This window comes from Labrys sp. KB_33_2, from assembly GCF_052114505.1.
Taxonomy (GTDB): Bacteria; Pseudomonadota; Alphaproteobacteria; order Rhizobiales; family Labraceae; genus Labrys.
In genome coordinates this window covers 56,613-168,240 of record NZ_JBFREW010000006.1, presented here as the reverse complement: position 1 = coordinate 168,240, position 111,628 = coordinate 56,613, and the positions used below count along the sequence as shown (strand labels likewise).

General features: G+C 63.2%; 109 protein-coding genes, 1 tRNA gene and 2 pseudogenes (2 of these 112 only partly in view). 61 read left to right on the top strand and 51 right to left on the bottom strand.

What is annotated here, in order from left to right:
* The 5 genes from AB4037_RS13085 to AB4037_RS13065 form a co-directional block, all read left to right on the top strand.
* Positions 1-491, top strand: partial view of an ABC transporter substrate-binding protein gene (locus AB4037_RS13085; RefSeq protein ID WP_434956562.1) — the 3' portion only. It extends 784 nt beyond the left edge of the window; only the last 491 of its 1,275 coding nucleotides appear in the window; its start codon lies beyond the left edge, outside the window; it ends in the stop codon at positions 489-491.
* Between the two features lie 159 nt (positions 492-650).
* Positions 651-1,538, top strand: coding sequence for a carbohydrate ABC transporter permease (locus AB4037_RS13080; RefSeq protein ID WP_441771916.1), 888 nt, complete (start codon positions 651-653; stop codon positions 1,536-1,538).
* Entirely contained in the window at positions 1,531-2,355 is an 825-nt protein-coding gene (locus AB4037_RS13075) for a carbohydrate ABC transporter permease (protein WP_434956560.1), read from the top strand. Before AB4037_RS13080 ends, AB4037_RS13075 begins: the two co-directional genes overlap by 8 nt.
* A 14-nt stretch (positions 2,356-2,369) precedes the next feature.
* Complete coding sequence (locus tag AB4037_RS13070) at positions 2,370-3,539, top strand: ABC transporter ATP-binding protein (RefSeq protein ID WP_441771812.1); 1,170 nt, start codon at positions 2,370-2,372, stop codon at positions 3,537-3,539.
* Between the two features lie 134 nt (positions 3,540-3,673).
* A complete protein-coding gene (locus AB4037_RS13065; RefSeq protein WP_441771811.1) occupies positions 3,674-4,384 on the top strand; it encodes a riboflavin synthase subunit alpha in 711 nt (236 codons plus the stop codon).
* Positions 4,385-4,488: 104 nt separating this feature from the next.
* Here the strand turns inward: AB4037_RS13065 and AB4037_RS13060 are convergent, their stop codons facing one another.
* From AB4037_RS13060 to bioB, 5 genes are read right to left on the bottom strand one after another with little or no spacing between them, the layout of a single operon-like run.
* Positions 4,489-5,481 (bottom strand): beta-ketoacyl-ACP synthase III, encoded by a 993-nt coding sequence (locus AB4037_RS13060; RefSeq protein WP_441771810.1) that lies wholly within the window; start codon positions 5,479-5,481, stop codon positions 4,489-4,491.
* Positions 5,478-6,755 (bottom strand): adenosylmethionine--8-amino-7-oxononanoate transaminase, encoded by a 1,278-nt coding sequence (locus tag AB4037_RS13055; RefSeq protein WP_441771809.1) that lies wholly within the window; start codon positions 6,753-6,755, stop codon positions 5,478-5,480. Before AB4037_RS13055 ends, AB4037_RS13060 begins: the two co-directional genes overlap by 4 nt.
* The gene (bioD, locus tag AB4037_RS13050) at positions 6,749-7,405 is read right to left on the bottom strand and encodes a dethiobiotin synthase (RefSeq protein ID WP_441771808.1); all 657 of its coding nucleotides are present in this window, start codon (positions 7,403-7,405) and stop codon (positions 6,749-6,751) included. Before bioD ends, AB4037_RS13055 begins: the two co-directional genes overlap by 7 nt.
* 24 nt (positions 7,406-7,429) lie before the next feature.
* Complete coding sequence (locus tag AB4037_RS13045; protein ID WP_441771807.1) at positions 7,430-8,593, bottom strand: 8-amino-7-oxononanoate synthase; 1,164 nt, start codon at positions 8,591-8,593, stop codon at positions 7,430-7,432.
* Positions 8,590-9,627, bottom strand: a complete 1,038-nt coding sequence (bioB, locus tag AB4037_RS13040; protein ID WP_441771806.1) for a biotin synthase BioB — start codon at positions 9,625-9,627, stop codon at positions 8,590-8,592. The genes AB4037_RS13045 and bioB overlap by 4 nt, the downstream gene beginning before the upstream one ends.
* 183 nt (positions 9,628-9,810) lie before the next feature.
* On the opposite strand from bioB, the gene AB4037_RS13035 reads away from it, so the two are divergent.
* Positions 9,811-10,476 (top strand): GntR family transcriptional regulator, encoded by a 666-nt coding sequence (locus AB4037_RS13035; protein ID WP_441771805.1) that lies wholly within the window; start codon positions 9,811-9,813, stop codon positions 10,474-10,476.
* Here AB4037_RS13035 and AB4037_RS13030 read toward each other — a convergent pair.
* Positions 10,465-11,511 (bottom strand): MerR family transcriptional regulator, encoded by a 1,047-nt coding sequence (locus AB4037_RS13030; RefSeq protein ID WP_441771804.1) that lies wholly within the window; start codon positions 11,509-11,511, stop codon positions 10,465-10,467. The genes AB4037_RS13035 and AB4037_RS13030 overlap by 12 nt on opposite strands.
* Before the next feature lie 75 nt (positions 11,512-11,586).
* Positions 11,587-12,045, bottom strand: coding sequence for a winged helix-turn-helix transcriptional regulator (locus AB4037_RS13025; protein WP_441771803.1), 459 nt, complete (start codon positions 12,043-12,045; stop codon positions 11,587-11,589).
* A gap of 108 nt (positions 12,046-12,153) precedes the next feature.
* On the opposite strand from AB4037_RS13025, the gene AB4037_RS13020 reads away from it, so the two are divergent.
* On the top strand, positions 12,154-13,419 hold the full coding sequence (locus AB4037_RS13020) for an MFS transporter (RefSeq protein ID WP_441771802.1): 1,266 nt from the start codon (positions 12,154-12,156) through the stop codon (positions 13,417-13,419).
* A 19-nt stretch (positions 13,420-13,438) separates the two neighbouring features.
* Here AB4037_RS13020 and AB4037_RS13015 read toward each other — a convergent pair whose 3' ends face one another.
* The 3 genes from AB4037_RS13015 to AB4037_RS13005 are packed head-to-tail and all read right to left on the bottom strand — an operon-like array spanning position 13,439 to position 15,002.
* The gene (locus tag AB4037_RS13015) at positions 13,439-13,774 is read right to left on the bottom strand and encodes a tetratricopeptide repeat protein (RefSeq protein ID WP_441771801.1); all 336 of its coding nucleotides are present in this window, start codon (positions 13,772-13,774) and stop codon (positions 13,439-13,441) included.
* A complete protein-coding gene (locus AB4037_RS13010) occupies positions 13,753-14,352 on the bottom strand; it encodes a flavin reductase family protein (RefSeq protein ID WP_441771800.1) in 600 nt (199 codons plus the stop codon). Before AB4037_RS13010 ends, AB4037_RS13015 begins: the two co-directional genes overlap by 22 nt.
* 41 nt (positions 14,353-14,393) lie before the next feature.
* A complete protein-coding gene (locus tag AB4037_RS13005) occupies positions 14,394-15,002 on the bottom strand; it encodes a superoxide dismutase (protein ID WP_441771799.1) in 609 nt (202 codons plus the stop codon).
* Positions 15,003-15,528: 526 nt separating this feature from the next.
* Between AB4037_RS13005 and AB4037_RS13000 the strand changes: the two genes are divergently transcribed.
* Positions 15,529-16,965: an MFS transporter gene (locus AB4037_RS13000; RefSeq protein ID WP_441771798.1), complete on the top strand. Its 1,437-nt coding sequence runs from the start codon at positions 15,529-15,531 to the stop codon at positions 16,963-16,965.
* Positions 16,966-16,969: 4 nt separating this feature from the next.
* On the opposite strand, the gene AB4037_RS12995 is transcribed toward AB4037_RS13000, so the two are convergent.
* Complete coding sequence (locus tag AB4037_RS12995; protein WP_434956544.1) at positions 16,970-17,518, bottom strand: TetR/AcrR family transcriptional regulator; 549 nt, start codon at positions 17,516-17,518, stop codon at positions 16,970-16,972.
* Positions 17,519-17,626: 108 nt separating this feature from the next.
* On the opposite strand from AB4037_RS12995, the gene AB4037_RS12990 reads away from it, so the two are divergent.
* Entirely contained in the window at positions 17,627-19,132 is a 1,506-nt protein-coding gene (locus AB4037_RS12990; protein WP_441771797.1) for an MFS transporter, read from the top strand.
* A gap of 20 nt (positions 19,133-19,152) precedes the next feature.
* Here AB4037_RS12990 and cydX read toward each other — a convergent pair whose 3' ends face one another.
* The 3 genes from cydX to AB4037_RS12975 are packed head-to-tail and all read right to left on the bottom strand — an operon-like array spanning position 19,153 to position 22,062.
* A complete protein-coding gene (gene cydX / locus AB4037_RS12985; protein ID WP_441771796.1) occupies positions 19,153-19,296 on the bottom strand; it encodes a cytochrome bd-I oxidase subunit CydX in 144 nt (47 codons plus the stop codon).
* Between the two features lie 12 nt (positions 19,297-19,308).
* Positions 19,309-20,457, bottom strand: coding sequence for a cytochrome d ubiquinol oxidase subunit II (gene cydB, locus AB4037_RS12980; RefSeq protein WP_441771795.1), 1,149 nt, complete (start codon positions 20,455-20,457; stop codon positions 19,309-19,311).
* Between the two features lie 21 nt (positions 20,458-20,478).
* Positions 20,479-22,062, bottom strand: a complete 1,584-nt coding sequence (locus tag AB4037_RS12975; protein ID WP_434956540.1) for a cytochrome ubiquinol oxidase subunit I — start codon at positions 22,060-22,062, stop codon at positions 20,479-20,481.
* Between the two features lie 266 nt (positions 22,063-22,328).
* Here AB4037_RS12975 and cydD point away from each other — a divergent pair, with 266 nt between their 5' ends.
* Positions 22,329-24,107 carry a thiol reductant ABC exporter subunit CydD gene (gene cydD, locus AB4037_RS12970; RefSeq protein ID WP_441771794.1) on the top strand — a complete coding sequence of 593 codons (1,779 nt, stop codon included), beginning with the start codon at positions 22,329-22,331 and terminating at the stop codon, positions 24,105-24,107.
* On the top strand, positions 24,104-25,774 hold the full coding sequence (gene cydC, locus AB4037_RS12965; RefSeq protein ID WP_441771793.1) for a thiol reductant ABC exporter subunit CydC: 1,671 nt from the start codon (positions 24,104-24,106) through the stop codon (positions 25,772-25,774). The genes cydD and cydC overlap by 4 nt, the downstream gene beginning before the upstream one ends.
* Here the strand turns inward: cydC and AB4037_RS12960 are convergent.
* The gene (locus AB4037_RS12960; RefSeq protein WP_434956537.1) at positions 25,760-26,530 is read right to left on the bottom strand and encodes a helix-turn-helix domain-containing protein; all 771 of its coding nucleotides are present in this window, start codon (positions 26,528-26,530) and stop codon (positions 25,760-25,762) included. The two genes, cydC and AB4037_RS12960, sit on opposite strands and share 15 nt — an antisense overlap.
* 270 nt (positions 26,531-26,800) lie before the next feature.
* Here AB4037_RS12960 and AB4037_RS12955 point away from each other — a divergent pair, with 270 nt between their 5' ends.
* From AB4037_RS12955 to AB4037_RS12945, 3 genes are read left to right on the top strand one after another with little or no spacing between them, the layout of a single operon-like run.
* Positions 26,801-27,817 carry an alpha/beta fold hydrolase gene (locus AB4037_RS12955; RefSeq protein ID WP_434956536.1) on the top strand — a complete coding sequence of 339 codons (1,017 nt, stop codon included), beginning with the start codon at positions 26,801-26,803 and terminating at the stop codon, positions 27,815-27,817.
* Between the two features lie 15 nt (positions 27,818-27,832).
* Positions 27,833-28,348 (top strand): AmiS/UreI family transporter, encoded by a 516-nt coding sequence (locus AB4037_RS12950; protein WP_441771792.1) that lies wholly within the window; start codon positions 27,833-27,835, stop codon positions 28,346-28,348.
* 29 nt (positions 28,349-28,377) lie between these two features.
* Positions 28,378-29,250, top strand: coding sequence for a LysR family transcriptional regulator (locus AB4037_RS12945; protein ID WP_434956534.1), 873 nt, complete (start codon positions 28,378-28,380; stop codon positions 29,248-29,250).
* 7 nt (positions 29,251-29,257) lie between these two features.
* Here the strand turns inward: AB4037_RS12945 and AB4037_RS12940 are convergent, their stop codons facing one another.
* Complete coding sequence (locus AB4037_RS12940) at positions 29,258-30,046, bottom strand: IclR family transcriptional regulator (protein WP_441771791.1); 789 nt, start codon at positions 30,044-30,046, stop codon at positions 29,258-29,260.
* 283 nt (positions 30,047-30,329) lie between these two features.
* Here AB4037_RS12940 and AB4037_RS12935 point away from each other — a divergent pair, with 283 nt between their 5' ends.
* From AB4037_RS12935 to AB4037_RS12895, 9 genes are all read left to right on the top strand, one after another.
* A complete protein-coding gene (locus AB4037_RS12935; protein WP_441771790.1) occupies positions 30,330-31,400 on the top strand; it encodes an ABC transporter substrate-binding protein in 1,071 nt (356 codons plus the stop codon).
* A gap of 30 nt (positions 31,401-31,430) precedes the next feature.
* Complete coding sequence (locus AB4037_RS12930) at positions 31,431-32,939, top strand: sugar ABC transporter ATP-binding protein (RefSeq protein WP_441771789.1); 1,509 nt, start codon at positions 31,431-31,433, stop codon at positions 32,937-32,939.
* Positions 32,936-33,898 carry an ABC transporter permease gene (locus AB4037_RS12925; protein WP_441771788.1) on the top strand — a complete coding sequence of 321 codons (963 nt, stop codon included), beginning with the start codon at positions 32,936-32,938 and terminating at the stop codon, positions 33,896-33,898. The genes AB4037_RS12930 and AB4037_RS12925 overlap by 4 nt, the downstream gene beginning before the upstream one ends.
* Positions 33,895-34,848 carry an ABC transporter permease gene (locus AB4037_RS12920; RefSeq protein WP_441771787.1) on the top strand — a complete coding sequence of 318 codons (954 nt, stop codon included), beginning with the start codon at positions 33,895-33,897 and terminating at the stop codon, positions 34,846-34,848. Before AB4037_RS12925 ends, AB4037_RS12920 begins: the two co-directional genes overlap by 4 nt.
* Positions 34,845-35,789 carry an amidohydrolase family protein gene (locus AB4037_RS12915; RefSeq protein ID WP_441771786.1) on the top strand — a complete coding sequence of 315 codons (945 nt, stop codon included), beginning with the start codon at positions 34,845-34,847 and terminating at the stop codon, positions 35,787-35,789. The genes AB4037_RS12920 and AB4037_RS12915 overlap by 4 nt, the downstream gene beginning before the upstream one ends.
* 2 nt (positions 35,790-35,791) lie before the next feature.
* Positions 35,792-37,096: an alanine racemase gene (locus AB4037_RS12910; RefSeq protein ID WP_441771785.1), complete on the top strand. Its 1,305-nt coding sequence runs from the start codon at positions 35,792-35,794 to the stop codon at positions 37,094-37,096.
* A gap of 49 nt (positions 37,097-37,145) precedes the next feature.
* Complete coding sequence (locus tag AB4037_RS12905) at positions 37,146-37,490, top strand: RidA family protein (protein WP_441771784.1); 345 nt, start codon at positions 37,146-37,148, stop codon at positions 37,488-37,490.
* A 20-nt stretch (positions 37,491-37,510) separates the two neighbouring features.
* Positions 37,511-38,521 (top strand): succinylglutamate desuccinylase/aspartoacylase family protein, encoded by a 1,011-nt coding sequence (locus AB4037_RS12900; RefSeq protein WP_441771783.1) that lies wholly within the window; start codon positions 37,511-37,513, stop codon positions 38,519-38,521.
* Positions 38,522-38,816: 295 nt separating this feature from the next.
* The gene (locus tag AB4037_RS12895) at positions 38,817-40,406 is read left to right on the top strand and encodes an N-acyl-D-amino-acid deacylase family protein (RefSeq protein WP_441771782.1); all 1,590 of its coding nucleotides are present in this window, start codon (positions 38,817-38,819) and stop codon (positions 40,404-40,406) included.
* A gap of 7 nt (positions 40,407-40,413) precedes the next feature.
* Here AB4037_RS12895 and tet read toward each other — a convergent pair whose 3' ends face one another.
* On the bottom strand, positions 40,414-41,595 hold the full coding sequence (gene tet / locus AB4037_RS12890) for a Tet(A)/Tet(B)/Tet(C) family tetracycline efflux MFS transporter (protein ID WP_441771781.1): 1,182 nt from the start codon (positions 41,593-41,595) through the stop codon (positions 40,414-40,416).
* 193 nt (positions 41,596-41,788) lie between these two features.
* On the opposite strand from tet, the gene tetR reads away from it, so the two are divergent.
* From tetR to AB4037_RS12875, 3 genes are all read left to right on the top strand, one after another.
* Positions 41,789-42,403, top strand: a complete 615-nt coding sequence (gene tetR, locus AB4037_RS12885; protein WP_441771780.1) for a tetracycline resistance transcriptional repressor TetR — start codon at positions 41,789-41,791, stop codon at positions 42,401-42,403.
* The gene (locus tag AB4037_RS12880) at positions 42,400-42,942 is read left to right on the top strand and encodes a helix-turn-helix domain-containing protein (RefSeq protein WP_441771779.1); all 543 of its coding nucleotides are present in this window, start codon (positions 42,400-42,402) and stop codon (positions 42,940-42,942) included. The genes tetR and AB4037_RS12880 overlap by 4 nt, the downstream gene beginning before the upstream one ends.
* A gap of 87 nt (positions 42,943-43,029) precedes the next feature.
* Positions 43,030-44,016: an NAD-dependent epimerase/dehydratase family protein gene (locus AB4037_RS12875; protein WP_434956520.1), complete on the top strand. Its 987-nt coding sequence runs from the start codon at positions 43,030-43,032 to the stop codon at positions 44,014-44,016.
* Positions 44,017-44,106: 90 nt separating this feature from the next.
* Here AB4037_RS12875 and AB4037_RS12870 read toward each other — a convergent pair whose 3' ends face one another.
* Positions 44,107-44,673: an alpha/beta hydrolase gene (locus AB4037_RS12870; protein ID WP_434956519.1), complete on the bottom strand. Its 567-nt coding sequence runs from the start codon at positions 44,671-44,673 to the stop codon at positions 44,107-44,109.
* Positions 44,674-44,806: 133 nt separating this feature from the next.
* The gene (locus AB4037_RS12865; protein WP_434956518.1) at positions 44,807-45,751 is read right to left on the bottom strand and encodes a ring-cleaving dioxygenase; all 945 of its coding nucleotides are present in this window, start codon (positions 45,749-45,751) and stop codon (positions 44,807-44,809) included.
* A gap of 176 nt (positions 45,752-45,927) precedes the next feature.
* Here AB4037_RS12865 and AB4037_RS12860 point away from each other — a divergent pair, with 176 nt between their 5' ends.
* Positions 45,928-46,836, top strand: coding sequence for a LysR family transcriptional regulator (locus tag AB4037_RS12860; protein ID WP_441771778.1), 909 nt, complete (start codon positions 45,928-45,930; stop codon positions 46,834-46,836).
* Between the two features lie 406 nt (positions 46,837-47,242).
* On the opposite strand, the gene AB4037_RS12855 is transcribed toward AB4037_RS12860, so the two are convergent.
* Entirely contained in the window at positions 47,243-48,010 is a 768-nt protein-coding gene (locus AB4037_RS12855) for an SDR family oxidoreductase (RefSeq protein WP_441771777.1), read from the bottom strand.
* Between the two features lie 300 nt (positions 48,011-48,310).
* On the opposite strand from AB4037_RS12855, the gene AB4037_RS12850 reads away from it, so the two are divergent.
* Positions 48,311-48,682 carry a hypothetical protein gene (locus AB4037_RS12850; protein ID WP_441771776.1) on the top strand — a complete coding sequence of 124 codons (372 nt, stop codon included), beginning with the start codon at positions 48,311-48,313 and terminating at the stop codon, positions 48,680-48,682.
* 224 nt (positions 48,683-48,906) lie between these two features.
* Here AB4037_RS12850 and AB4037_RS12845 read toward each other — a convergent pair whose 3' ends face one another.
* Both AB4037_RS12845 and AB4037_RS12840 read right to left on the bottom strand, forming a co-directional pair.
* Positions 48,907-49,350, bottom strand: a complete 444-nt coding sequence (locus AB4037_RS12845; protein ID WP_441771775.1) for a response regulator transcription factor — start codon at positions 49,348-49,350, stop codon at positions 48,907-48,909.
* 139 nt (positions 49,351-49,489) lie between these two features.
* Positions 49,490-49,774 (bottom strand): hypothetical protein, encoded by a 285-nt coding sequence (locus tag AB4037_RS12840; RefSeq protein WP_441771774.1) that lies wholly within the window; start codon positions 49,772-49,774, stop codon positions 49,490-49,492.
* Between the two features lie 195 nt (positions 49,775-49,969).
* Between AB4037_RS12840 and AB4037_RS12835 the strand changes: the two genes are divergently transcribed.
* Positions 49,970-50,314 (top strand): RidA family protein, encoded by a 345-nt coding sequence (locus tag AB4037_RS12835; protein ID WP_441771773.1) that lies wholly within the window; start codon positions 49,970-49,972, stop codon positions 50,312-50,314.
* Between the two features lie 244 nt (positions 50,315-50,558).
* On the opposite strand, the gene AB4037_RS12830 is transcribed toward AB4037_RS12835, so the two are convergent.
* Positions 50,559-51,164 (bottom strand): histidine phosphatase family protein, encoded by a 606-nt coding sequence (locus AB4037_RS12830; protein WP_441771772.1) that lies wholly within the window; start codon positions 51,162-51,164, stop codon positions 50,559-50,561.
* A gap of 33 nt (positions 51,165-51,197) precedes the next feature.
* Entirely contained in the window at positions 51,198-51,503 is a 306-nt protein-coding gene (locus AB4037_RS12825; RefSeq protein WP_434956509.1) for a hypothetical protein, read from the bottom strand.
* Positions 51,504-51,687: 184 nt separating this feature from the next.
* Between AB4037_RS12825 and AB4037_RS12820 the strand changes: the two genes are divergently transcribed.
* Positions 51,688-52,317, top strand: coding sequence for a LysE family translocator (locus AB4037_RS12820; RefSeq protein ID WP_434956508.1), 630 nt, complete (start codon positions 51,688-51,690; stop codon positions 52,315-52,317).
* A gap of 6 nt (positions 52,318-52,323) precedes the next feature.
* Here the strand turns inward: AB4037_RS12820 and AB4037_RS12815 are convergent, their stop codons facing one another.
* Positions 52,324-52,749 (bottom strand): DUF1801 domain-containing protein, encoded by a 426-nt coding sequence (locus tag AB4037_RS12815; protein ID WP_441771771.1) that lies wholly within the window; start codon positions 52,747-52,749, stop codon positions 52,324-52,326.
* 223 nt (positions 52,750-52,972) lie between these two features.
* On the opposite strand from AB4037_RS12815, the gene AB4037_RS12810 reads away from it, so the two are divergent.
* Complete coding sequence (locus AB4037_RS12810; protein ID WP_441771770.1) at positions 52,973-53,950, top strand: glutathione S-transferase family protein; 978 nt, start codon at positions 52,973-52,975, stop codon at positions 53,948-53,950.
* 6 nt (positions 53,951-53,956) lie between these two features.
* Here the strand turns inward: AB4037_RS12810 and AB4037_RS12805 are convergent, their stop codons facing one another.
* Positions 53,957-54,847, bottom strand: a complete 891-nt coding sequence (locus tag AB4037_RS12805) for a LysR family transcriptional regulator (RefSeq protein WP_441771769.1) — start codon at positions 54,845-54,847, stop codon at positions 53,957-53,959.
* A gap of 295 nt (positions 54,848-55,142) precedes the next feature.
* Between AB4037_RS12805 and AB4037_RS12800 the strand changes: the two genes are divergently transcribed.
* The gene (locus tag AB4037_RS12800; protein WP_434956504.1) at positions 55,143-55,574 is read left to right on the top strand and encodes a hypothetical protein; all 432 of its coding nucleotides are present in this window, start codon (positions 55,143-55,145) and stop codon (positions 55,572-55,574) included.
* 292 nt (positions 55,575-55,866) lie between these two features.
* Entirely contained in the window at positions 55,867-56,793 is a 927-nt protein-coding gene (locus AB4037_RS12795; protein WP_441771768.1) for a DMT family transporter, read from the top strand.
* Here the strand turns inward: AB4037_RS12795 and AB4037_RS12790 are convergent.
* The 4 genes and pseudogenes from AB4037_RS12790 to AB4037_RS12775 all read right to left on the bottom strand — a co-directional run.
* Entirely contained in the window at positions 56,747-57,061 is a 315-nt protein-coding gene (locus tag AB4037_RS12790) for a hypothetical protein (protein ID WP_434956502.1), read from the bottom strand. The genes AB4037_RS12795 and AB4037_RS12790 overlap by 47 nt on opposite strands.
* A 118-nt stretch (positions 57,062-57,179) precedes the next feature.
* A complete protein-coding gene (locus tag AB4037_RS12785) occupies positions 57,180-57,476 on the bottom strand; it encodes a DUF6958 family protein (RefSeq protein ID WP_441771767.1) in 297 nt (98 codons plus the stop codon).
* Positions 57,466-57,870, bottom strand: a complete 405-nt coding sequence (locus AB4037_RS12780; protein ID WP_434959765.1) for a hypothetical protein — start codon at positions 57,868-57,870, stop codon at positions 57,466-57,468. The genes AB4037_RS12785 and AB4037_RS12780 overlap by 11 nt, the downstream gene beginning before the upstream one ends.
* Before the next feature lie 48 nt (positions 57,871-57,918).
* A pseudogene (locus AB4037_RS12775) lies at positions 57,919-58,026 on the bottom strand (GFA family protein); the annotation flags it as partial.
* 106 nt (positions 58,027-58,132) lie between these two features.
* Between AB4037_RS12775 and AB4037_RS12770 the strand changes: the two are divergent.
* Complete coding sequence (locus tag AB4037_RS12770; protein ID WP_441771766.1) at positions 58,133-58,780, top strand: TetR/AcrR family transcriptional regulator; 648 nt, start codon at positions 58,133-58,135, stop codon at positions 58,778-58,780.
* Between the two features lie 57 nt (positions 58,781-58,837).
* On the opposite strand, the gene AB4037_RS12765 is transcribed toward AB4037_RS12770, so the two are convergent.
* The 4 genes from AB4037_RS12765 to AB4037_RS12750 all read right to left on the bottom strand — a co-directional run bounded on the left by AB4037_RS12765 (position 58,838) and on the right by AB4037_RS12750 (position 61,939).
* Positions 58,838-59,554 (bottom strand): SAM-dependent methyltransferase, encoded by a 717-nt coding sequence (locus AB4037_RS12765; protein ID WP_441771765.1) that lies wholly within the window; start codon positions 59,552-59,554, stop codon positions 58,838-58,840.
* Between the two features lie 111 nt (positions 59,555-59,665).
* The gene (locus AB4037_RS12760; RefSeq protein ID WP_434956498.1) at positions 59,666-60,457 is read right to left on the bottom strand and encodes a dienelactone hydrolase family protein; all 792 of its coding nucleotides are present in this window, start codon (positions 60,455-60,457) and stop codon (positions 59,666-59,668) included.
* A 65-nt stretch (positions 60,458-60,522) separates the two neighbouring features.
* Positions 60,523-61,434 (bottom strand): agmatinase, encoded by a 912-nt coding sequence (locus AB4037_RS12755; protein ID WP_441771764.1) that lies wholly within the window; start codon positions 61,432-61,434, stop codon positions 60,523-60,525.
* Between the two features lie 25 nt (positions 61,435-61,459).
* A complete protein-coding gene (locus tag AB4037_RS12750) occupies positions 61,460-61,939 on the bottom strand; it encodes an Lrp/AsnC family transcriptional regulator (RefSeq protein WP_434959641.1) in 480 nt (159 codons plus the stop codon).
* Between the two features lie 64 nt (positions 61,940-62,003).
* Here AB4037_RS12750 and ehuR point away from each other — a divergent pair, with 64 nt between their 5' ends.
* The 11 genes from ehuR (at position 62,004) to AB4037_RS12695 (ending at position 73,981) form a co-directional block, all read left to right on the top strand.
* Positions 62,004-63,464 carry a MocR-like ectoine utilization transcription factor EhuR gene (ehuR, locus tag AB4037_RS12745; protein WP_441771763.1) on the top strand — a complete coding sequence of 487 codons (1,461 nt, stop codon included), beginning with the start codon at positions 62,004-62,006 and terminating at the stop codon, positions 63,462-63,464.
* 86 nt (positions 63,465-63,550) lie between these two features.
* On the top strand, positions 63,551-64,531 hold the full coding sequence (eutB, locus tag AB4037_RS12740) for a hydroxyectoine utilization dehydratase EutB (RefSeq protein ID WP_434956495.1): 981 nt from the start codon (positions 63,551-63,553) through the stop codon (positions 64,529-64,531).
* Positions 64,528-65,520, top strand: a complete 993-nt coding sequence (eutC, locus tag AB4037_RS12735) for an ectoine utilization protein EutC (RefSeq protein WP_441771762.1) — start codon at positions 64,528-64,530, stop codon at positions 65,518-65,520. Before eutB ends, eutC begins: the two co-directional genes overlap by 4 nt.
* A gap of 7 nt (positions 65,521-65,527) precedes the next feature.
* Positions 65,528-66,706, top strand: a complete 1,179-nt coding sequence (gene doeA, locus AB4037_RS12730) for an ectoine hydrolase DoeA (RefSeq protein WP_441771915.1) — start codon at positions 65,528-65,530, stop codon at positions 66,704-66,706.
* A complete protein-coding gene (doeB, locus tag AB4037_RS12725) occupies positions 66,703-67,719 on the top strand; it encodes a N(2)-acetyl-L-2,4-diaminobutanoate deacetylase DoeB (RefSeq protein ID WP_441771761.1) in 1,017 nt (338 codons plus the stop codon). Before doeA ends, doeB begins: the two co-directional genes overlap by 4 nt.
* A 65-nt stretch (positions 67,720-67,784) precedes the next feature.
* Positions 67,785-68,636 carry an ectoine/hydroxyectoine ABC transporter substrate-binding protein EhuB gene (gene ehuB, locus AB4037_RS12720; protein WP_441771914.1) on the top strand — a complete coding sequence of 284 codons (852 nt, stop codon included), beginning with the start codon at positions 67,785-67,787 and terminating at the stop codon, positions 68,634-68,636.
* Positions 68,637-68,819: 183 nt separating this feature from the next.
* Positions 68,820-69,485, top strand: a complete 666-nt coding sequence (ehuC, locus tag AB4037_RS12715) for an ectoine/hydroxyectoine ABC transporter permease subunit EhuC (RefSeq protein ID WP_434956492.1) — start codon at positions 68,820-68,822, stop codon at positions 69,483-69,485.
* Positions 69,482-70,174: an ectoine/hydroxyectoine ABC transporter permease subunit EhuD gene (gene ehuD, locus AB4037_RS12710; protein WP_149255167.1), complete on the top strand. Its 693-nt coding sequence runs from the start codon at positions 69,482-69,484 to the stop codon at positions 70,172-70,174. Before ehuC ends, ehuD begins: the two co-directional genes overlap by 4 nt.
* A complete protein-coding gene (gene ehuA / locus AB4037_RS12705) occupies positions 70,171-70,947 on the top strand; it encodes an ectoine/hydroxyectoine ABC transporter ATP-binding protein EhuA (RefSeq protein WP_434956491.1) in 777 nt (258 codons plus the stop codon). The genes ehuD and ehuA overlap by 4 nt, the downstream gene beginning before the upstream one ends.
* A 127-nt stretch (positions 70,948-71,074) precedes the next feature.
* Positions 71,075-72,565, top strand: a complete 1,491-nt coding sequence (locus AB4037_RS12700; protein WP_441771760.1) for an NAD-dependent succinate-semialdehyde dehydrogenase — start codon at positions 71,075-71,077, stop codon at positions 72,563-72,565.
* Positions 72,566-72,595: 30 nt separating this feature from the next.
* On the top strand, positions 72,596-73,981 hold the full coding sequence (locus AB4037_RS12695) for an aspartate aminotransferase family protein (RefSeq protein ID WP_441771759.1): 1,386 nt from the start codon (positions 72,596-72,598) through the stop codon (positions 73,979-73,981).
* A gap of 137 nt (positions 73,982-74,118) precedes the next feature.
* On the opposite strand, the gene AB4037_RS12690 is transcribed toward AB4037_RS12695, so the two are convergent.
* The 3 genes from AB4037_RS12690 to pdxR form a co-directional block, all read right to left on the bottom strand.
* Positions 74,119-75,207, bottom strand: coding sequence for a PLP-dependent cysteine synthase family protein (locus tag AB4037_RS12690; protein WP_441771758.1), 1,089 nt, complete (start codon positions 75,205-75,207; stop codon positions 74,119-74,121).
* Positions 75,208-75,309: 102 nt separating this feature from the next.
* Positions 75,310-76,038 (bottom strand): class I SAM-dependent methyltransferase, encoded by a 729-nt coding sequence (locus tag AB4037_RS12685; protein ID WP_434956487.1) that lies wholly within the window; start codon positions 76,036-76,038, stop codon positions 75,310-75,312.
* A gap of 76 nt (positions 76,039-76,114) precedes the next feature.
* Positions 76,115-77,575, bottom strand: coding sequence for a MocR-like pyridoxine biosynthesis transcription factor PdxR (pdxR, locus tag AB4037_RS12680; RefSeq protein WP_441771757.1), 1,461 nt, complete (start codon positions 77,573-77,575; stop codon positions 76,115-76,117).
* 99 nt (positions 77,576-77,674) lie between these two features.
* Here pdxR and AB4037_RS12675 point away from each other — a divergent pair, with 99 nt between their 5' ends.
* From AB4037_RS12675 to AB4037_RS12665, 3 genes are all read left to right on the top strand, one after another.
* Positions 77,675-78,307, top strand: coding sequence for an FMN-binding negative transcriptional regulator (locus AB4037_RS12675; RefSeq protein ID WP_441771756.1), 633 nt, complete (start codon positions 77,675-77,677; stop codon positions 78,305-78,307).
* A 35-nt stretch (positions 78,308-78,342) separates the two neighbouring features.
* Complete coding sequence (locus tag AB4037_RS12670) at positions 78,343-79,188, top strand: YggS family pyridoxal phosphate-dependent enzyme (protein WP_441771755.1); 846 nt, start codon at positions 78,343-78,345, stop codon at positions 79,186-79,188.
* Between the two features lie 145 nt (positions 79,189-79,333).
* A complete protein-coding gene (locus tag AB4037_RS12665; protein ID WP_434956483.1) occupies positions 79,334-79,657 on the top strand; it encodes a hypothetical protein in 324 nt (107 codons plus the stop codon).
* Between the two features lie 208 nt (positions 79,658-79,865).
* Here AB4037_RS12665 and AB4037_RS12660 read toward each other — a convergent pair whose 3' ends face one another.
* The 4 genes and pseudogenes from AB4037_RS12660 to AB4037_RS12645 all read right to left on the bottom strand — a co-directional run bounded on the left by AB4037_RS12660 (position 79,866) and on the right by AB4037_RS12645 (position 82,052).
* Positions 79,866-80,066 carry a hypothetical protein gene (locus AB4037_RS12660; protein WP_434956482.1) on the bottom strand — a complete coding sequence of 67 codons (201 nt, stop codon included), beginning with the start codon at positions 80,064-80,066 and terminating at the stop codon, positions 79,866-79,868.
* A 417-nt stretch (positions 80,067-80,483) separates the two neighbouring features.
* Positions 80,484-80,694: pseudogene (locus tag AB4037_RS12655) on the bottom strand (transposase); the annotation flags it as partial.
* 12 nt (positions 80,695-80,706) lie between these two features.
* Positions 80,707-81,030, bottom strand: a complete 324-nt coding sequence (locus AB4037_RS12650; RefSeq protein WP_441771913.1) for an Imm53 family immunity protein — start codon at positions 81,028-81,030, stop codon at positions 80,707-80,709.
* A gap of 182 nt (positions 81,031-81,212) precedes the next feature.
* The gene (locus AB4037_RS12645; protein WP_441771754.1) at positions 81,213-82,052 is read right to left on the bottom strand and encodes an oxidoreductase; all 840 of its coding nucleotides are present in this window, start codon (positions 82,050-82,052) and stop codon (positions 81,213-81,215) included.
* Between the two features lie 172 nt (positions 82,053-82,224).
* On the opposite strand from AB4037_RS12645, the gene AB4037_RS12640 reads away from it, so the two are divergent.
* The 4 genes from AB4037_RS12640 to AB4037_RS12625 all read left to right on the top strand — a co-directional run bounded on the left by AB4037_RS12640 (position 82,225) and on the right by AB4037_RS12625 (position 85,337).
* Entirely contained in the window at positions 82,225-82,848 is a 624-nt protein-coding gene (locus tag AB4037_RS12640) for a TetR/AcrR family transcriptional regulator (protein WP_441771753.1), read from the top strand.
* A 72-nt stretch (positions 82,849-82,920) separates the two neighbouring features.
* A complete protein-coding gene (locus AB4037_RS12635; RefSeq protein WP_434956478.1) occupies positions 82,921-83,508 on the top strand; it encodes a TetR/AcrR family transcriptional regulator in 588 nt (195 codons plus the stop codon).
* 102 nt (positions 83,509-83,610) lie between these two features.
* Entirely contained in the window at positions 83,611-84,108 is a 498-nt protein-coding gene (locus tag AB4037_RS12630; protein WP_441771752.1) for a hypothetical protein, read from the top strand.
* A gap of 788 nt (positions 84,109-84,896) precedes the next feature.
* Complete coding sequence (locus AB4037_RS12625) at positions 84,897-85,337, top strand: hypothetical protein (RefSeq protein ID WP_434956476.1); 441 nt, start codon at positions 84,897-84,899, stop codon at positions 85,335-85,337.
* Between the two features lie 66 nt (positions 85,338-85,403).
* Here the strand turns inward: AB4037_RS12625 and AB4037_RS12620 are convergent.
* Positions 85,404-85,493 (bottom strand) — tRNA-Ser (locus AB4037_RS12620).
* A gap of 104 nt (positions 85,494-85,597) precedes the next feature.
* Entirely contained in the window at positions 85,598-85,891 is a 294-nt protein-coding gene (locus AB4037_RS12615) for a PqqD family protein (RefSeq protein ID WP_441771751.1), read from the bottom strand.
* 194 nt (positions 85,892-86,085) lie between these two features.
* Here AB4037_RS12615 and AB4037_RS12610 point away from each other — a divergent pair, with 194 nt between their 5' ends.
* The 6 genes from AB4037_RS12610 (at position 86,086) to AB4037_RS12585 (ending at position 92,965) form a co-directional block, all read left to right on the top strand.
* On the top strand, positions 86,086-87,177 hold the full coding sequence (locus AB4037_RS12610) for a sugar ABC transporter substrate-binding protein (RefSeq protein WP_441771750.1): 1,092 nt from the start codon (positions 86,086-86,088) through the stop codon (positions 87,175-87,177).
* 123 nt (positions 87,178-87,300) lie between these two features.
* Complete coding sequence (locus tag AB4037_RS12605; protein WP_434956473.1) at positions 87,301-88,260, top strand: ABC transporter permease; 960 nt, start codon at positions 87,301-87,303, stop codon at positions 88,258-88,260.
* Between the two features lie 11 nt (positions 88,261-88,271).
* Positions 88,272-89,774, top strand: a complete 1,503-nt coding sequence (locus AB4037_RS12600) for a sugar ABC transporter ATP-binding protein (RefSeq protein WP_441771749.1) — start codon at positions 88,272-88,274, stop codon at positions 89,772-89,774.
* Between the two features lie 3 nt (positions 89,775-89,777).
* Positions 89,778-90,722, top strand: a complete 945-nt coding sequence (locus tag AB4037_RS12595; protein ID WP_441771748.1) for an ABC transporter permease — start codon at positions 89,778-89,780, stop codon at positions 90,720-90,722.
* 22 nt (positions 90,723-90,744) lie between these two features.
* Positions 90,745-91,506, top strand: coding sequence for an SDR family NAD(P)-dependent oxidoreductase (locus AB4037_RS12590; RefSeq protein ID WP_441771747.1), 762 nt, complete (start codon positions 90,745-90,747; stop codon positions 91,504-91,506).
* A 238-nt stretch (positions 91,507-91,744) separates the two neighbouring features.
* On the top strand, positions 91,745-92,965 hold the full coding sequence (locus AB4037_RS12585; RefSeq protein WP_441771746.1) for an ROK family transcriptional regulator: 1,221 nt from the start codon (positions 91,745-91,747) through the stop codon (positions 92,963-92,965).
* Positions 92,966-92,990: 25 nt separating this feature from the next.
* Here the strand turns inward: AB4037_RS12585 and AB4037_RS12580 are convergent, their stop codons facing one another.
* On the bottom strand, positions 92,991-95,792 hold the full coding sequence (locus AB4037_RS12580) for an aminotransferase class I/II-fold pyridoxal phosphate-dependent enzyme (RefSeq protein WP_441771745.1): 2,802 nt from the start codon (positions 95,790-95,792) through the stop codon (positions 92,991-92,993).
* 386 nt (positions 95,793-96,178) lie between these two features.
* On the opposite strand from AB4037_RS12580, the gene AB4037_RS12575 reads away from it, so the two are divergent.
* Both AB4037_RS12575 and AB4037_RS12570 read left to right on the top strand, forming a co-directional pair.
* Complete coding sequence (locus tag AB4037_RS12575) at positions 96,179-96,985, top strand: class I SAM-dependent methyltransferase (protein WP_441771744.1); 807 nt, start codon at positions 96,179-96,181, stop codon at positions 96,983-96,985.
* Positions 96,986-97,067: 82 nt separating this feature from the next.
* The gene (locus tag AB4037_RS12570; RefSeq protein WP_441771743.1) at positions 97,068-97,748 is read left to right on the top strand and encodes a haloacid dehalogenase type II; all 681 of its coding nucleotides are present in this window, start codon (positions 97,068-97,070) and stop codon (positions 97,746-97,748) included.
* Here the strand turns inward: AB4037_RS12570 and AB4037_RS12565 are convergent.
* From AB4037_RS12565 to AB4037_RS12550, 4 genes are read right to left on the bottom strand one after another with little or no spacing between them, the layout of a single operon-like run.
* On the bottom strand, positions 97,745-100,852 hold the full coding sequence (locus AB4037_RS12565) for an efflux RND transporter permease subunit (RefSeq protein ID WP_441771742.1): 3,108 nt from the start codon (positions 100,850-100,852) through the stop codon (positions 97,745-97,747). The two genes, AB4037_RS12570 and AB4037_RS12565, sit on opposite strands and share 4 nt — an antisense overlap.
* Complete coding sequence (locus AB4037_RS12560; protein WP_441771741.1) at positions 100,849-104,037, bottom strand: efflux RND transporter permease subunit; 3,189 nt, start codon at positions 104,035-104,037, stop codon at positions 100,849-100,851. Before AB4037_RS12560 ends, AB4037_RS12565 begins: the two co-directional genes overlap by 4 nt.
* Positions 104,034-105,419, bottom strand: a complete 1,386-nt coding sequence (locus AB4037_RS12555; protein WP_441771740.1) for an efflux RND transporter periplasmic adaptor subunit — start codon at positions 105,417-105,419, stop codon at positions 104,034-104,036. Before AB4037_RS12555 ends, AB4037_RS12560 begins: the two co-directional genes overlap by 4 nt.
* 60 nt (positions 105,420-105,479) lie before the next feature.
* Entirely contained in the window at positions 105,480-106,865 is a 1,386-nt protein-coding gene (locus AB4037_RS12550) for an efflux transporter outer membrane subunit (RefSeq protein WP_441771739.1), read from the bottom strand.
* Between the two features lie 796 nt (positions 106,866-107,661).
* Here AB4037_RS12550 and AB4037_RS12545 point away from each other — a divergent pair.
* Positions 107,662-108,813: a septal ring lytic transglycosylase RlpA family protein gene (locus tag AB4037_RS12545; RefSeq protein ID WP_441771738.1), complete on the top strand. Its 1,152-nt coding sequence runs from the start codon at positions 107,662-107,664 to the stop codon at positions 108,811-108,813.
* A gap of 106 nt (positions 108,814-108,919) precedes the next feature.
* On the opposite strand, the gene sseA is transcribed toward AB4037_RS12545, so the two are convergent.
* The 3 genes from sseA to pgl form a co-directional block, all read right to left on the bottom strand.
* Complete coding sequence (gene sseA, locus AB4037_RS12540) at positions 108,920-109,765, bottom strand: 3-mercaptopyruvate sulfurtransferase (protein ID WP_441771737.1); 846 nt, start codon at positions 109,763-109,765, stop codon at positions 108,920-108,922.
* 9 nt (positions 109,766-109,774) lie between these two features.
* Positions 109,775-111,268: a tetratricopeptide repeat protein gene (locus AB4037_RS12535; RefSeq protein WP_441771736.1), complete on the bottom strand. Its 1,494-nt coding sequence runs from the start codon at positions 111,266-111,268 to the stop codon at positions 109,775-109,777.
* A gap of 69 nt (positions 111,269-111,337) precedes the next feature.
* Positions 111,338-111,628, bottom strand: partial view of a 6-phosphogluconolactonase gene (gene pgl, locus AB4037_RS12530; RefSeq protein WP_441771735.1) — the final stretch only. 435 nt of this gene lie beyond the right edge of the window; the window shows 291 of its 726 coding nt (coding positions 436-726); the start codon falls outside the window, past its right edge; its stop codon occupies positions 111,338-111,340.

Here is a 111,628-nt window from a genome sequence, read left to right as displayed (position 1 = left end):
GCATGGCCGCCAATATGCAGACATGGTCGATCGGCGCCGCCGGCTATGACAACCCGGAAATCTCCAAGGTTGTCGGCAAGGTCGGCATCATGCTGACGCCGGCCCGCGCAGGCAAGGAGCCGGAATACGGCATCGGAGGCTGGGGGCTCGGCATCAATGCCGATATCGACAAGCGCAAGCAGGAGGCGGCCTGGGCCTTCATCAAGTGGATCACCAGTCCGGCGGTGCACAAGGAGTTCAATCTGCGCGGTGCCGGCAGCTATCTGCGCAAGAGCGAGATGACGGACAAGGACCTTCTGGCGAAGTTCCCGTTCCTGCCCGTATTGGCTACCTCCTTCGAGCATGGCAATGTCGATTTCCGGCCGCGTATTCCGCAATATCCGGAATTGCAGGATCTGATCGGCTCCGCCGTCAATGGCGTGCTGGTCGGCAATGCCGATCCCAAGGCGGCCTTGGACGATGCCCAGGCCCAGGCTGAAAAGCTGTTCTGAGCCTGCAGGTCGCCAAAGCAAGGTTGCGCTGTCCCCCATGGCTGCGCGACCATGCCGGCGCCTGTCTTCTCGCCGACGATTCCGGAGAGCTTGAACTTGGAAAGTCCCTCATCGAGCCTCGCCGGAAGCACTCGCTCGGCTAAAGCGAAGCCTCGCCGCCTGTCCTATGCGCGCAAGCGCCAGCTTTTCCTGATCCTGCTGGCGGCTCCCGCCATACTTTATGTTCTAGCCATCGCGGTCTGGCCGATGGCGCAGGGAATTCTGTACTCCTTCGAGGAATATAGCCTGGTCCGCCCGGCGGGCCGCCATTTCGTCGGCTTGGATAATTACGTCGCCCTATGGAGCGACAAGACCGCACGCCAGGCGCTGATCAACACCTTCATCTTCACCATTGGCGCTGTCACCCTCGAGTTTGTCTTCGGCCTCGGCATCGCCTTGCTGCTCTGGCGCGACGATCTGTTCAACCGCATCGCGCTTGGCCTGCTGCTGATCCCGGCAACTGTCACGCCACTGGTCGTTGGCCTTATCTTCAAGGCCATGCTCAACGCCGACTATGGCGTGCTCGGCTATTTCCTGGCCGAGGCCGGTATTTCGGGCCCACGGGGCCTGCTTGCCGATCCGACTTTTGCTTTGCCGACCCTGATCGCCGTCGACGTCTGGGAATGGACGCCGCTGATGGCGCTGATCCTGCTGGCGGGGCTCAAATCCCTGCCGACGGATATCCTTGAGGCGGCGCGGGTCGACGGCGCCACCAGCGCGCAGCGTTTCATCCTGATCATCCTGCCGCTCCTGCTGCCGGCAGCCTTCCTGGCGCTCGTCCTCAGGATGATGGATGCCTTCCGTGTCTTCGACATCATCTATGTCAGCACCAGCGGCGGGCCCGGCGATGCCACCACCACGCTGATGATCCATGGCGTCAAGCAGGGGCTGGAATTCTTCAATATCGGCAGGGCTTCGGCCGTGAGCAATCTGATCACCGTGTGTATCGGTGTGATGGCGGCCCTGTTCATCTTCGTAGTCAGGCCGGCGAGGAACCGCAATGCTTAGGACCGCCGCCGACAGGGGATTGTGGGCACGGCGCGCTGCCCTGATCGTCATCCTCGCCATCGCGCTCTTTCCGATCCTGTGGCTATTCTCCACGGCCTACAAGCCTGCGAGGGACATCTTCACCACGCCGCCGCAGCTCTTCTTCGAACCGACCTTCGCGAATTTCGAGAATGTATTCCGGCTTTTCGACCTGTGGTCCCTGGTGAAATCGAGCCTGATCATCTCGATCGGCTCGACCTTGTTATCGCTGCTGCTCGGCGTTCCCGCCGGCTACGCCCTGGCCCGCTCCAAGAATCCGAAGGCCGTGTGGCTCGCCTATTTCTTCCTGGCCATCCGCACCGTGCCGCCGGTGGCAACCTTGATCCCCTTCTATCTGATGATGCGCGACATCGGCCTGCTCGGCACCTGGTGGGCGGTGATCCTGCTCAACACGGCCCTGAACAGCGCCTTCGTGGTGTGGATGATGTTCTCCTATTTCCGCGCCTCACCAGTGTCGATCGAGGAGGCCGCCCTGACCGACGGCAGCAATGACTGGAACACCTTCCTGTTCACGGCCCTGCCGTCCGTGGTGCCCGGCATCATCGCCAGCGCCATCTTCTGCATCATGTTCTCCTGGAACGACTTTCTCTATTCGATGTTCCTGACGCGGGCCGACAGCAAGCCGATCTCGGTGGCGCTGCTCTCGGCCTACGGCACCAAGGACATTTCCTGGGGCACGCTCGGTGCGCTGGCCCATTTTTCCACCCTTCCCATCGTCTTGATGATGATCCTGCTCAATCGCTATTTCGTGCAGGGCCTGACCAAGTCGGCCCATTAGTCGAAGGTTCCGCTATGGCCGCAATCAGCTTTTCCCAGGTCAGCAAGGCCTATGCCGATGGGCAACTGGCTGTGAACAAACTGGATCTCGACATCGCCGATGGCGAGTTCCTGGTGCTGGTCGGCCCGTCGGGCTGCGGCAAGTCCACGGCCCTGCGCATGATCGCGGGGTTGGAGACCATCACCGGCGGCACGCTCTCGATCGGCGCGGAGGTGGCCAACGACCTGTCGCCGCGCGAGCGCAATGTGGCGATGATCTTCCAGAGCTATGCGCTTTACCCGCATCTTTCCGTCGCCGACAATGTCGGCTTCGCCCTCAAGGTGCGGGGCGAAAAACGCGAGGCGATCGAGGAGAAGGTGAAGGCCGCCGCCGCGATGCTGGAGTTGGACAAGCTGCTTACCCGTCGTCCCGGGCAGTTGTCGGGCGGCCAGCGCCAGCGCGTTGCCATGGGGCGGGCGATCGTGCGCGAGCCGGCCGCCTTCCTGATGGACGAACCGCTGTCCAATCTCGATGCCCGCCTGCGCGGCCAGATGCGCGCCGAGATCGCCCGCCTGCAGCGGGCGAGCGGGGTGACCACGGTCTATGTGACGCATGACCAGGTCGAGGCGATGACCATGGGTGACCGGGTAGCCGTGATGAATGGCGGCGTGCTGCAACAATTGGCGCCGCCCCGCGAGCTCTACGACCGGCCGGTCAATCTTTTCGTCGCCACCTTCATCGGGGCGCCGCCGATCAATCTGCTGCCCGGCCGCCTGCGCCGGAGCGGGCAGGGGCTGGAAGTCGTCTTGCCGGGCCTCGTCCTGCCCTTGCCGGCCGCTTTCGTGCAGGACAGGCCCGGGCTTGCCGCTGCAGGCGATCACGAGGTGGTGGTCGGCATCCGGCCCGAGAACCTGTTCCTGGCCGATGGCGATTCCGAGGCACTTCCCGCCCGTATCGCCTTTCAGGAGGATCTGGGCGCGAGCCTGCTTCTCCATGTCGACCTTGTCGACCCCGCGACGAAGGCCGAACAGAAACGGGCTGGGCTGGACGAATTGGACGAAAGCGCGCCGGCTGCAGTCTCCACCCGCATGCGCATCAGCGCCCCTGTCAGCGCGAGGCGGAAGGCCGGCGACACTGTCAAGGTGGGGCTGCAGGCCGACAGCCTGCATTTCTTCGATCCGGCAAGCCAGCTGGCGATACGCTGAAGGCATCTGAAGCCATCTTCGCAAGGCGCTCGCGCTTGGCGGCTTTCCCAACCATGCCTATTTATGATTAAAGGCACCATCGCGAGGCGCCGGTGGATTACTTGGCCTCCGGCTTCATTGACAGGACTTCTCCTTTGTTCACAGGCATCATTCAGGGCGTCGCCGATATCGACGCCGTCAAGGACCATGACGGCTTGCGCACCTTCACGCTGCGCTTTCCCGAAGGATTCAGCGAAGATCTCGCCATCGGCGCCAGCGTCTCGGTGGACGGCGTCTGCCTGACGGTGACCGAACTCGTCTCGGCGCGGACGGCGACCTTCGACGTCATGCTGCAGAGCCTGAAGATCACCACTTTGGCCGACTATGTCGCCGGCGATCGCGTGAATGTCGAGCGGGCCGCCAAGGATGGCGCCGAAATCGGCGGCCATCCGATTTCGGGCCATGTCGATTTCTCCACCGCGATCGATTCCGTCGGGACCTCGGAAGGCAACAAGGTCATCCGCATTGCCATCCCGCCGGATTTCGCGCGCTACGTCTTCGCCAAGGGCTATATCGCCATCAACGGCGCCAGCCTGACGGTGTCGGAGGTCGACAAGAAGGAGGGCTGGTTCGAGGTCTGGCTCATCCCCGAAACCCGCCGCATGACCGTATTCGAGGATAAGCGCGCCGGCGATCGGCTCAATATCGAGATCGAGCGCGATACCCAGGTGGTTGTCGATACCGTGCGCGATGCGGTCCGGGAAAGCCTTGGGCGGCTGCAGCCCGTGCTGGAAGCCCTGCTGGCGGAAAAGGGACTCAATCTCGAGGATTTCGTGCAGCTTCCGCGCCGGATCGGCAAGAACTGACGCTGAAGGGATGTGCGAGGTTGTCCAGAAGGCTTGTAGCGCTGTACTTTCCCCCGTCGAAACATGTAATTGGCTGAACGAAGGGGGCTCGATTTCGCCGGAAATCACCCAATCCCAAGCACCACGGCGCCCCCGGTCATGCCCGCACCGGCCGCGGCAAGCAGCAGTTTCTCACCCGACCTGAACGGTTGGACCTGGTTGGCGAGCGACAGCGACAGCGCAATCGTGGCCGCCGAGGAATTGCCGTAGTCCTCGATGCTGCGCACGGTCTTGGCTGTGTCCAGCCCGAGTTCGGCCGAGACCGCATCGAAGATCCGCGCATTGGCCTGATGGGGCACAAAGCGATCGATGTCCACCGCCGTCATCTCTGCCCGGGCCATGGCCTTTTCGGCGCAATGGCTCATCATGCGCACGGCCTGCGAGAACACCGCCTTGCCGTCGCGCATGGTCATCAGGAAGTCCTGGGCGGCGATCTCGGGGGCGAAGGGGCGATTGCTGCCACCGGCCGGAATGGAAATCAGGTCGTATTGGCTGCCGTCCGAGGCAAGGTCGACGCCGATGAGGCCGGTCTCCTCGTCGGGCGAGGGGCCGAGCAGGAGGGCGCCGGCGGCGTCTGCGAACACCACGGCACTGGCACGCTCCTGAGGGTTGATGCGGCGGCTCAGGATATTGGCAGCAACCACCAGCACGGCCTTCTCCTGGGTGCGTACGAAGCCATCGGCAAGCGTGAGGGCATACAGGAAGCCCGAACAGGCGCCGGCAAGATCGACGGCCCCGGCTTTGGCCAGTCCGAGGCGATGTGCCAGCAAAGGTGCCGAGGGCGGCAGCAAATGGTCGGGGGTCGAGGTCGCCAGCAGGACCAACCCCACTTCGTTGGCCGTAATACAGGCATCGGCCAGGGCTGCGGCGCCGGCCTCGGCAGCAAGTCCGCTCAGCGTGTCCGCGGGGCCCGCCCAATGGCGATGGTGGATGCCGGTCCGCCGCTCGATCCAGCCCGCCTCGAGCCCGAGTCTTGCCTCAATCTCGGCATTGCCGACCCGGCGTTCCGGCGCGCAGTGGCCGAAGCCGAGTACGCGGCTCGAACGGCAACGGGTCACGAACTGATGCCGGCGACCAGGTCCACCGCCTCGTCTATGGCCGCATAGGCACGGTCGAGATCATCCGGCGTGACGCAATAGGGCGTCATCAGATAGATCACATTGCCGAGTGGACGGATAAGCAGGCCGCGGGCCTTGAAGAAGGCGCGCAGCCGTGGCCCCGCATCGGAAAGATAGCCGCCCGAAGGCACGGCGATCTCCATGACCGCGATGGTACCGCATTGCCGGATATCGGAGAAACGCGGATCGCGCCGGAAATGGTCGAGGCGACGGCTGTGTTCGGTAGCCATGCTTGCGATGCGCTCCGTGACCGGTTCGGCGCGCCAGATGTCGAGATTGGCGCAGGCCGCCGCGCAGGCGATGGGATTGGCGGTATAGGAACTGGAATGAAAGAAGGTTCGGCTGCGGTCATCAGACAGATGCGTCTCGAAGATCTCCGCCGTGCACAAGGTTGCTGCGAGCGGCACGGCGCCGCCGGTGAGCCCCTTGGACAGGCACATTATGTCGGGCGTGATGTCGGCTTGCTGGCAGGCGAAGAGGGAGCCGGTGCGCCCCCAGCCGGTCATTACCTCGTCGGCGATCAAGAGGACGCCATGGGTTTCGGCGATCCGCTTCAGTTCGCTGAGAACCCAGGGGGCATAGATGCGCATGCCGCCGGCACCCAGCACCAGGGGCTCGATCAGCAAGGCGGCAATATCGCCTTGCCGACAGAGACGTTCGAACGCATCGAGCGTGTGCTGTTCCTGCCCGGCGGCGGGAAAGGGCAGACTGTCGACCGAGAACAGCAGGGGGCCATAGGCCGCGTTGAAGACGCCGCGTTCCCCGGCCGACATCGTACCGATGGTGTCGCCATGATAGCTGTGCTCCATCACCACGATGCGCGAGCGCGGCGTGCCGCGATTGTGGAAGAAGCCGAGCGCCATCTTCAGGGCGACTTCGACCGCGGTCGAGCCGCTGTCGGAGTAGAAGACATGGGCGAGACCTGATGGCGCGAGCTCGATAAGTCCCCTGGCGAGCGTCTCGGCTGGTTCATGCGTGTAGTCGGCGAAGATGATCTGGTCGAAGCGTTCGCTGGCGTCCCGGATTGCCTGCATGATGGCAGGATGCCGGTGGCCGTGGGTGATCACCCACCAGGAGGAGATCGCATCGAGCACGGCCTGTCCGTCCTCCTCATAGAGGAAGGCGCCTTCGGTGCGGGCGATCCGGCGGGTCACCGGGTCCAACTGATGTTGTGTGAAGGGATGCCAGACCGGCGAGGGCAGGGATTTCAGCATGAGGCAAGCCTCTTCTTGATAATGGACAGGTCGATCCAGTTTCGGAAGCCAGTGTGTAAGTTATCGGCGGTCAGCGGATCGAATTTCGGCAGCCAGCCGAGGTCGTTGATATCGCCGATTTCGGTAATGATGGATCGGGTGTCCGCCTGCTCGTCGCCGATGAAGACGACGCCGAGGATGGGAATGGCCCGCCGGCGCATGGCTTCGAGCGACAGCAGCGTGTGATTGATGGTGCCCAATCCGGTACGCGCACAGAGGATGGTCGGATAGCGCCAGCGGGCAAACACATCGGCGAACAGGGTCCGGCGTGTCAGCGGGACCAGGAGTCCGCCGGCACCCTCGATGACGAGAGGCCCGGAGAACGGTGGGGGATCGAGTGTATCAGGATCGAGTTCCGCCCCGTCGATGGCTGCAGAAAGATGCGGCGAGGCCGGCGTGGTGAGGCGGTAGGCCTCGGGCAGGATGCGGTCCGAGGGAAGGCCGCCCAGCCGCTCCACAGTCTGGCTGTCGGTCTCTTCGTCCAGGCCCGATTGCACCGGCTTCCAATAGCTGGCCTCGAGGGCATATGCGAGGGCGGCCGAGAACACCGTTTTGCCGATGCCGGTATCCGTGCCGGTGACGACGACGCGTGGATGAGCTTCACCGATCATGGCACGGCCCTTGGGACCTTCGTTTCATCGATCGTCCTCCGCCATCACCACGGCGAGCCGTTCGGCCATTTGCATGATGGCCTCCTCGTCGACATTGGGCGTGATGGAAATGCGTAGGCGCGCTGTGCCGGCCGGAACCGTCGGGGGGCGGATGGCGCGGACATCGAAGCCGGCAGCCTGCACCCGCTCGGCGATGGCAAGGCAGCGCTCATTGTCGCCGATGACCACAGGTAGGATCTGCGAGCCACTGGTCTCGATGCCGAGCCGATCGGCCACAAGCCTGTTGGCGAAATCGATCAGCGACAATTCCCGGCCACGCCGCTCCGGTTCGTCGGTCAGCGCGCGGAGTGCCTCGCGCACCAGCGCGGCCTGGAGCGGGGAAGGCGCGGTGGCATAGATGAAGGGGGCGGCATGGTTGACCAGGACGTCGCAGAGCACGGCACTGGCACCGACGAGCGCACCCGAGGAGCCGAGCGCCTTGCCGCAGGTATGCAGCACCACGACATTGTCCCGGCCTTCCAGAGCGGCGGCGAAACCGCGCCCGCCTGGCCCATGCACCCCGGTGGCATGGGCCTCGTCGACATAGAGGAAGCCGTCATGCGTATCGGCCAGTGCCATCAGTTCCGCCAGAGGGGCGGCGTCGCCATCCATGGAATAGAGGCTCTCGACTACGATCCAGGGATGGCCGCTGCCGCCAGCCGCCCGCCAGGCGCGGATGGCCTGCTCGAAGGCAGCAACGTCGTTATGCCGCACGGCGACAGCCGATGCGCGGCCGGCCGCGATGCCGGCATGGGCACTGGCATGAATGAGGGCATCGTGGACGATGAGGTCGTTGCGGTGGGGCAAAGTGGAGAGCGCCGCGAGATTGGCGATGTAGCCGCCATTGAAATAGAGCATGCGCTCAGAGCCGAAAAAATCGGCGGCTTCGATCTCCAGGGCCTCATGCTCGGGATGATTGCCGCGCAGGAGGCGCGAGCCGCCGGCACCGGCGGGCACACCACGATCGACGGCGGAGATGAGCGCCTCGCGCAAACGCGATGACGACGCCAGCCCCAGATAGTCATTGGAGGTGAAATCGATGCCGCTCTGGGGCGCCAGGACCCGGCGGCGCCCCTTGCGTTCGAACTGGCCGAGCCTCGCCGTATAGCGCGCCAGCCGGGGCCGTTCGCCCGGCAATGCAACGCTCACGGGGCGTCCTCCATGCGCGCGGCCGTGAGGCCAAGGCGGCGCATCAGGCTGGTGTCCTTGTCGTCGCCCGGATTGGCGGCGGTGAGCAGCGTGTCGCCGACGAAGATGGAATTGGCGCCTGCGAAAAAACACAGCGCCTGCATCTCGTCGCTCATCGCAGTGCGTCCCGCGGTAAGGCGTACATGAGAGGTCGGCATCAGGATGCGGGCGAGCGCGATGATGCGAATGAACTCGATGGAATCGACCGGCGGGGTATCCACCAGCCGGGTGTCGGGCACGGGGATGAGCATGTTGATTGGCACGCTTTCCGGCGCCTCGGGCAGGTTGGCGAGCGTCACCAGCATGTCGATGCGGTCATCCACCTCCTCGCCGAGGCCGAGAATACCGCCGGAGCAGACCTTGATGCCGGCCTCGCGCACATTGGCGAGTGTATCCAGCCGCTCGGAAAAGCTGCGGGTGGTGATCACCTCGGGGTAGAAGCGCTCGGAGGTATCGATATTGTGGTTGTAATAATCGAGCCCGGCCTCGGCGAGCGTTCCGGCCTGCTGGGGCGACAGCATGCCGAGCGTCATGCAGGTCTCCATGCCGAGCGACTTCACGCCTTCGACCATGGCGACGAGCATGGCCATGTCGCGCTGCTTGGGACTGCGCCAGGCCGCTCCCATGCAATAGCGCGTGGCGCCGCCCGCCTTGGCCTGGCGCGCCTCCTCGATCACCCGATGCACCTCAAGGAGTTTGGAGGCCTTCAGGCCACTGTCGTGATGGGCAGACTGGCTGCAATAGCCGCAATCTTCAGGGCAGCCCCCCGTCTTGATGCTGAGCAGCTTGCTGAGCTGAATGCGATTGGGATCGAAAAACCGGCGATGAACGGTCTGGGCGCGAAACAGCAGGTCGTTGAACGGCAGGTCATAGATCGCGCGGGCATCGGCGTGGCTCCAGGGCAAGGGGGTAGCACTGTCAGCGCCATCAGCGCCCAAATCAACGATACCGGCTGTGGTTTCACGGCTCTGAACTGTCGATACCTGATCGTGCATGTCGTCTCCTCGCATGACCACTCGCGGATCCCATGGGAAGTCACGAGCTTGGGAAGGAGAGGCAGCCAAGCATCGGCGCCTCAAAATTATAGATAAAATTCTCAATCTATCTATCTGGAATCATCATAAAGTTGCGAGGAGAGGATGCATCTGATTTTATCATAGATAATCTATGGAGCTGCCATGGCCGAAACCGTTGCCGAGCGCATAGCGCGCACCCTGGCCGAGCGCATTGTGCGCGGGGAACTGGCGCCGGGAATACCGCTCAGGCAGGACAAGATCGCGGCGGAGTTCGAAGCGAGCCATGTACCCGCCCGCGAGGCCTTCCAGCTGCTGCGCGCCCAGGGTCTGGCGGTCAACGAGCCGCGGCGCGGTATGCGGGTGGCGCCGCTCGATCGCAAGGCGGCGCAGGAAGTCGTCGAGATTCGGGCGAGTCTCGAGGTCCTGGCACTCAGCCATGCCATTCCCTGGCTGAATGCGACGAGTTTCGAACGGATGGAGCAGGCCCTTCAGGCCGGCGACCGGGCTGAGACCATTGAGGAATGGGAACTCGCCAACCGGGCCTTTCACCGCGAGATCGTGGCACCCTGCCGCATGCCCCGGCTGCTTGCCATGCTGGATGGGTTACAACTCGCCAATTCTCGCATCATCTTCGCCGCGACGCGGACGGCGGGATGGCGCCCCGGTACGAGCCATGCCCATCGGCAGATTCTCGATGCCCTGAGGCAGCGGAATGCCAACCGCGCGGCGACCTTGCTGCGGTCACATATCCACGGGCTCGAGCAGGTAAAGAGCGGCGACTTTCCGTCATCGCCGCCTTCCGCTTCCTGGATCGGTTCAGGCCGGTGAAGGACCGCTTGCACCGGGCCTCCAGGCGATGACGCCCTCCGTGCGCGCCCGCACCTTCGGCGAAGCGAGGCATGTCGCAACCGCTTCGTAACCGGGAAAACCTGGAACGGGAACGACCAGCGAGGGAGGGCTGTGATTGGCGGGACATAGGATGATGGCCGCCTCCTCGCCGGCCGTTGCCAGGTCCAGAATGGCATGTGACCGGGTCAGCACGAAGAGCGGGCGGGTGCCAGGAGGGCGCGCTCGCAGATAGGCACTTACCGCGCGCTGGGTCGGCTCGTCCAATCCCTGCTCGATCATATCGATGACAAGAAAGGCGGGGCCTTCTTCTGCCAGGCCGATGACCAGTGCCGTGAGGGCATCGGACATCTCGGCGCCATGGTGAGCGAGGTGCGCGAGGATCGGCTCGACGCGATCGCGAAGAGCCCGATCGGTTGCCAAACCTTCCCGCAATGGAGCCATGTCGGATACGCGCTCCAGGCCGAGAAAGGCGGCATTCGGCAGGGTTTCGGCCAAGCGCAGTGCCAGTCGGGTCTTACCGCTGCCGAGCGGGCCGATGATGTAGGTCAGCGACCTGACGTCCTGCATCTCGAAGCGTTCGCCGCCCCAGGGCCAGGGCAGGTCGAAGGCAATGGCCGGAGCTCGGGTAGGGGAAGAGCGCCGCATGAGATCCCCGACCTCCAGCGCAGGAGTATGGGCGAGGTCGCTTTGGAGGGCTTCAAGTGTCGTGGCCGTTGCGGCAAGCCCTTTGAGTCGATCCTGCACGGCCCCTCGACGCGCCGAGAGCGCTGCTATCCGCTCGCGGCTATCGCCCTTCAGGATCCGCGCGATCTCGGCAAGCGTGAAGCCGAGCCTGCGCAACGCGGCAATCTCCCCCGCCTTGTCGATCTCCTCGGGCCCGTAGACACGCCAGCCCGCTGCGGTGCGCGGCGGGGCAAGCAAGCCCTTGTCCTCATAGAGCCGCAGGGCCTTGGTCGAGACGCCCAGCCGCCTAGCGGCCTCGGACGGATTGAGGAAACGGACTGATGCCGGCATGAATCACCCCTCGGTGGCTGACCATCCTCTTATCGAGGCGGCCCCAGGGGCAAGGTCAAGCGCGCTGGTTGCTCATCACGCCGTGTCGTCCTCCTGAACCTTGAGGATGACGGCATCCTTGGCGTCGACGGCACGCCCGTCGCTGGTGCGGATCTCGAGCTGGATAGTTTGTCCGGTCTTGCGCTCTACCAGCCGTGAATGTGGCTCACCGGGCGCGAACAAATGGGCCTCGCCGAATTTGCGCAAGGCCACCATCACCGGGAAGAGATCCCGCCCCATCTCGGTGAGGTGATATTCCTGGTGCGCGCCGCCATCCGCTGCCGGCGCGGACTTAAGAATGCCCCGGGCGATCAGGGTCTTCAGGCGCTCGGACAGGATGTTCTTGGCGATGCCGAGGCTCTTTTGAAACTCCCCGAAGCGCGTGAGCCCGTCGAAGGCGTCACGCACGATCAGCAGCGACCACCAGTCACCGATCACGTCGAGCGATCGTGCGCTTGGACAATAATCCTCGGTAAGGCTCTTGCGCTTGACCATGGTTTCACCCGTGTCCGGGCGCCTTTGCAATTTCGGTTGCATTATAAAACCCTATCGCCTATGAGGCAAATGGTTTCATTATTAAACTTATTTCAGATGGAGTTTGCCATGCCTTCGGACGTGGAATTGGGTCCCTCCGGCACTGCGACACTGGATGCCGGGGCGAGGCAGCCCTCAGTGCTGCTATCCCGCTCGCTCATTCTGCTTTTTGCCGTGGCAAGCGGCCTTGCGGTCGCCAATGCCTATTTCGCCCACCCCTTGCTCGACGTCATGGCCGACGATCTCGGCCTGTCGCGGGCCACCGCGGGCCTGATCGTCGGCGCGACCCAGCTCGGTTACGGCATCGGCCTCATCCTGCTCGTGCCGATCGGGGATCTGGTCGATCGACGCAAGCTGGTCATCGCCCAGTCGCTGCTTTCCGTCCTTGCTCTCGTCTCGATCGCCTTTGCCTCCAGCGGCGCCATGCTGCTCGTCTCGATGGCCGCGATGGGCCTGCTGGCCGTGGTCACCCAGGCCTTCGTCGCCTATGCCGCCAGTCTGGCGCGGCCATCGGCACGGGGGGAGGTGGTCGGCATCGTCACCAGCGGCATCGTGCTCGGCATCCTGCTCGCCCGCGCCATTGCCGGCTTACTCACCGATCTCTCCGGCTGGCGTACGGTCTATGTCGTCTCGGCCGTGACGACGCTCGTCATCGTCCTGGCCTTGTGGAAGATGCTGCCCCCGCAGCCGCGTCCGGCGCAGCGCCTGACCTATCCCCGGCTCATTAGCTCTCTCTTCACCTTGTTCCTGCAGGAACCGGTGCTGCGGATCCGTGCCATCATCGCCATGCTGATCTTTGCCGATATCACCACGCTGCTGGCGCCACTGGTGATGCCGTTGAGCGCACCGCCCTTTTCCATGTCGCACAGTGTGATCGGCCTGTTCGGCCTGGCCGGTGCTGCCGGAGCCCTCGCAGCTGCGCGCGCCGGGCGCTGGACCGACAAGGGCTTCGGGCAGCGCGTGACCGGTATCGCGCTCGGCCTGATGCTGCTGTCCTGGTTGCCGATCGGGCTGCTGCCCTACTCGATCCTGTGGCTGGTTCTCGGCGTTCTCGTCATTGATTTCGGCCTCCAGGCCGTGCATGTCACCAATCAGGGCATGATCTACCGCGTCCGGCCGGAGGCACAGAGCCGGCTGACTGCGGCCTACATGGTGTTCTATTCGATCGGCAGCGCCATCGGATCGTCATCCTCGACCATGGTCTATGCCTATGCCGGCTGGACCGGCGTCAGCCTGCTCGGCGCCACCATCGCGGCTATCGCCCTGGTCTTCTGGGCAGCCACCTTGCGGGCCACGCCCAAGGAGGCGACGCAGGCGATCGCCGCCACCAAGTAGCGATGAGATATGGAAAGGTTCAGGCCGACTGGCGTCTCATCAACTTGCCGAGCAGGGACGTCATTTCCCGCAAGGCCTGCAGCTCGCCGCTTTCCCGGGCAACGGCACAGCCTCTGTTCCAGACGGCGATGGCGGCCGGGGCATCCCCTGCTTTGGCATGGGCGGCGCCGAGCTGCTTGTAGGCGGCGGCGTAATCGGGTTTCAGGGCTATGGCTCGCGCGAGGTGCAGGATGGCCCCGGCCGGGTCGCCCTGTTCCAGCCGGGCGCGCCCCAGCGTAAAGCGTGCGAGGGCACTATCGCGGCCAGAGGCGATCTGCTGTTCCAGGCGAGCGATCAATCCGCCGGCGTCGGCCATGGCTGGGGCTCCTCGGCGAAGAGGGGCGGTGCCTCTGAAAGCGGTGCCGGCCGATGATATTGCCGCCGGTGCCAGAGTAACGGGGCCGACGTCTGCGCCAGCCGTGTTCCGACGATCGCGCCGGCAAGGACGAGATGGGTGGGGATCGACATGCTGCCGATCAGTTCGCAGTCGATGGAGGCGGCGGCCGCGGAGAGACGCGGGGTGCCGGACGCCCAACTCTGCCACTCACCGACACCGAAGCGGTCTATGCCGCCAAGCTTGCCGGCGAAGGCATCGGCAGTATTCTCCTGGTCGCTCGCCAGCATCGTCACGGAAAAGCGCCCCGAGGCAAGGATAAGCTCGGCCAGGCGGCATGTCCGGTCGATCGAAACCAGAAGGGAAGGCGGTTCGGCCGAAAGGGAGAGCACGGCCGTTGCCGTGCGCCCCTGGCGTTCGCCCTGCCAATAACCGGCGACGATGCACACCGTTGCGGCCAGGCTCGACATAGCCTCGGCGAATTCCGATCGGTCGACGGGAGCCCGGCTGGGCTGTTTCAATGCCACCGGAGTGGTGGGGGCGGAGCTGCCGATCTCCATGGCACTTTCTCCCAGCCCGCCCGACATGCCGCATCCAGGCGTCAAAGCGTGGCCAAATTGGCTTCCGCAAACTCGTAATTGGCCAACTTGTCGAGGAAGTTCACGACATAATCGGGGCGGCGGTTACGAAAATCGACATAATAGCTGTGCTCCCAGACGTCGAGGCCGAGCAGGGGCGTGCCTTCGCCGGTGGCCAGCGGATTGGAGCCGTTCGGCGTCTTCGTCACCTTCAGCTTGCCGTCCTTGCCCACGACCAGCCAGGCCCAGCCCGAGCCGAACTGCGTGGTCGCCGCCGTCTTGAAGGCTTCCTTGAAGGCATCGGTGCCGCCGAGATCGGCATCGATCTTGGCCTGCAGTTTGCCGGGGATGCCGCCGCCATTCGGGCTGAGCGCCTGCCAGAAGTGGATGTGGTTCCAGTGCTGCCCGGCATTGTTGAATACCGGTGCCACCTCGGGCCGGTCCTTGACCAGGGCTATGATCTCTTCGAGCGTCTTGCCCGCCAGCGCGGCGTCTTTTTCCACGAAGCCGTTGAGGGCGGTGACATAGGCCTGGTGGTGCTTGCCGTGATGGAGCTCGAGCGTTTCCTGGCTCATGCCGCGTGCGGCGAGGGCGTTGATGTCATAGGGCAGGGTTGGAAGCGTGAAGGCCATGATGTTTCTCCGGGATCGGAGGACCACGCTCGCCATAGCCGACGGCGCAATCCGTTTTCAAAGTCCTGTCTTTGAAAAACGAATTGCGCCATATGTCAATTCATAAGTTGGAAAATCGACGCTCTTCGCTCACCGCATAAAGACCGTGGCGAGGTATTCGGCTTACCATCTTATCTGGTTCCGGCGATGCCTGTGACTGTGTTGTTGTCGCCGGCACCGGCACCCGGAAGAGAAGGCCAAGCCTTGCAGCCGCTCGATATGGCAAGTGCAGCGCTTGAGCCAGATCGATTCGGAGTCTTGCCATTGCGCGTGACAGTGGTGATCTCCGCATCGCCGCGCACAATCGGGATGCCGACGATAACGATGACCGAGAGGCAAGGTTCTGTTTTCCAAGGCCGGTCTTGACATATCGTTGAGGCGTCAATAATCAAAGTTATTGCTTGTTTTATTGCGAAGCCCAACGCGCCTGGGCCAAAGGAGCTGCTTGCCCGTCCGTCCCCGGCGTTGCGTAGGAAGGAGTTTTTCAATGTCGGCTCAGGAAGGTGGGTGGGGAGCGTTGTTCTCCGGTCGCAACGCTATACGGTCGGTCGCACTGGCCGGCGGTGTCGGGCTGCATGCCATCAATGTTTATGTCGCTACCACTATCCTGCCTTCGGTGGTCTCCGATATTGGCGGGCTGGACTACTATGCCTGGAACACCACCTTGTTCGTGGTCGCCTCCATCATCGGCTCGGCACTGTCGCCCGGATTGCTGCGGGGCCGTGGTCCACGGGGCGCCTATGGCTGGGCCGCTCTGCTGTTCGCCTTCGGAACGCTTGGCTGCGCCCTGGCGCCCAGCATGCCGGTGATGCTGATCGGCCGATCGATCCAGGGCCTCGGCGGCGGTTTCCTGTTCGCCTTGTCCTACGGCATGATCCGCATCGTCTTTCCAGAAACCTTATGGCCTCGGGCCATGGGGTTGATTTCGGGCATGTGGGGCATCGCCACGCTGGTCGGCCCGGCCATCGGAGGCATCTTCGCCGAGATCGGCGCCTGGCGTGCCGCCTTCTGGTCGATGATCCTGGTGGTGGGCCTGTTCGGCGGCATCGCCGTGGCTGTCCTGCCGTCGCGATCGGGAGAAGAAAGCAAGGGCTCTCGCACGCCCCTGGCCCAGTTGGTTCTGCTGAGCCTTTCGGTGCTGGCCGTTTCCGCCGGCAGCGTACGGGCCGATCTGGCCTGGAATCTTGGCGGCATCGTCATTGCCCTGGTCGGGCTTGCCGCCTTGGTTGCCGTGGAAACGCAGGCAGGGCAGCGGCTGCTGCCCCGCGGATCCTTCCGTCTGTCGACACCGCTGGCGCTGACCTTCGCGACCATGTCGCTGCTCACCATTGCGGTAACGACAGGCGAGATGTTCATCCCGCTCTTCCTCCAGGTGCTGCACGGCCAGTCTCCCCTGATTGCCGGCTATCTTGCCGCCGTGATGGCAGCCGGCTGGACCGTGGGCTCGATCGGCAGTTCCGGGCAGCGGGGGCGCAACGCTGCACGCACCATCATGGCCTCGCCCCTGGTGGCGTTCGCCGGCATGCTCGCCCTGGTTTGGCTGATCCCAACCGCCGGCGGCGGGGAGGGGCCGACGATCGCCCTGTTGTGCCTGGCTCTCGCCGTCGTCGGCATCGGCGTCGGCCTTGGCTGGCCGCATATGCTGACACGGGTGCTGCAATTGGCGCCGGAAGAAGATCGCGACATCGCCTCGGCCGCCATCACCACCACTCAGCTTTTCGCGACGGCCATCGGTGCGGCCCTGGCGGGCATGGTGGCCAATCTGGCCGGTCTCTCCGACCCCGGCGGCATCGCCGGCACCTCGAGCGCGGCGTTCTGGCTGCTTGCCGTCTTCTCCGCTGCGCCGGCCCTCGCCTTGGTTACAGCAGGGCGAAGCGTGCGCGGCGCGGCCGACAAAGCGCGGCTTGCCGTGCCGTCGCCCTGAGGAATCATTCGGGTTTGTCCGGCAGCAGGCGCAGTATGTCTTCGAAAATCTCCTGCCATTCGGCTTCGGTCATCTGCACGAATTGAAAGCTGTGCAGGAAGAAGATGCCTTCGGAGGCGAGAAAGGCCAGGCGAGCCTTGCGCCCCTCGGGTGAAGAGGGGTCGATCGCCGTCAGATAGCGGCGGTACCAGGCGCGGGTATCAGCCAGTTGATCCGGGCTCTGGATCAGGGTTGCCAGCATGGCGGCCGAACGGGAGGCATCCTTGTCGTCGACATGGCGATTGGCCTCGACATAGGCCCGTACCAAGGCATGAGGGCCTGGCTGTTTCGCCGCGATCCTGGCGACCTCGGCGTCGAAACTCTCGGCCCAGCGCTCGAGCATGGCCTTCAGCAGGCCATCCTTGGTGCCGAAGCAATATTGCACCCCACCTTTGGTGATTCCGGCCTCCTTGGCGACGGCGTCGATGCTCAGCCCTGCAGGTCCGATGCGTGCCACCACGGCCTCTGCCGCATCAAGAACCAGATTGCGATCAATGCTACGGGGGCGGCCCAAACCACTTCTCTCTTTTGTTTCAATACGAATGTATTTATATTCGGCGAGTGCGGTGGGCAAGCTGTCCGCTTTGCGCGGAAGATTCCTTTCAACACTGACACTTGACCAATGGCATATCACAATCGCTGGCTGGTTCTCGCAATCGTTTCGAGTGCCTTGTTCCTCATCGTCGTCGACCTGACCGTGCTTTACACGGCGCTGCCACGCCTGACCCATGATCTGGCCGCAACGGCCTCTGAAAAACTCTGGATCCTCAATGCCTATCCTCTCGTCGTCGCCGGCTTGCTGCCGGGCTGCGGCACGCTGGGCGATCGCATCGGCTCCAAGCGGATGTTCATGGCGGGCCTGCTCGGCTTCGGAGCGGCCTCTCTGCTGGCGGCCTTCGCGCCGAGCTCGGTCATATTGATCGCTGCCCGCGCTTTGCTAGCCGTCGGCGCCGCCATGATGATGCCCGCGACCCTCGCCATCATCCGTGTCACCTTCGCCGACGAGAAGGAGAGGGCCTTCGCCATCGGCGTCTGGGCGGCAGTGGCTTCGAGCGGCGCGGCTTTCGGCCCGGTGCTCGGCGGTCTGCTGCTCGAATTCTTCTGGTGGGGATCTGTCTTCCTGATCAACGTTCCGGTGGTGATCCTCGCCTGGGTGGCGGCCGGACTGGTGCTGGAAAATCGGCCGGGCCGGGCTACCCATCCGTGGGACTTCGTCGGTTCGCTCCAGATCATGGTCGGGCTGATTGCCACGGCCTATGCCATCAAGGAATTGGGCAAGCGTTCGCCGAGTTGGGAGGCCGCCCTTGCCGCCGGGCTCATTGGCGCCCTGGCATTCCTCATGTTCAGGCGGCGCCAGCGCCGGAGCGAGACGCCGCTGATCGATTTCGGCTTGTTCCGCAACCCCGAATTCGCCGCGGGCGTCATCGTGGCCACGGTCTCCTCGGCAACCCTGATCGGCGTGGAACTGGTGTTCAGCCAGCATCTGCAATTGGTGCGGAACTTGTCCCCCTTGCAGGCTGGCCTGCTTCTATTGCCCATCCCTCTGGCCTCTATCGTGGCCGGGCCACTTGCCGGGCTTGCCTTGCCGCGGCTCGGCGCCCGTCACGTGCTTTGGATGTCGCTTGCGGTTGCCGGTACAGGTCTTGCCTTCTTCCTGCTGACGCATGACCGAACGGCGGCTCTCTGGTTGACGGCCCTCAGCGCCATGGGGTTCGGCGTGGGAGCGTCGATGTCGGCTGCTTCCAGTGCGATCATGGTCAATGCGCCGGAGGAGCGGGCCGGCATGGCCGCCTCGATCGAGGAGGTTTCCTACGAGCTCGGTGGGGCGCTCGGCGTGGCTGTGATGGGCACCATCATGTCGGCGATCTACACGGCGATGCTGGTGCTGCCGCCCGACCTGCCCGTAGCCGGCACGGTGCGCGACAGCCTGGACGAGGCCCTGCTCGCGGCTGAAGGGTTGCCCTCGTCCTCGGCCGACATGCTGGTTCGGTTGGCGCGCTCGGCTTTCGAGCAGGCCTTTCTCGGTGTGATCGCCGTCTGCTCGCTGCTCTTCTTGCTGACGGCGCTTGTCGTCGGCCTGATGGGGCGCCGCCAGGACCGCCTGAGTGATCGTCAACCGATCGGTTGACGATCACGGAAGAGCTGTCGTCAGTTGCCGGCCGTCGCCCGATCCGGCTTGTTCACCACCTTCGCGGCAGGCACTTTCTGCTCGCGCAGTTCGAACCACATCGCGTTGAGGATGGCGAAGGAGCAGGCGAGGCCAAGGCCGAGGATCCAGGAAAAATACCACATGGTCGGGCTCCTTCAGTAGGCGTTGGGGTTGCGGCCAATCGAGTCGGCGGTGACGGGGCCACGCATCACGCGGAAGACCCAGGTGGTGTAGGCCAGGATCAACGGCAGGAAGAAAGCCGTCACCAGCAGCATGACGAAGAGCGTCATGTGGCTGGAGGAAGCGTCCCATACAGTCAGGCTGACCTTGGGGTCGAGTGAACTCGGCAGCAGGAAGGGAAACAGCGCCAGGCCTGCGGTGGCGATGATGCCGATGATGGCGAGGCTGCTGCCGGCAATCGCAAGCTTGCCCGAACGGGCCGAGAGACCAGCAAAGGCCACCAGTGGCCCGAGCAGGCCAAGGGTCGGCGCCGTCCACATCCAGGCATGGGTATGGAAATTGGCGAGCCAGCGGCCGACTTCGAGAGCGACGGTCTTGCCGAGCGGATTGGAAGGCCCGAGCGGATCCTGCGGGCTGGTGACGACATAGCCGTCGATGCCATAGGCGATCCACACGCCGCCAAGGGCGAACAACACCAGGGTTGCCAGAGCGGCAAGTCGGCCATAGCCACGCGCGCGCTCCGTCATCGGCCCCTGGGTGCGGGCCGAAATCACCGCTGCGCCATGGGTTACCAGCATGGCAAGGCTGACCAGGCCGGCGAGCAGCGGGAAGGGGCGCAGCAGGCCGAAGAAGTTGCCGGCATAGGAAGGCCGCAAGGTGGCATCCAGGCCGAACGGTACGCCCAGCAGCACGTTGCCGACGGCGACGCCGAAGATCAGGGCGGGCACGAAGCCTCCGAGGAAAAGCGCCCCGTCCCACAGATTGCGCCAGCGTTGATCCTGGAGCTTGCCGCGGAACTTGAAGCCGACGGGACGCAGGATCAAAGCGAGCAGGATGGCGATCATCGCCAGGTAGAATCCCGAGAAGGATGTCGCATAGAGGGCTGGCCAGGCCGCGAAGATCGCGCCGCCGCCCAGGATCAGCCAGACTTGGTTGCCTTCCCAGGTCGGCCCCATCAGGTTGATGAGGATACGGCGTTCCTCATCGGTACGCGCGGCAAAGGGCAGCAGCGCGCCGATGCCGAGATCGTAGCCATCCATGATGGCAAAGCCGATCAGGAGTACGCCGAGCAGGGCCCACCAGATCAGGCGCAAGGTTTCATAGTCGAGGGGTATCGTGTTCATGAGTGCATATCCAGATCTGGCTCAGCGCGGCGCGCGCGCAAGGGCGGGCTCGGGCAGGGGGCCTGCGCCAGCCGGTGCTTCATCGAGCACGCTGTGCTCGGATGGTCCCTTCCGGATGGTTTTCACCATCAGGAGGATCATGACGATGAGCAGGCTGGTATAGAGCGCCAGGAAGAAGCCCAGGCTGATGACGAGATCGGTAAGGGTGAGGCCGGAAGCGGCATAGAAGGTCGGCAGCACGCCCTCGATCGCCCAGGGCTGGCGGCCATATTCGGCGACCAGCCAGCCGGCCTCGATCGCCACCCACGGCAATGGCAGGCTCCACAGGGCCACGCGCAGGAAAGCGCGGTTCTCGCCAAGACGGTGGCGGCAACTCATCAGGAAGGCGAGGCCGAAGAAGGCGATGAAGTAGAAGCCCAGGGCCACCATGACGCGGAAGCTCCAGAACAGCGGCGCCACGCCGGGTACCGTATCCTGGGCGGCACGCTGGATCTCCTCCTGCGTGGCATTCTGAATGTCGGGGCGATAGCGCTTGAGCAGCAGCGCATAGCCAAGATCCGGCCATTGCCTGGCGAAAGCCTCGCGAGCGGCCTTGTCGTTCGGGTCCTTGCGGATGGCGTCGAGACTGGCCGAGGCCTGGATGCCGTTACGGATACGGACTTCCGCATGCTCGACAAGCGGCCGGATGCCTGGCAATTCCTTGTTCAGGCTGCGGGTTGTGATCAGGCCCAAGACCCAGGGAACCTTGACTTCGAAGCGATTGCCGTCCTTGCCCGGAAGGGCGAAGACCGTGAGGCCGGCCGGCGCTGGCTCGGTCTCCCACATGGCCTCGATGGCGGCGATCTTCATCTTCTGGTGTTCGGTGGCGACATAGCCGCTCTCGTCCCCCAGCACGACGACGGATAGCGCCGAGGCAAGGCCGAAGCTCGCAGCCACCACCATGGAGCGCCGCGCAAGATCGCGATGGCGTCCGCGCAACAGGAAAAAGGCGCTGATCGCCATCACGAACATCGAACCGGCGACATAGCCGGCGCTGACCGTGTGCACGAACTTGGCCTGGGCGACCGGATTGAAGATGACCGCGATGAAATCGGTGATCTCCATGCGCATCGTGTCGGGATTGAAGGCCGAGCCGACCGGGTTCTGCATCCAGCCATTGGCGATCAGGATCCACAGGGCAGAGAAATTCGCGCCCAGTGCCACCAGCCAGGTCACGGCCAGATGCGCCACCTTCGACAAGCGGTCCCAGCCGAAGAAGAACAGGCCGATGAAGGTGGCCTCCATGAAGAAGGCCATCAATCCTTCAATCGCGAGGGGGGCCCCGAAGACATCGCCGACATAGTGGCTGTAATAGCTCCAGTTCATGCCGAACTGGAATTCCATCACGATGCCGGTGGCGACACCCATGGCGAAGTTGATGCCGAACAGCGTACCCCAGAATAGCGTCATGCGACGCCAGACCGGGTTGCCGCTCATCACATAGACGCTTTCCATGATGGCGATCAGGACGGAAAGACCAAGCGTCAAGGGCACGAAGATGAAGTGATACATGGCTGTCGCCGCAAATTGCAGCCGCGACAGGTCAACGATGGTGAAATCGATCATAGACGCCCAACCTGCTCCAATACTGGCATTGCACCAGTCTCAAGTTTCCCTAAACGGGCAACCCGTGGCGGGCATTGATCGAAATCAATGCCCCAGCAGCCCGCGGCGGCTAAAGATGCGGGGATTGTGCTTCGGTTGGTTTTGCTTTTGCAAGACAAATTCTAAATTAGACAACACTTTGCTTCGTAAGAAGAGCGGTGGATATACTGGCGCCATTGGTGAACTATCTGGGCTTGTGTTGCGTAGAAATTGCAGATGAGGTCGATGTGGAGCAAGCAAGCGAGAAGGTCGGCGTCCAGATCGCAGGAAGGCCAAACGGGCGAGACGGCGCCGCTCTCGTCGCTCTCGCCCGCAATGCCCGACAGGGGCTGGCGATCGCAACGATCCTGCCGCTCGTCTCGGGGGGGCTCCTCGTCGTCCAGGCCTATCTGCTGGCTTCGGTGCTGCATCGGGCCGTGGTGGGAGGAGAAAGCGTCGCCACCCTGGGCAGCCTGATCGTCTGGATCGCTGTCCTGATCGCCTCGAGGCTCGTACTGGCAGCGCTGGGCGAGCAGGCGGGTATTGCCGCAGCCGAGCGCATCAAGTTCGAGTTACGCGGGCGCCTGGCCTCGCGCCTGGCCGCCAGTTCGCTCGAATGGTCGGCCTCACGCTCCTCCGGTGCATTGAGTGCGGCGGTGGTGGACCAGGTCGAAGCACTCGACGGCTTCTTTGCCCGCTTCCTGCCGGCGAGCATACAGGCGGCCGTGCTCCCGCTGGCTTTTGCCGCGGCGGTGCTGCCGGTCGACTGGGTGGTCGGTCTGCTCTTCCTGCTGACGGCGCCACTCATCCCGCTGTTCATGGCGCTGGTGGGCTGGGGGGCGGAGGCGGCGACCAAGGCCCAGGCCAATGCGCTTGTGCGGCTGGCCGGGCATTTCGCCGATCGCCTGCGCGGCATGACCACACTGAAACTCTTCGGTCGTGCCGAGTTCGAGACCCGCGATGTCGAACGAGCGAGCGAGGATCTGCGCCGCAGGACCTTGCGCGTGCTGCGCATCGCCTTCCTGTCCTCCGCCGTGCTGGAATTCTTCGCCGCCCTCGGCGTTGCCGGCGTGGCGCTCTATGTGGGCCTGACCTATCTCGGGCTCGTGGACCTGCGCGGCTCCGCCCTCACATTGCAGGCAGGCCTGTTCTGCTTGCTGATGGCTCCGGAAGTCTATCAGCCCTTGCGCCTGCTTGCCGCCCACTATCACGACAGGGCTTCAGCCAAGGCGGCGATTGCCGAGATCGAGGCACGCTTCGCCGGACTGCCGGAGGCAGGCAGCGCTTCGGAGCGCGCAGCGCGTCTTCCGGCTTCGTCCGGCGGATTGCCGCTCCGTATCGAGCACCTGACCATCCGGGTACCCGACAGCGATCGCGTCCTGCTCGACGACATCTCGCTGGAGATCGCAGCGGGCCGGCACCTCGCACTTTTCGGTGAAAGCGGGATCGGCAAGTCGAGCCTTTTGGAAACGATAGCCCGCCTGAGGCCGGGCGACGGCATCCATGTCGCAGGGCTTGAGCTTGCTGCGATCGACGAAGCCAGCCTGCGGGCGGGCGTCGCCTTCATCAGCCAGCGCGCGCGCCTGTTTCATGGCTCGATCGCCGAGAATATCAGGCTGGGCAAGCCTTCCGCCTCGGCGGAGGAGATTGCGCGCGCGGCAGAACGGGCATGTGTCCTGGATTTTGCCTCGAAGCTGCCCGATGGGCTCGATACCCTGATCGGAGAAGGCGGCGTCGGCCTGTCGGGCGGTGAAGGGCATCGGGTCGCCCTGGCGCGCCTGTTCTTGCGAGAACCCGGCCTGATTCTCCTGGATGAGCCGACGGCACATCTGGATGCCGCCACGCAGGCCCGTGTACTCGATGCCTTGGTCGATTTTGCCGCCGGTCGAACCATGATCGTCGCGACCCATTCGCTCGCCGTAGCCGCCCGGCTGGATGAGGCCTGGCGGCTGGCCGGCGGCAAGCTGCTGCCGATGCCGCACGTTCCCGCCGGCAAGGCACACAAACAACCGAGGTGGACCGCATGATCGCCTTGCTGTCCTTCTGGCCGCTGTTCCGCCAGCATATCGGCCGCATGGGGCTGGCGCTGATGTTGGGCGTGCTGACCTTGACCGCCGGTGTCGCACTGCTCTGGATCTCGGGCTGGTTCCTGACGGCGGCGGCTCTCACCACGGCGGCGGCGAGCTTCAACCTGTTCGGTCCGTCCTCGCTCATCCGGGGCCTGTCCTTGGTGCGGATCCTCTCGCGCTATGGCGAAAAGCTGGTCGGACACGACGCCACCTTGCGCCTCCTCTCGGCTCTCAGAGGCTGGTTGTTCGCGCGCCTGTTTCCGCGCGTTCCCTTGCCGTCACGCGATCTCAGGCATGGTGACCTCGTCAGCCGGCTCACGGCCGACGTCGATACGCTCGACACCGTCTTCCTCACGGCGTTCGGCCCCTTCCTGACGGCCTTGTTGATCGGGACCGGCATGACGGCCGGGCTGTTCTTTCTGCTGCCGGCCGCCGCTCCGATCTATGCTGCGGTCCTGATCCTCGCGCTTGTCGGCGTTCCGGCCATGCTGCCCCTATTCTCGCGCCGGCTGGGTGCGGAACTGGTGGAGGCCTCCGCCGCCTTGCGCATCGCCATGCTGGATCGCATCGATGGCCACGCCGATCTGGTTGCCTTCGGCGCGGTCGCTGCGGCAGGTCAGGAATTCGACCAGGCAGCAAAGCGGCTCGCGCAGGCCCGCAGACGCTCAGCACGCGCCGGCCTGCTGGCCGGGGCGGCTGTACAGGCGCTGGCGGGACTCGCCCTCATCGGCGTGCTCTGGTGCGGCGTCCAGGCTTTGCGGCAGGACGAGATCGGCGGCCCTCTGCTCGTCGGCCTGCTGCTCGCGGTACTCGCGAGCTTCGAAGCAACGGCCGTGCTGGTGCGCAGTGTCGCCAAATTCGGTGCTGCCCTGACGGCCGCCCAGAGGGTGCGTGCGATTGCGCAGATGGCTCCCGCAATCGGCGATCCCCAACGCCCCGTGGCGCTGCCGGATGGCGACCTTGCCGTGAACCAGGTGACTTTCGGCTTCGACCCGGCGCGTCCGGTGCTGCGCAACCTCAGCCTTGCGATTTCGGCAGGCGAGCGCGTGGCAATCATCGGCGAGAGCGGCAGTGGCAAGTCGACCTTGCTTGCCCTGCTGCTCAGGCTGCACGATCCCCAGGCCGGCTCGATTGCAGTGGGCGGCACCGATATCCGCACCGTGCGCCAGGCCGATCTCCATGCACGGGTCGCCCTATTGGACCAGAATGCGCCTGTCTTTCTCGGCTCGGTGCGCGACAATCTGTTGATCGGCCGAGCCGAGGCGAGCGATGCCGAACTCTGGTCTGCGCTCGACGCGGCACGGATCGCGAATTTCGTGCGGAGCCTCCCCGAGGGGCTCGATGCCTTTGTCGGAGAAGCGGGACGCACTTTGTCCGTCGGGCAGGTGCGGCGGCTCTGTCTTGCCCGCGTCCTGCTGTCACCAGCCGAAATTCTGGTTTTCGATGAACCGACCACTGGCCTCGATCGAGCCATGGAGGTGGATTTCCTGGCCGATCTCGCAGCCGCTACCAAGGGGCGCAGCGTCATCCTCGCAACCCACGCCGACATCCCAGCGGGAGCAGTCGACAAGATGCTTGCCCTCGTCGACGGTCGCTTGATACCGGCAGAACTAACAGGCGGCTGAACGCCGATGTTCGGGCGGAATGCTGATGCCGGCGATGTCGGTGAGCCGGTCCTCGCGCAGTATCTCCACCAGATGGGCTTCGGGCAGGCGGATCAGTCCCTGCGTCTTCAGCCGGGTGAAACAGCGACTGACGGTCTCAATGGTCAGGCCAAGATAATCGGCGATATCGGTCCGCGACATCATCAGCTGCAACACATGTCGATGATGGGGCTGGCCATTGGCCCGGGCATCGAGCGTGAGCAGGAAGCTTGCCAGCTTTTCGAGCGGCGCCAACCGGCCGAGCATGAGCTGATTGTCTTGGGCCTGGCGCAAGGCCGCTCTGGTCATGCGATGCAGCCTGTCCCTGAGGCTCGGAAACTCGCTCATCAGCAACTCCATCTCGCGGATGGGGAAGGCGCACAGATTGGAAGCGATGACGGCTTCGGCCGATTGGGAATGGACGTCGTCGTCGACCAGGCCGAGATAGTCGCCCGGCAACAGAAACCCGGCGATTTGCCGCCGGCCATCGGGCAGATCGGTGAAGAGCCTGAGCATGCCGGATGTCAGGCTGTAGACCTTGCGGCGGGGATCGCCCTGGCGCAGCAGCGTCTGGTTGGGCTGGAGCGCCATCGGGCTGACAATGCTTTCGAGACGATGAAGATCCTCATCGGCCATGGCCGCGCAAAGAGCCTGGTGCCGAACGTCACAGTCGCTGCAGGCTCCGCAAGCCTTGCGGACTAGCGTGAGAGGAGAGCGGAATCCGGCTGCTGCGCCCATGATGAGAACCAATCGCGTTGCGACGAAGTCTATGGGGTAGCAGGTGGGGGCAGAGCCCGCGACTGGACATTTCGTCCAGTCGGACCGTCTGGCGACGGCGAGGCGACGTGGGCAGCAAAGGGCGAGCAGCTTCGCGAGTGGGTTGAGAATGCAATTCTAATACAGGAGATAAGTACTTCTAATTTGCCAACATAGATGATGCAGCCCTTAATTAGTTCTATCCGAAATCGATGAATTCGGTTCTCGGAAAGAGAAAATTCGGGAGGGGATATGGCAGATTACAGCATTTTTGATCTTGGTGACGTCGTATTGCAGTCTGGATCTACGTTGCGCGCGACGAAGTTGGCCTACAAAACCTATGGCAATCTCAATGCCAAGCGGGACAATGCCATCGTCTACCCGACCTGGTATTCCGGCCAACACTATGAAAACGAGTGGCTGATTGGGGAGGGCATGGCCCTCGACCCCAACCGCTACTTCATCATCGTGCCCAACATGCTCGGCAACGGCCTGTCGAGTTCACCGAGTAACACGCCCGAACCGTGGAACAAGGCGCGCTTTCCCAAGGTGACGCCCTATGACAACGTGCGCCTGCAGCACAGGCTCGTGACGGAGAAGTTCGGCATCGAAACGCTGCCATTGGTGACGGGCTGGTCCATGGGCGCGGGGCAGACCTATCACTGGGCGGCTCTCTATCCCGATATGGTGCAGCGCATTCTGCCCTTCCAGGGCGCGGCACGCTGCTCGCGGCATAATTTCGTCTTCCTTGAAGGCGTGAAGGCAGCGCTCACCGCCGACGCAGCCTTCAAGGAAGGTTGGTACGACACATCCCCCACGCGGGGACTGCGAGCCATGGCCCGGGTCTATGCCGGTTGGGGCTTCAGCCAGGCCTTTTATCGGGAAAAGCTCGACCTCGAAGTCATGGGCTATGCCAGTCTGGAGGATTTCCTTGTCGGCTTCTGGGAAGGCATCTTCCTGCCCCGCGATGCCAATAACCTTCTGACCATGCTGTGGTGCTGGCAGCATGGCGATATCAGCAAGAACGAGCTTTTCCACGGCGATTTCGAAAAGGCACTGGGCGCCATCAAAGCCAAGGCCTTCGTCGTGCCTGCGTCAACGGACCTCTATTTCCCGCCGGAAGACAATATCCATGAGGTCAAGCACATGCCCAACGCCGAATTGCGTCAGATCGACAGCATCTGGGGCCACTTTGCCGGGGGGCCGGGCACCAGTCCCGCCGATGTGAAGACGCTCGACAATCTGCTCAAAGAACTGCTGGCCAGTTGAGCGCGGGAGGCTTTCATGCTGGTCGGCTTGGTTCTGCTCTATGTCGGCATGGTGCTGTTCCAGAATGGTCTATGGCTGCTCGGCCGGATCGGGGACAGGGAAGTCGCCTTGCCGAACTTCTTTTCAGGGGCCGTGCTGGCCCTCGTCAGCCTCGACCTGGTGATGGGAGGTACGCTCACACTCGGGGCGGTCAAATCGGCCGCGCTGATTCTCCTGTTCGGCATCACCTTCCTCTGGGTCGGCTTCAACCAACTCAACGGGAATGACGGACGCGGACTGGGCTGGTATTGCCTTTCCGTGGTCGCCATTCTCCTGCCGATCACCATCGAGAGCTTCCGGGCGGCGGCCACTATCTGGGACCATTGGTTTGCGCTGTGCTGGCTACTTTGGGCCACCCTCTATGCGATGTTCTTCCTTTTGCTGGTAAAGGGCATGCGGATTGGCCGCCCGACAGGCTGGATGGCTTTGTTCAACAGTGTGGTCACCGGCCTTCTCCCCGGCTATCTCTTGCTCGGAGGTCATCTGGCATAGTCATCTTGCCTGGCCGGGCAGAGGAAGCCATGTCGTCGACCTATCTCGATATTCGCTCGTTGCGCGCCTTCGTCCTGACGGTCGAGACGGGAAGCCTTACCGAGGCTTCCCGTCGGATGGGACGTACGCAGTCGGCCGTGACCCAGCAGATCCAAAAATTGGAACAAATCATCGGACGCCCCCTGTTCGATGACACCAGGCGGGCGCTGGAACTGAGCGAGACCGGCACGGTGTTCCTTTCCCATGCCCGTCAGATTCTGAGCAGCCACGATGAGTGCCTGGCGCGCTTTACTCCGAAGACAGCCGAAGAGAAGGTGGTTTTCGGTGTGCCCGATCTCTACGCCACTTTCCTCTTGCCGCCGATCCTCAGCGCCTTTCGCCGGGACTATCCGCATATTCGCATTGAACTGCGCTGCGCCCTGTCGAGACCGCTTGTAGCGCGTGTGCGCGAGGGCAGCGTCGACATCGCCCTGGTGACGCGGATGGATGGCTTCACCGGCGGCCAGGTGGTCGGGCGCGAGCAACTGGTCTGGCTGACGGGAGCAACCTCATCGGCCCATCTGGAAGATCCCGTGCCGATGGCTCTGCTGCCGCCCGGCAATATCTATCGCGACTACGCCATCGAGGCGCTCGACAGGGCCGGGCGGAGCTGGCGCATCGCCTGCGTCAGTGACAGCATCAGCGGGCTGCAGACGGCCGTGCTGTCGGGTATCGCCGTCACTGTGCTGATCGAGAGCGCCCTGGTGCCGGGGCTGCGCCAGCCGCCCATGCAGGCGGGCTTTCCAGCCTTGCCGAGCGTCGACCTGCTGCTTTACCGCTCGGCCACTGAGCAGAGCTCGCCGGCTGTGGAAACGCTTCATCGCTATCTGCTCAACCATCTCAGCCTGACGGGCGGCAAATAGGAAGAGGCTATGCCGCCTCGCGCGGACCGACGGCCTTGCCATGAAGCGAAAGCGCCGCCATCTTCAGGCAGTCGAGATAATGCTGGCGGTTGCGGATGCCGTCCTCGCGTGGCGTCACCAGGCAGAGCGTGGCGGTGCAGCGATCCTGGCCGTCGAAGACCGGCACGGCGAAACAGTGGGTGAAGCTGTCGACGATGCTGTTGAAGGTGAACTCGCCTGCTGCGGCGGCCTGGCGGACTTCGGCGATGAAGTGGTCGGGATCCAGCATATTGCCGTTGGGCAGGCGGAAATCACCGGCGGGAATGAAAGCCAGGATCTCCTCGTCGCTCAGATGCGATAGCAGGAGGCGCCCGGAGGCCGTCCAGGGGATGGGCACCGCACGCCCGACATCCGAGGAAATCCGAAACGGCCTCACCCCCTCCTTCATGCGCACGACAGTATATTTGTTGCCGTCCAGCATGCAGAATTGGGCGGTCTCGCGCGTCTCCGCGGCAATCTGGGCAAGGACCTTGTCGCATTCGCGCATGAAATCGAAATGGTCCTCATAAGCCGCGCCGAGGAAATAGAGCTTGCGGCCGAGATAGACCCGCCCCTCGCCATCGGCATATTCGAGAATGCCATTGCGCAGCAGCAGATTGACCAGTTCATAGACGGATGAGCGCGGAGCCCCGATACGAGAGGCGATCTCGTTTGGCTTGGTCGGCTCGCGCTTCATGCGCAGGAAATCGAGGATCTCGAAGGCACGGTCGAGGCCACGCGTGCGCCTGGCAATACCTTCGTCGCTGATTGAATCCATTCCTGTCCTACCTGACCCGCTCGAGCGGGGTGCCCCCCTGCTGTTGTTTCACTGATGAACGTTACGGCACGCATCAACGCAAGCCGCAAACCGATCCTTTCCGCAATGATATTTCGAATTGGGCGGGTGATGCCTTCAAAAATTTCTCCGCCCGCTTGTCAGCCCCGAAAAACCGCCTATAGTTCGAGATGTCCGATATTGTGACCATATGTACAGTATATTGTACATCACGCAAGAGCCAAGGCTGCAAACAAGGCCCGCTGGCTCACAAGAGGGGAACGACATGATCAAGACTTCATTGCTGAGGAAGCTCACCGATCGGCGCGCCTTGATGGCGGGTGTCGGTCTCGCCGTGTTCGCCTTCGCGGCCACGGCAGGCGCGGCTCAGGCCGCTTCGAACTGCGTGAAGGGCGACCGCAAGGCGCCTTATCGTATCGGCTGGGCCAACATCTATTCCGTGCCGACCTGGATGAAGCAGACGGAGGGCACCATCGTCAGCGAAGTCGACGGCCTCAAGAAGGAAGGGCTTGTCAAGGACCTGATGATCACCGACGCGCAGGGCAACGCGCAGACCCAGATCCAGCAGATCCAGTCGATGATCGACGCCAATCTCGATGCCATCATCGTCGAGGCCGGCTCGTCCACGGCGCTCGACCGCGTCATCTCCGACGCCTGCGCCAAAGGCATCGCCGTGATGAATTTCGACAGCCTGGTCGACACCAACAATCTCACGGCCAAGATCAATACGGATTCGCTCGAATGGGGCAAGCAGGCCGCCGAGTGGATGGTCAAGCAGCTTGGTGGCAAGGGCAAGATCATCATCATGAACGGCCCGGCCGGCGTCTCGGTCAGCGATGATCGCCGCAAGGGTGCCCAGCCGGTGCTCGACGCCAATAAGGGCCTGGAGATCATCACCGAGACCAACACCGAATACAATGTCGCTCCCGCCCAGGAAGCGATGACCAGTCTGCTTTTCGCCAATCCCCAGATCGACGGCGTGCTGTCGCTCGGCGGCGCCCTGTCGGCCGGTTCGGTGCTGGCCTTCGACCGACAGGGACGCGACCAGGTGCCGACCACGGGTGAGAACGCCCGTCAGTTCCTGGAGCTGTGGAAGGAGAAGAAGCTGAAGGGCTGGGGTACCATGCAGCCCAATTGGCTCGGTGCCTTCTCCGTCTATGCGGCGGTCCAGGCATTACAGGGCAAGACCATCCCGACCAAGGTCAAGGTGCCGCTGCCGGTGATCGACGACAGCAATATAGACTCCTATCTGGCCCGTGCCGACAAGTTCCCGGCGGATGGCTACATCTACTCTGACTATGACAAGGCGCTCTTCGACAAGCTGCTGGCGCAGTAAGCGTCAGGGTTTGCATAGAGAGTTTGTCTCATGACCGATCGTCCACCCTTGCTGGAAGCCCATCAGGTCCTGAAGGGCTTTTTCGGCAACCCGGTGCTGAAGGGCGTCAGCATCGCGTTGCGCCCGGGCCGGGTGCACGCCCTGCTGGGCGAGAACGGGGCCGGCAAGTCGACGCTGATCAACCTGCTGTCCGGCGCCTTGGCGCCGGATGGTGGCGAGATCGTGCTCGACGGCAAGCCCGTCACGCGTTTCAATCCGGATCTCGCCCGCAAGGCCGGCATTGCCGTGGTCCAGCAGGAGCTCAGCCTCACGCCCGAGCTTTCCATCGCCGAGAATATCGGCCTGGGTGCCTATCCCCGCCGTTTCGGTCTGGTGGATTATCGAGAACTCCAGCGCCGCGTCGAGGAGGTCTGCGCCCTTGTCGGCCTGACGGAAGAGCCTGACGTACTGGTCGGCGACCTCGCACTCGGTCGAAGGCAGATGGTAGAGATCGCCAAGGCGCTCTTTCGCCGTCCTCGCGTATTGATCTTGGACGAGCCGACCTCCTCGCTGTCGGGCCATGAGGCCGGTGTCCTGGCGGGGTTGATCGGCAGGCTGTGCGATGAGGGGCTGGCGCTTCTCTACATCTCGCATCGCCTCAACGAGGTGCGGGCGCTGTGCTCGCATGTCACGGTGCTGAAGGACGGCGTGGTGACGGCCGACCAGCCGCTCGCCGGCGTCGACGCCGAGGGGCTGGTACGCCTGATGGTGGGGCGCGATGCCGGCGACTTGTTTCCGGCCTGGACGCCGCGGACCATCGGCGAGGAACGCATCCATCTCCAGGGCTTTTCTGCCGGCATGGTGCGCGACGTCGACTTCATCGCCCGCTCCGGCGAGATCGTCGGCATCGGAGGCCTGGTGGGGCAGGGGCAGGAGGATTTCCTGCTCGGGCTCTACGGCGCCATTCCCGCCTCGGCGCAGAGCGCCAGGCTATGCGGCAAGTCAGGCCTGTTCTCCACGGTGGGCGCCGCCAATGCGGCTGGCCTCGCCTATGTGCCGGCTGATCGCAAGAAGGAGGGGCTGATCCTGCCCCATTCCATCGCTTCCAACCTGTTGCTGCCTTCCCTCGATCTCCAGGCGCGGCACGGGCTGCGGGATAGCGGCCGCGAACGCTCGATGGTCGCCGAGCTTGCCCGGCGCCTCACCATCAAGGGCGATACGACACGGCCGGTGCAGGCTTTGTCCGGGGGCAATCAGCAGAAGGTGGCGCTGGCCAAGTGGCTGCCGCTTGATCCACCGGTCCTGCTGCTCAACGACCCGACGCGCGGCGTCGACATCGAAACCAAGAGAGAGATCTATCTGATGCTCCAGGGCTTTGCCGCCGATGGCAAGCTGGTGATCCTGCTGAGCTCGGATACGCCCGAACTCGTGCATCTGTGCGACAGGGTCGTGGTGTTCAGCGAGGGCCGGGCCGTGTCCACGCTCGAACGGGACTCCATTTCCGAGGAAGCCATCGTCGGCTCCGCCATGGGTATCTCCAGCCGGGAGGTAGCAGCATGAGCGGCACTATCTCCTCGGCCAGCCTCTATCTGGCGGTACAGCGCCGTCACAATCGCGGCCTCGGCGGCCTCTATGTGGTCGTTGCCGTTTTTCTGCTGCTCTATGCCTGGCTCTTTCCCGGCATATTGAGCCTCGGCGGCTTTTCGAAATTCACCCAGAACTGGTTTCCACTCGCTCTGGTCACCATGGCGCAGGCCCTGCTGATGCTCAATGGCGGCATCACCTTGGCGGTGGGGCCGATGGTGAGCCTGGGCGCCGTGATCGCCGCAACGACGATGGGCGGCCCGGCCGGCTCGATCGGCGGCATCCTGCTGGTAGCCCTGGCCGGACTGGCGATTGGCAGCCTGATCGGCGTGATCGTCGCCTATCTGCGCCTGCCGGCCATCATCGTCACGCTGGCCGGTTCCTTCATCATCACCGGCGTCGCCTTGCTGATTTTGCCGCGACCCGGTGGCTTCGTGCCGCCCTGGTTCTCCGAGTTCCTGGCGGGTGACGGGCCGACGGCCTTCACCCTGCTGCTGACCGTGCTGGTTGCCTGGAAACTGTTCCTGGCCACGCCGACCGGGCTCGGCATCTATGCGGCCGGCGACAATCCGGTCGGTGCCTACCGCTCGGGCGTGCCGGTGGAAAAAGTGAAGGTGATAGCCTTTGCCATCTCCGGCCTGCTCGCCGTCCTCGCCGGCCTCTTCGTGGCGGCGCAGACCGGATCGGGCGATCCCGTCATTGGCAACCCCTTCACGCTGAACTCGATCGCCGGGGCAGTATTGGGCGGCGTTGGCTTCCTGGGCGGCAAGGGCACCATGCGCGGCGCGATCTGCGGCAGCCTGCTGCTCTCGGTGATGATCAATGTGATGTTCTTCCTCGGTTTCCCGCCGGTCGCTCAATATGTCGCCCAGGGCCTGATCATCGTCGGGGCCGTGGCCATTCCCGAACTCTCCGCGCGCTGGAGGAAGCAATGAGCAGCCTGTCCGCCACCGTGAAGGGGATTTTCAGGAGCCCGGCGCTGCTCACTCTGATCCTGGTGGCGCTGGTCTGGCTTGTCGCCAGCCTCAGCCTCCGTGGCTTCGGCGCCTATGGTCATCTGCGCTACCTCCTGGAATTGGCCGCCGTGATCGGCATCGTGGCAGCGGGGCAGACGCTGGTGATCATTATGGGCGGTATCGATCTTTCGGTCGGAGCCGTAATCACCGTCACCGCGATCATGATTCCGCTGATTTCGCCGGGCTGGGACGCCTCGGGGTTGGTCGGCATCGTCGGGGCCCTGGCGATCGCCACCTCGATCGGCTTGCTGAACGGCGCCGGCGCCGCCTTCCTGCGCGTACCACCGATCATCATGACCCTGGCGATGGCGACCTTCCTGCAGGGCCTGCTGGTGATCGTCGCCGGCGGCAGCGCTGTGTCCGTGACCAACAAGGCCGTGATCTGGCTGGGTTCGGCGCGGCCGCTCGGCGTTCCCGCCGGCATCATCCTGTGGGCCGTTGTCTCCCTTGCGGTACTTGTCCTGCTGCATCGCATGCCGATGGGCGTGCGCTTCCTGGCACTGGGCGCCAACCCAGTGGCGGCACGGCTGTCGGGCGTGAGCGTCACCCGCAATACGCTGCTGCTCTACGCCCTGTCCGGCTTCTTTGCGGGCCTTGCCGGCACGCTCATCCTCGGCATGAACCGCCAGGGCTATGTCGGCATCGGCGATCCCTATCTCCTGATGTCGATCGCTGCGGTGGTGCTTGGCGGCACCTCCATTCTCGGCGGCAAGGGCAGCTATGCCGGCACTATTCCGGGGGCCATTTTGCTGGTGACCACCACGGCCCTGATCACGGTGGTCAACGCCTCGCCGGGCTGGCGCTCGATCATGTTCGGCTCGCTCATCCTGGCCCTGCTACTGATCTCGGGGCGTGAGGCGCGCCGATGACCGCTGTCTATGGCGGGCCGATCATCGACCCGCATCATCATCTCTGGGACCTTTCGCTAGGACGCCACCCCTGGCTGCGCCCACCCGAGGGCAAGGAGAGGGAAATGGTGTTCGGCAGCCTGGCGCCGATCCGGCGCAATTATGGTGTCGCCGACTATCTTGCTGATGCCGTTGGCCAGAACATCGTCGCCACCGTGCATGTCGAAGCGGGCTGGTCTTCCGAACATCCTTTGGAGGAAAGCCGCTGGCTCCAAAGCCTCGACAGAACGTCGGGCGTGGCGCGGCGCATCGTCGCCCGCGTGCCGCTCGACCGTCCCGATGCCGCGGCGCTGATCGAGGCGGAAGCGGCAAACCGTCTCGTCGTCGGCATCCGGGATATCGTCAGCTGGCACCCGGAGCCARCAAAGAGCTTCGCGCGCTCGAGGGACCTGATGGGCGATCCGCAATGGCGCAATGGCTTGCGGGCGGCGACACGGCTCGGCTTCGTCTTCGACCTCATGCTGTTCCCCTGGCAGATGGTGGAAGCCCTCCGCCTCGTCGCGGATTTCCCGGACACGCTGTTCGTGCTCAACCATTGCGGCAGCCCGGCCGACCGAAGTCCGGAGGGCATGGCGCTGTGGCGACAGGGCCTAGAGGCGCTGGGGCGGGCCGACAACCTCCTCATCAAGATCTCCGACCTCGTCGCCTATGACAATCACTGGAGCCTCGACAGCCTGAGGCCAGTGATCGAGCATTGCATCGCCTGTTTCGGGCCGCGGCGCGCGATGTTCGCCAGCGATTTTCCGGTTGCCGGGCTGCATGCGCGCTTCGCAGAAGTCTATGACGCCTTCCGCATCGTGGCCGCCGAACTCAGCGCGAGCGAGCAGCGGGATCTGTTCTTTGCCACCGCCAACCGGGCCTATCGGCTCGGTCTCGATAAAGCCGCCACCTGCGGAACCTGATCATGTCCGACCTTCATCTTTCCCTCGATGCCATTGATGACCGCATGCGCGGTTTTCCCCCTGGTCACGCCGCTCTGCCGTTTGCCGACATCGGCAGGCAGGGCTGGAAACCCTATGACGGCATCATGTCGCTCCCGTTGATGTCGCTCGACCGGACGGCCTTCGACGGCAATGTCGCGTTGATGATGCGCTATGTCCGCGACCATGGCGTGGCCATCGCGCCGCATGCCAAGACGCCGATGTCGACGGCTCTCGCCAAGGCGCTGATTGATGCCGGGGCCTGGGGCACGACGGTCGCCGATATCCGCCAGGCCTCCGTCCTGCTCAAGGCCGGGTTCGATCGGCTGATCCTAGCCAATGAGATCGGTGCCGCCGCCGCCGCCAGAAGGCTTGCCGCCTTGCTCGCCGGGCATCGGGAAGCGGAGGTGCATGTTTTCGTCGACTCGCCGGAACTGGCTGCCAGCCTGCTGTCGATCTGGCAGGTGCGGAGCGACCTGCCACCCCTCGGGCTGTTGCTGGAGGTCGGAGCCGGGCGGGCCGGGGCTCGGACGATCGAGGCCGCACGGATCATTCTCGACACGATCCTGGCCGGCGAGGGTACCGGCATCAGCCTGAGCGGCATCGGTGCCTATGAGGGCGCCGCCGCCACCGCCGATCCGGAAGAGAGCATCCGCCGCATCGACGAATTGATGGCCCTGGCGGTCGAGACGCACCACCTCGTTCGGGACCGTATCGGAACAGAACGGCCGCTGATCCTGACGGCTGGCGGTTCGGTGTTCTTCGACCGGGTCATCGCGGGCCTTCGGCCGATTAGCGCCCTGGATGCCGCCACGACCCTGGTCCTGCGCAGCGGCGCGATCTTCTTTCACGACCATGGCGTCTATGAGCGCGGTCTCGCGGCTCTGGATGCCCGTTCCGGTTTCGAGCTCTCGGGCGAAACTGTCAGCGCTTCCAGAGGCTTCAAGCCGGTTCTTCGTATCTGGGCCGAGGTGCTGTCACGCCCCGAACCCGATCTGGCGATCTGCGGCATGGGCTTGCGCGATGTCGCCATCGATCAGGGGCTGCCGCGCCCGCTCGCTCTCTATCGCGAGGGACGTCGCATCGGCGAACTCGATGCTTCGGCCTCGATTGCCCGGCTCAACGACCAGCACGCCTTCCTCGTCACCGGCGGTTGCGACCTTCGGATCGGCGATGTCGTCGAATTCGGCCTGTCGCACCCCTGCACCTGCCTCGACCGGCATGCCCTGGTCTATGGGCTCGATGGCGACAACACGGTGATCGACGCTTTCGCCACCTCCTTCGGATGAAGCTTCTTAAGTTTAAAATTTTCAATATTTTACAATGGAGTATTAGACAATGATCATGCGTTACCAGAAGAGTTCGCGTATGAGCCAGGCAGTCAGTTATGGCGGGCTCATCCATGTCGCCGGCCAGGTCGCCGATGATCGCAAGGCCGGTATCGAGGCCCAGACTCTGGACGTGCTTTCCAAGATCGATGCGCTACTCAAGGAAGCCGGCACGGACCGCTCGCGCCTTCTCGCCGTCAATGTCTTCCTGCCTGCCATCGTGGATTTCGACGCCATGAACGGCGTCTATGATGCCTGGATCGACCCGGCCAATCCGCCGGCGCGCGCCTGCGTCGAGGCCCGGCTCGCCGATCCGGATCTGCGCGTCGAGATGACGGCCATCGCGGCCTTGTAGAAACACGAAAGCAGCCTGCCATGCATAGCGGCCTCGTCCATACCCTCGATTTCGACGCCGATGGCCGCCAGAGCGGCTATCTGAGCATTCCCTATTCCGTCGATCGCTCGCCCTATTACCAGATCAGGATACCGATCCTGCGGGTGCGGAACGGGCCGGGGCCGAGCCTCATGCTGATGGCCGGCAATCATGGCGACGAATATGAGGGCGAATTGCAGCTGGCGCGCCTGATGCGCCGCCTCGATCCGGCGGCGCTCCGCGGCAGCGTCACCGTCCTGCCGGCGGCCAATCTTCCGGCCGTGATGGCGGCCAGGCGCTGCTCGCCCTTCGACGGCGGCAATCTCAACCGTGCGTTTCCCGGCGATCCTGTGGGAACGCCGACCGCCCGATTGGCGCATTTCCTCGAACACGAACTGTTCCCCCGACACGAGGTGTTGCTCGACATTCATTCCGGCGGCACTTCCATGGCGCATCTTCATTGTGCCCTGATCGAGCGCCAGCCGGACGAGGAACGCTCCACCCGCGCCAAGGCCCTGCTCAGGGCGATGGCGCCCAGCCATGCCTTCATCGCCGACAATGGCTCGCGCTCGCCGACATCCATGGGTGCCGCCATGCGGGCGGGTATCATCGGCCTTAGCGGCGAATTCGGCGGCGGGGGAGCGGTGACGCCGGCCAGCATGGCCTTTACGGCACGGTCGATCGACAATCTGATGCTGGCGCTCGGCATCGTCGACCGCCCCTTGCTGGGCGGCGATGTCACGGCGAAGCCTGCTCTGCAGCTGCTCTCGCTCGCGCGCCACAGCCAGGGCATCTATGCCACGCGCCGGGGCTGGTTCGAACCGGCCGTCGAACTCGGGGCCCGGGTTGCGGCCGGCGACCTTGCCGGCTGGTATCATGATCTTGAACGTCTGGAGCAGCCCGAGGAAGCCCTGTGCTTCACCGAGGGCGGTATCGTGATCTCGCATCGGCTGCATTGCGACAGCCAGGCCGGGGACTGTCTCATCCAGGTAGCCGAGCCGATCGAGGATTGAGCTATTTTTGCGATTTGGCGGAATCGCCAAGAGGCGTAAAGACACGTCGAGGCAATGGGTCGAAGCAAGGAGCAATGCCGTTCAGCTGAGCTTTATTCGAGCTGCAACAACCTTTGTCATTGCCGGGCTCGACCCGGCAATCCAGCTCCTTTGCCCGGTTCGCACGTGGCTTCTGGATAGCCGGGTCAAGCCCGGCTATGACAAATCCAATTGTTTTCCTCTCATGTGAATTTCATTGCGGAGCAGAGACGCGTTTCCTTGGAAAGCGACTTTGCGCCAGAAAGGATCAGGCGTCATGGCCGATACACTCATCCGGGGCGCGCGCATCATCGACGGCACGGGAGCACCCTGGTATCGGGGGGACGTGCTGGTTTCGGGCGGCACCATCGCCCGCATCGGCCAGGACCTCAAGGCCGACAAGGATGCCACCGTCGTCGATGCCGCGGAACGCTATCTCGCACCGGGCTTCATCGACGCCCATTGCCATGACGATCTCATCTTCCTGCGGGAACGGAACCGACCGGAAAAGGCATTGCAGGGCGTCACCAGCATCGTGGTCGGCAATTGTTCCTTCTCGCTCTATCCGGCCGTGCCGGCTTCGCGCGAGTATCTGCGGCTGCATTTCTCCGGTCTGCTCGGCGAGACCCTGGACAGCGAGATCTTTGCGGATCTGGACGGCTATCGCCAGGCGCTGACCGGGGAGGGCATCGCGCTCAATCTGGTGTCGCTCGTCGGCCACGCGGCGCTGCGTCTCGCCGTGATGGGACATGACCGTCGCCCGGCCAATGCGGCCGAGATCGAGGCCATGTGTGCGCTGCTCGCCACCCAGCTCGACCAGGGAGCCGCGGGGCTCTCGCTCGGTCTCGTCTATCCGCCGAGCGCTTTTGCCGAAGAGGACGAACTCTTCGCGCTGGGGAACACCGTGCGCAGCCGCGGTAAGGTGCTGGCGGCCCATGTTCGCTCCTACGAAGCCGGCCTGATGGATGCCATCCAGGAATTCGGCGGCATTCTCAGGCATTCCGGCTCGGCGGGCCTGCTCTCGCATCTGCAATCGGCCGGGCGGCCGAACTGGGGCCAGATCCCGGCGGCGATCGAATTGCTCGAAGGTATGCGCTGCGAAGGCATCGACATCAGCTTCGACATGTATCCCTATCCGGCCGGCAGCACCTGGCTGCTGCAATTGCTGCCACCCGCCGCCATGGATGGCGGGCTCGACGGCCTCAAGGCCCGTCTGCGCGATCCCGAAATGCTTGCGACCTTGCGAGACTGGGTCGAACATGGCGGCCCGGCCTTCCATGGCCAGAGCAAGGTGTCACTGATCGGCTGGGGCAATGTCCGTCTGTCGGCCGTCGGCAGCGCCGAACTCAAGCATCTGGAAGGTCTCGACATGAAGAAGGCGGCAGCCCAGCTCGGCGTCCAGCCTTTCGACCTGATGTTGCGCTTCATCGAGGAGGACGACGGCCAGACCGGCATCATCCTATTCCAGCTCGACGAAGACGATCTGCACGCGGCCTGCTGCAACCGGCTTTATATGGCGGGCTCCGACGGCCTGCCGCGGCCGGGTTCCAAGCCGCATCCGCGTGCCTTCGGCACCTTCCCGCGCATTGCCGGGCCGCTCCGGCGAGAGAAGAACTGGTTCAGCCTGGAAGATGCCGTGCGCCGCATGACCTCGGTGGCCGCGCAGCGCTTCCAGCTCTCGGATCGCGGCCTGGTCCGCCCGGGGCTTGCCGCCGACCTCGTGCTGTTCGAGGACGCCATCACCGATCGGGCGACCTTCGAGAACTCGACCCAATTGCCGACCGGCATCTCCCATGTCTGGGTGAATGGCGGAACCGTGGTGGCCGAGGGGCGCCAGACCGGCGAACGGCCGGGCAGGGTGCTCTAATCCGGGATCAAGCGTTGTTCTGAACGGATCGTTTCAGGAATGGCGGACACAAGAGATAGAGCAGGGCGCCCGCTAGCCAGACCCAGCCATTCCAACCGGTCAGGGAAGCGGTGTAGATCGCGGTAAAGAACAGCGGGCCGATGATGGAAGTCAGGCTGGTGAGGGCGGAAAGCGATCCCTGCAACTGGCCTTGCTGGCCTTCGCCGACCTCTCGCGACAACATCGCCTGCAGGGCGGGAGCTCCGATGCCTCCCGCCGCCAGCGGGACCATGATGGCGAAAGCCATCCAGCTTTGCGAGGCGAAGGCCAACAGCACATAACCGAGTGCGTCGGCGGACATGCCGAGGATGACGGCCCGGTCTTCCCCGAGCCGCAGCGTCAAGGGACCGGTCACAACACCCTGGGCGATGGCGTGGAGGATGCCGAAGGCGGCGAGGGAAAGCCCGACGGTGCCGGTATCCCAATGAAAACGGTTTTCGCCGAACAGGACCCAAATCGACCCAGGCACCTGGCCGACCAGTTGCATGACGAAGAACACCGCCATCAGTGCCATCACCGCCGGCAGGCCGCGAACCCAGTGGAAGGAGGCGATGGGATTGAAAGCGGTGCGTGAGAGCGGCCGGCGCTCGCCCCGATGGGTTTCCGGCAGGAGCAAGACGGCGAGCAGGCCATTCAGGCCATTCAGGACGGCAGCCATCAGAAAAGGGGCGTGCGGAGAAAGGCCCCCCAGCAAGCCGCCAAGAGCGGGGCCGCCGACCAGGCCGAGGCCGAAGAATGCACTCATCAGACCGAAACGCCGCGCACGCTGTTCTTCCGGTGTGATGTCGGCAATTGCCGCACCGGCCACGGCCGCCGTCGCGCCGGTGATGCCGGCAATGGCGCGCCCGACATAGAGCACCCACAGGACCGGCGCCGTCGCCATGATGGCATAGTCGATGGTTGCGCCCGCCAGCGAAGCGAGCAGCACGGGACGACGGCCAAAACGGTCCGACAGGGCGCCGAGGGCCGGCGCGCACAGGAACTGCATCAGCGCATAGATCGCCAGCAGCACGCCATAATGCCCGGCCACCGCATCGGTGTGAACGAGATTGCGCAAGAGTTCCGGCAAGACAGGCATGACCAGTCCGATGCCGATGGCATCGAGGGCTACGACACCCAGTATGAGAGGGAGAGCAAATTTGGTTGTCATCGGCGCACACGGTTCGTTTGATCGATAATTTATCGTTGATAAGTGACGCCATAAAACTTATCATCGATAAATAGTCAAGCTTGATCCTGATAGACACGGCTTACTGAATCGGGACCGATGGGGTAATTCTTCACGGCTGCATCGCCGTGCCGAGAGCCGACGCCTCCTGGAGGCGATGCGTGGGAAGGGTGTCATGGCGAAACTGCAGCGCGAGAAGGTCATCCGGGCTGGCCTTGATCTCTTGAACGAGGTCGGTGTCGACGGCCTGACCACCCGCAAGCTGGCCGACCATCTCGGCGTGCAGCAGCCGGCGCTCTATTGGCATTTCAAGAACAAGCGGGCTCTGCTCGATGCCCTGGCCCATGCCATGCTTGCCGAACGGCATACGCATGCGGTGCCGAAGCCCGGTGAAGATTGGTGTTCTTTCATCACCGGTAATGCCCGCAGTTTCAGGAGAGCCCTGCTTTCCTACCGTGACGGTGCGCGCATCCATGCCGGGACCAGGCCCAACGGTGCGGAGACCGCGAATGCCGAGGCGCAATTGCGTTGCATGACCGAGGCCGGGTTCACCACGGCCGACACCACCTACGCACTGATGACCATCAGCTATTTCGTGGTCGGCTCGGTCATGGAGCAGCAATCGGCGCAAGCGGACAAGGCCGAGCGCGGTGACATACCTCACCCCGCCCCGACATCACCCTTGCTGGCGGAGGCCATGGAGACTTTCGACCGGGATGGCCCCGACGTGGCGTTCGAGCAGGGGCTGGGCTTCATCATTGCCGGTCTGAGGGAGAGATTGCAGCGATGAATGTGATTGAGCAGGGCCGCGCCTTGCGCCGGCTGCGGATGCTCAAGGGCATCAAGCAAAGTCATCTTGGTGAATTGCTCGGCGTGGACCAGGCCAGCATTTCCCGCTGGGAAAGAGGAACCGTGCCACTCGGGGAGGAACGCTGGCGGGCCGTCCTGGATCTTCTTGCCGCATCACCGCTACCTGCCGAGGATGCCGCATTGAAGCGTCTGGTGACGTCTTCGAACGCCAAGGTTCACCTCATTTGCGACCATAGCCATCGTCTGCTGGCGGCTTCCCTGCCACGGCAGGCCGAGTGGCACGCCGATCTGCCCGAACTGCTCGGCAGCTCGCTGCTTCCCTACGCCACGGATGAAATCCTGGCGGCGGAGGAGAGGCTCGCTGCCCACGGTTGGCACGAAGGTTTTCTGGTCTCGCTGACGCTGGAGACGGGCACCAATTACGATCCCGTCTTGCCGATCGCGCCGAGCCGGGCGCTGTGGGAGCGCGTGACGCTGGCCGACGGCAGCGCCGGGCGGCTGGTCACCACCGTCGGCTGATCATACTCATGCATATTTTATGCGTCGCCGGCACCGCCTGCGATCGCTAATCGTCGGTGCCGGATTGCGAATGACGGATTGGTCACCATGACGATTTTGGTAACGGGCAGTGCCGGACATCTGGGCGAGGCGCTGATGCGCACCTTGCGGGCAGAGGGGCGGCCTGCCATCGGGCTCGACATCAAGGCCTCGCCCTTCACCGATTCCATAGGATCGATCGGCGATCGCGATTTCGTCCAACGTCATCTGCCGGGCGTGCGCACGATTCTACACGCAGCCACGCTGCACAAGCCGCATGTGGCCACCCATGGCTATCGGGATTTTCTCGACGTGAACATCCAGGGGACTCTCGTGCTCCTCGAGGCGGCCTTAACCTCTGGCGTGGAATCCTTCGTCTTCACCAGCACGACCAGCACCTTCGGCTCAGCCTTGACGCCGGCAGCGGGCGAACCGGCGGCCTGGATCACCGAGGACGTGGTCCCGATCCCGAAGAACATCTATGGCGCGAGCAAGATCGCGGCGGAGACCCTGTGCGAACTCTTTGCCCGTCGCCACCGCCTGCCCGTCATCGTGCTGCGCACCTCGCGCTTCTTCCCGGAAGCCGATGATGATGCGCAGATGAGGCAACGCTACAGCGCCGACAACGCCCAGGCCAACGAGTTGCTCAACCGCCGCTGCGACATCGAGGATGTGGTCGGTGCCCATCTGGCGGCGGCGGACAGGGCGCCGGCGCTGGGTTTCGGCCGCTATATCATCTCCGCAACCACGCCGTTCGGCCCGGACGACGGCGCGGCACTGCGGGCCGACGCGCCGGCGCTCGTACACCGGCTGTTTCCCGATTGCGCCGAGCTTTATACCGCCAGGGGATGGAGCCTGTTTCCGCAGGTGGATCGCATCTATGTCAATGCGCGGGCACGGGCCGAACTCGGCTGGTGCCCGCGCTACGATTTCCGGCACATGCTCGACTGCCTGCGCGAGGGACAGAATTTCCGCAGCCCACTTACAGGCGAAGTCGGCAGCAAGGGCTATCACGACAGGGTCTTCTCGGAAGGCCCCTATCCGGTTCACGATTGAGAGGCAGGCAGAATCTCCCGGAAGCACGGATGATCGCGCTTCCGAGAGATGGCTCCTTGTCCGAGAGATGGCGCCTTGCTTGCCAAGGATCTACAGGCCAGCAAGCCAAGCCTTGGTCTGCGCGACATCGGCCTGCGTCAGGCCATGGCCGGTCGGGAGCGTCTCGTGGCGCACGGCGGCGCCGCGTTCCTTCAGGAGATCGGCCAGCCTGCCGGCATTCGCTGCCGGCACGATCGGATCGGCGGCCCCGGAAAGCATCAGCACCGGCTTGCCGCCCAACTCCGTCGAAGGCGCCGTTCGCAAGGGCGTCATCGGTCGGAGCAGTGCGGCGCCGGCAAGCGCCTGCGGATGCAGCAGCAAGAGCGCGGCGGCGATATTGGCACCGTTGGAAAAGCCTAAGGCGATGGGAGCATCGAGGCCGTACGCCTCGCGCGCCTGCGCAATGAAGCCTGCCAATTCGACGGCCCGCCGGCGCAGATCTTCTTCATCGAACACGCCTTCGCTCAGGCGTCGGAAAAACCGGGGCATGCCGTGCTCCAGCACGTTGCCGCGCGGGGAGAGCAGAGCACTGCCGGGCCCAACCAGCTCGCCCAGGCCGATTAGATCGTTTTCGTCACCACCCGTCCCGTGCAGGAGCAGGAGAGGGGGCCTCTTCATATCCTGTCCGGGAACGAAGCGGTGGATATACGATAATTGCGATGTCGTGGTCATAACTATTGCCTCCTCGGTTCGGGGGATGGGGACGTTTGGCCGGCCATGCCGGACAGGGCAGCTAGAACAAGGAGCGCTTCTAGGACGCGCTTTGCTCCAGGCGGGGCAGGGTGGCTTCCAGACCCGAACGGCGGGCTTCCAGGAACACCGGCAGTTTCAGGGTTTCGCCGAGCGTCGATGCCGGCTCGTCCACGGCAAAGCCAGGAATATCGGTCGCGATCTCGAACAGGACATGTCCGGGTTCCCGGAAATAGACGGAACGGAAATAATTGCGGTCCTTCTGCTCCGTGGTGCGGATGCCATGGTTCTCGGCGAGCCTGCGCACCATCGCGGCCTCCTCGGCATCATCGGCGGCACGAAAGGCGATGTGATGCACCGAGCCACCGCCGAGACGGGCCGGCAGGAGGCCGCTCGCCTCGTGGATGTCGACGATGCTGCCTGCCCCGCCGTCGGCCACCCGATAGCGCACCAGGCTGCCTTCACGCCCGACCTCGCCGAAGCCGAAAACATCGGTGAGGATGGCACCAGTCGGCGCCGCTTCCGCGAGCAGGAGATTGACGCTGTGGAAACCGCGGATGGCAGCATCGGCGGGGATGCCGGCGCCGGTCCAACCAGGTTCGTTCCCAATGCCGGGTACGGCAACGAGGGCGAGGCGCATGCCGTCCGGGTCCTGGAAGGACAGCAGGGGCTCGCCAAAACGCTTGGTCAGCGGCTGATGGGCGACGCCATTCTCGACGAGGCGATGCGTCCAATAGCCAAGCGAGCCTTCCGGCACCCGCAGCATGGTTTCCTGCGTTTCACCAAGGCCGACACGGCCCGGCGCAACATGTTCCCAGGGAAAGTAGGTCAGGATGCTGCCGGGATGGCCGGCCTCATCGCCGTAATAGAGGTGATAGGTGCCGGGATCGTCGAAATTCACGGTCTTCTTGACCAGTCGCAGGCCAAGTATGCGGGTGTAGAAATCGAGATTGCGCTGGGCAGGACCCGCGATGGCCGTGACGTGATGGATGCCTTTGCCGCTCATGGCGAAATTCCTTTCGGTCGGGATTCCTGTCCCTCGATGAGTGAGATAGGCCCGATATGCCAGGAATTGCCATTGCGTCGGCGCAATGAATTGGTTGGGGTGAAAGGTATTGAATTGTCGATCTGAAAGATACTATTGATGTGGCATGCGCCTAGGCGCCGCTGGGGGACTTTGCCGTGGGGGACGGTTTTCCGAATTTGGCCTGGGACGACCTGCGTCTGGTAAAGGCCGTCGCCGACGCCAGGAACCTGCCCGCGGCGGCCGCACGCATCGGCATCGATCATTCGACCGCGTTCCGGCGGCTGCGCCTGATCGAACAGGCGCTCGGCGTCACTCTGTTCGAAAAGCATCGTACAGGCTACACGCTGACATCGGCCGGTGAGGAAGTGGCCGGATTGGCGAGCCGTGTCGACGAGGATATTGTCTCGGTCCTGCGCAGGCTTGCCGGTGGCGAACTCGACCTTGCCGGTGAATTGCGCATAACCACCAACGACACATTACTGGTCGAACTGCTGACACCGCTGCTTGCCAGGTTCGGCGAGGCCTATCCGAGCATGCGGCTCGACGTGATCCTGTCGAATGCAGCGCTGAACCTGTCCAAGCGGGATGCCGATATCGCCATCCGTGCTTCCGATACCCCGCCAGACACGCTCGTGGGTCGACGCGTCGCCCGCATCGGCTGGGCACTTTATGGCAGGGCAGACGATTTCTCCGATCCCGACCTGCCGGATCTTGAAGCGTTGCATGGGCGGCGCTGGGTGGCACTCGGCGACAATCTCGCCGCGCTCAAGGCCGTGCGCTACGTCAAGACGCACGTCGCGCCGGAACGCATCGTCTATCGCGTCAACTCGGTGCTCGGCCTCGCCGAAGCCGTCGAGGCCGGCATCGGCATCGGTCATCTGCCCTGTTTCATCGCCGGAACCAGGCCGAGCTTGCGTCGTATTGGACCGGTCAATCCGGATTTCGGGGCCGATCTCTGGCTGCTCACCCATCCCGATCTGCGCGACGCTCCGCGCATACGGGCCTTTCTCGATTTCCTCGCCGCCGAGATCGTGCGGCGGCGGGCCTTCATCGAAGGCGCCTAGCTCCGCCGAGACATCGAATGACGACCACGACATCGGATGAAGGCAGAGATGGTAGATCTTCCCGGAAGACCCAATTGCGGCCCGAAGAAATCACCGCAGTGCTTCGGGCAGAATTCGGCAAATCGATCGATCTGCATCCTTTGTCGGGAGGATTGGAGTCGCAGGCCAGGTTTTTCGAAACCACCCAGCCCTGGCGCCTGCGGGAGGGGCACCTGCTTGCAGGCTACCAGTTGCGCATCGGGCTGGAGAATGTCTACCAGGCTGCCCTGGGCCCAGGGCGCAGCCGATCTCGCCTGGGCCCTGGCCCGCTGCCAAACTATCGCGAGAGAGGCTGGCCTGGTTACCCGAGGTTGATTGCGTGTGACCGGCGATCTCGCCCCAGGGACTGTTTTTGATCGGAAGTGCTTCAGGTTTTCATGATCGAGACACCGCCATCCGCCAAGTGGGCCGTTCCGGTCACGAAGCTCGACAGGTCCGAAACGAGATAGAGAGCGGAACGGGCGATCTCCTCGGGCGAGGCCAGGCGCTTGAGGGCATGCAGCCCCTCCACGAAGGCGCGTGCCTCCGGCGTGTTGGAAACGCTTCGTCCCATCGGTGTATCGGTGCCGCCCGGCAGCAGGGCATTGGCCCGGATACCCCTGGGGCTGTATTCGGTGGCGATCACCTGGGTGAGGCCGATCAGGCCAGCCTTGCTGGCGGCATAGGCGGCCATGCCGGGAAAACCGACGGTATAACCGACGAAGGTCGAGGTGAACACCAGGGCGCCGCCGCCGCGCGCCAGCATGGCGGGGATCTGGTGCCGGGCCGCGAGGAAGGCACTGGTCAGATTGACGTCGAGCGTATCGCGCCAGCTTTCCAGAGAAAGCTCGGTCAGCGGCGCCATTTCTCCGGTGGTGCCCGCATTGTTGAAGGCGACGTCGAGCCCGCCGAAATGCTGCTGGGCGGCCTCAACCAGGGCGATCTGGTGATCCTCGTCCTGGATGTTGCCGGCCACCGAGACGGCCTTTCCGCCGGCATTCGCAATTTCGGCGACGACCCTTTCGAGTGCATCTCGACGCCGACCTGACAGGACGACTGCGGCGCCTTCGGCGGCAAACAAACGGGCCGAGGCTTCGCCGATGCCGGAGCTGGCGCCGGTGACGATCGCGACCTTGTTTTCGAGCGTAGACTTCATATCCTGAACCTCCAATTCGATTGGGAGGTCCTTGTTCCCCAGGCGTGACCAAGTCGCGACCCGTTTCCTATGATCTTGCCGAGCACGGCACTCTCTGTTTCCTGGGAAATCGCCAAGCGGGAGATCTCGCGCCAAGAGTGCTTCCATCTGTCCATCCATCGGCATAACCGCCGTGATATGATCAAACACGAGAATGAACCCATGGCCTCACCTCCCTCCTGTCGCAGACGGATTGCGGCTATCCTGCTTGCGGGTCTTGTAAGCGGATTTCCTACCACCTCGGTGCTCGCGAGCGGGCGCTTGCCGCCGCTTCCGGTTCCAGCCCAGCACTTCGCCAATTTCGAGGCCTGTCTCGAACATCTGAAGGCGGTGCAGCGCACCCATATGGCCGGCGTGGCCGAAGGAGCCGTTGCCGATGGCGAAAACCGCACACGCCAGAAACTGGTCGACGGCGAGGGCATCATGCGTGTCGGTTCGCAGGCCGCTCGCTACCAGGCCCGCGTCGGTAATCAGTTCCGCGTCACCGATCGCCAGAAGGGCGTGATCGTCACGACCTTCAGCTATGAAGAAACCGCCCTCGAATGCCAGGGTGGCGAGCTGACGGGAAGCGTGACCTCGGGCTACATGCTGCCAGGCATGGAACAACTGCCCGATGCGACCAAGGCGCAGTGATTCTCATCCAAGCAATGAGGTAGCTTGACCCCATTCGAGTAATACCAAGCTGCAGGAATATCGAGGCTGCGACGGCGGCTGTTGGTGTGCCGGTCTTCGGACCGGCATCTTTCGGGGTAGAACTGCCGGCCCGAAGACCGGCACACCAACAGCCGCAGGCATCGAGAGCCAATCATTTCAACGCTCGGTAGGAACTGCGCCTCGGCCAAAGCGAGGTTTGCCCCTCACTGCCGCAAGATGGTGCCTTCGGCTGCCTTGCTCGCGGCTTCCTCTCGCGATGCGACATTGAGAACGCGTAGCAGCAGCGAGACGTGGTTGCGCACCGTGAAGGGAGAGATGGCCAGAGCCCTGGCGATCTCCTTGTTCGACTTGCCCTGAACGATCAGATCCAGAATATCCTGCTGGCGAGGGGTGAGTATCGGCATCAGATACGGGGCCTGGTCCGGGCCGGCCCAGGTTTCGAGCGCCGAGACGACTTGTTCGGCCGAAACCAGCTTGCCGTCAGAATCACCTGGCTGAGCCGTCAGCAAGAAAACCGTGGCATTGGGAAAGTGCCGGCGCACTTGCGCCAGCGTGTCCTCGCCATCCATTTCAATGATCGCCATCACGGCGCGGCGGCTTTCGATGGGAGGGGCGGAGGAGGAAGACGTCAAAGCAATCTGTCTCAATCGAAATGTCCTAGCCATCGCAGTGCGGTGATTTCCTGGCGGCTGCCGGACCTGCAACCTTGCTTGCTCTCCTTCTTTCATGCCTGCCTTTGACTGTCTGTTCCGCGCGTGACTCCGGAACAGGCGGTCAACCAATGGCTCAATCGTCGTTTTCTGCGGTGAGTTCTTCCGGCCGAAGGCCGGATTGGCGCGCCCCGCGACGCAGGCGCAGGCCCGGGCCGTTGCCATCGTCCTCGAGGAACTGGATGCCGGCTTCCTCGAAGGCGAGGCGCATGGCCGCCAGATCCTGTCTCTGCGGTACCCGACCGCCCTTTTCGAACTCGGCGATGATAACTTTCGGCACGCCGGACCGCTTCACCAGATCGGCAATTTCGAAATCCAGGAGGGCGCGGGCGGCGCGGCTGAGGGAAGGGGTGAGGGACATTGTAAACGCCTCATACGGATGAACAGGCCTATATTTGGCAACAATCGGCCTTAACACCAGATGTAGGAATCTGTGAGACGTTCGGCCAGTTCATCCCCCAACATCGCAGGAAAGAGTTTCCGTGCCTGATGTGATTTCTGAATCGGATTCGATGCTGTAGAGGAGGGCCCTGACTTTTCAAGGAAGGACACTCCCATGGTCAAGCGTCTTCATCCCGGCCCGCGTTTCTGCAAGGCGGTCGTCGCCAATGGCGTCGTCACCACGGCCGGAATCACCGCGGCTGATACCAGCGGCGACACCTCGGCGCAGACCGCCGACATCCTGGCGCAGATCGATGCCCTGCTGGCCGAAGCCGGCAGCTCCAAGGCGAACCTGCTCACGGCCAGCATCTGGCTGCGCGACATCGTTCATTTCGGCCAGATGAACGCGGTCTGGGACAAGTGGGTCGACATGAACAACCTGCCTGTCCGCGCGACCGTGGAAGCGCGCCTGGCCCTGCCGGAACTGTTGGTCGAAATCCAGGTTACCGCGACGGCCTGATCGTCCTGGTCAAGGCGTACCGTGCAGGGGAGACCGCGCCTTTGCGGTTCCAGGCAAGTCCGTCAATAAAGGAACGAACTGGCTCGACCTTTGTCATTGCCGGGCTTGAACCGGCAATCCAGCGCCCTTCCAGGCGTCGAAGGCGGGGCCGCTGGATGCCCGGGACAAGCCCGGGCATGACAAAGGCGGCGTTCCAGCCACTTCCGGACAATGCACCAGCGAAAGCTGCTCCGACTTTTCGGCCCTAGCTCCGTGCCACCCTGGCATAGGCATTCGCGGACATCCATTCGCCATTCTCGATCGGGCGGCCAAGGAAGGCGCTGAAATAGCGTTTCATGTCTACCCTGTCGCTCGCCTCGGGATGTTCGGCCAGCATGCGCCAAGCCTGCATGACGTGGCCATGTGTGAAAATGGCGATGCGTTCGAGGCCGAGCGCTTCGATGCGGCGGGCGGTGGTTCGTACGCGCTCCAGCATCTGGGCAAAGGATTCGGCGCCCGGACCGTCGACCCGTTTGGGATCGGCAAGATGCCAATAGGCGTCCACCAGCGGGCGCCGCTGCTCCATCGTGGTGTTCGCGCAGCGAACGGGCGACAGATAGGTGAATTCCTGCACCGGCCAGGTTTCGATCGGCACCGCCGCAAAACGCTCGGCCGTCGGCGCCGCCGTTTGACGCGCTCGCAGATAGGGTGACACGACAATCAGTTCCGGGGCTCGTTCGAATTTGGCCGCTACCATGCGCGCCTGTTGCCAGCCGGTTTCGGTAAGCGGCGCCGAAGAGGCGTCCTTGCTGGCAGCCCCGGCATTGGCGGTGCTTTCGCCGTGGCGGATCAGCCAGAGTTCACGCGCCATGCCGCCTCCAGGCAACCCGCAAGGGAAAGGATCTCACTCGAACGCCTCAAACGGACGTCGAAGCCGATCTTCCCGGTTGACCTGGCGGGCGTTGAGCTTGAGTTCACAGCCACCGCAAATGTCGGGGCGAGCCGTGAAAGCCTTGGACGCCTTGTCTTTCGCATCCGGTGTCCATTGCGAGGCGGAATTTCCCAACGCAGGAGCCTTGCCGGCCATGGCGGCCGGCTTCTTATGTTTGGGCTGCTCCACCGTCAGATCAGGCGGCGCGAATTCCTCTGCCAGGACGGAGGTGCCCAGCAGTGGCAGGAGGAGGAGGGCGGTGCAGGCGGACAGCTTCATGAGGAGCCCCAACGTCAGGCATTGCCGGCACGACAAGGTCGGACGAGTCGATGGCAATATTTTAGCATAGCATGCCCTCGACAAGGGGATAGAGGCTCTCGCCAAGGGGCTCCTGTGACGAGGTTCTTGCCTTGTCCACGGCCTTGTGGCTTGCTCCGCCGCAAGAAATGACAAGGAGCGACCTATGCCTGATCCGACACTCTGGGGACTTTTCGTTCTCGCATCGATCACGCTGCTGCTGACCCCAGGACCGGCAGTGCTCTTCATCGTGGCGCGCTCGGTCGAACGAGGCAAGGTCGCGGGCCTGGTCTCGGTCCTCGGCATCCATCTCGGCACCATCGTCCACATCGTCGCTGCCGCGGTCGGGCTGTCTGCCCTGATCGTTTCCTCGACCCTTGCCTTTTCCGTGGTCAAGTATCTGGGCGCGGCCTATCTGATCTGGATCGGCATCCGTACGCTGATGGCGCCGGATCTGCCTCTGGAGATCTCTGCCAAGTCGACCAAGCCGCTGCATCGGCTGTTTCAGGAAGGCTTCATCGTCAATCTGTTCAATCCGAAGACGGCGATCTTCTTCCTGGCCTTCCTGCCGCAGTTCGTCGACCCGGCGCGCGGCGGCTTGCATTGGCAGGTCCTCGTGCTCGGCTTCACCTTCATGGGGCTTGGCATGCTGAGCGATGCCATGTTCGCCCTGGCAGCCGGCGCGGCCGGGGATTTCCTGCGCCGCAGCCGCCGCTTCCTGCGGTTCCAGCGCTGGTTTGCCGGCCTGTCCTTCATCGGCCTGGGCGTGACGGCGGCGCTCGTTTCACGCAAGTAGGGATGCCTAGCGGGCGCCATGGCCCCGGAGATGGCAGGTCAGCGCCATGGCGATACAGTGCTGGAGGGGCGCATCGGGCGGCGGCGTCGCGGGATAGAACAACAAGGCGCGCCGGCCTTCATAGGTGAATATATCGGGGTAATGCGAGCGGTAGAGCTCGACGAGCCGGGTCTGGCAGGGCACGTAGAGCGCATAGCAATTTTCCGATCGCCGGTGGGCGTTGATCCGAATGGTGGTGCCGACCCGTTTGCGTACGGGATGGTAGGCGGGCTCACCCCATTTCAAGGTTTCCACCATGCCGCCGAGCTCGGGCAAGCTGGAACCGACCTCGAGGATCATCTCGCGCAACCCGAGCACGGGCTGGCAAAGGTGCTGCGGCAGAGCCGCGAAGGTCGACGATATGGCGGCATCGGCGAAAGGCAGCATGGGCAAGGTCGTCTCCGCTCAGAGACCGGCATGGTAGGATATTGGCCTTGATCCGGCTTGCCAAAACAGGGCCGTCGCGCGCATCGAAGCGGCCTCTTATCGATTTCGTCGATGGATAGGTTCTAGAGATGGCGACTATTCGTGCGCGTCATCCCATGACAGCATTCCCGCCTTCGGCACGTTGTCTACCGTGGCGTCAAGACGGATTGAGTAAGCGCGAGGCTGCATCATGGGCGAGTTGATCGACGGGCAATGGCATCGCACCGCCCCGGCCAAGCTGATGGCCGACGGCAGGTTGAAGCGGCCGCCCTCGGTGTATCGGAACTGGATTTCGTCCCAGGCGGACGCGGCCTTCAAGGCCGAGGCTGGGCGCTATCATCTCTATGTCTCACTGGCCTGCCCCTGGGCCCATCGTACCCTGATCATGCGCAGCCTCAAGGGGCTGGAGAGGTTGATCGGCATCTCCGTGGTCAACTGGTTGATGGGAGAGGACGGCTGGAGCTTCGATCCCGGGCCCGGCGTCGTGGCGGATAATGTGAACGCTGTCACCAAGCTTCACGAGCTCTATACGCTGGGGGATCCCGGCGCCACCACGCGCGTTACCGTCCCCGTGCTTTGGGACAAGGCAAGCCGGCGCATCGTCTCCAACGAATCGGCCGAGATCATCCGCATGTTCAATTCGGCTTTCGATGGCATTGGTGCCAGCCCCGGCGACTACTATCCGAGCGACCTGCGCACGGAGATCGATACCGTCAACGAACGCGTCTATGAAAGCCTCAACAATGGTGTCTATAAGGCGGGCTTCGCCACCACGCAGGCCGCCTATGAGGAGGCGGCGAAAGCCGTCTTCGAAACCTTGGACTGGCTGGAGCACCGGCTCGAACGCCAGGCATTCCTGCTGGGCGAACGCATCACCGAGGCCGACATCCGCCTGTTTACGACATTGCTGCGCTTCGACCCGGTCTATCATGGCCACTTCAAATGCAACCGGCGCATGATCACCGACTACCCTGCACTTTGGGACTATACGCGGGCGTTTCATCAGCATCCGCTTATCCGGCCGACCATCGCCATGGATCACATCAAGGGGCACTATTATGCCAGCCACCCCTGGATCAATCCGGGCCGTATCGTGCCTCTCGGCCCCGATCTCGACTATGATGCCCCCATCTCCGGTTTGCGCGCCTCGGCGGCCCGGGCCGCGTAATGTCCCTCAACGGGCTCGATTGCTCTTTACCGCCGGTTCGACCGGCATCCTGGCAAAGGCTTCGCGCAAATGATCGGCGAGCAGCCCCGCCGCCCGCGTCAGGCCGGGGCCGGCATGGAGCCTGATCTCGGCGCCGGGCAGGGCGGGTAGGCCTTCTTCCGGCGAAAGGCTTTGCAAGCTGCGCGGCAGGAAGCTCGATTTCACCACCGTGACCGCCAGTCCCTGGGCCGCAATCGCTTCCACTGTCGCCAGATTATGGGACACGAAAGCCAGCCGCCACGGCCGCTGCGCGGCATCAAGGGCCTCGATTGCCCATTTACGGAAGAGACAGCCCATCGGATAGAGTGCCACCGGGAGAGGATCGATGAGCCAGGCCCGGTGCGCCGTGCTGGCTGCCCAGACCGGCTGCTCCAGCCGCAGCAATTCGCCGTCCTCATGCCCCCGGGCATGCATGGCGATGACGAGATCATAGCTTTCGCCGAGGCGGCCGAGCATGGTGCTGGTCAGGCCGGTTTCCATCTCGACATGAATACGCGGATAGAGGGTGAGGAAGCGCGCCAGCAAGGCGGGCAGAACGTGGCTTCCGTAATCATCCATTACACCCAGCCGCACGCGGCCCTCGAGCCGATGTTGGCGAAGCCTGCCGACCGCCTCCTCGTTCAGGGCGAGGATGCGCCGCGCATAGGTGAGTAGGCCTTCACCGGCCTGGGTCAACTCGACCGTGGTGGTGTTGCGACGGAACAACTCCGCGGCGACCCGCATTTCGAGACGCCGAATCTGCATGCTCACGGCTGATTGCGTGCGATTGAGCCGCGCGGCCGCCCGCGTGAAGGAGCTATGGTCGGCCACGGCCAGAAAGGCTCTCAAGAGATCAGGATCGAGCAACGGCAATGTCATCACACATCATGATGATGCCTATGCGAGAAATGCAATTTCCTTGTGAGTCCCCTCCCGGCACTCCGAGCAGCATTGTCCTTCGTGATGGTGGCGCCTGGAAGGTTGCCTGTCAGAGACCCGTTCCGTCGAGCCTATGCACAAGGCACGATGGCAGCGACCAGGCGGGGCATCCTGCGTGCTCTAGACAGCTCTGCTCTTCCCGCTCGCTTTCCATAGGCGGGGAAGGCTCCTTGATAATTCGTTCGGAACCCGGGATAAACTCGTCGAGACAGGTGAACTTCCGGAAAGGGAAGCCATGGACGGAGCATATTTATCGGCTTTGGCGGCCCTTGCCGGATCGAGTATCGGCGCATTCGCATCCTTTGCAACGACGTGGCTCAATCAGAGTTATCAGCAAAGAGTTCAGCGTCTTTCCAACGAAATGTCACGGCGAGAAAGAATATTTGGAGAATTTATTGACGAAGCATCGAAAGTATACGGCGATGCTATGGAGAATAATTTAACCGATTCGGGGAAATTGGTTAAACTTTACTCCATTAAAAATAGAATGAAATTATTTTCAGGAGACGAGGTGATCGCCAGGGCCGATGAAGTTCTGGAAACCATCGTCAACAGATATTCTTCAGAGAAGGTCGATTTCTCTCATCTGGACGCCAAGAAGCTCCCGGAATACGACCTTTTGTATGGTTTTACAGAAGCGTGCCGGAAGGAAATCGTTCGCTATTAATCGGAGAATAGCGGACAGGAATGGCCTCCGTCAGCTCGTGGCTTCTTGGCCCAGAGTTGAGCAGGTCGATTTGCGAGCTCCGCCGAACCGCCAGGCATCGAAAGCCCATGAGACAACCGCAAGGATGGTGCGGGAATCTGATTCGCAGTGCCACGGATGCGGAAGGCAACTCAACATACCGCAATCGAGTGGTCATCACATTCCGTGATGATATTCATCAGACAAATGCAATTCTCTCGAACGGTGTGCCTGCGCTATCCATGCTCGTGACCACGCAGCGGGAGCAGGGGTAATGTGGGGTGTTCTGGCGGCCATCCTGTCGAGCGGCATCGGGGGTACCGCTGTGGTCGCCACGCGGTCGCTCTCGAAGACGATCGACCCGATCACGCTTGGCGCACTGCGTTTCGGCCTCGGCTTCCTCTTTCTCCTGCCCGTTGCATGCCTGCGCCGCGAAGCCTGGCCGCCGCGTCGCGACTGGCCGGGCGTGGTCGGGCTGGGCCTCTTGTTCTTTGGACTGTTCCCGATCCTGTTCAATGCGGCGCTCTATTTCACCACGGCAGCGCGCGGCGCCATTGCCTTGTCGGCGTTACCGGTCTTGACCATGCTGGCGGCCTCGGCTCTGCGCGCCGAGACCATGAATGCCCGCAAGGTCCTGGGGGTCCTGGTTACCATGTCCGGGGTGACGCTCGCGCTGCTCTCGGGCCTCTCCACAGCACCGCCGGGGGCCTGGCGGGGCGACCTCCTGATGCTCGGGGCGGCGCTTGTCATGGCTCTTTATACGATCTGGTCCCGGTCTTTCATCGCTCGTTCGGGACCCGTTCGTTTCACGTTGACAGCGATGGGTATCGGCGCGCTCTGCCTCGTCTCGGTCGCAGCAATCGGCGGAGGATTGACCAATCTTCGCTGGCTCCCGTCGGAAGCCTGGCTTGCCGCCGGCTATCTCGGCATTGTCGGCAGCGCGCTGGTCTTCTTCCTATGGTCTTTCGCAGTCACCCATACGACGCCGACGCTGGTGGCGATCGCGGTGGCGGTCAATCCGATCACCGCCAGTCTGGCGGGAGACCTATTCCTCGGAGAAAGGCTTGGCTGGAACTTCGCAGGGGGTCTTGGCCTGGTCTGCCTCGGCATCGTCATCGCCGCGACCAAGTCCGGTTTGCGGCCGGAACGGCCATTCAGCGAGAAACGTCGGTCTCGCCTCCGAACACGACCCCGCGATTGAACTGGTAATTATAACCCGCATGAGCCCCGAAACTGGAACCGAGGTCCGAGGAGGATCGGCTGTTGCCATCCGTGCTCAATTTCGACCTGCCCTGGGACAGGCCGGCATGACCGCCGGCATAAAACCCCGTCCAATCATAGGGGCCTGACGCCTTCTTGGAATCCAAGGGCGGCGGAGCGAATTTGTTCTCCTTGAGAGCAAATCCATCGGCGAAGGCAGAACCGGCAAACAGCAGCAGGGCGCCAGTAGCGATGGCAAGGGTCTTCATGGTCGTCTCCGGCAATTCGGCTGGTTGGTCGCAGAATCTACAGAAGAATGCGACCGAATGAAGATCACACTCGCATGAGAGGCCCCGAGGAGACTGCCAACATGCCCTCGCAATATCCTCAGACTTTGCGATGGAGGCGCAGAGGCTTGGTTGCTTCGCGCACCACGGTGCCCTTCGCCTCGAGATCGAGTTGAACGGCTTTCAGCCACCAGCCGGCCTTCGCGCCGCCCGGAAAGAGAGCCTGCGACAGCAAGGGCAACAAATGCTGCTTGGCTTCGGCTACCGTCAGGCCAGGCGAGGTTTCGGGCAAGACGGCAAGGAGCGCCGTTTTCATCGCCTCATACTTGGCCTTGTCGACACGAACGACATGCCCGGGTGACACCACGTTCTGGATCGCAATCTTCTCAACCGGCATAGTGACCAACCCCGCCTTTCACATAATCGATCTTCGGCGCCCGAAAACCCATAGCGATCCAGGCCGAAAGCAGCTTCCACATGAAACGTCCCGAATGCGAGGCGTAGCTGGGCATGTCGTCTTTGCGTTCGAAGCCGGCTCTCCGATCCCCGGTCATCACCCGCATTTCCAGGGCGGGTCGATCGCTGGCGGCAAAGCGCTGCCTGTAGAGGCTCAGCCAGTGCCCTTTTTCGAATTCGAGAAACATGGGAGCGTTGCAACAATGCGCCAGGACACGCCGGGTCTTGGCGGTAGGCGTCAGCCGGTATTCACGCAGCAACTCGGCTCCCGCGATGCAACGAACTCTGTCCTTTCGGTAGAGCACGAAGGCTGTGCCACCGTCGTCCTCCGCCATCCCAGGCGCCCCTGGCAGGGCCTCAATGCGTTCCCTAGCGGTACGGCAACTCGTGCAATGGCAGACAGCGGTGACGATGGGGGCGTCGGCCGCTTCGAGCACGACCTGTCCGCACAGACAGGTGAGAGGGAGAGCCCTTCCATGCAGGTGCGCCATAACCTTGTCCCCCCGAGTCGCTTCATTAACTAGACTGTACCGTCCAGTTTGATTTGTCAATCCGGATGGTCTATTCGCGAACCGGTGCTATCCAGGGACAGGGGGCATGGCGACCATGAGCAACGGCGCAAGAATTCGGGTCGAGCGTACACGCAAAAGCATCGTTGCGGCGGCAACCGACCTCTTCCTCAAGCACGGCTTCCTGGCCACCAACATGGATGAGATCGCGGCGACGGCCGATGTGTCGAAGCAGACCGTCTATGCCCATTTCCAGAGCAAGGAGACGCTGTTCCTCGAAATAGCGAGCGGCATGACGGGGCAGGCCGGCGACGAGTTGCAGGAACAGGTCGCCGATCCGCCCGACGATCTCCCGATCGAGAAATTCCTGCTCGAATTCGCCGAACTTCAGCTCGCATTGGTGATGACACCGCGCCTGCTGCAATTGCGGCGCCTGGCGATCGCCGAGGCCGAGCGTTTTCCCGACCTCGGCAAGGTGCTTTACGAGCGCGGCCCGATGCGCTCGATCAACCGGCTGGCGACGATATTCGCACGCTATGTCGAAAGGGGCCTCATCCGTACATCGGACGTTCGAGCCGCCGCCGCCTTCTTCAACTGGCTGGTGATGGGGGGACCGGTCAACGATGTCATGCTCCTGGGCAATGGAGCTATACCGAAGCCGAACGTGCTGCGAGCCCATGCCGGAGAGGCGGTTCGCATCTTCCTGGCTGCCTATCAGGTCGACGCCAAGGGGTGAGCCCGGGGCGCCGCCCCGGTTATGCCGCGAAGCTCGACCGACAGCCCTAGTCGTGCCTCAACCGCGCCGATGCGCGATCCAGCCGCCCCAGAACAGGCTCGAGAAGAACAAGGTCGGCTCCTCGAAGCCGGCCTGCGTCAACATCTCAGCCACATCCTGGTCGGAAGCAGGCGGATCGGCCCCTTGCCGGATCTTGCCCAGCTTTGCCTCGATCTCGTCGGCCGATGCTCCATGCATACGCCAGCGCTCGCCCCAGGCCGCCAGGAACAGCGGCCTGCTCGCATAGGCATGCCGGTTGCCGGCCAGGATGAGAGGTGCCCCAGGCTTGAGACGGGCCGCCAACGCCTTGAGGATGTCTTGCTTGGCGGAAAGGCCGCGCAAGTGGTGCAGAACGCCGATCAAACTCGCGGCGTCATAGACGGCCTCCTCCGGCAGAGCCGCAAGCTCACCCAGCATGGGCGTCGTTCGCGCCGTGAGGCCGGCCTCGCCGACAGCGGCCATCGCGAGTTCGAGCATGGGAGCCGAAGGATCCACGGCGGTAAAGTGCCAGAGGGGCTCGAGGCGGGCCGCCGAGATAATTTCCTGGGCGGTGCCGCCGGCTCCAGCCACCAGAACCCGTGCGGCGCGGCCAGGGCCCAGATCGGCGGCGAGCAGGCAGGCGCCGAGTTCGTGGCACGCATCGTAGCCCGCAAGGGCGATACGGCTTTGGACCGCATATTCGGCGGCCCGGCCGGTATCGAATTTTGCGGCTGCCGTGTTTCCGGTCTCGATCATGATCTTCTCCCTGAACATCGCTCCTTTGCTTGGGAGAAGCGATGCCGGGAAGGCCGCTTCTTATGCTGGTATAAAAGCTGACAGCGGCCGGCCCACGTCAGTCGATTGCCTTCAATTCTTAGCAAAGCTCTCGGCCAGCCAGGACCGCATCATCGCATAGGATCTCGCGGCGGCCTTGGCATCGTAGCGGCAATTGCCGGTCTTGCCGGTTGCCTCGGTTTCCGTAAAGCAATGCACGGCATGGCCGATCTCGACAAATTGCCAGTCGGCCGGGCTGCTCCGCATCTCTTCGGTGAATTTGGGCACGTCCGGAATGGTGGCGGTATCGTCGGCCCCGTTGATGGCGAGCACGCGTGCCTGGATGGTCTTGGCCAGGGCCGGGTCGTCGGTGCCGAGGCCGCCATGGAAGGAGATCACCGCCTTCGCGTCGGCGCCACTGCGCGCCAAGTCGAGCACGGCACTGCCGCCGAAGCAAAAGCCGATTGCCGCCAACCGGGACTGGTCGATCGGTGCATTGGTGGTGTTGACCTTCAACTGCTCGAAAGCCTTGTCGATGCGTTTGCGCATCAAGGCGCGGTCGCCATAGAGCGGGGCGATGGCAGCCTTCGCTTCCGTGTCATTCTTGGGGCGGACACCCTCGCCATACATGTCGGTGAGCAGGATGACATAGTCCTTGCCCGCAATCTTCTTGGCCTTCTCGATGGCGGTGTCACCCACGCCATACCAGTTGGGCACCATGACCAGGCCGGGGCGCTTGGCCTTGGGGGCATCGTCATAGATCAGCAGGCTCTTGAAGGTCGTGCCATCCAAGGTCCAGTCGACCGGCTTGACCACCATCTTGGCGAAGGCGGGCGTGACAACGAAAAGCGCAAGCAAGGGCAGAACGAGACGGGTAAAGCGCATGGGATGTCCTCTCGACGGCGGATGAAACCTTGTCGGGCCATCATGCTATCAGAGCAAGCCGGCTTTCAAACCTGCCTGGCGATGGTCCCGATCACATTGACGAGAAGCCGTGCCGCCGTGAGCGCCGACAGGCCGCTTTCATCGGCGGGCGGATAGAGCTCGACGAGATCGAAGCCGGCGATCCTGGCTCGCTTGCCGAGGCCGGCGATCAGGTCGATCACCTGGGTATAGCTGAGGCCGCCCGGCGTGCGGGCCGCCACCCCGGGCAAGATACCCGGATCGAGGCCATCGCAATCGAGGGTGACGACGACCTGCGCTCCAGCAGGAATGTGCCGAAGCGCAGCCTCGATGCCTCGGGCGTGAATCTCGCGAACAGTCACCAGATGGCTGCCATAGCTTCGGGCTGCCTCGATTTCCGCCAGGCGGGCACTGCCGACGCCGCGCATGCCCACCTGCACGATGCCGGCGACGTGCCCCATCTCGCTCGCGCGGCGCATCGGGCTGGAATAGCCATGGCGCTCGCCATGCAATTCGTCGCGCCAGTCGATATGCGCATCGATCTGCAGGATCCAGATCGGGCCGCGATCGGCAAAGCCGGCAAGAAAGGGAATGGGGATGGAATCATCGCCGCCAAGCAGGAGGGGGATGGCGCCTGCCGCAAGGATCTCGCGCGTCTTCGCCTCGATCCGGTCCCGGTTCGCGGCATTGTCGCGCATGACGGTCTCGATATTGCCGACATCGACGCATGAAGCGGGTTTGCCATCGAAGAGCGGCCCGCCGAGGTCGAAATCCCAATGCTCGACCAGACCGGCATCCTCCTGGCTGGCGGCGCGGATGGCGTCCGGCGCCAGGGCATAGGGAGCACTGTCCTTGACGGGATAGGTGCTGCCATGGCCGGCACCGAAGATCACCATTCGGGGCTTGCGGTCGCCGGCAAGGCGGGCGGGAAAATCCAGGAAGGTGGGCATGGCGGTCATTGGGGTCCAATCCTGCGACGGCAGTTCAAGAGATGGTACCCTCGATGATCTCGAGCGGGAATCCCGTCTGCTTGATGGTTTTGGTGACGATATAGGTGAAATAGCGGTCGATACCGATCTCAGCCTCGAGCAAGCCGTCGATCAGGCGCTGGTAGGAATCGATATCGGTGGTCACCACGCGCAGGAGATAGTCGATGCCGCCGCCCACGGCGTCGCAAGCGACTATGGCCGGCTCGCGCATGACGGTGGCTTCGAATCGCTGGAAATCCGCCTGGCGATGGCTCTTGAGCGTGATCTCGACCAGCACGGTGGCAAAGCGCCCCAACCGCGCGGCGTCGATGACAGCGCCGTAGCGGGCGATCGCACCGGCTTTTTCCAGACGGCGCAGCCGCTCCCAGCACGCGGCGGCCGACAGGCCGGCCTCGGTGGCGAGGTTCAACTTGGTAATGCGGCCATCGCGCTGCAGGGCCGCGAGGATCTTCAGATCGATCTTGTCGAGTTTCAACATGGCGCCGGCGAATGGATTGGTATAATACGGATAGGCTTGGGTATTGTATCAGGACAATTTCATGTCACTCTCCAATTCTGACCGGTTCGGACGATTTGTCGAATCGCGCGCGCCTCTTGCGGCGGCGGCAGAATGGCGACCAGTCCTATCGCGCCGCAAGGGCGTGACCAAGCACAAGCTGCTGACCGACCTGATCATCGCGGATGTCGAGGCCGAGATCCTCAAGCCGGGAACGCGCATGCCGACCCATCGCGATCTTGCTCACGCCCTCAAGGTTTCGGTGCAGACGGTCAGCATCAGCTACAAGGAAGCGGAAAGGCGCGGGGTTCTGCGGGGCGAAGTCGGGCGGGGCACCTTCGTGCGGGACCGGGTTACCGAGCGCGCCGAGCGCTTCATGCTCGACCGCTCCCCCGGCCAGACAGCCGACCTCTCCATCATCCGCGCCGTCTACACCGAAGCGCATGAGCGCGCCTCGCGGCAGGTGATGGCGCGCCTGAGCGACGGAGACAACAGCGCCTTCATGCGCACCTGCCGCCCAATTGCCGGGCTCGACCGTCACCGGAGCGCGGCCAGGATCTGGCTGCGCGGGCTCGGCGTGGAGGCGGAAGCCGATCGCATCCTGATCACCAATGGCGCGGCCCACGGCCTCTTCCTGGCCGTGGCATCGGTGGTCCATCCCGGTGACCTCGTGCTCACCGAAAACCTGACGGATCACGGCATCATTGGGCTGGCCACGTTGCTGGGCTTCACCCTGCGTGGATTGCCAACGGATGCCGAAGGCATACTGCCCGAGGCCCTTGAGGCCGCCTGCGCATCCGGGGGCGTCAAGGCGATGGTCCTCATTCCCTCGCTGGGAAACCCGACCAGTCACGTGGCCGGCGCCGGACGCCGGCGGGAGATTGCCGACATCGCTGCCCGCTATGGCATCTTCGTGATCGAGGACGAGGTCTACAAACCCCTGCTCGATGAGCCCTTGCCCTCGATCGCCCAGATGCTGCCGGAACTCGGCTTCTTCGCGACGTCGATGACCAAGTCCGTGATGACCGGACTGCGCGTCGGCTATCTCGTGGTGCCGCCGGCCTATTCGATCCGTGTCGGCAGCATCATGCGGGTGACGAGCTGGAGCGCCACCAACCTGCCGGCCGAAATAGCCTCGCTCTGGATCGAGGACGGCACCGCCCAGGCCCTTGTCGGCCTGCAGCGCCAGGAAGCACGTGCGCGCCAAGCCATCGTGACCCAGGTGCTCGGAGACATCGTTGCTTCCAGTCACCCACTCTCGCTTTGCGCCTGGCTGAAGGTGCCGCCCCGTTGGACGGAGGAAGGATTGGTGCGCGCTCTTGCCCAGCGCGCCATCGCGGTCACGCCTTCCGACCCCTTCGTTGCCGGCGAGCTTGGCGCCGGCGGCATCCGCGTCTGCCTCGGCGGACGGTTGTCGCATGCCGCGCTGGCGGAGACGCTCGCCTCGGTGCGGGCCACTTTCGAACAGTTGCCGCCCGTGTTCGACGCACGGTTGATCGGCTGAGGCAGATCTGTATCATTACAATATAATAATTGACATGATTTTTGTATCGTAACACCATCCCGTCCAAGCCAGGAGGGGTGGGTTCGATGCCAGTCGCGGTCACCATCGACGAGATCAAGAGCGCCCGTGCGAGGATCGCCGGGCATGTGGTCCGCACGCCGCTGCTTCATGCCCCCTCCCTGTCGCAAGACGGTTCGCCGGTTCATCTCAAACTGGAGACGCGCCAGACCACCGGTTCCTTCAAGCTGCGCGGCGCGACCAATGCCGTCCTCTCCCTTGACGCGTTTGCCCCAAAGGGTGCCGCGGGGATCGTCACCGCCTCGACCGGAAATCATGGCCGCGCGGTCGCCCACGCTGCCAAGGTGCAGGGCATCCGGGCGGTGGTGTGCATGTCGCAACTGGTGCCGGCAAACAAGGTCGAGGCCGTCCGCTCGCTCGGCGCTGAGGTGCGTATCGTCGGCCATTCCCAGGATGACGCGCAGGAAGAGGTCAACCGGCTGGTGGCCGAGGAAGGCCTTGCTGAAATCCCACCCTTCGACCACCCGGCCGTGATCGCCGGGCAGGGAACGATCGGGCTCGAAATCATCGAGGACCTGCCGGAGGTCGAACTGGTGCTGGTGCCGCTGTCGGGCGGTGGGCTGGCAGGCGGGATCGCCGCAGCCGTCAAGACGCTCCGGCGTCAGGCCAAGGTCATCGGCATTTCGATGGAACGGGGCGCCGCCATGCATGCCAGCCTGCTGGCGGGCAAGCCGGTTGAGGTCGAGGAATTGCCGACACTGGCGGATTCCCTCGGTGGGGGCATCGGGCTCGCCAATCGCTACAGCTTCGGCCTATGCCGCGATTTCCTCGATGAAGTCATCCTGCTGAGCGAAGAGGAAGTGGCGGCTGGGATCCGGCATGCCTTCGCCGCCGAGGGCGAAATCGTCGAAGGAGCCGCGGGCGTCGGTATCGCCGCTTTGCTGGCCGACAAGGTCAGGCCGTCGGGACCGACGGCGATCGTGGTGTCCGGCCGCAATATCGACCCGGGCCTTCATCGTCGCATCGTCGAACAGGGAGTGGCGGCATGATCGTGCTGACCGAAGCCGAATTGCGCCGTTGCGTGGCGCTGGATGCGGATGCCGTCGATTGCGTCGAGCGGGCCTTCCTGGCCCTCGCGACTGAAGTGGTGGCGATGCCGCCGATCCTAAGGCTCGACATCCCAGAGCACCGCGGCGAAGTGGACGTCAAGACGGCCTATATTCCCGGTGTCGAGGGTTTTGCCATCAAGATCAGCCCGGGCTTCTTCGACAATCCCCAACTCGGCCTTCCCAGCCTCAACGGCCTGATGGTGCTGCTGAGCAGCCGGACCGGCCTGGTCGAAGCCCTATTGCTCGACAATGGCTATCTGACACAGATCCGCACCGCTGCGGCAGGCGCCGTTGCCGCCCGCTACCTTGCGCGGGCCGATGCCCGCATAGCCGCCATTATCGGTGCAGGCGAGCAGGCCCGGCTGCAGCTCGAAGCGCTCCGCCTGGTGCGGCCGATCAGTGAGGCCCGGCTCTGGGCTCGCGACGCCGCCAAGGCCGCGACTGCCGCCCAAGACCTGTCGCAGCGCCTCGGTATCCCGGTCGTGCCTGCCGCCAGCGTGGAGGGTGCCTGCGCCGGGGCCGATGTCATCGTCACCACCACACCGGCCGAAACCCCGATCCTCAAGGCCGAATGGCTCTCGCCCGGGCAGCATGTCACGGCGATGGGCTCGGATTCCGAGCACAAGAACGAGGTGGATCCAGCCGTCTTCCGCAAGGCTTTTTATGTCGCCGACAGTCTCGCACAGACAAGGCGGCTTGGCGAACTCGCCCATGCCATCAAGGCGGGAACCGTCGGAGCCGATGCGGTGTTTGCCGAACTGGGACAGGTGATCGGCGGCACGGCCAAGGGGCGTCGGAGCGATGCCGACATCACGCTTTGCGACCTGACCGGCACCGGCGTGCAGGATACCGCCATCGCCACGCTCGCTTTTCAGCGGGCCGCCGCCGCCGGAGCCGGCCAGACTTTCGAGACAATCAAGGGAAAATGACGGAATGATTGTGCCCACGCTCAATTTTAGCCGCGAGGAATATGCGGAGCGCCTGGCCAAGACGCGAGCGGCCATGGCCAAGGCGGATATCGATCTGCTTGTTGTCACCGACCCTTCGAACATGCACTGGCTTACCGGCTATGATGGCTGGTCCTTCTATGTCCATCAATGTGTTCTCGTCGCCGGCGAGGGAGAGCCCGTGTGGTTCGGCCGGGGACAGGACGCCAACGGCGCCAAGCGCACGGCCTGGCTCGCCCACGACAATATCGTCGGCTATCCCGATCACTATGTGCAGTCCACCGAACGCCATCCGATGGATTACCTCTCGGGCATCATCGAGCAGCGCGGCTGGGCCAAGGGTACGATCGGCGTCGAAATGGACAATTACTGGTTCAGCGCCGCCGCCTATGCCTCGCTGGTCCGGCATTTGCCCAATGCCCGCTTCAAGGACTGTCTGTCGCTGGTCAACTGGCAGCGGGCGATCAAGAGCCAAACCGAAATCGACTATATGCGCAAGGCGGGCCGCATCGTCGAAGCGATGCATCGGCGCATCCTCGACAAGGTCGAGCCCGGCATGCGCAAGAGCGATCTCGTTGCCGAGATCTATGATGCCGCCATTCGGGGCGTCGACGGTTTCGGCGGCGACTATGCCGCCATCGTGCCCCTGTTGCCGTCGGGCGAGGAAGCCTCCGCGCCGCACCTGACCTGGAACGACCTGCCGATGAAAAGCGGGGAGGGAACGTTCTTCGAGATCGCGGGCTGCTACAGGCGCTATCATTGTCCGCTATCGCGCACCGTCTTCCTCGGCAAGCCGACCCAGGCCTTCGTCGAGGCCGAAAAGGCGACCGTGGAGGGAATGGAGGCCGGGCTTGCGGCAGCCAAGCCCGGCAATACCTGCGAGGACATCGCCAACGCCTTCTTCGCGGTGCTGAAGAAGTACGGCATCGTCAAGGACAACCGCACCGGCTATCCGATCGGCCTGAGCTATCCGCCGGACTGGGGCGAGCGCACCATGAGCCTGCGGCCGGGCGATCGCACCGAGCTGCGGCCCGGCATGACCTTCCATTTCATGACCGGAATCTGGCTTGAGACCATGGGCCTGGAGATTACAGAGAGCATCCTGATCACCGAAAACGGCGTGGAATGCCTCGCCAATGTGCCGCGCCAACTCTTCGTGAAAGCATGAACGCCGATCCGATCCTGCGCCCGTCACCGATCAGCGCCAGCGTCGATTTCGACGCTAACGGCATCCAGCATGGCCATCTGCGCCTGCCCTGGAGCCGGGACGATTCTGCCTGGGGATCGGTGATGATCCCGGTCACCGTGGTGAAGCGTGGCGAGGGGCCGACGGCCCTTTTAACCGGCGCCAATCATGGCGACGAATATGAGGGGCCGATCGCCTTGTTCGACCTCGCCCGCACGCTTACGGCGGAGGCAGTGAACGGGCGCATCATCATCGTGCCTGCCCTGAACTACCCGGCCTTTCGGGCTGCCAGGCGCACCTCGCCGATCGACAAGGGCAATCTCAATCGTAGCTTTCCCGGACGCCCGAACGGCAGCGTCACCGAGAAGATCGCCGATTATGTCACGCGCTGCCTGCTGCCTCTGGCCGACATCGTGCTCGATTTCCATTCCGGCGGGCGGACTCTCGATTTCCTTCCCTATGCCGCGGCGCACGAATTGCCTGACAAGGCGCAGCAAGATCGCTGCTTTGCCGCCGTGGCGGCTTTCTCCGCTCCCTGGTCGATGCGCATGATCGAGATCGATGCCGTCGGCATGTTCGACACCATTGCCGAGACAGCGGGCAAGGTCTTCGTCACCACCGAGCTCGGCGGTGGCGGCACCGCCACGGCGCGCTCGGCCGGCATCGCCAAGCGCGGAGTCGCCAATTTCCTCAGGCATGCCGGCATCCTGGCCGGGCAGCCTGTTGTCGGCGAGACGCGCTGGCTCGACATGCCTTCGTCTGACTGTTTCGGCTTCAGCCCGGAAGAGGGACTGGTCGAGTTCCTCAAGGATCTTGGCGAACCCGTCGTCAAGGGAGAAGTCTTCGCCCGTATATATCCGCTCGGCCATACCGGCCGCGCGCCCCATGAGCATCGGGCAGCGCTGGATGGCCTGCTGGCGGCCCGCCATTTCCCCGGCCTCGTCAAGGTCGGCGACTGCCTCTCGGTCATCGCAACGACCGAGGAACATGCCTGACAACCGACAATCGACCTGCCGGAACCAACCGGGTAGGCACCTTCACCAGACAGGAGAATGAGATGATGAAACTGCCCCGACTTGCCGGCCTCGCCGGATTGGCTCTCGCCATGAGCGTGGCCAGTGCCCAGGCCACGACGCTCGAAGAGGTCAAGAGCAACGGCTTCGTCCGCGCCGTCACGGCCAACGAAGTACCCTATGGTTTCACCAAGGAAGACGGCACGGCCGCCGGCATCGGTCCGGAAGTGGCTATCGCCGTCCTCAAGAAGATGGGTGTCAGCGAGATTGCCTGGACGGTCGCACCCTTCGGTACCTTGATCCCCGGCCTCAAGGCGCGGCGCTATGATTTCGTCGCGGCCGAGCAGAATATCTCGCCCGACCGCTGCAAGCAGGTTTCCTTCACCGAACCCAATTCCAGCTATGGCGAAGGCCTGCTGGTCAAGGCCGGCAATCCCAAGAAACTGACGACCTATGCCGATATCGCCAAGGACCCCACGCTCAAGGTCGCGGTGGTTTCGGGCGCCAACAATATCGACTTCCTGCGCGCTGTCGGCGTCAAGGATAGCCAGGTCGTCTTCATCCAGGCCAATGCCGATGCCATCGCCACGGTGAAGAGCCGGGCCGATGCCTATGCGGCCACCGAGCTCACGGTTGCCAGCCTCGCCAAGGGGCAGACGGAGGTCGAACAGGTCAAGCCTTTCACCGATCCGGTCGTCAACGGCAAGCCGGTGCGCAACTATGGCGGCTTTGCCTTCCGCCCGGAAGACAAGGACCTGCGCGAGGCCTACAACGCTGCGCTCGTGGAGTTCCGCAAGAGCGATGAATACAAGGCGATCCTCGCCAATTACGGGCTGAGCGAGGTCAGCATCAAGGCCGCTGCCGAAAAGAAGGTCGCCGATCTTTGCGCAGGCAAGTAAGGCGCATTTAACCCTCCCCTGAAGGGGGAGGGTCGACACCTCGTGTCGGGGTGGGGTGCCTCTTCGCAAAACCAGCGATCACCATTGTCATGATGGCGCCTCCACCCCACCCCGACCTTTCAGGCCGCCCCTCCAGGGGAGGGTAAAGCACGCCAATCCTCGAGCAATAGACGAGGGAGCCTCATGCACTGGATCTCCTATCTGCCCGCCCTTGGCAGGGGCGCGCTGATTACCGCCGAGATTACCCTGGCCTCGCTGGCCATTGGCGCTTTCCTGGCCTTTCTGGCTGGGATCGTCAGGGTCGAGGGGGGCCGCATCCTGTCCCTCATCGCACTTTGCTATACCGAGATCTTCCGCGGCACCTCGCTCCTGGTGCAGTTGTTCTGGTTCTATTACGCCCTGCCTCTCGTCGGTTTTTCCTTCTCGCCGGTGTCGACGGGCATTCTCGTGCTCTCGATGCATGTCGGTGCCTATGGTTCGGAGATCGTGCGGGCCGGCCTCAAAGCGGTGCCGCAACAGCAGCATGAGGCGGCGCGGGCCCTGAATTTCGGCCCGGTACACAAATTGCTGCACATCACGCTGCCCCAAGCCATCGTCGAGATGATGCCGGCCTTCGGCAACCTCGCCATCGAGACCTTGAAGCTCTCCTCGCTGGTGTCCTTCATCTCGATCGCGGACATGACCTTCCGCGCGCAGACCTTGCGCAACCTGACACAGGACAGCACGACGATCTACACCCTCACTCTCGTCGGCTACTTCCTGATGTCGCTGGTGATCATGCTGGCCATGCGCTTCCTGGAACGCCTGGCGCGACGCGGCGGCGCCTTTCCAAAGGCGGTGCAATCATGATGTACGGTTTCGAATGGGATCCCTCGACGCCGTTGACCTATGCGCAGTCGATCCTGCCGATCCTGCTCATCGGCCTCACCGTGACGCTGCAGGCCGCCGCCGCGGGGTTCGCCATCGCCCTGGTCCTGGGCCTCGTCTTCGCCTTGATGCGGCGTAGCCGCTTTGCCGTGGTGAGCTGGGGGACCGCCTTCGTCGTCGAGTTCCTGCGCGACACGCCACTCCTGGTGCAGCTCTTCTTCCTCTATTATGTTCTGCCCGATTACGGCATTGCCTTGCCGGCCTTCCTGACGGGTGCCATCGCACTCGGCCTGCAATATTCGGCCTACACGTCGGAGGTCTATCGCGGCGGCATCGAAGCGGTGCCGCGCGGCCAGTGGGAGGCCGCCACTGCCCTCAACATGTCGCGCTGGCAACTCTACCGAAACGTCATCATTCCCCAGATGGTGCCGCGCATCCTCCCCACCATGGGCAATTACCTGATCGCCATGCTGAAGGAAACGCCGGTGCTCTCGGTGGTGACCGTGCTGGAAATGCTCGGCCTCGCCAACATGATCGGCGAGAACACCTTCGAATATCTGGTGCCGCTGAGCATGGTCGGCGTCCTCTTCCTCATCCTTACCCTGGTCTGTTCCGCCGGCGTCCATCGGCTGGAAAGGGCCTTGCCGAAAGCAGGGATACCGATGCGATGACCGCAAACGCCCAATCCGACATCATCCGCTTTTCCAATGTAAGCAAGCGCTTCGGCACGCTGACGGTGCTGCAGGATTTCGACTTCACCGTCGCGCCGGGAGAGAAGGTTTCGCTGATCGGTCCTTCGGGATCAGGCAAGACCACGGTGCTGCGTATCCTGATGACGCTCGAACCCTTTCAGGACGGCACGCTGGAACTTGGCGGCATTGGCTATCACGAACCCGGTGGCCACGGCCCGTTCAAGGCCAGCGAGCGGCATCTGCGCCAGATCCGCACGCAGGTCGGCATGGTGTTCCAGAGCTTCAACCTGTTTCCGCACATGACCGTGTTGCGCAATGTGGTGGAGGCGCCCATCGCCGTTCTCGGTCTGAAGCGAGAGGAAGCTGAATGCCGGGCCCTCGATTTGCTCGGGATGGTCGGCATGGTCGACAAGAAGGATCACTTCCCAAGCCAGCTTTCCGGTGGCCAGCAGCAGCGTGTGGCCATTGCCCGCGCCCTCGCCATGCGGCCGCGCGTGCTGCTGTTCGATGAACCGACATCGGCCCTCGATCCCCAGCTCGTCGGCGAGGTTCTCGGTGTGATCCGCTCCCTGGCCAGCGAGCATGATCTCACCATGCTGCTGGTCACCCATGAAATGCGGTTTGCCCGCGAGGTTTCCGATCGCGTCTGCTTCTTCGACAAGGGCAGGATCGTTGAGCAGGGCGAGCCCGATCGCATCTTCTCCAATCCCGAACAGGCGCGGACGCGCGAGTTCCTGCAGTCGGTGTTGTGAGGCCGATAATCTGTCGGCGCCGCCCGGCAAATACCGAGGCTTTGACGGTAAGGGAGGGGGCGAAGCGAGACATTCTCACGGCGGCTCGGGCTAGCCTTGCAGACATGACGCCACCGGAGTTTCTTCGATGATCGCCACAGCTCTGAAACAAATCGGCCATCCCGCGCTCGGCCGGCTGAACGACCGACGACTGTTCAGGGAACTCGCCTATATCGACGGCCGCTGGGTCCAGGGACGGCAAGCCGCGAGCTTCGAACTGCGAGATCCTGGGTCTGGCGCCATTCTTGCCCATATCGCCAGCCTGGGCGCCGACGAGGCGGGCAGGGCGGTCGATGCCGCGGCGAGAGCCTTTCCAGCCTGGAAGGCATTGCCACCTCAGGAGCGGGCCGCCCGCCTGCGCGCCTGGCATCAGCTCATCCTTGCCGCCCGCGAGGATCTTGCCTTGCTGATGACACTGGAGCAGGGCAAGCCTCTGGCCGAAAGCCGCGGCGAGATCGACTATGGCGCCTCCTTCGTCGAATGGTATGCGGAAGAAGCCAAGCGCGTGAACACCGAGAGCGTGACCAGCCACCTTCCCGGGGCGCATATGCAGGTTAGCCGCGAGCCCCTCGGCGTCGCGGCCCTGCTGACGCCCTGGAACTTCCCTTCCGCCATGGTAACCCGCAAGGCTGCCGCGGCGCTGGCCGCCGGCTGCACGGTCGTGCTTCATCCGTCGTCCTATACGCCGCTCTCTGCCCTTGCCCTGGCTGAGCTGGCAGAACGCGTCGGCTTGCCCGCAGGCGTCTTCAACGTCGTCACCGGCGAGGCTGCTCCGATCGCCAGGCGCCTGTGCGAAGATACCCGCGTGCGGGTGGTCAGCTTCACCGGTTCAACCGAGATCGGGCGTCTGATCGCCGCCCAATGCGCACCCAGCGTCAAGCGCTTGGTGATGGAACTCGGCGGCAACGCGCCGCTTATCGTCTTCGGTGACGCGAATCTGGATCGGGCGATCAAGATCGCGCTCGATGCGAAATTCGCGACCTCGGGGCAGGATTGTCTGGCGGCCAATCGCATCTTCGTCCAGCGCTCGCTCTACCCAGCCTTCTGTGAGGAATTCAGCCGGCGCGTCGCCGGGCTCAAGCTCGGGCATGGCCTGGAAGAAGAAACCGACATCGGTCCGCTCATGCATGAACGGGCCGTCGCCCGCACCAAAGAGCGCATCGCCGATGCCTTGCAGCGAGGCGCCCGCAAGTTGACGGGTGGCGACATTGAATCCGGATCGCTCTTCGTGCCACCGACCGTCCTCGCCGACGTCCCCGATGACGCCCTGATCATGCGGGAAGAGGTCTTTGCACCGGTTGCAAGCGTCACGCCCTTCGACGACGAGCAGGAAGTGGTGGCGCGCGCCAATGCCACGGAGTACGGCCTTGTCGCCTATGTCGTCACCGAGAACACCGGCCGGGCGCTGCGCATGAGCCGCGCACTGGAATACGGCATGGTGGCCGTCAACCGCGTGAAGCTGACCGGTGCGCCCATCCCCTTCGGCGGTGTCAAGCAATCCGGCATGGGGCGCGAAGGCTCGCGCCACGGCCTCGAAGCCTTCACCGATCTCAAATATACCTGTCTCGACCTCGCTTGACTGTTTCGACCTCGCCTGAAAGGAGCCGACATGCTCGACCGCGCCGTTTCCGACAATGAACTCACCGCCTGGGATCGCGATCACTTCTTCCATCCCTCGACCCATATGGCCCAGCATGCCCGCGGCGAGACGCCCAACCGCATCATCACCGGCGCGGAGGGGGTCTACATCACCGATCGCAATGGCAAGAGCAGTCTCGACGCCTTCGCCGGGCTTTACTGCGTCAATGTTGGCTATGGCCGTACCAAGATCGCCGAGGCGATCGCCGAACAGGCAGCGCAGTTGCCCTATTACCATGCCTATGTCGGGCATGGCTCCCAGCCCTCGATCACCCTGGCCAAGATGATCATCGACCGGGCGCCGGAAGGGATGAGCCGGGTCTTCTTCGGCCTGTCGGGTTCGGACGCCAACGAGACCAACATCAAGCTGGTCTGGTACGTCAACAATGTGCTGGGCCGCCCCGAGAAGAAGAAGATCATCTCGCGCTGGCGCGGCTACCATGGTTCCGGCCTGATGTCCGGCAGCCTCACCGGCCTTGCCGCCTTCCACAATCTGTTCGACCTGCCCAAGCCGCCTGTCCTGCACACCGAGGCCCCGTATTATTTCCGCCGGGAAGATCGTTCGCAGACCGAGGAGCAATTCGCCGATCATTGCGCCGCCAAGCTCGAGGAACTCATCCAGGCCGAGGGGCCTGATACGATTGCCGCCTTCATCGGCGAACCCGTGCTCGGCACGGGGGGCATCGTGCCGCCGCCCCGGACCTATTGGGAGAAGATCCAGGCCGTTCTCACCAAATACGACATTCTCTTGATTGCCGACGAGGTCATCACCGGATTCGGGCGGCTCGGTTCGATGTTCGGCTCGGATCATTACGGCATCAAGCCCGACCTGATCACCATCGCCAAGGGGCTGACCTCGGCCTATGCGCCGCTCTCCGGCGTGATCGTGTCGGAAAAGGTCTGGCGCATCCTCGAAAAGGGCTCGGACGAGTTCGGCGCCATCGGGCATGGCTGGACCTATTCTTCCCATCCGCTCTGCGCGGCTGCGGGCGTGGCCAATCTCGAACTCGTCGACGAACTCGACCTGGTCGCCAATGCCGGCAGCGTCGGCGCCTATTTCAAGCAGGCGCTGACGGATGCGCTCGGCGCGCACGTCCATGTCGGCGAAGTGCGCGGCGAGGGATTGATGGCAGCCGTCGAACTCGTGCGGGATCGCGACGACCGCGCCTTCTTCGACGCCTCCGAAAAGGTCGGGCCCCGCGTGGTTGCCGCCATGCTGGAGAATGGCGTGATCGGCCGGGCCATGCCGCAGGGCGACATCATGGGCTTTGCTCCCCCACTTTGCCTCACCCGCGAGGAAGCTGACATCGTGGTGTCGGCAGCAGCCAAGGCGGTGAAATCGGTGCTCGGCGCGTAGTCGGGTACCAGACTGTACGACAGGGAGCGTTTCCTGGGATCGCAGGCTTCCAGCCTGTTCTTGGAAACGCTCCACTTGTAGGAGAGGAGGATGCAGGCTGGAAGCCTGCGATCCCAGGAGCAACTCTGCACTCGAGCTTATTCGGCCGGAAACTGGTAGCCCGGCGTCGACTTCGACAGCGCGATCTCCTCGGCGTCCATCTCCGCCTCGATGCCATCGAACAAAGGCGTGGTCATATAGCGCTCCCCCGTATCCGGCAGCATGCATAGGATGACGGAGCCGGCAGGCGCCGTCTCGGCGATCTGACGGGCAACCGCGAAGGTGGCGCCAGCCGAAATACCGACAAAGATGCCTTCCTTCTGGGCCAAAGCCTTGGCCCATTTCACACCCTCGGCACCGGCTATGGGAACGAGTTCGTCGTAGAGATTATTGTCGATCGCTTCCTGCAGCACCTTGGGAATGAAGTCCGGCGTCCAGCCCTGGATCGGATGCGGTTCGAAGGCCGAATGGCCGACAGCCGGCGAGCCATCTGCCGTCCGCTCCTGTTTCTGGCCACTGCCGACCAATTGGGCGTTGGCGGGTTCGCACAGCACGATACGGGTGTCGGGGCGTTCGCGGCGCAGGACCCGTCCAACACCAACCGCCGTGCCGCCCGTTCCGTAGCCGGTGACGAAGACGTCGAGCCGCTTGCCGGCGAAATCGTTGATGATTTCGCGCGCGGTGGTCGCCTCGTGAATGGCGGCATTGGCCTCGGTTTCGAACTGATGGGCCAGGAACCAGCCATTCGCCTCGGCCAGTTCCACCGCCTTGCGATACATGCCGAAACCCTTCTGGGCGCGCGGCGTCAGCACCACCTTGGCGCCGAGCATGCGCATGAGCTTGCGGCGCTCGATCGAGAAACTGTCCGCCATGGTGACGACCAGCGGATAGCCTTTCTGCGCACACACCATGGCAAGGCCGATGCCGGTATTGCCGCTGGTCGCCTCGACCACGGTCATGCCCGGCTTGAGCGCGCCGGTGCGTTCGCCATGCTCGATGATGCTGAGCGCCAGCCTGTCCTTCACCGAGGCGGCCGGGTTGAAGAACTCCGCCTTGACGTAGATCGTGGCATTGGCGGGAGCGAGGTTGTTGATCTTGATGACGGGTGTATCGCCCACCGTCTCCAGGATGCTCTCGAAAAGGCGGCCGCGGCCGGATGTCGTTCTGGATTCGGGCTGTCGTGTCATCTCACCTGCTCCTTGGCTTTCGGTTCGTCGCTTTTTGCAACCGCGTGATAGCATCGAGGCGTGAGCCGCTCGTGAAGAGGTCGAGCAAGGTTTGGATCCTGCTCAGCGCCAGGCGGATATGATCACCATCATCGGCCGATCCCGCTCTTCCGCAAGCGCGGAGTGCTGCGCCAGTTGTTCTTCCGTCGGGCTCCATTCCTCCACGCGCCTGATCACGAAGCCGACATCGATCAAGCTGTTCAGGGTCGTACCCAGGGTCCGATGGTATTTAACGACGCCCTTGGCCAGCCAGTCGGTGGTGCGCTCGCCCTCCACGGAATAGCGATCGACAGGCCAAATCCTCCGCCCCTCCTTGTCGTTCTGCCAACCCGGATTGCTCGGAGCCATATAGATCGGGTGCTCAATGGAGAAGACGAAGCCGGAGCCCGGCCGCAAGCTGTCATGAACAACCCTGGCCAGGCGCTCGAAATCAGCGACATAGTGGAAAGCGAGCGAGCTATAGGCGAAATCGAAACCGGCCGTCGGCAGTTCGAGCGTTTCGAGATCGGCAATCCGATAGTCCGCCTTGGAGCTCGTCGTCATGTCCCGGGCCCGTGCGAGCATTTTCTCGGACAGGTCGAAGCCAAGCGTGCTTGCTGCCCCATGTTCCACAGCCCATCGGCTGAACCAGCCGAACCCGCAGCCGAGATCGAGCACGCGCTTGCCGCCGAGATCGGGAATCAAGGCCCGAATGTCCGGCCATTCCGGGGCTCCTTCCAAACCGTGGACCGAGCGAGGCAATTGGCTGTAGCCGTCGAAAAACGCCGGGCGGTCGTAAATATTCTGCGCCATCGAAATCTCTTCCTTCAATATTCCAATGAGATGCCGCTGCTCCATTCCGATTGGGAAAGGGGCGGACGGGGCAGCTTCAACCGCCACTCTCGACCTCGGCCACGCAATCGGCCAGCAACTCGACGCCCCGCTTGATCTGGCGCATATCCAGGCTGCCATAGCCCATCACCAGGCCGGCCCGATCCGGTTTCGTCGAGCTGCCCGCGGCATAGAGCGGCGACAGAGGATGGAGACCCAGCCCGGCCTGGGTGGCTTTCCGGATCAGTTCCGTCTCCAGCGCCGCCGGAATATGACGGAACCATGCGATGATGTGAAGGCCCGCCTTTGCTCCCCCGACGGCGAGCCTGTCGCCGAAACGATATCGCAATCCCTCGAGCAGGGTATTGCGGCGCTCGGCCATGCGCCGGCGAATGCGGCGGATATGACGTTCATAGGCGCCGTTTTCCAGGAGAGTGGCGAGAGCCTCCTGCTCCAAGGCCGGGCTGTGCCTGTCCATGATCTGCTTGGCGCGCGTGAAAATGGCGGCCAGATTGGAAGGGACCACCAGATAGCCGATCCGCAAGGTGGGCGACAGGGTCTTCGAAACCGTGCCGAGATAGAGAACGTTCTGGCCATTGCCCAGGCCGTACAGCGGCGGCACCGGATTGATATCATAGCGATATTCGCTGTCGTAATCGTCCTCGATCAGATAGGCCTCGCGTGTCCCGGCCCATGCGAGCAGGCGGTGACGCCTTGCTATCGACAGTACGCTGCCGAGAGGAAATTGATGGGAAGGCGTGACATAGGCGAGCCGCGCCGCGACGTGGGCAAGCCGCGACGTGTCCAGCCCATCCTGATCGGCCGCAACCGGTGTGACCTTGCCGCCGGCCGCGGCAAAAATATCCCTCGCCATCGGATAGCAAGGGTTCTCGACGACCACGCCTTGACCGGGGTCGAGCAGCAGGCGGGCACAAAGATCCAATCCCTGCTGGGAACCGTTGACGATGATGATTTGCTCGGCTTCGCAGCGCAGCGTGCGTGCCCGCCAGAGATAACCCTGGAGGGCACGCCGAAGCCGATGAGAACCAGCCGGGTGGCCGTAGGAAAGGCGATCCTGCCTCTGCGCCAGCGCGCCCAGAATGGCGCGCCGCCAGATCGGCGTGGGAAAGTCCGACGCGGCAAGATCGCCATAACGAAAATCGATGCCCGGCCTTACCGAGGGCGCGAGGGAGACCGGCTGAAGGGCGAGGCGCTCGCCATAGCACGAAAGGGGCAGGGGAGCCGGACCCGTCAGCAGGGGCGACGCCGGCGGCGTGCGGTCGAGAACCGCGGCCACCTTCGGCCTGGCGCCCTGCCGGCTGTGGATGAAACCTTCCGCCGACAACTGCTCATAGGCCGAGGTGACGGTCGCTCGCGCCACACCGAGTTCGGATGCCAGGGCGCGCGAGGAGGGCAAGGCGCCATCATCCCCATAAGCCCCTGCCAGGATCTGGGCCCGAAGCACCTCATAGATCTGCCTGGCCCCGGGACCTTGCGTCCGCCCGTTCCGCGTCATCATAACTGGCCTAGCTAAAATTATCTAAACTGGACGTTCTTGTTAAGCCAGTTTGGCCCTATCCTGACAGGAAACCAAGTCGAGTTTTCACGAGCCCTCACAATGTATGTTCCGCCCGCCTTCCGCGAAGACGATCCTGCCATCCTCCATCGCCTGATGCGGGATACGCGCCTGAGTTCCCTGGTGACCGCAACGGCAGCCGGCCCGATCGGCACGCCCTTGCCTCTGTTCTTCGACCCCGCCGAGGGAGAGCATGGCACCCTCTATAGCCATCTAGCCCGGGCCAATCCGCACTGGCAGGCCGAGCCGATCGGCGACGCCATGGCTATCTTCATGGGCGCGGACGCCTATGTCTCGCCCAACTGGTATGCCGCCAAGCAGGAGCACCACAAGGTCGTACCAACCTGGAATTACGAAGCGATCCATGCCTATGGGCCGGTCGAGTTCTTCGATGATCCCCGGCGCCTGCTCGAGGCCGTCACCCGCATCACCAACCTGCATGAGGGGACGATGTCCAAGCCCTGGCAGGTCAGCGATGCGCCACCGGCATTCGTGGAAGCGCAGTTGCGTGGCATCGTCGGCGTGCGCCTGACGGTCCGGCGCCTGGAAGGCAAGCGCAAGCTGAGCCAGAACCGGCCGGCTGCCGATCGCGCCGGTGTCGCGCGCGCACTCGCCGACAGCCCCAATCCCGCTGATCGCCGGATCGCCTCGCTCATTCCCCTCGATCCCACCTGAACGGTGGCTCGATATGAGACTGGGCGCTCCTATGCATGAACGGCACCGCCATGAATGAACAATATCTGGAAACTGCCGCCGATCGCGAGCGGGTTGTCGACACCGCCGAGACGTCCGGCCTCGACGAAAAGGACATCGCCCGCTTCGGGCCCGATCCAAAGGCAAGCTTTGCCGCCAATCTCGCCGACGTAGAACGCAGGATCGCAGCGGCCAGCCTGCGCGCCGGCCGGGAACCGGCCGCGGTGCGGCTTCTTCCCATCACCAAGACCGTGCCTGCTCCGGTTCTACGGCTCGCCTTCGCAGCAGGAATCCACGACTTCGGCGAGAACAAGATCCAGGAGGCACAGAGCAAGCGCGACGCCCTCGCCGACTTGCCGATCGCCTGGAGCATCGTGGGGCATCTGCAGACCAACAAGGTGAAATATCTCGCCCGCTTCGCCCGGGAGTTTCACGCTCTGGACAGCCTGAGGGTCGCCGAGATGCTGGATAGGCGCCTGACCATCGAGGATCGCTTCCTCGACGTCTACGTCCAGGTCAACACGTCGGGAGAGGACAGCAAGTTCGGCCTGCATCCCGATGCCCTGCTCGATTTCGTCGATCGGCTCGGCGACTTTCCGCGCTTGCGCCCCCGTGGGCTGATGACATTGGCTCTTTTCAGCGACGACATGGCGCGCGTGCGCCCCTGTTTTCGTCTGCTGCGTACCCTGCGCGATCGGGCAGTGAAGCGCAATGCGGCCTTGACCGAACTCTCGATGGGCATGTCGGGGGATTTTGAAGCTGCGATCGAGGAGGGGGCAGACGTGGTTCGCGTCGGTCAGGCCATCTTCGGCAAGCGCCCGACACCGGATGGGCATTATTGGCCCGGCTTTGCCCCGGGTTAGAGACGGGTCTGAAGCCAAAACGGCATGACCGGGAGGCGCCGCTCCACGTGGCCTCCTGAGGATTTGCGCGGCCAATGGCAAGGGAAGCAACCGAATCTACACTGTTTGGGCCGTGAATCCGTCTACCTCAAGACGGAGTTCGAACATGCCTGCAGCGCTCGCCATTGCCCAAACCTATTCGGGGCCCTTTGCTGAAGAATTGGCCAGGCTCCAGAAAACCAACCCGGTTGCCGACCCCAAACGCTGGGAACAGGCCAAGCATGATGCGATGGAATTCCTGACCGATTGGGGCGACCAGGTGGCCGAACTCGGCTGGAGCGCCAGCGATCTGTTCGGCCTGCATCCGACCGCGCCGCTTGCGCGTTATGACGCGATGGGGCTGATCTGGTTGCTGCAGGGGCAGGCCGTGGGCGAAATCACCGAGCAAAGTGCCCGCATCGGTGAGACGACTTTCTACAGGGTGGTATGATAGAACCAAATTCGCGGATATGCCGTAGAGGCATCTCGGAATCACGCTGAAGTCACAGGCGGTCGACACACTCGCGCCAGTCAACGGCCACTACCGTAGGAGAGGTCGGCTGACGATAGTACCCCAATAGAACTCGCCCGGCGCATGGAGCGTCGGGCTTTTTTGTGTCAGGAAGCTTAGCGGGTGTGCGTGCTGCATCCCGGATCATTCATGCGCCGGATCGGTTCAACCCGCATAGCGGCGCCGAGGGCGGACTATCACCAGCGATGATGCCGGCCACCATGCCTGCGCCATCCGTCATGCCCGTGCCTTCCGCCATGTCGGCGCCAGCCTTCATGACGACCACGACCCCAGCCGCGATGCAGGCCATTGTCGTGGTGCCGGCGCCAGCCATGCTTGCCCCAGCCATGCCAGCCGATCTGGTCGACTTGAGTTGCGGCGGGAGTACCCAAATGAATCGGAGCAAGGGCTGACGACGGAGCAACGCTGGCAGACAGCGCGCCGACAGCAATGAGAGCCGCGAGAAGAATCTTTTTCATGCAAAATCTCCAGTCGGATTTGACAGGTCTTATATTCCGTTACGTCATATTAATGAATTCTGAATGGTTTCATTATTCGAAACCGATCTCCTCGAATCGCCGGACGGGCGAGGGGGAGGATAGACCCGAAGATGTCTGTAAATTTCCCTACGGGAGGCACGTTACGCCCGAACCAGGCGACGTGTCCATCAGGCCGGATCAACCCCGCGCTTACGGATCCAATCCGCAAGTGCGAGGGCCTTCAACATGTTGATTCACGCGCCGTTTTTCCCCGCCATGTGCAATGCCCCTGCTGTGCAGCATCGGATGAAGCGGTTGTTGTAGGTGGTTCGGGGGCTGTAACGATCCGGCAAGTCACACCATGCCGCACCGGACCCAATGCCCAAAAGAAATCGCTCAGCACACGCCTGCCGTCAACGCGCGGCCCCCTTAGCGGCCCTTGGTCAACTGCAGCTCGATCAAGCGCCATTCAAAGTCGGTAAGGTCATGTCGGCTCATCCCGAGTGTGAATCAGAATTTGCTGCAACATGGAAGAGCCTGTCCGCAGCTAATTGATGTTCGTTGCCCAGTCTCGGAATGTCTCGAGGAGCGACCGAAGGTGGAGGGGCCGCCAGTGCCGTGAAACACGTTGCCCTCCGTCCAGCACGTCCACCAATCGGTTTCATGCTCATAGTTGTGCGCGATCCGATCAAGCGTCCGGCCGTCGCAGTCCGTGCCTGCAAGGTTGATCTCCAGCGACCAGCCCGGATTATCAAGGGTGCTGATCGAGGGGCCGAACCCGTGCTCCCAATCTCCGTCACACGGGGCTTCATACCAGCGGGCAAACCAATCCAGAACGTCCGTCTGGCTACACTATCCGAAATCCGAATCGTACCGGAGTAGAAAGAACGGACCGCTCTCACAAACTCGCCGTCCCCAAATTTATGGGTTCACGGCCTGGTATCTGGCAGGAAAGCAGGCTGGCGCCGAGCGGGGTGAAACTCCCCGCCGGCCCAACAACAGAATCTCCAGTCAACTTACTGGGCGAAATCCGTCGAGCGGGAGACCTCCTCCCAGACAGCCATCTCCGTCTTCATCGTTTCGATCTTGTCCTGGACGAGCTTGAGTGCGTCGCCCCCGAGATAGAGCCGCACCGGCGGATTCTTGGCCGAGACCAGCTTGAGGAGTGCCTGCGCCGCCTTGGCGGGATCACCGGGCTGGTTGCCGTTTTTTGCCTGCCGGGCGGCACGGATCGGATCCATGACCGCGTCGTAGTCAGCCAGGCTGCGCTCGGCACGCACCATCGAACGCCCGGCCCAGTCGGTCCGGAACTGCCCCGGTGCCAACGCCGTCACATGGATGCCAAGCGGCTTCACTTCCTTGCCGAGAGCTTCTGAAATGCCTTCGAGAGCAAACTTGCTGCCGCAGTAATAGGTGATGCCCGGCATGGTGATGAAGCCGCCCATGGAGGTGACGTTGACGATGTGGCCGGAGCGCCGCGCGCGCATGCCCGGCAGCACCGCCTTGATCATCGCGACTGCACCGAACACGTTGGCATCGAACTGGCGGCGCATGTCGTCCAGAGACGATTCCTCCAGGATGCCCTCGTGGCCGTAGCCGGCGTTGTTGACGAGAACATCGATAGGGCCGACCTCGCTCTCCGCCTGGGCGATAGCGTTCGGAACGGCCTCAAAATTCGTCACATCGAGAAGCACGGCATGCGAGCGGCCAGGTGCGAGTGCCTTGAACGCGCCTGCCGCGTCCGCATTGCGAACCGTGCCGATCACACGGTGTCCCGCCGAGAGAGCGCCTTCGGCAAAGGCCTTGCCCAGTCCCGAACTGACGCCGGTAATCATGAAGGTCTTGATGATGCTCATGCCAACTCCTTTCGTGGCGCGCCGTTTGGCTCGCCTTCTTATATCGTGACATTAATTATATATCATGATATAAATTTTCAAGAGACTTGGAAAGCAAGGAACTGAATCGACCATGGCGGAAACAAAGCGGCAGCCTCTAAGGGAAAGAAACCGGCAGCTTGCGCGCGAGGTCGTGCTCGACGCGGCCGAGCGCCTGCTCGAGAGAGGAGAGACAGCGGACTTTTCGATGCGGGCTCTGGCGGAGGAGGCTGGCGTCGGTTTCGCCACGCCGTTCAATCACTTCGGCAGCAAGAATTCGATCATGCAAGCGCTTTCGGCTCGCCTGATCCAGCGGATGGCGGCGCAGTTTCGCGATGAAGCACCCGGCGGCGATGCGATCGACCATGTGTTGGCGATGGGACGGATCAGCGTCGCGCTCTTGCTGGAAAAGCCGGATGTCCACAAGGCGGTGGTGGGATCACTTGGCATCGCCAATTCCGAGCCCGGTCCGGTCCGGCAAAACTCGCGGGAGCTCTGGTCGTTGGCATTGGGGGACTTCGCCGGCGTGGCAGTTGAGCTGAAGGGGATCGCCCAGGCGATGCTCGCGGACCAGCTTGCCTTCAGCTTCCGGGGCTGCGTCTCGTTCTGGATCGCGGGAGAACTTCAAGACGAGGATCTCGATGCCGCTTTCCGGACAGGTGCCTCCACGCTCCTTCTCGGCTTTGCCGACCCGGCGCGCCGCATCGACCTGATCGAGCAGATCAAACGTCTCCAGCGCCCCATGGAAGCGGGCATTTCTTCCTCGGCCGCCCACTGAATTCGGAACGGCCTCATCGTGGCCCGGTCTGCGGGTCTTGACGACCATCCTACCAGAAGGTAGATAGGTCTCATGAGCAATTTGTCGACCACCTCTGACGAGATCCTAGCATGCGCACGGTCACTGATCGTCGCTGGTGGCTACAACGGTTTCAGCTATGCCGATATCGCGGCCGTGGTCGGGATTCGCAAGGCAAGCATCCACCACCATTTCCCAAGCAAGGTCGATTTGGTCCGAACGCTGGTTGCTCGCTATCGGCAAGAAGCCGACACGGGGATGGCAAATCTCGAAACTCACGCATCCGATCCGCTCGAACAGCTTCGCTTCTACACCGGCTATTGGGAAGCCTGCATCGCGGACGCCAGCGCTCCGTTCTGTGTCTGTGCGCTGCTGGCAAGCCAACTCCCGGTCCTGCCCGAGGAAGTTGGCCTGGAGGTCCGGGCGCATTTCCGTTCCCTCTCCAATTGGCTGGAATCCGTGCTGGAGCGCGGCGCGCGGCAGGGCCAACTGCGGCTAACGAGTACCCCTCGTGCCGAGGCCGAAATATTCATGGCAACGGTTCACGGCGCGATGCTCTCGGCGCGGGCCTATGGAGATCCGAAGATATTTGGTGTCGTGACAGGCCCGCTCCTCGAGCGTCTCGCCTCGCGGGCGGGCTGAGCGCCCTCCCGCAATCTGGATCAGATCCTTGAGCCTGCAGGGTTTGTCTTTGAAACTACCTACTAGTTGGAAGTTAGTATTTGAATTTCAAAGGAGACTGAAATGTTTGGAATTTCTCCCATTGGCTGGGTCCATACGCTCGGCAGCTTGCCCGCCATTCCACTGGCCCTGTACATGTTCGTTCGCTACGGACGAATCGTGCCCAGGTCGACAGCCGGCATCGTTTATTTCGTCTCAATGCTGATCGGCGCGGCAACGGCATTCCTCGTCGCACATCAGCCGGTGAGCTACATCATCGGTGCGACAACCATCATATTGCTGGTCGCGGGTTATGGCATTGGGCGACTTCAATGGTTGGGACGTGCCGGGAGATTGATCGAGACGGTCTGCCTGAGCCTGACCGTATTCCTGTTGATGGTGCCAACCGTTACCGAGACCCTGCGTCGCGTTCCAGACGGCCATCCTTTCGTCACCGACTTGAAATCACCACTCCTCCTTGGGGCCCAGGCCAGCCTTCTCGTCATTCTCGTCATCGGCCTGACAGCCCAGATCATCTATCTCAGCAGGCAGGGGAAGATTGCGGCGGGGCAGCATTATTGACATGGCTGATATCGCAGGGGTGCAACCCAGCAGAACGCTGTGGCGACCCTATCGTCAAATCAACGGGTGGGCGGGCAAGATAGAGGCGGGGCGTTTCATCGGTGCGCCCATTAACCATCATTCCACAGCGTCCATCATACCGCGATTGGCAATATCATTTTTCAGACACCGTTCATTTTTGTCTCGCTAATTATGCCCGCATAGCTGGGGGCGGCTTTTCCAGGAGACCATTATGAAGAAGCTTATTTGCGCCGTCGTCCTTTCCATTGCGGCACTTGGCGGGACAACTCTTGCCGCTTCGGCTGCCCCTCGGCATGATTGGCGGCATCCGGGTTTTGATCGCCACCATCATCGTCCCGTCTGCAAGGTCGTGAAGACGAAGACCTTCAAGCATGGCCGGCCGGTATGGGCGACGCGGCGCGTCTGTCGATAGGGGCACCTGCGAACGCCTCAGACGCAAAAACCCCTCCGGTCTGCAGGCCAGAGGGGTAAACGCGCCACCGCAACTCTAGGTCGAATGGGAAAACAGGAGGCCCGGCTTAGGGCTGGGGGGCTGTCTGATTAAAGACCCGGGCCTCCAAGCTTCCATTTCCAAAGAAGCATCCTGATCGTACGGACCCGCTCGCCTCCCAACAATCCATACCTTGGTATGGCGCCGGCCCGTTCACAGCCGGGACGAGGTCGCATGCCTGGAACTAACGACGGGCCAGAGTGTTTAGCTGTAGCTTTGACGCGACGCTAACATGCCCTTCTGGCCGGGCAACCGGCGATCTTGAGAGACTTGCATCATGAATATTTCGTCCAGATTTCGTACGATCGTGGCAGCGGCTGTGGCAACGGCAGGAGTCGGCCTCGCCGGCTCCGCCCATGCCGACAGCGGTACGATCCGCTTTTACGTCTACAAGGCTGCCTTCTTCGTGGGTGGCTCTGGAGGCGAGGGTACGTTGACCTTCCATGGTCGGCGCTATCCCATCTCCGTCGGCGGCATCTCGGGCGGCCTCGCTTTCGGAGCTTCCAAGACCTATTTCCAAGGCAGAGTGCGCAATATTCAGCGCGTCCGGGACGCGACGGGGGTCTACGGCGCGGCAGGCGGCGGCGGTGCGATCGGCAAAGGTGCCCAGGTGATCGTCATGACCAACGGCAAGGGCGCCCGACTTGAACTCTCGGGGAGACAGGTGGGCCTCCAGGTCAACGCCGATATCACCGGTCTCGCCATCACGGTGAAGTAAGAGCCGTTGTGTCGGCGGTCGGCCACGGCCGCTGGCACTGGAATATCAAACCATAGACAAGAGAACTGGCGGAAGGGGTGGGATTCGAACCCACGGTAGACTTGCGCCTACGACGGTTTTCAAGACCGTTGCCTTAAACCACTCGGCCACCCTTCCGCATATTCGCGCCGCTGCAATGAGGTCGCGTGCGAATATGCGCGGTCTAGCAGAGTAGGGGGCTTCGTCAAGGTCTTCCGCGCCGAGAAAGCCGCTTTGATCACTCACGTCGCCGGTGAGGGATGCGCAACCGGCGTGATCAGCCCCTGCGCCACCAGGGCTTTCAAACAGCCATCGACATCGTCGCCAGGGGCGTGTTCCAAGCCGAAAACGACCTGCAGTGATTGCGCGATTGAGGCGCTCGTGGCTTCGCCGTCGCACAGTTCGAACACCGCCGCGGCGGTCAGATTGAGATAGTGCACTTCCTCGCGTCGGGGATCGTAGACGACATAGCCGTCGGGCACCTCGTTGCAGGCCATGTCCGAAGCGCGGCGATAGGTCGTGACGGCTGTATTCATGGCAAGTCCCGGCGGTTGTTCAGCGGTACCCTATCCCAATTCCAGCGAAATCCGATAGACGGGCCTTTGCATCGTCCAGGGAAGAAACACGCTTGACTCACTTAAATTCATCAATTTAATTAAAGAAAGGCGGAATGAACCATAAGCATGAAAAGCCGCCTCTCGAACAACGAGATCCGAGGAGGAACTGTCCGATGGCTTCTGGCCATGATTTCATTGAGGCGGCCTTGATCGAACGCCGCCGCTTCCTGATCGGTTCGGCCCTTGCGGCCGGATCGCTGTTGCTGCCTGCCGGGGCGAGGCGTGCATTCGCGGCGTCCGACCTTCGGTTCGCCAGCTCGATCCGTTCGCTGTCGAATGCCTTTCATGTCGCCTGGGACAAGGGGTCGAAAGCCTATGCGGATACGGTGAGTGCGCCCTATGCGGCCCTGGTGACGGAAGGCAACAGCGAAAAGGGAATAGCCGACATCAAGGCCATGCTGGCCAAGGTCGGCAACAAGCTGGTGCTTGGTGTCGATCCCAACGATGTTCCCGATGCCAGGCCGATCGTGGAGGCCGTCGCCAAGGCTGGAGGCCATGTCGTAACAGTTTGGAATAAGCCGGACGACCTTCACCCCTGGGATTTCGGTGATAACTATGTCGCCCACATGTCGTTCAATGGCGTGCCGGCCGGTGAGCAGACAGCCAAGGCCCTGTTCGACAGTTTCGGCGGCGAGGGCGGCATCGTCGCTCTTGGCGGCATTGCCTCCAACGCGCCGGCCATTCAGCGCAAGCAGGGCCTGATGAATGCCATCAAGGCCAACGGCAAGGTGGAATTGCTCGATTTCCAGGATGCTGACTGGGACTCCACCAAGGCCAACAATGTGGTGGCCGCCTGGATCACGCGCTTTGGCGACAAGATCAAGGGCATATGGGCCGCCAATGACGGCATGGCGGTCGGCGCCCTTGAGGCGCTGCGCGCCGAAGGCCTTGCCGGCAAGGTTCTCGTCACCGGCATCGACGGCACCAAGGATGCGGTCACGGCAATCCGCAACAAGGAGATGGCCGCCACCGTCGACTGGAACCCCTATTGGATCGGCGGCATAGCTCTTTCCCTCGGCTATCATGCCGCCACCGGTGCGTTCTCTCCCTCCAAGGAGCCCAAGGACCATCGCGAATTCTACGGCACCGGCGTCCTGATCACGCAGGCCGATGTCGAGGCCTATTGGAAGACCAATATCGACGAAACCCCCAAGGTCGACTGGAACGACCTGTGGGGCAAGGTTACGGGCCAGATCACTTATTGAGATCTCGCCCGTCGGCGATGCGCGACAGGCAAGGCAAAGTCCCTCCCAACTTTTCCTCGCTAGTGTTCGCGCATCGCCCCTCTTGCAGGGGCAGAGCGGAACTCTCGAACAGAGACAGTCGAAATGGCGATTTCCAGACAATCCCTTGCGCGTGCCGCGCCTGTCCTCGTCCTGCTCGGCCTATGCCTCGGCATCTCGCTGCTGGATGCGCAGTTTCTCACGCTCGGCAATCTCATTCGGGTGACCGCATCGGCGGCAGCGCCCCTGACGCTCGCCCTGGGTGTGACCTTCATCATCCTGATGGGATCGATTGACCTGTCCATCGAGGGATCGATGGCTGTGACGGCCGCGACCCTTTGCGCCTTCGTGGCCAATTCCACCGGCACCGGTTTCAATCTCGGCCTGTTGGCACTGCCCTTGGCGCTCGCGACAGCGGCAGCCTTCGGCTGCATCCTCGGGGTCATCCATGTGGTGATGAAGGTGCCGTCCTTCATGGTCAGCCTCGGCATGGGCTTCGTCGGCACGGGCCTGGCCACGGTCCTGCTCGGCGGCGAGAGGGTGCAGATCCTCGACCCATCGATCCGCGCCTTGGCGCTCTTCCGTCTGGGTGGCATTCCCCTGGCCGTCTATATCGCCGCCGTCATGCTGCTCATCGCCTGGTATGTGCAGGATCATACGCGTCTTGGCCGCCATATCATGGCTTTGGGAGGTGGCGAGGACCTTGCCAGAGCTTCCGGCGTCAATGCAGGACGGGTTCGCATCCTGGCCTTCACCTTGGCCGGCGTCTTCTTCGGTGTCGGGGCCGTCCTGGCCTGCGCGCGGCTCGGGGCCGGCAGCGCCTTGATCGGCAGCGGCCAACTTTTCACGGCGGTCAGTGCCGTCGTGGTGGGCGGAACCGCGCTGACCGGCGGCAAGGGTGGGGTATTCAATACGCTTATCGGCGTCTTGATCGTGATGGTGCTCAACAATGGCATGATCATCATCGGCCTGCCGACCTTCGTGCAGCAGGGTGTGCTCGGCGTGGTGATCATCGGGGCAGTGCTCTTGAATACGCCCCTGCGCGCGCTCTCCGTGGTGAAGTGAGGGCCGAAGCCATGCTCGAACTTATCGGCATCACCAAGCGCTTCGGCAAGGTCGAGGCCCTCAAGAATGTCTCGATCATCGTGAAGGCCGGCGAGGTCGTCGGCCTGGTCGGCGAGAACGGGGCCGGCAAATCGACGCTGATGAAGGTGCTCAACGGCATCAACCAACCCGATGCGGGCGAGATCCGCATTCACGACAAGGTGACGGCGATCGCCGGCCCGAAGGATGCGGCTGCCCGGGGCATCGGCATGGTGTTCCAGGAGCAGTCCCTGATCACCAATTTATCGGTGGCGGAGAACATCTTCCTGGGCAACGAAACCCCGTTCATCCGTTTCGGCCGCATCGACTGGCGGCGCATGGCCGCAGCCGCCACACGCCAACTCGCCAAGGTCGGCCTGGACGTCGATCCCCTGACCGTCACCTCGGAACTCAGCTTCGTGCAGCGCCAGATGGTTGAGCTCGCCAAGGTGCTGACCCTGGAGGAGGCGGTTGAGGGAAGCCTGTGCATCCTGCTCGACGAGCCGACTTCCGTGCTGGAACAGGCGGAGATCGACATCCTTTTCAATGTCATCCGCAAATTGAAGCAGCGGGCCGGCATCATCTTCGTCTCGCATCGGCTCGACGAGGTCATCGACATTTCCGACCGGATCTATGTTCTCAAGGACGGCGTCACCGTCAGCCAGATGACCAAGGACGAGGCGAGCCCGGAACGCATTCACCACCTCATGGTCGGGCGCGCTGCCACGGGCTCCTACTACAAGGAGGAAGGACGGGCGCCGTTCCAGACGGAAATAGCCCTGCAGGCCAGGGGCCTGGCGCGTGCGCGGGCCTATGCCGACATTGATCTCGACCTTCATGTCGGGGAGGTCCTCGCCCTGGTCGGCACCGAGGGGGCCGGCAGCGAGGCCCTGATCCGCAGCCTGTTCGGACTGGAGAAGATTCATCTCGGCAGTGCCCATTATCGCGGACGCAATCTGCGTTTCGTCTCCCCCAGCCAGGCGGTGTCCCTGGGGCTCGGCTATGTCCCGCGCGAGCGCAAGTTCGAGGGCATCGTCGAGGAAATGTCGGTCGAGGAGAACATCAGCCTCGCTCATCTCAGGGGCATGAGCCGCTTCGGTATCTTGAAATTCGGCGAGATCGGCCGCGCAACGCGCAGCCTCATCGACCGCATGCGGATCAAGACGCCGAGCGGCGATACGCTTTGCGCCAATTTGTCGGGAGGCAATCAGCAGAAGGTCGTGCTGGCGAAATGGTACAATGCCGGTGCTCGCATCTTCCTGCTAGACCATCCCACACGCGGCCTCGATGTGGGCGCCAAGGAGGATGTCTACGGCCTGATCCGGGAGCTTTGCGCCAATGGCTGTTCGGTCATCCTGATCGGCGACACCCTGGAGGAGGCGCTCGGGCTCGCTCACACCATCATCGTGATGAAGGACGGGCGCCGGACGGCACACTTCGACACGATGGCGGTTCCGCCGCCTGAACCGCTCGACCTCATCCGGCACATGGTGTGAAGCATGATACGCCTGCGTTTCCTCGCGCCCTATCTGCCCTGGATCGCCCTGATCCTCGCCATCCTCGTCGTGGGTGCGTTCGACGCGCGCTTTCTCGATCCCATGACGCTGATCGGCCTGATGGCGGACAATGCCACCCTGTTCGTGATGGCTCTCGGCATGACCTTCGTGATCTATGTCGGATCGGTCGATCTGTCGATGCAATCGGTGGCCGCCATCGCCTCCATCGTGCTCGCTCTGCTACTGCCGGGACACGGCCTGATCGCCATTCCGGCCGCCATCCTCATCGGGGGGGTGTTCGGCCTGCTCTCGGGGTTCGTGCATGGCAAGCTGCGCATTCCCAGCTTCGTCGCCACCCTCGCCGCGGGAGGTATAGCGGCGACGACGGCTCTTTGGATTTCGGGCCAGCGGGCGATCGGCATCCCCGGCGAAATCCGCGGCGACGCCCTGAGCTGGATCATTGGCTCCACGCTCGGCCTGCCCAACGAAATCTGGGTCAGTCTCGTTATCTTTGTCCTGGCCTTTGTGCTGGAGCAGGCAACGCCCTTCGGAAAGAGGATGAAGGCCGTCGGCTGCAGCGAACCCGCCGCAACCGTCTCGGGCATCCGTGTCGTCAGGATCAAATTGGCCGTCTTTGCCCTGGCTGGTGCCTTTGCCGCCATGTCCGGCGTCATGCTCGCGGCTCGTCTGTCAAGCGGAACACCCACCATCGCCAACGAATTCCTGCTCCCCGCCATTGCCGCGGTCGTGCTGGGCGGCACCTCGCTGACCGGCGGTAATGGCGGGGTTCTGCGAACGCTGGCGGGGACCATGCTGATCGCCGTGTTTCGCACGGGCATGACCTTCGTCGGGGTCAATGCTCTCGCGCAACAGATCGTCTTCGGCACGATCCTGATCCTGGCCGTCTGCCTCAACAGCGGTCATGCGCCCAAGGGCGTGATGAAATAGCCACCACTACATAGGAAAAACGATGCTCGAGAAATTTCGTCTGGACGGCAAGACCGCACTTATCACTGGGGGCAATCGCGGCATTGGGCTCTCCATCGCACACGCCTTGGGTGAGGCCGGAGCAAAGCTCCTGATTTCAGGGCGAAGCAAGGTCGAGGAGGCCGAGCAGGGTCTGGCCGATGCCGGCTATGATGTTGCCTTTGTCCAGGCCGACATTCGCGACCCGGCCGCGCCGCAGCGCCTCGTCGATGCGGCTCTCACACGCTGGGGCCAGCTCGACATTCTCGTCAACAATGCCGGCGTTGCCAGCCACGGCGATACCCCCGATTTCGACGAGGAGCGCTGGCGCCAGGTGATGGACACCAATGTCGATGCCGTCTTTCGCGGCTGCCGCGCGGCTCTCGTACCGATGCGCAAGCAAGGCAGCGGCGCGATCGTGAATGTAGGCTCGATTTCCGGGTTCATTTCCAATGTGCCGCAGAACCAGGTTGCCTATAACGCCTCCAAGGCTGCGGTTCACATGATGACGAAGAGCCTGGCCAGCGAGTTCGCCGCCGAGAACATCCGCATCAACGCGGTTGCGCCCGGCTATATCGATACCAACATGTCACGCGGCGGCATCGAAAACCCCGACTGGTTCCCGATCTGGCGCGATATGACCCCGATGGCCAGGGTTGGGACGCCCGACGAAGTTGCCGCTTGCGTGCTGTTCCTGTGCGCGCCGGCTTCGAGCTATGTCACCGGTGAGGTTCTGGTCGTGGACGGCGGCTATCTGACCCGCTGACCCCGCTCGTCTTCTCGGCCATGGAAAGGACTGGACCATCGAGGCGACATCCAGAGCAAAGCGCGCTTGAACGCAAACACCTCTTTGCTCTAGTTCATTGTTTCCGAGCCAATCCAATGGATTGGCATGAGCGTCTTTGCGATTTTGGGCGATTCCGCCGAGTCGCAAAGCGCTTTAGGGTCTAAACAAGGCATGTCTCGTTGGGCAGGGCTGAAGTCCTGTCGGCATTGGTCGCGTCATGAATGAGTCCAACCGGGAAAGACCGGTCCCATCGTCCGCCGGGCGACGCAGGCAGCGAGGCTACAATGCCTCGCGGGTCGGCGACCTCAATCGGGGCCTGGTCATTGAGGGCATTCGGCAATCGCCCGGGATCGGGCGCACGCATCTTGCCACTGAGACGGGCCTGACGCCTTCGGCCATCACCCAGATCGTCGCTGCGCTGATGGAAGAGGGGCTGGTGGCGGAGGTCGCGGCCACACCGGCGGCGGATCGTGCCGGGCGTCCACGCCTGGGTCAGCCTATCCGTGGATTGCGCCTCATCTCGGGTTACGCCGCCACGATCGGCCTGCACTTCGATCACGAGTTTGCCCGGGCCGTGCTCGTCGATGTTGCCGGCAACATCATCGCGCATGAGAAAGAGCAGTTGCGCATCGAGGAACCCGAACCGTCCACGCATTTGCTCGCTACGCTGTTCTCCCGCCTCGATGCCCATCCGATGCGCCCCAAAAAGCTGCTTGGCGTCGGCGTCTCGGTCATGGGGCCGGTCGATCACGACAGGGGGGCAGTCGGGCAATCGAGCCAATACCCCGCCTGGCGCAACTATCCCTTCGAAAAGGCATTGTCTGACCTGATCGGACACGATGTCTTCATCGCGATCAACGGGGCGGCGGCCGGCCTGGGGGAATATTGGTTTGGCGGCGGCCATCATCTGCCCAGCTATATCTATGCCTTTGTCGGTTATGGCCTGGGCGGCGCCCTGATCTTCAACCGGCGGGCCGTACGCGGCTCCTACGGCAATGCCGGCGAGATCGGCCACATCCATACCTATCCGAACGGCGAGATCTGCTATTGCGGTGCCCGCGGTTGCCTGGAAACCGTGGTGTCGTTGCGCGGGCTGGCGCGTTTCCTGGGCAAGCCCAATGTCGAGTCCCTGGATTTTTCCGCGCCGGGCTTTTGTGACGATCCCGATCTCGGCCGCTGGGTCGAGCAGGCGGGTACCGATCTCGGCCGCGCCTTGACCAGCGTGTCCAACATCGTCGACATCTCAAACGTCCTGATGAGCGGGCTGCTGCCCGAATCCGTGCTGGGACGCCTCGTCGAGCGCACGCGCCGCACAGTCGCCGCCTATCAGATGAATGCGCGGCCCAAACCCATCGTGTTGGAGCGGGCGCAGGCACCGAGCGACCTTGTCGCTGCCCTCGGTGCTGCTGCCATGCCACTTTACGGCAATCTGTTCTGACGCTTCCGGCGCCAGGCTCACCATTCTAGTTCTGCATGGCCTCCTGCTGGGCCTGGATCACGGTGGTCTTGGCCAGCGCTCGCTCCTGGGTGCGGGCCAGGGCCTCTTCGCTGAAGATGCGGAAGCCGAGATCCGGGCGGTAGCCATGGATCTCGTGCACGTCGAGGGCCGACATGAACTGGAGGATCTCCATGCTGATGACCTGGCCGGGCACCAGGATTGGGAAACCGGGCGGGTAGGGGATCACGAACAAAGCCGAGACGAGCTCGCGTCCCGCCTGGATCGCCCGGGAGGCCTCCATCATGTTCACATACTCGCAATTGCTGTCGTCATAGGACAGGAAGAAGGCGCTGCGGATGTCGCCATTGCGGGTCTGCGTGTTGCTGGCGAGATTGTCGCCGCGGAAAGCCCGGTGGAAGCTGGAGAAATCCGGCAAGGGCGGATGTTCGAGCGTCAAGGATCGCACCTTCTTGGCGTGGATGCGCCGCTCGATACTGCTCATGTCCGCGGCGCTGCGGTCGAGATCGCGCGCGATCTTGACCAGTACCTCGATCAGATAGGCCACCGCCGAGCGCGTCGAGCCGATATTGGTCATGAACAGGACAGTGTTGCGCGAGGTCTTGTTGATCTGGATGCCGTATTTGTCCATCAACTCCTTGTTCTTGAAGGTGTCGCCGTCGAGGCCGGTGGCGCCGATCGCCAGTGTCGCCCGGGTCGGGTCGAGCGCGAACTCGTCGGTGCGCCAGGCCAGCTCGAAATTGTTCCAGCCCGTCTCCTCGTTGAAATAGCTCTCGACGCCGGATTCCCGGTGCTGCAGCGGCACGAGGTCGCCGACCGCCAGGAAGCGGAAATAGCGCTTGAGCAGAGGATGCGCCTGCACCTGGTCGCGCAGGTTCATCGCCAGTTCGAGCTGGCGCTGCACCAGTTCATAGCCCTCGAGCTCCACCTGTCGCCGGCCGACATCGAGCGAGGCGAGGATCTGGTAGTTCGGCGAAGTAGAGGTATGGGTCATATAGGCTTCGTGGAAGGCCTCCTCCGCCTTGTCCCGGAAATCCTGGTCCCAGACATGGATCATCGAGCCCTGGCGCAGGGCCGTCAGGGTTTTGTGGGTCGAGTGGGTAGCGTAGGTGCGTATGCGCACCTTGTCGGGATCGGGGATCAGCTGCCGTTCGAGCAACGCCTCCTCGTCATCCCAATTGACGCTGGCGGCGAACTCCTCGTAGCGCTTGGCATAGGCCGGATCCTTGAACATCTCGGTAAGGCGCGCCGCCGTGGCCATGGCAGTGCGCGGGCGATAGACCGGATGGCAGCGCGCGAAGGCAAACCAGGCCTCGTCCCACAAGAAGACAAGATCCGGCTTGATCGCCAGGCATTCCAGCATCACGCGTTCGACATCGTAGACGATGCCGTCGAAGGTGCAGTTGGTCAAAAGCACCATGCGCACCCGGTCCAGCGTACCGGCGCGCTTGAAGCTCAGCAGCGTTTCCTTGATGTGGCGGATCGGCACGGCGCCATACATCGAATATTGGTCGAGCGGGTAGGAGTCGAGATAGGCGACCTGTGCCCCCGCCAGCACCAGGCCGTAATGGTGCGATTTGTGGCAGTTGCGATCGACCAGCACGATATCGTCGGGCCGCACCAGGGCTTGCACCACGATCTTGTTGCAGGTCGAGGTGCCGTTGGTGGCGAAATAGGTACGGCGGGCGCCGAAGGCCCGCGCGGCATGTTCCTGGGCAATCTTGAGGGGACCGACCGGATCGAGCAGGGAATCGAGGCCACCCGAGGTCGCCGACGTCTCGGCCATGAACAGGTTCATGCCGTAGAATTGCAAGAGGTCCCCGATCCAGCTCGAATTGAGGATCGCCTTGCCACGGGCAAGGGGCAAGGCGTGGAATACGCCGGTCGGCTGCTTGGCATAATCCCGCAGCGCGTCAAAGAAGGGGGTGTGGTAGCGCTCTCCGACTCCCTGCATGATGGCGCCATAGAGTTCGACATGGTCCTCTTCGCCGAAGAAGATGCGCTTGAACACTTCGCCGGCGGTCGCCGCGATATCCTCCACCTTCATGTCTGTAACCAGATAGAGGTCGAGCTCCGGGCGCAATCGAGCGATCTGGCGGCCAAGCAAGGGGCCGCGCTCGAATTCGGGTATGGTTTCGATGCCGTCCTGAACACCGTCGAGGAAGCGGCGCAGCATATCGTCGCTGTAGATCGAACGAAAAGGAAAGCCGTGGCGGATCACCACCGCCTGCAGGTTGAAGTTCACCAGCGTGGCGATCAGGGCGTCTTCGAAACTGGGCACGATGACGATGTCGAAGATGAACTCATCCTCGGCATGGCGCTTGCGCTGAACGCGCCGGCGTAGCGCCGCCTCTTCGCTGGCCGACATCTCGTCGACGATGAGCACTTCGAAATAGGGGCGCGACAACTGTGCCTGACGTTCGCTTTCGGTCTCGATCTGCGAGGGCAGTTCGCCATCGCCCTCGAGCGAGCTTGCCTCATGCCGATAGGTCCGGGCTACCAGCACGCGATGGATGCGGCGTGCCGTTTGATGCGCACGCGCCAACTCGCCCCGTTCAATCCAGTTGCACAGATCGGCGAAGACCCGGCCCCCCGGAAAGGCCCAATAGCTTTCGATCGGGGAGAGGGCGGCAATCAGCTCGCTGATATGGGTCAGGCGGGACTGGCGTTCGGGATGGTCGGGAGGAAGGGCTACCAGTCGGCTCAGATCGTCGACGAGGCCGATCCAGCTTTCAGAGCGCATTTCCCAGACGCTGCGATGACGGCTTAGCGCGTTCTTGCTTTTGTCGAACGAGGCCCCGGCATTCATATGTTCCTCCAACGCATTATCGTTATACTTTGTGATTTCTTCCGCGAGAGGTGGTAGCGGACATCGTAGGTTGGTTTTTGAGAGATATGCTTTGGACTTCGCCCAAGCACATCCCTTCATCAACCGCCGCGCCCGTCACGCATCGTCGAAGATACTGATCGGCTCAATTTCGATTCTGACGGCCAATCCTCCCCGGATCTCTTGATACTGGCAGGTAGCTTACAGTCACCGGGATGTCGCACAAGCGGATTTCAGTGCGGAGCCGAGCTATTTCGCCAGAGATGATGGGGTATTCATTCATCTTCCGCACAGGCAGGTACCATAGGACGGCGGGATAAAGGCCGGCACCCGACCATGCGGTAAAAGGAAGGAAAACGGGTATCTCCATGCCAACGACGATTGCCCGAACTGCCGGCAGAACTCTCTTCGGAGAGAATGCGCGCGCCTATGCTGCTTTCAGGCCTGACTATCCCGATCGCATCTTTGAGATCCTCGAGACCCGTTGCCGGGTGGGTGAGAGCAAGAGCGTGTTCGAGATTGGGCCAGGAACCGGTCTGGCGACCGTTCCATTGCTCGCCATGGGCTGCCGAGTGACGGCTGTCGAGCCGGATGCGAGGCTGGCAGCGTTTCTCGTCGATAGCCAGAACGCGCATGCAGACAGGCTGAACGTGCAGACTGTTACGTTCGAAGAGGCTATTATGCCGGCCGCCTCCTTCGATCTTGGCATTGCCGCAACCTCCCTCCACTGGATCGAGCCCGGCCAGGCCCTGGCTAAAGCATTCCACCTTCTGCGTCCCGGCGGGCATTGGGCGATGTGGTGGAACATCTTCGGAGACCCGGATGAAGCCGACGCGTTCCATCAACGCACGCACGCGCTGTTCGAGCGATTGCAGAAAAGTCCCTCGCATGGCGACGGGCCGAAAGGGCATTTCGGCCTCGACAGGAAGCACCGTATTGCCGAGCTCGAACAAGCGGGTTTTGAGTCCATCATTGCCGAGGAGGTGCGCTGGCGGCCCGTTTTGAACAAGCAGCAAATCCTTGGGCTGACAGCCACCTTTTCTCCCGTCGCCCGACTGCCGGAAATTGAACGCCAGGCGTTCCTTGACCGCATCGGAGCCATTGTCGACGAGGAGTTCGGGGGCAGGGTGATGCGGCATTTCATGACGGCCATCTACACCGCGAGGCGACCTTGAAAGGCGCTTCACCTGTTGCCGTATGATCGTTGCGGCAGGCCGCCTATCCGGTGTCTTGACAGATTGCTGCAGGAGTTCCTCGATGAATACGCTCGTTCCTTTTTCAGCCGTGTTGTTCGATGCTTACGGCACATTGCTCGACCTTGGCTTCATCACCGAGAAGGCAGAACAGGCCTTTCCTGGCCGCGGCGCCGAGTTCTCCGCGCTCTGGCGGGACAAGCAACTCAACTACACATGGCTGCGCACGATCAGCGGAAACTATGCGGATTTCGCGACGGTGACGGCTGATGCACTGGACTATTCCATCGAGCGGCTTGGCCTGACCGCGCCCCGGCAAAAGCGGGACGACTTGCTGGCCGCCTACTGGTCCTTGCCGAGTTTTCCGGAAGTACCTGCCGCGCTGCTGGATCTGCGGAACAAAGGGGTGCGGCTCGGCATCCTCTCGAACGGCACGCCGGCCATGCTGGAGGCTGCATTGCAATCATCTGGGCTCTCCGGCCTCTTCGACGATGTCCTCAGTGTCGACGCCGCCGGCTGCTACAAGACCGCGAGGGCGGCCTATCAGCTGGGGCCTGACCGGCTCGGCATGCCGCCCGGGCGCATTCTGTTCGTCTCGTCGAATAGCTGGGATATCAGCGGCGCAACCTGGTTCGGCTATCACACCTACTGGGTGAACCGCGGCAAGCATCCTCCTGAAAGGTTGGGCACTTCTCCTCACGCCAGCGGTGAGACCCTGAAGGATCTCGCCACCCTGTTCGCCTAACCGGAGCTTGGCGCCTGCACGGTCGCTTGCCCCGGCCGCTGCGGCTTGACACTCCAGCGGCGATGAAGGCGCGACAGCATGAGATAGATCACCGGCGTGGTGTAGAGCGTGAGGATCTGGCTCACAATCAAGCCTCCCACGATGGTGACGCCGAGCGGGCGCCGCAATTCCGTGCCGGGGCCGGTCGCCAGGATCAGGGGCAGCGCTCCCAAGATAGCGGCGAGCGTGGTCATCAGGATCGGCCGGAACCGCACCAGGCATGCCTCGAAGATGGCCTCACTGGAGCTCAGATTGCGCTCACGCTCGGCTTCCAAGGCGAAATCCACCAGCATGATGCCATTCTTCTTGACGATACCGATCAGCAGGATGATGCCGATGAAGGCGACGATAGTCAGTTCCATATTGGCGAAATGGAGGGCGAGCAGGCCGCCCAGTCCCGCCGAAGGCAGGGTCGAGAGAATCGTGAGCGGGTGCGCCAGGCTTTCATAGAGAACACCGAGCACGATGTAGACGGCCAGCAAGGCCGCCAGGATCAGCAGAGGCTGGCTAGAACCGGATTGAGCCGCCTGCTTGGCGTCGCCGGCAAATTCCCCCCTGATATCGGCGGGAAGGTGCATGCCGGCTACCGCGGCCTCGATGGCATCCGAGGCGTCCTGGATCTTGGTGCCCGGCGCGAGATTGTAGGAGAGGGTAATGGCGGGATATTGCCCCTGATGATTGACCTGCTGTGGCGCGAGCCCTCGTTCCACATTAGCAACCGCCGAGAGCGGCACCAGGCCCGACCTGCCGGGCACGTAGAGGCCTGTCATGTCGCTGGGATCGCGGCTCTGCTCAGGGGATGCGGCGAGCACCACGCGATATTGATTGCGCTGGGTGTAGATCGTGGAGATCTGCCGTTGCGAAAAAGCATTGTTGAGGGCGCTATCGATCGACGTAATGGCCACCCCGAGACGCGCGGCCGCCTCGCGATCGATGACAAGTTTGGCCTGCAAGCCGTTGCGCTGCCTGTCAGAATTGACATCGGTCAATCCCGGTACGGTCTTCAGCCTCTCCATCACCCTCGGCGCCCATTCGACCAGGAGGTCGGAGTCGCCAGACCATAGCGTATACTGGTATTGCGACTGGGACTGGCGCCCGCCCGCGGAAACGTCCTGCGGCGAGAACATGAACACGTTGAGCCCGGCAACCGTACGCACGCTCTTGCGCAATTGCGCGATGACATCCTCGGTGGGAGGACGCTGGTCCGGGGGAAGCAAGGAAATGCTGAGCTGACCGGAATTGGTGCCGCCGAAAGGGCTTGAGCCGATGGAGGAACCGACCCCGGTGACATAGGGGTTGCGTTGAATGATCGCCGCGACCTGACGTTGCCAGACCACCACGGCGTCGTAGGATGCATCCGAAGAAGCTTGAGAAAAACCTTGAATGAAGCCGCCATCATCCTGAGGCACCAGCGATTTCGGCAAGGCATAGTAGAGCCAGCCGGTGCCGAAAACCGTGGCGAAGATAACCAGCAGCGTCAGGAAGCCGTGATTGAGCACGCCGCGCAGGCTGGCACCATAGAGGTTCACGACCCGCCGCAGAGTTCCCTCGACCAGGCGATCGAATAGCCCTTGTCGCATACCAACACTCTCATGGCCACGATGGGCCAGGATCATCGGTGTCAGGGTGAGGGAGATCACGGTCGAGGCGATCACCGCAAAAGCCAGCGTCATCGCGAATTCGAACAGGAACTTGCCGGTAATCCCTCCAGCAAAGAGCAAGGGGATGAAGACGGCCAGGAGCGACAGGCTGATCGACACCACGGTGAAGCCGATCTGCCGGGCACCCTCAATCGCGGCCTGCAGGGGCGGCAGGCCGGCCTCACGCTTGGCATGCACGTTTTCGACCATGACGATGGCGTCGTCGACGACGAAACCGACCGAGACGACCAGCGCCATCAGGGAGAGATTGTCGATGGAAAAATCGGCGAGCCACATCGCCCCGAAGGTGGCAGCCAGCGAAAGCGGCACGGTGACACCGGCCGCCAGGACCGGCGTCGAGCGGCGAAGAAATACGAAGACGACCAGCACGACCAGGATGACGGACGCCATCAACGTCCATTGCATGTCGTCGACGCTGGCGCGGATCGTGGTGGTACGGTCGGTGAGGATGTCGATGTCGATTCCGGCCGGAATGCGCGCCTTCAGAACCGGCAATAATGCCTTGATAGCATTGACGGTTTCGATGACGTTGCCATTGGCTTCCTTGGTGATGTTGAGAAGGATGGCCGGTTTGCCGTTATAGCTCGCGCTGGAATTGAGGTTGCGCACGCCGCGCTCCACGGTGGCGATATCGCCCAGGCGTACCGCGGTGCCATTGCCCGAACGGATGATGATGGATGCATAATCCTCCGGCGCCGACATCTGGCCGCCGGTGTCGAGCGCCATGACGATGTCGGGGCCGTCCAGGGAGCCGAGCGGACTGATGGCGTTGGCCGCCACGATCGCCTGGCGCACCGCTTCCATCGACAGGCCCATGGCCGCAATGCGATCGGGATTGAGCGTGACCCGGATGGCCGGCTGATCCGCGCCGCTGACGGCGACTTCGCCGACACCCTCGACCTGCGAAATACGCTGCACGATCACGCTGTCGGCGGCATCGAACATGTCGCTGGCGCCAACCGTATCGGAGGTCATCGCCAGGATCAGGATCGGACGGGCATTCGGGTTGAACTTGCGGAAGGAGGGCGCGGTGGACAGATCCGACGGCAGGTCGGATGCCGCGGCATTGATGGCGGCCTGCACGTCCTGTGCCGCGCTGTCGACGTCGCGGGCGATGTCGAACTGGATGATGATGAGGGTCGAGCCCAGGGACGAGCGCGACGTGATTTCGGTCACGCCGGCAATCGACCCGAGCTTGCGTTCGAGCGGCGCCGCGACGCTGGCAGCCATCGTCGACGGATCGGCGCCGGGACGGCTGGCTGTTACCACGATGGTCGGCAGATCGATGGCGGGCAGGCTAGAGACCGGCAATTGGCGATAGGCGGCGAGCCCCACCAGCAACAGGCCCATCGCCAGGAGGATGGTGCCGATCGGCCTGCGGATGAAGGGCTCCGAGATGTTCATGCCTGCGGTATCGCCTGCGGCTTGCGGGCAAAGCGTTCTCGCAGCCGCTCGAAGCCGAGATAGATCACGGGGGTGGTGTAGAGCGTCAGCAACTGGCTCAGCAGCAGGCCGCCGATGATGGTGATGCCGAGCGGTATCCGCAGTTCCGATCCCATGCCGTGGCCGAGCGCCAGCGGCAGGGCGCCGAACAGTGCCGCCAGCGTGGTCATCATGATAGGCCGGAAGCGCAGGGCCGAAGCGGTGACGATGGCTTCATGCGGATCCATGCCTCGTTCGCGCTGCGCCTCGATGGCAAAGTCGATCATCATGATGGCGTTCTTCTTGACGATACCCATCAAGAGCACGATGCCGATCAGCGCGATGAGGGACAGTTCATGGCCGGTATATTCGAGCGCAAGCAAGGCGCCGACGCCAGCCGATGGCAAGGTCGAGAGGATCGTCACCGGATGGATGGCGCTCTCATAGAGCACGCCCAGCACGATATAGATGGTGATCACGGCCGCCAGGATCAGCCAGGGCTGGTTGGCGAGGGAGGAAGAAAACTCCGCCGCATCGCCGGTGAAACGGGTGGAGATCGACGCCGGCATGCCGATCGCGGCCTGCGCCTGGCGGATCGCGGCAACGGCATCGCTGAGCGAGGCTCCGTGGGCGACATCGAAACTGATGGTTGCCGAGGGGAATTGATCGTCGTGCTCGACCACCAGCGGCGCCGTCTCGTGACGGATGCTGGTGAAGGCGCTCAGGGGCACCTGATTGTCGGCGGCGCCCGATGCGGTCGGTATGTTGGTCGCCGTACCGCTGGCGCCGACTGTCCCCGCCGTGGGATTGGTGGTGGTGGCAAGCCCGGAGGTGCTGGCTGAGCTGGGAACATAGATCCGGCTGAGCACGCTCGGTCCCACCTGATCGTCGAGCGCCGCCTCCAGGATGACGCGATATTGGTTGGCCTGGGCATAGATGGTAGCGACCTGGCGTTGGCCGAAAGCATTGTTCAGGGCGTTGGAGATGTCCTGCATGGACACACCGAGGCGGGATGCGGTGTCGCGGTCGACATCCACGAAGAGCCTGGCACCGCCATTCTGCACTTCCGAGGTGACGTCGCGCATCACGCCGGAGCGTTCGAGTTCGGCGGCCAACTGGTCGGCCCAGCGGTCGACGTCGTTCGCATCGGTGCCGGTCAGCGTATATTGGTAGGGCGCGCGGCCGGCTCGCGCGGTGATGCGGATGTCCTGCACGCTCTGATAGGTCACGCGCAGGCCCGGCAGCCGGTTGGTCTCGGCCTGCAGGCGCTGAATGATATCGGTGGCGCCTGCCTTGCGCTCGTTGCGCGGCTTGAGCACCAGGGAGAGCGAGCCGGTATTGGAGGTGAGATTGCTCCCCGAGACGCCGATGCTGGCCACGGCGGAGAGGATATCGGGGTCCTTGCGGGCAATGTCGGCAATGGTGGCCTGCGCCTTCTTCATGGCATCGAAGGAGGCCGTCGGCTCGGCCTGGATCACTGCCGTGATCAGCCCGGTATCCTGCTGGGGCAGGAAGCCCTTGGGCATGGCGATGTAAAGCCAGACCGTGGTCGCCAGCGTGCCAAGCGTGAGGAGCAACATCAAAAAGCCGTGGCGCAAGGTCCATACCAAGCTGGCCCGATAACCGCGGATGACGGCATCGAAGCCGCGATCGACCCAGTCCAGCAGCCCCTTGCGCTCACTATGGCCTGATTTGAGCAGGCGCGCGCACATCATTGGCGTCAGTGTCAGCGAGATCACGGCCGAAACGACCACGGCGATGGTCAGGGTCAGGGCGAATTCGCGGAACATGCGCCCGACGATGCCGGTCATGAACAGGAGCGGAATGAACACCGCGATCAGCGATACCGTCAGCGAAATGATGGTGAAGCCGATTTCCTTGGCACCCTTGAGCGCGGCATCGAACGGATTCTCGCCATCCTCGATATGGCGCACGATGTTCTCGATCATCACGATGGCGTCGTCGACCACGAAGCCGGCGCCGATGGTGAGTGCCATCAGCGAGAGATTGTCGAGGCTGAAGCCGCAGAACCACATGACGCCAAAAGCCGCGATCAACGAAAGCGGCAGGGCGACGCCCGCGATGATGGTCGCGCGCAAGGTTCTGAGGAAGACGAAGACGACGAGAATCACCAGGCCGACGCTGAGAGCCAGGGTCATCTCCACTTCGTCGATCGAGGCCTTGATGGTTTGCGTGCGATCGTTGACGACTTCGAGCGAGATGTCGGCCGGCAGGCTGCGGCGGAGCTCCGGCAACGCCGCCAGCACGCTGTTGACCGTGGCGATCACATTGGCGCCCGGCTGGCGCATGATGTCGATCACCACGGCCGGCTGGCCGTTGTAATAGGCACCCACCCGTGCGTTTTCCAGGCCCTCGACCACATCGGCGATGTCCTTGAGTCGCACGGGAGCGCTGTTGCGGTAGGCGATCACCACGTCGGCGAAAGCATCGGCCGCGCTGATCTGGTCATTGGCCGCGATTGTGTAGGACTGGGCCGCGCCGTTGAGGGAGCCCTTGGCGCCGGCAACCGTCGAGGTGGTGATGGCGAGCCTTATATCCTCCAGGCCCAGACCATAAGCCGCGGCCCGGGCAAGATTGACCTGCACCCTTAGGGCCGGGCGCACGCCACCTTGCACGTCGACATGGCCGACGCCGCTGACCTCGGCGAAGCGCTGAGCCAGCAGGGTATCGGCCATGTCGGACAGGTTTCGGATGGTCTGCGTCTTCGAACGCAGCGCCAGGGTCAGGATCGGCGTGTCGGCCGGGTTCACCTTGGCATAGCTCGGCGGGTAGGGCAGGCCTGAGGGCAATGTGGAAGCTGAGGCGTTGATGGCCGCCTGCACGTCCTGAGCGGCACCGTCGATGTCGCGATCCAGATTGAACTGCAGCGTGATCTGGCTGATGCCGAAAGCCGACGACGAAACCATGGTCGCAATCGACGGGATCTGGCCGAGATTGCGCTCCAGGGGGGCCGTCACCAGTTTCGCCATGGTTTCCGGTTCGGCCCCCGGCAACTGGGTGGTGATCTGGATGGTCGGGAAATCGACCTGGGGCAGGGGGGCGATCGGCAAGGCAAAATAGCCGAGCAGACCGCCCAGCAGCACGGCGATGCCGAGCAGTGAGGTGGCGATCGGCCGGAGAATGAAGGGGGCGGAGACCCCGTTCATGGCGCTGGTGCTGGCGCAGGCGTAGCGCCGCCACCCTGTTGGCGACGATGCCCTTTGCGTTGAGGTTGGCCGTCTCCTCCCTCCGCCTTGCCGCCGCTCTCCGGCTGCGCGGCGGGCGCCGGCGCCTCCAGGCCCTCCTCGTCGTCTTCGGCCGGAACGGCCCCCGACTTGGAAACCTCGACCTTGGCACCGTCGCTCAGCCTTGCAAAGCCAGTGGTGATGATCTTCTCGCCGTTTTTCAGGCCGCTATCGACGACAACCTGCTCATCGCCTTGCTGGCTGACGGTGACCGGGCGCATCTTGGCGGTACCGTCATCGCCAAGCACATAGACGAAAGTGCCGTTGGGCCCGCGCTGGATCGCCGCGGTGGGCGCAACGACGACACCTGCCAGTGTTCTCACCTTGAGCTTGGCATTCACGAAGGCCCCGGGCCACAGACCCAGCGAGGCGTTGGGAAAGATCGCCTTGAGCTGAATCGTGCCGGTGCTGGCATCCACCTCGTTGTTGATGACTTCGAGCTTGCCGGTATCGATCACGATTTTGTTGTCGCCGCGAACGGCCTCGACCTGCAACGGTTCCTTGCCACCGGCCGGCGCGATCTCGGCCAAGGCCTGTTGCGGCACCGAGAACAGGACCGCGATGGGCTTGATCTGCGTCAACGTGACGAGGCCCGTGCTGCTGGAAGCCTGGACGACATTGCCCACATCCACGTTGCGGATGCCGGCGCGTCCGTCGATCGGCGCCGTAATGATGGTGTAGGCCAGGGTCGCCTGTGCGCTGGCGATGGCCGCATCGTCCGATTTGAGCTGGGCCTCGTATTGCGCCACGGTGGAGCGCTGCGTATCGGCCGTCTGCCGGGTTACCGAATTGCTGGCGACCAAGCCCATATAGCGCTGAAGGTCGCGCTTGGCATTGTCGAGCAGGGCCTGATCCTGGGCTTTCTTGGCAATGGCCTGGTCCAGCGTGGCCTTGTAGGTCGAATCGTCGATACGGGCGATCACGTCGCCCTTCTTGACGTCCTGGCCCTCCCGAAACGGCATTTCGACGATCTGCCCGCCCACCTGCGGGGTGATCGTCACGGTATTGTACGCCTTCACGGTACCGACACCGTAGAGATAAACAGGCACGTCGGCTGTCTTGGCTTCAGCGATCAGCACGGGCAGGGGGCCGCCGCTATCGAAACTGCCGCGGCGGCCGCGCCGGCCGCCGCCCGCCCTTGCTGGCGCGGGCTTGCTCTGGTCGGCGGTCTCGGCCGGCGGCAGATAGGCCTGCAACCATGGCGGAGCTGAGGCGCGCCAGCGATCACGCGTCAGATAGGCCGCCCCGGCTCCAGCAGCCAGCAGAACGGCCAATGTCACGAGGCTGCGCGAAAGTCTGGGCATTTCAACTCACTCGAATCGGGAACGGGCGCGAGTCGGGTTTCGCATCGCCCATAACAGTTTCTAGTTTTGCGGCGTTTGCGCGGCGGACGTCGTCCACCCGCCGCCCAACGCCTGATGCAGGCTGATCAGCGCCTGCAGACGCAGCAGCTTGACCTGTATCAGCGTGTCCTGGGCGTTGAAGAGAGTTTGCTCAGTTTGCAGCACGGTCACCAGATCGACGGTGCCCTCGCGCAATTGCTGCTCCGAGATGGTGTAGGCCTTGCGCGAACTCACCACCACGGCCTGCTGTAACACCTCCTGGCGGGCATATTGGCGCACGGCAGCCAAGGCGTTCTCGACGTCGACGAAGGCCTGCACCACGGTCTTGCGATAGGCAGCCACTTGGGCGCTCTGCACGCCATTGGCCCGCTCGACATTGCCGCGCAAGGTACCACCGTCGAAGATCGGCTGCGTCAGGCCCGCAGCGATCGAATAGAAACCCGCTGCGGGATCGAACAGGCTCTTGAGTGCGGCGCTCTGCACGCCGCCTTGCCCGGTCAGGGAGATCGAGGGGAATTGGGCAGCCCTCGCAGACAGCGCATCCTGGTGGGAAGCAATCAGAGTGGCTTGGGCGGCGGCGATGTCGGGCCGGCGAGTCAACAATTGCGAGGGGAGCCCTGCCGCGACGTTCGGTACGCGCAAACGTCCCAGCCCCCCGCCCTTGATACTCACCAGGGCGGGGGGGCTGCCGACCAGCAGGGCAACAGCGGCCTTGTTTTGCGCGACCGACAGTTCCAGCGGCGGGATGCTGGCGCGTTGCTGGTCGAGCAGGCTCTGCTGCTGGGCGACCTGAAGAGATGTCGCCGTCCCGGCCTTGAGCTGATTGTTGATCAGCGTCATGATTCGTGTGGCACTGGCGACGTTATCGCGCGCAATGCGCAGCCTGTCCTGGGCGCCGAGGATGGCGAAATAGGCATCCGCCACATTGGCGATCGTCGTCAGTTCGACCGTGTCGCGATCGAAGCGGCTTGCAGCCTCGCTGGACCTGGCACTCGCCAGCGCCTGGCTGTTCTTGCCCCAGAAATCGATCTCGTAGCTGGCGCTCGCCGACAGGCCATAGGTGGCCCGCCCACGCCCGACCCGTCCCGTCGACGAGGCGGCGCGGGCGCGCTGGGCCGAGATGTCGCCATCGATCTGCGGAAACAGCGGGGCCCTGGCAATGGTGATGCCCGCCTGTGCCTGCTCGACATTGGCAATCGCGGTCGCGATATCGAGATTGCCCATCTGCGCCTGCTGGACCAGCGCCGTCAGTTCGGGGGATCCGAAGCTACGCCACCAATCCGTGCGCACCGGCTCTGCCGGCTTCGCCTTCGAGGCCTGGTCGTAAGCGCTCGGCACCGCAATCGCGAGATTGAGCGGGCGAACATCGGCGCAACCGGCCAGGATCGTCGCAAACGCGGTCAACATACCGACTGCCGTTGCTGAAGTACGCATCTGACGAAGAGAAAGCTTCACGATGGGGCCTTCAAAAAAGGGCATTCCAGCGAACCTAAGCAGTTCCTTGCGATCGAGCCATGGGCACGGTCACAAGGAAATTGCAAGATATCAGGCATTTGCAGGTTCTCTCGTCCAAGCCTATTCGCCGGCTTGGACGAGAGAACCTGCCTGAGGCAGGAATCGCCAACATGCCAAGCACATAGCCAAGTTAACGGCATTGTGCGAGCGGTCCGGAAGCACTTGTCTGCTGGTGAGCGTCATTCCTCGATTCCTTTCCGCGATCCTGCCTGCCCCAAACTGGCCCGGCGACTATGGCAGGACCGTGTTTGCGGGGGTCGTTCTGCTCTGTAAAGTTGTGTGAAGTGAACTTTTTTGCCGGCAATCGAACAACGCTCGGCTGCACTGGTTAATCTCCCTTTTCTTACTGATTTCGCTCAGGAAATATTAACCCTTCCGCAGCCGGCGCGACCAGTGGGCGGGTGTCCTGGTGCCGCAGGAGCCTGTTGCGGGGCTTTCAATTTGTCGGATCTTGCGCTATCGGCTGTTTACGGTTTGGAAACCTTGCCGCAATTCAGGCGCAATGTCAGGGCGTCTTTATGGCGGAAATCCGGGGAAATCCACCACCGGACACGAAGTGCAGAACGGCTTCGTGCTTCGAAATGAAACAGCAGGATGCGCTCGTACTGCGCCCCGCCATGTCGTGTTGGACACGCCATGGCCGCACGCAGACCACGACGCCTCTTCGCTCCATAAGAAGGATTCTGAGATGGCGGAAAACCTCTCGGCTGTTCCAAATCGCGTCGAGTTGCGTATTTCCGACACTTCATCTCCTTCCCGGGTATCGGGAGCCGTCGTCAAGGCGGCCATCGCTCTCGCTGGCTGTGCCGCTTTGGCGAGTTGCGCCGCACCCAATCAAGCCTATGCTCCCAAACCCGCAACCACCCAAGTTGCGGCCGCCACCAGCACGACAGTCGTGCCGCCGGCAGGTACGCGTGTGGTTACCCCGCCTGTGCGCAGCAAGAACGGCACTGAAAAGCCCTATGCGATCGGCGGCAAGCGCTATGTGCCCGCGGGCCATGATTCCAAATACACCGCCGTCGGCCTGGCATCCTGGTACGGGCCGGGCTTCAATGGCCGCAAGACGGCTGTGGGCGAGCGTTTCGACATGACGGGTCTTTCGGCCGCGCACAAGACCATGCCGCTGCCGAGCTATGCGCGCGTCACAAATCTGAGCAACGGCACCTCGATCGTCGTTCGCGTGAACGATCGCGGCCCCTATGTGCATGGCCGCCTGATCGACCTGTCGAGCCGTGCCGCCGACCTGCTGCAATTCAAGGGAGCCGGTGTCGGGCGGGTGAAGGTCGAATATGTCGGCCGCGCTCCCGAATCCGGCTCCGACAACAAGATGCTGATGGCGACTTTGCGGACCGATGGCACACCGGCGCCGCTGCCGGCTGGCGTTTCGAACACCATGGTTGCCGACGCGGCGCCTCCGACGCGTCCGACCACGACACCGATCTTGCCCGTCGCAGCCGTGACGCAGGTCGCTTCGGCGACCGAAGTCAAGCCGTCCAGGCTCGCGGCCCCCGAGATCAAGCCGGTAGTGGTGCCGCCGATGATCGCCCAGGCCGAGCCGATGGATCCGCCCGTCGCCACGACAGAGGTGGCTGGCCTCAGCAATATGGCGTTCACGCCGTTGCCGCCTTCCCGTCCGCGCAGCTCGGATGGTGTTCTGGGCAAGGTGCCGACCGGTTCGATCGGACAGGTCAATCTGGCGAAGGCCAAGGCTCCCGACGCATCGGTGGAGCCGGCCATGGCCGTACAACCGACGGCACAAGCCTTTGCCGCGACACCGGCCCACGCACCTGCGGTTCTGGTGCCGACCTCGCCGGTCACGGCTTCGATGGCGGGCCAATAGATCGGATTGCCAATCAGGCAGAAAATCAAAAAGCTCGCACATCCCTTTGTGCGAGCTTTATTTTTGTGCGGGTGAGGCGATTTCCGCCGGCGTAGAGCGAGGCGGTTTAATCGCCCGTTGCCAAAGGCAGATCCGGCCGGGCGCCCCATTCGGCCCAGGATCCGTCATAGATACCCTCGACCGGCTTGCCGACCGTATCGAAGGCCAGAGCCAGAATGGCAGCCGATACGCCCGAGCCACAGCTTGCCACCAGCGGTTTCCCGCCATCGATGCCGGCCGTGTTCATCGCGGTCTTGATCGTCTCAGATGAGGCCAGACGGCCATTCTCGACAAGGGCGGCATAAGGCAGATTACGGGCGCCCGGCATATGTCCCGGGCGCACGCCCGGCCGAGGCTCCGGCGCCTCGCCGCGGAAGCGCTCAGCCGGCCGGGCATCGATGATTTCTGCACTGCCATCCATCAGGGCGGCCTGGACCTGGCCGACGCTCTTCACCTGGTCACCGTCGAAACGCGCCGTGAAGCGAGCCGGCACTGGGTGCGGTGCCCCGCCCTCGACAGGGCGGTTCTCGGCCTGCCAAAGCGGGAAGCCGCCGTCGAGGATGGAAACTTTGGCCGCTCCGAAGATCCGGAAGGTCCACCAGACGCGCGGGGCCGAGAACAAGCCGGCACCGTCATAGACGACGATATGCTTGTTCTCGGTGAGGCCGAGCGCACCGACGGCCTCTGAGAAAACTTCGGGGCTCGGCAGCATATGAGGCAACCCGCTGCTGGCATCGACGATCTTGTCGATGTCGAAAAAGACAGCGCCAGGAATATGGGCAGCCAGATATTCGGCGTGACCGTCGCGATTGACCGCCGGCAGATGCCACGACCCATCGACGACAGCCAGATTCTCGTCGCCAAGGTGAGCGGCCAGCCAGGCGGTGGAAACCAGATGAGGAGAGGAGGTCATGATGTGTTCCTATGCCTTCTTGCGGGTTTTCTTGCCGGCAAGCCGGTCGAGAGCCGCCTTGGCGTTCTCATGCCCCTGGGCGGCAGCCTTGCGATACCAGGCAATGGCGTCCTTCTTACTGGCGCGGGTGCCACGCCCGTGCTCATAGAAAATGCCGAGATTGAACTGGGCAACCGGTTCGTCCTGCTCGGCGGCCAGCCGGAACCATTTCAAGGCTTCAGCCTCGTCCTTGGGCACGCCAATGCCACCTGCAAGTTGCACGGCAAGATTGGTCTGCGAGGGGATATAACCATCCTCGGCCGCCTGTCGATACAGCGAAACCGCCTTGACAGGATCCTTGGGCACCCCTTTGCCCTCGGCATAGAATAAAGCCAAATTGTGCCGAGCCGCGTCGTAGCCCTGGTCCGCGGCTTTGGCGTACCAATTGGCCGCCTCGGCTGGCTCGGGGGACAGGCCCAATCCCTCGTCATAGGCATAGCCGAGATCCATCTGCGCTGAGCCCAGACCTTGTTCTGCAGCCTTGCTGTACCAGACCACGGCAAGGCTTGCGTTCTTCTCGACCCCGTCACCCTTGGCGTAGCGTTGGGCGAGTTCGTATTGCGCATTGGCGCTGCCGGCGGCAGCAGCCTTGCGATAATAGTCGAGGGCAGCGGCGAGATCGACTTCGACGCCATTGCCCTGTTCGTACAGGACTCCCAAATTATAGGCGGCCTCGCCATCGCCATGCTCGAACGCCTTGCGATAGAGGGCCAGAGCCTGCTCAATGCTCTGTTCGACGCCATTCCCTCTCAGATAGAGGCCGGCGAGATTGTTCTCGCAGCCGCTCTCGCCGGCATCGGCACCTTTCCTGTACCAGGTAACTGCCGCTGCGGAATCAGGCTCCACGCCCCGACCATCCGCGTAGAGGCCGCCCAAATTGAGGAAAGCCCGCTTCTCGCCGAGATCGACGGCTCTGAGATAGGATTGGCGCGCCTTGTCATATTGCTCAGCTCCCTCTTGCGCCCGGCCGAGCATATAGGCAAAGCGCCCTTCCTTGGGGTGTTCGGCCAGGGCTTGCTCACAAGCCGGGATTGCCTTGGCGTGGTCGATGTCCGCCATGCTGAGACCGGGAGCGAGGGAAAGCGGGTCGCCCCCGCGCGAAGCCATGCGGTCGCAATCGGTCGCCGGCACGCCGGTACTGGGGCGGGACCTATCGGCGATCTTACGCTGAGTGCAAGCCAGGTGCCTGGCATAGGAGCCAGCTCCCGTTTCGACCTTGGTTCGGCCCTCCGAATAGCAGGCGCTCTGAATATCCCCCGGAACCGTGACCCAGATGTCGTTCAATTCGACATAGGCCGTCGACTCCCGGTTGAAACAGGAGACCATTTCGGGGCTATCCAGCATCACCTTCGGCGGCCGGCCGATCGTATCCAGACAATAGTCGTCGAACCGATAGATTGGAAACATCTCCGCCGAGGCCTGCCCGGCGCCCCCCGTCACCAGCATGGCCACCAGCGCGGCCACGCCCATTCTTCCCGCCATCATTCCCCCAAAAAACAAGCCGTCAGTTCCGCAAACGAAATAGCTGGCCGATCATGCCGGTGCAGCCGCTTCGTCGAGGAACCAATGGATCGGGCCCGCAGCCTCGACATGGGCCGATGGCAGATCGGCGCCGGCGAAGATCTTGGCGAGCGTCTCGCGCTTGTCCGCCCCGGCGGCAAGGAAGGCAACGGCCCGGCTCGAGGCGATGGCCGGAAAGGTCAGGGTTACCCGCGGCACGAAGGGATCCAAACCCGGATCTGAATGAACAGCCCAGCGATCCCTTACAGCCAGGGCTGGCTTGCCCGGAAAGAGGGAGGCCGTATGTCCGTCGGACCCAACGCC

Excerpts from the sequence above, each read along its gene's own strand:
- tet (WP_441771781.1), bottom strand. The coding sequence starts at position 41,595 with ATGACAACCAAATTTGCTCTCCCTCTCATACTGGGTGTCGTAGCCCTC.
- AB4037_RS12800 (WP_434956504.1), top strand. The coding sequence starts at position 55,143 with ATGGACGGAGCATATTTATCGGCTTTGGCGGCCCTTGCCGGATCGAGT.
- AB4037_RS13070 (WP_441771812.1), top strand. The coding sequence starts at position 2,370 with ATGGCCGCAATCAGCTTTTCCCAGGTCAGCAAGGCCTATGCCGATGGG.
- AB4037_RS12865 (WP_434956518.1), bottom strand. The coding sequence starts at position 45,751 with ATGAGCGGCAAAGGCATCCATCACGTCACGGCCATCGCGGGTCCTGCC.
- AB4037_RS13075 (WP_434956560.1), top strand. The coding sequence starts at position 1,531 with ATGCTTAGGACCGCCGCCGACAGGGGATTGTGGGCACGGCGCGCTGCC.
- AB4037_RS12595 (WP_441771748.1), top strand. The coding sequence starts at position 89,778 with ATGATACGCCTGCGTTTCCTCGCGCCCTATCTGCCCTGGATCGCCCTG.
- AB4037_RS12820 (WP_434956508.1), top strand. The coding sequence starts at position 51,688 with ATGCCTGATCCGACACTCTGGGGACTTTTCGTTCTCGCATCGATCACG.
- AB4037_RS13030 (WP_441771804.1), bottom strand. The coding sequence starts at position 11,511 with ATGCCGGCATCAGTCCGTTTCCTCAATCCGTCCGAGGCCGCTAGGCGG.
- AB4037_RS12840 (WP_441771774.1), bottom strand. The coding sequence starts at position 49,774 with ATGTCCCTCACCCCTTCCCTCAGCCGCGCCGCCCGCGCCCTCCTGGAT.
- AB4037_RS13020 (WP_441771802.1), top strand. The coding sequence starts at position 12,154 with ATGCCTTCGGACGTGGAATTGGGTCCCTCCGGCACTGCGACACTGGAT.
- AB4037_RS12570 (WP_441771743.1), top strand. The coding sequence starts at position 97,068 with ATGAATACGCTCGTTCCTTTTTCAGCCGTGTTGTTCGATGCTTACGGC.
- AB4037_RS12830 (WP_441771772.1), bottom strand. The coding sequence starts at position 51,164 with ATGGCGCGTGAACTCTGGCTGATCCGCCACGGCGAAAGCACCGCCAAT.
- AB4037_RS12695 (WP_441771759.1), top strand. The coding sequence starts at position 72,596 with ATGCTCGACCGCGCCGTTTCCGACAATGAACTCACCGCCTGGGATCGC.
- AB4037_RS12795 (WP_441771768.1), top strand. The coding sequence starts at position 55,867 with ATGTGGGGTGTTCTGGCGGCCATCCTGTCGAGCGGCATCGGGGGTACC.
- tetR (WP_441771780.1), top strand. The coding sequence starts at position 41,789 with ATGGCGAAACTGCAGCGCGAGAAGGTCATCCGGGCTGGCCTTGATCTC.
- AB4037_RS12760 (WP_434956498.1), bottom strand. The coding sequence starts at position 60,457 with ATGCGCTTTACCCGTCTCGTTCTGCCCTTGCTTGCGCTTTTCGTTGTC.
- AB4037_RS12895 (WP_441771782.1), top strand. The coding sequence starts at position 38,817 with ATGGCCGATACACTCATCCGGGGCGCGCGCATCATCGACGGCACGGGA.
- bioB (WP_441771806.1), bottom strand. The coding sequence starts at position 9,627 with ATGCACGATCAGGTATCGACAGTTCAGAGCCGTGAAACCACAGCCGGT.
- cydC (WP_441771793.1), top strand. The coding sequence starts at position 24,104 with ATGATCGCCTTGCTGTCCTTCTGGCCGCTGTTCCGCCAGCATATCGGC.
- AB4037_RS13015 (WP_441771801.1), bottom strand. The coding sequence starts at position 13,774 with ATGGCCGACGCCGGCGGATTGATCGCTCGCCTGGAACAGCAGATCGCC.
- AB4037_RS13005 (WP_441771799.1), bottom strand. The coding sequence starts at position 15,002 with ATGGCCTTCACGCTTCCAACCCTGCCCTATGACATCAACGCCCTCGCC.
- AB4037_RS12910 (WP_441771785.1), top strand. The coding sequence starts at position 35,792 with ATGTCCGACCTTCATCTTTCCCTCGATGCCATTGATGACCGCATGCGC.
- AB4037_RS12935 (WP_441771790.1), top strand. The coding sequence starts at position 30,330 with ATGATCAAGACTTCATTGCTGAGGAAGCTCACCGATCGGCGCGCCTTG.
- AB4037_RS12835 (WP_441771773.1), top strand. The coding sequence starts at position 49,970 with ATGGTCAAGCGTCTTCATCCCGGCCCGCGTTTCTGCAAGGCGGTCGTC.
- AB4037_RS12905 (WP_441771784.1), top strand. The coding sequence starts at position 37,146 with ATGATCATGCGTTACCAGAAGAGTTCGCGTATGAGCCAGGCAGTCAGT.
- AB4037_RS12610 (WP_441771750.1), top strand. The coding sequence starts at position 86,086 with ATGGCTTCTGGCCATGATTTCATTGAGGCGGCCTTGATCGAACGCCGC.
- AB4037_RS12590 (WP_441771747.1), top strand. The coding sequence starts at position 90,745 with ATGCTCGAGAAATTTCGTCTGGACGGCAAGACCGCACTTATCACTGGG.
- AB4037_RS12955 (WP_434956536.1), top strand. The coding sequence starts at position 26,801 with ATGGCAGATTACAGCATTTTTGATCTTGGTGACGTCGTATTGCAGTCT.
- AB4037_RS13035 (WP_441771805.1), top strand. The coding sequence starts at position 9,811 with ATGGCCGAAACCGTTGCCGAGCGCATAGCGCGCACCCTGGCCGAGCGC.
- AB4037_RS12765 (WP_441771765.1), bottom strand. The coding sequence starts at position 59,554 with ATGATCGAGACCGGAAACACGGCAGCCGCAAAATTCGATACCGGCCGG.
- AB4037_RS12825 (WP_434956509.1), bottom strand. The coding sequence starts at position 51,503 with ATGAAGCTGTCCGCCTGCACCGCCCTCCTCCTCCTGCCACTGCTGGGC.
- AB4037_RS12585 (WP_441771746.1), top strand. The coding sequence starts at position 91,745 with ATGAATGAGTCCAACCGGGAAAGACCGGTCCCATCGTCCGCCGGGCGA.
- AB4037_RS12930 (WP_441771789.1), top strand. The coding sequence starts at position 31,431 with ATGACCGATCGTCCACCCTTGCTGGAAGCCCATCAGGTCCTGAAGGGC.
- AB4037_RS12645 (WP_441771754.1), bottom strand. The coding sequence starts at position 82,052 with ATGAGCATCATCAAGACCTTCATGATTACCGGCGTCAGTTCGGGACTG.
- AB4037_RS12615 (WP_441771751.1), bottom strand. The coding sequence starts at position 85,891 with ATGAATACAGCCGTCACGACCTATCGCCGCGCTTCGGACATGGCCTGC.
- AB4037_RS12780 (WP_434959765.1), bottom strand. The coding sequence starts at position 57,870 with ATGGCGGAGGACGACGGTGGCACAGCCTTCGTGCTCTACCGAAAGGAC.
- cydX (WP_441771796.1), bottom strand. The coding sequence starts at position 19,296 with ATGTGGTATTTTTCCTGGATCCTCGGCCTTGGCCTCGCCTGCTCCTTC.
- eutC (WP_441771762.1), top strand. The coding sequence starts at position 64,528 with ATGATCGTGCTGACCGAAGCCGAATTGCGCCGTTGCGTGGCGCTGGAT.
- AB4037_RS12755 (WP_441771764.1), bottom strand. The coding sequence starts at position 61,434 with ATGACCGCCATGCCCACCTTCCTGGATTTTCCCGCCCGCCTTGCCGGC.
- doeB (WP_441771761.1), top strand. The coding sequence starts at position 66,703 with ATGAACGCCGATCCGATCCTGCGCCCGTCACCGATCAGCGCCAGCGTC.
- AB4037_RS13000 (WP_441771798.1), top strand. The coding sequence starts at position 15,529 with ATGTCGGCTCAGGAAGGTGGGTGGGGAGCGTTGTTCTCCGGTCGCAAC.
- AB4037_RS12925 (WP_441771788.1), top strand. The coding sequence starts at position 32,936 with ATGAGCGGCACTATCTCCTCGGCCAGCCTCTATCTGGCGGTACAGCGC.
- ehuB (WP_441771914.1), top strand. The coding sequence starts at position 67,785 with ATGAAACTGCCCCGACTTGCCGGCCTCGCCGGATTGGCTCTCGCCATG.
- AB4037_RS12605 (WP_434956473.1), top strand. The coding sequence starts at position 87,301 with ATGGCGATTTCCAGACAATCCCTTGCGCGTGCCGCGCCTGTCCTCGTC.
- AB4037_RS12790 (WP_434956502.1), bottom strand. The coding sequence starts at position 57,061 with ATGAAGACCCTTGCCATCGCTACTGGCGCCCTGCTGCTGTTTGCCGGT.
- AB4037_RS12635 (WP_434956478.1), top strand. The coding sequence starts at position 82,921 with ATGAGCAATTTGTCGACCACCTCTGACGAGATCCTAGCATGCGCACGG.
- AB4037_RS12670 (WP_441771755.1), top strand. The coding sequence starts at position 78,343 with ATGAACGGCACCGCCATGAATGAACAATATCTGGAAACTGCCGCCGAT.
- AB4037_RS13025 (WP_441771803.1), bottom strand. The coding sequence starts at position 12,045 with ATGGTCAAGCGCAAGAGCCTTACCGAGGATTATTGTCCAAGCGCACGA.
- AB4037_RS12580 (WP_441771745.1), bottom strand. The coding sequence starts at position 95,792 with ATGAATGCCGGGGCCTCGTTCGACAAAAGCAAGAACGCGCTAAGCCGT.
- ehuR (WP_441771763.1), top strand. The coding sequence starts at position 62,004 with ATGTCACTCTCCAATTCTGACCGGTTCGGACGATTTGTCGAATCGCGC.
- AB4037_RS12700 (WP_441771760.1), top strand. The coding sequence starts at position 71,075 with ATGATCGCCACAGCTCTGAAACAAATCGGCCATCCCGCGCTCGGCCGG.
- AB4037_RS12660 (WP_434956482.1), bottom strand. The coding sequence starts at position 80,066 with ATGGCTGGGGCAAGCATGGCTGGCGCCGGCACCACGACAATGGCCTGC.
- AB4037_RS12560 (WP_441771741.1), bottom strand. The coding sequence starts at position 104,037 with ATGAACGGGGTCTCCGCCCCCTTCATTCTCCGGCCGATCGCCACCTCA.
- AB4037_RS12975 (WP_434956540.1), bottom strand. The coding sequence starts at position 22,062 with ATGATCGATTTCACCATCGTTGACCTGTCGCGGCTGCAATTTGCGGCG.
- AB4037_RS12565 (WP_441771742.1), bottom strand. The coding sequence starts at position 100,852 with ATGAACATCTCGGAGCCCTTCATCCGCAGGCCGATCGGCACCATCCTC.
- sseA (WP_441771737.1), bottom strand. The coding sequence starts at position 109,765 with ATGACCTCCTCTCCTCATCTGGTTTCCACCGCCTGGCTGGCCGCTCAC.
- AB4037_RS13055 (WP_441771809.1), bottom strand. The coding sequence starts at position 6,755 with ATGCTGAAATCCCTGCCCTCGCCGGTCTGGCATCCCTTCACACAACAT.
- AB4037_RS12805 (WP_441771769.1), bottom strand. The coding sequence starts at position 54,847 with ATGACATTGCCGTTGCTCGATCCTGATCTCTTGAGAGCCTTTCTGGCC.
- AB4037_RS12900 (WP_441771783.1), top strand. The coding sequence starts at position 37,511 with ATGCATAGCGGCCTCGTCCATACCCTCGATTTCGACGCCGATGGCCGC.
- AB4037_RS12550 (WP_441771739.1), bottom strand. The coding sequence starts at position 106,865 with ATGTTGACCGCGTTTGCGACGATCCTGGCCGGTTGCGCCGATGTTCGC.
- AB4037_RS12690 (WP_441771758.1), bottom strand. The coding sequence starts at position 75,207 with ATGACACGACAGCCCGAATCCAGAACGACATCCGGCCGCGGCCGCCTT.
- cydB (WP_441771795.1), bottom strand. The coding sequence starts at position 20,457 with ATGAACACGATACCCCTCGACTATGAAACCTTGCGCCTGATCTGGTGG.
- AB4037_RS12575 (WP_441771744.1), top strand. The coding sequence starts at position 96,179 with ATGCCAACGACGATTGCCCGAACTGCCGGCAGAACTCTCTTCGGAGAG.
- AB4037_RS12685 (WP_434956487.1), bottom strand. The coding sequence starts at position 76,038 with ATGGCGCAGAATATTTACGACCGCCCGGCGTTTTTCGACGGCTACAGC.
- AB4037_RS12810 (WP_441771770.1), top strand. The coding sequence starts at position 52,973 with ATGGGCGAGTTGATCGACGGGCAATGGCATCGCACCGCCCCGGCCAAG.
- AB4037_RS12870 (WP_434956519.1), bottom strand. The coding sequence starts at position 44,673 with ATGAAGAGGCCCCCTCTCCTGCTCCTGCACGGGACGGGTGGTGACGAA.
- AB4037_RS12785 (WP_441771767.1), bottom strand. The coding sequence starts at position 57,476 with ATGCCGGTTGAGAAGATTGCGATCCAGAACGTGGTGTCACCCGGGCAT.
- AB4037_RS12855 (WP_441771777.1), bottom strand. The coding sequence starts at position 48,010 with ATGAAGTCTACGCTCGAAAACAAGGTCGCGATCGTCACCGGCGCCAGC.
- AB4037_RS12600 (WP_441771749.1), top strand. The coding sequence starts at position 88,272 with ATGCTCGAACTTATCGGCATCACCAAGCGCTTCGGCAAGGTCGAGGCC.
- AB4037_RS12675 (WP_441771756.1), top strand. The coding sequence starts at position 77,675 with ATGTATGTTCCGCCCGCCTTCCGCGAAGACGATCCTGCCATCCTCCAT.
- AB4037_RS12545 (WP_441771738.1), top strand. The coding sequence starts at position 107,662 with ATGGCGGAAAACCTCTCGGCTGTTCCAAATCGCGTCGAGTTGCGTATT.
- bioD (WP_441771808.1), bottom strand. The coding sequence starts at position 7,405 with ATGATCGGTGAAGCTCATCCACGCGTCGTCGTCACCGGCACGGATACC.
- AB4037_RS13010 (WP_441771800.1), bottom strand. The coding sequence starts at position 14,352 with ATGGAGATCGGCAGCTCCGCCCCCACCACTCCGGTGGCATTGAAACAG.
- pdxR (WP_441771757.1), bottom strand. The coding sequence starts at position 77,575 with ATGATGACGCGGAACGGGCGGACGCAAGGTCCCGGGGCCAGGCAGATC.
- AB4037_RS12630 (WP_441771752.1), top strand. The coding sequence starts at position 83,611 with ATGTTTGGAATTTCTCCCATTGGCTGGGTCCATACGCTCGGCAGCTTG.
- AB4037_RS12945 (WP_434956534.1), top strand. The coding sequence starts at position 28,378 with ATGTCGTCGACCTATCTCGATATTCGCTCGTTGCGCGCCTTCGTCCTG.
- ehuD (WP_149255167.1), top strand. The coding sequence starts at position 69,482 with ATGATGTACGGTTTCGAATGGGATCCCTCGACGCCGTTGACCTATGCG.
- AB4037_RS12950 (WP_441771792.1), top strand. The coding sequence starts at position 27,833 with ATGCTGGTCGGCTTGGTTCTGCTCTATGTCGGCATGGTGCTGTTCCAG.
- AB4037_RS12920 (WP_441771787.1), top strand. The coding sequence starts at position 33,895 with ATGAGCAGCCTGTCCGCCACCGTGAAGGGGATTTTCAGGAGCCCGGCG.
- ehuC (WP_434956492.1), top strand. The coding sequence starts at position 68,820 with ATGCACTGGATCTCCTATCTGCCCGCCCTTGGCAGGGGCGCGCTGATT.
- AB4037_RS12770 (WP_441771766.1), top strand. The coding sequence starts at position 58,133 with ATGGCGACCATGAGCAACGGCGCAAGAATTCGGGTCGAGCGTACACGC.
- AB4037_RS12990 (WP_441771797.1), top strand. The coding sequence starts at position 17,627 with ATGGCATATCACAATCGCTGGCTGGTTCTCGCAATCGTTTCGAGTGCC.
- AB4037_RS12625 (WP_434956476.1), top strand. The coding sequence starts at position 84,897 with ATGAATATTTCGTCCAGATTTCGTACGATCGTGGCAGCGGCTGTGGCA.
- AB4037_RS12880 (WP_441771779.1), top strand. The coding sequence starts at position 42,400 with ATGAATGTGATTGAGCAGGGCCGCGCCTTGCGCCGGCTGCGGATGCTC.
- AB4037_RS12960 (WP_434956537.1), bottom strand. The coding sequence starts at position 26,530 with ATGGGCGCAGCAGCCGGATTCCGCTCTCCTCTCACGCTAGTCCGCAAG.
- eutB (WP_434956495.1), top strand. The coding sequence starts at position 63,551 with ATGCCAGTCGCGGTCACCATCGACGAGATCAAGAGCGCCCGTGCGAGG.
- AB4037_RS12665 (WP_434956483.1), top strand. The coding sequence starts at position 79,334 with ATGCCTGCAGCGCTCGCCATTGCCCAAACCTATTCGGGGCCCTTTGCT.
- AB4037_RS12875 (WP_434956520.1), top strand. The coding sequence starts at position 43,030 with ATGACGATTTTGGTAACGGGCAGTGCCGGACATCTGGGCGAGGCGCTG.
- ehuA (WP_434956491.1), top strand. The coding sequence starts at position 70,171 with ATGACCGCAAACGCCCAATCCGACATCATCCGCTTTTCCAATGTAAGC.
- AB4037_RS12940 (WP_441771791.1), bottom strand. The coding sequence starts at position 30,046 with ATGGATTCAATCAGCGACGAAGGTATTGCCAGGCGCACGCGTGGCCTC.
- AB4037_RS12555 (WP_441771740.1), bottom strand. The coding sequence starts at position 105,419 with ATGCCCAGACTTTCGCGCAGCCTCGTGACATTGGCCGTTCTGCTGGCT.